The 110,930-nt window shown below is 61.9% G+C and carries 106 protein-coding genes and 4 pseudogenes (2 of these 110 cut by a window edge); 52 read left to right on the top strand and 58 right to left on the bottom strand.

What is annotated here, in order from left to right:
- The 3 genes from AQUI_RS0115160 to AQUI_RS31540 form a co-directional block, all read left to right on the top strand.
- Positions 1-1,379 carry the final stretch of a P-loop NTPase family protein gene (locus AQUI_RS0115160; RefSeq protein ID WP_156916843.1) on the top strand. The gene continues 4,852 nt to the left of window position 1, outside the view, so 1,379 of the gene's 6,231 nt are visible here — the last part of the coding sequence; the start codon falls outside the window, past its left edge; it ends in the stop codon at positions 1,377-1,379.
- Entirely contained in the window at positions 1,370-2,005 is a 636-nt protein-coding gene (locus AQUI_RS29320; protein ID WP_027258257.1) for a hypothetical protein, read from the top strand. The genes AQUI_RS0115160 and AQUI_RS29320 overlap by 10 nt, the downstream gene beginning before the upstream one ends.
- 906 nt (positions 2,006-2,911) lie before the next feature.
- Positions 2,912-4,405, top strand: coding sequence for a HEPN domain-containing protein (locus tag AQUI_RS31540; protein WP_211236026.1), 1,494 nt, complete (start codon positions 2,912-2,914; stop codon positions 4,403-4,405).
- 322 nt (positions 4,406-4,727) lie between these two features.
- Here the strand turns inward: AQUI_RS31540 and AQUI_RS0115130 are convergent, their stop codons facing one another.
- Both AQUI_RS0115130 and AQUI_RS30820 read right to left on the bottom strand, forming a co-directional pair.
- Positions 4,728-6,389 (bottom strand): patatin-like phospholipase family protein, encoded by a 1,662-nt coding sequence (locus AQUI_RS0115130; protein WP_027258253.1) that lies wholly within the window; start codon positions 6,387-6,389, stop codon positions 4,728-4,730.
- A 188-nt stretch (positions 6,390-6,577) separates the two neighbouring features.
- Positions 6,578-6,748 carry a hypothetical protein gene (locus tag AQUI_RS30820; protein WP_156916842.1) on the bottom strand — a complete coding sequence of 57 codons (171 nt, stop codon included), beginning with the start codon at positions 6,746-6,748 and terminating at the stop codon, positions 6,578-6,580.
- On the opposite strand from AQUI_RS30820, the gene AQUI_RS28110 reads away from it, so the two are divergent.
- On the top strand, positions 6,747-7,070 hold the full coding sequence (locus AQUI_RS28110) for a hypothetical protein (protein ID WP_051371910.1): 324 nt from the start codon (positions 6,747-6,749) through the stop codon (positions 7,068-7,070). The genes AQUI_RS30820 and AQUI_RS28110 overlap by 2 nt on opposite strands.
- Positions 7,071-7,162: 92 nt before the next feature.
- Entirely contained in the window at positions 7,163-7,567 is a 405-nt protein-coding gene (locus AQUI_RS30815; protein ID WP_156916841.1) for a hypothetical protein, read from the top strand.
- 465 nt (positions 7,568-8,032) lie between these two features.
- Here AQUI_RS30815 and AQUI_RS0115110 read toward each other — a convergent pair whose 3' ends face one another.
- A complete protein-coding gene (locus tag AQUI_RS0115110) occupies positions 8,033-10,318 on the bottom strand; it encodes an adenosylcobalamin-dependent ribonucleoside-diphosphate reductase (RefSeq protein ID WP_027258251.1) in 2,286 nt (761 codons plus the stop codon).
- Positions 10,319-10,516: 198 nt separating this feature from the next.
- Here AQUI_RS0115110 and AQUI_RS0115105 point away from each other — a divergent pair, with 198 nt between their 5' ends.
- Positions 10,517-10,948, top strand: coding sequence for a DUF1489 family protein (locus tag AQUI_RS0115105; RefSeq protein WP_027258250.1), 432 nt, complete (start codon positions 10,517-10,519; stop codon positions 10,946-10,948).
- Between the two features lie 226 nt (positions 10,949-11,174).
- Here the strand turns inward: AQUI_RS0115105 and hisG are convergent, their stop codons facing one another.
- From hisG to hisS, 3 genes are read right to left on the bottom strand one after another with little or no spacing between them, the layout of a single operon-like run.
- Positions 11,175-11,873, bottom strand: a complete 699-nt coding sequence (gene hisG / locus AQUI_RS0115100) for an ATP phosphoribosyltransferase (protein WP_027258249.1) — start codon at positions 11,871-11,873, stop codon at positions 11,175-11,177.
- Positions 11,870-12,958 carry an ATP phosphoribosyltransferase regulatory subunit gene (locus AQUI_RS0115095; protein WP_027258248.1) on the bottom strand — a complete coding sequence of 363 codons (1,089 nt, stop codon included), beginning with the start codon at positions 12,956-12,958 and terminating at the stop codon, positions 11,870-11,872. The genes hisG and AQUI_RS0115095 overlap by 4 nt, the downstream gene beginning before the upstream one ends.
- Positions 12,959-12,960: 2 nt before the next feature.
- Entirely contained in the window at positions 12,961-14,448 is a 1,488-nt protein-coding gene (gene hisS / locus AQUI_RS0115090; RefSeq protein ID WP_027258247.1) for a histidine--tRNA ligase, read from the bottom strand.
- 202 nt (positions 14,449-14,650) lie between these two features.
- Between hisS and AQUI_RS0115085 the strand changes: the two genes are divergently transcribed.
- The 3 genes from AQUI_RS0115085 (at position 14,651) to AQUI_RS0115075 (ending at position 16,534) form a co-directional block, all read left to right on the top strand.
- Complete coding sequence (locus AQUI_RS0115085) at positions 14,651-14,845, top strand: SlyX family protein (protein WP_027258246.1); 195 nt, start codon at positions 14,651-14,653, stop codon at positions 14,843-14,845.
- Positions 14,846-14,955: 110 nt separating this feature from the next.
- Entirely contained in the window at positions 14,956-15,579 is a 624-nt protein-coding gene (locus AQUI_RS0115080; protein WP_027258245.1) for a hypothetical protein, read from the top strand.
- Between the two features lie 295 nt (positions 15,580-15,874).
- A complete protein-coding gene (locus AQUI_RS0115075; protein ID WP_027258244.1) occupies positions 15,875-16,534 on the top strand; it encodes a hypothetical protein in 660 nt (219 codons plus the stop codon).
- Positions 16,535-16,656: 122 nt separating this feature from the next.
- Here the strand turns inward: AQUI_RS0115075 and dnaE are convergent, their stop codons facing one another.
- Together dnaE and AQUI_RS30810 are read right to left on the bottom strand one after the other, a co-directional pair.
- On the bottom strand, positions 16,657-20,181 hold the full coding sequence (dnaE, locus tag AQUI_RS0115070; RefSeq protein WP_027258243.1) for a DNA polymerase III subunit alpha: 3,525 nt from the start codon (positions 20,179-20,181) through the stop codon (positions 16,657-16,659).
- Between the two features lie 94 nt (positions 20,182-20,275).
- Positions 20,276-20,425 (bottom strand): hypothetical protein, encoded by a 150-nt coding sequence (locus AQUI_RS30810; RefSeq protein WP_156916840.1) that lies wholly within the window; start codon positions 20,423-20,425, stop codon positions 20,276-20,278.
- 114 nt (positions 20,426-20,539) lie between these two features.
- Here AQUI_RS30810 and AQUI_RS0115065 point away from each other — a divergent pair, with 114 nt between their 5' ends.
- The 7 genes from AQUI_RS0115065 (at position 20,540) to AQUI_RS0115035 (ending at position 29,916) form a co-directional block, all read left to right on the top strand.
- Positions 20,540-21,901, top strand: coding sequence for a xanthine dehydrogenase small subunit (locus AQUI_RS0115065; RefSeq protein ID WP_027258242.1), 1,362 nt, complete (start codon positions 20,540-20,542; stop codon positions 21,899-21,901).
- Entirely contained in the window at positions 21,898-24,231 is a 2,334-nt protein-coding gene (xdhB, locus tag AQUI_RS0115060) for a xanthine dehydrogenase molybdopterin binding subunit (RefSeq protein ID WP_027258241.1), read from the top strand. The genes AQUI_RS0115065 and xdhB overlap by 4 nt, the downstream gene beginning before the upstream one ends.
- Positions 24,221-25,168: a xanthine dehydrogenase accessory protein XdhC gene (xdhC, locus tag AQUI_RS0115055; protein WP_027258240.1), complete on the top strand. Its 948-nt coding sequence runs from the start codon at positions 24,221-24,223 to the stop codon at positions 25,166-25,168. Before xdhB ends, xdhC begins: the two co-directional genes overlap by 11 nt.
- Positions 25,165-26,682: an ABC transporter ATP-binding protein gene (locus AQUI_RS0115050; RefSeq protein ID WP_027258239.1), complete on the top strand. Its 1,518-nt coding sequence runs from the start codon at positions 25,165-25,167 to the stop codon at positions 26,680-26,682. The genes xdhC and AQUI_RS0115050 overlap by 4 nt, the downstream gene beginning before the upstream one ends.
- Before the next feature lie 99 nt (positions 26,683-26,781).
- A complete protein-coding gene (locus tag AQUI_RS0115045) occupies positions 26,782-27,864 on the top strand; it encodes an ABC transporter permease (protein ID WP_027258238.1) in 1,083 nt (360 codons plus the stop codon).
- On the top strand, positions 27,864-28,784 hold the full coding sequence (locus AQUI_RS0115040) for an ABC transporter permease (RefSeq protein WP_027258237.1): 921 nt from the start codon (positions 27,864-27,866) through the stop codon (positions 28,782-28,784). The genes AQUI_RS0115045 and AQUI_RS0115040 overlap by 1 nt, the downstream gene beginning before the upstream one ends.
- 58 nt (positions 28,785-28,842) lie before the next feature.
- Entirely contained in the window at positions 28,843-29,916 is a 1,074-nt protein-coding gene (locus tag AQUI_RS0115035) for a BMP family ABC transporter substrate-binding protein (RefSeq protein ID WP_027258236.1), read from the top strand.
- A 72-nt stretch (positions 29,917-29,988) separates the two neighbouring features.
- Here the strand turns inward: AQUI_RS0115035 and AQUI_RS0115030 are convergent, their stop codons facing one another.
- Positions 29,989-30,579: a hypothetical protein gene (locus tag AQUI_RS0115030; protein ID WP_027258235.1), complete on the bottom strand. Its 591-nt coding sequence runs from the start codon at positions 30,577-30,579 to the stop codon at positions 29,989-29,991.
- Positions 30,580-30,711: 132 nt separating this feature from the next.
- Here AQUI_RS0115030 and AQUI_RS0115025 point away from each other — a divergent pair, with 132 nt between their 5' ends.
- The 4 genes from AQUI_RS0115025 (at position 30,712) to AQUI_RS0115010 (ending at position 33,803) form a co-directional block, all read left to right on the top strand.
- Complete coding sequence (locus AQUI_RS0115025) at positions 30,712-31,662, top strand: aldo/keto reductase (RefSeq protein ID WP_027258234.1); 951 nt, start codon at positions 30,712-30,714, stop codon at positions 31,660-31,662.
- 4 nt (positions 31,663-31,666) lie between these two features.
- The gene (locus tag AQUI_RS0115020) at positions 31,667-32,737 is read left to right on the top strand and encodes an NAD(P)/FAD-dependent oxidoreductase (RefSeq protein ID WP_027258233.1); all 1,071 of its coding nucleotides are present in this window, start codon (positions 31,667-31,669) and stop codon (positions 32,735-32,737) included.
- On the top strand, positions 32,737-33,393 hold the full coding sequence (locus AQUI_RS0115015) for a DUF938 domain-containing protein (protein WP_027258232.1): 657 nt from the start codon (positions 32,737-32,739) through the stop codon (positions 33,391-33,393). The genes AQUI_RS0115020 and AQUI_RS0115015 overlap by 1 nt, the downstream gene beginning before the upstream one ends.
- A 74-nt stretch (positions 33,394-33,467) precedes the next feature.
- The gene (locus AQUI_RS0115010) at positions 33,468-33,803 is read left to right on the top strand and encodes a carboxymuconolactone decarboxylase family protein (RefSeq protein WP_027258231.1); all 336 of its coding nucleotides are present in this window, start codon (positions 33,468-33,470) and stop codon (positions 33,801-33,803) included.
- A 15-nt stretch (positions 33,804-33,818) separates the two neighbouring features.
- On the opposite strand, the gene AQUI_RS28105 is transcribed toward AQUI_RS0115010, so the two are convergent.
- Entirely contained in the window at positions 33,819-34,712 is an 894-nt protein-coding gene (locus tag AQUI_RS28105) for a LysR family transcriptional regulator (RefSeq protein WP_245596989.1), read from the bottom strand.
- A gap of 99 nt (positions 34,713-34,811) precedes the next feature.
- Between AQUI_RS28105 and AQUI_RS0115000 the strand changes: the two genes are divergently transcribed.
- Complete coding sequence (locus AQUI_RS0115000) at positions 34,812-35,402, top strand: HD domain-containing protein (protein ID WP_027258230.1); 591 nt, start codon at positions 34,812-34,814, stop codon at positions 35,400-35,402.
- A gap of 47 nt (positions 35,403-35,449) precedes the next feature.
- Here AQUI_RS0115000 and AQUI_RS0114995 read toward each other — a convergent pair whose 3' ends face one another.
- A complete protein-coding gene (locus tag AQUI_RS0114995) occupies positions 35,450-36,352 on the bottom strand; it encodes a LysR family transcriptional regulator (RefSeq protein ID WP_027258229.1) in 903 nt (300 codons plus the stop codon).
- A 113-nt stretch (positions 36,353-36,465) separates the two neighbouring features.
- Between AQUI_RS0114995 and AQUI_RS0114990 the strand changes: the two genes are divergently transcribed.
- Complete coding sequence (locus tag AQUI_RS0114990; protein ID WP_027258228.1) at positions 36,466-37,089, top strand: FMN-dependent NADH-azoreductase; 624 nt, start codon at positions 36,466-36,468, stop codon at positions 37,087-37,089.
- Positions 37,090-37,166: 77 nt separating this feature from the next.
- On the opposite strand, the gene AQUI_RS0114985 is transcribed toward AQUI_RS0114990, so the two are convergent.
- From AQUI_RS0114985 to AQUI_RS0114960, 6 genes are all read right to left on the bottom strand, one after another.
- A complete protein-coding gene (locus tag AQUI_RS0114985; RefSeq protein WP_027258227.1) occupies positions 37,167-39,677 on the bottom strand; it encodes a GcvT family protein in 2,511 nt (836 codons plus the stop codon).
- Between the two features lie 217 nt (positions 39,678-39,894).
- A complete protein-coding gene (locus tag AQUI_RS0114980) occupies positions 39,895-40,236 on the bottom strand; it encodes a hypothetical protein (protein WP_027258226.1) in 342 nt (113 codons plus the stop codon).
- A 344-nt stretch (positions 40,237-40,580) separates the two neighbouring features.
- Positions 40,581-40,736 (bottom strand): hypothetical protein, encoded by a 156-nt coding sequence (locus tag AQUI_RS30805; RefSeq protein ID WP_156916839.1) that lies wholly within the window; start codon positions 40,734-40,736, stop codon positions 40,581-40,583.
- Between the two features lie 23 nt (positions 40,737-40,759).
- A complete protein-coding gene (locus tag AQUI_RS0114970) occupies positions 40,760-42,163 on the bottom strand; it encodes an FAD-binding oxidoreductase (protein ID WP_027258225.1) in 1,404 nt (467 codons plus the stop codon).
- Between the two features lie 133 nt (positions 42,164-42,296).
- On the bottom strand, positions 42,297-44,075 hold the full coding sequence (gene ggt / locus AQUI_RS0114965) for a gamma-glutamyltransferase (protein WP_027258224.1): 1,779 nt from the start codon (positions 44,073-44,075) through the stop codon (positions 42,297-42,299).
- Positions 44,076-44,116: 41 nt separating this feature from the next.
- Positions 44,117-45,103 (bottom strand): 2-hydroxyacid dehydrogenase, encoded by a 987-nt coding sequence (locus AQUI_RS0114960; RefSeq protein WP_027258223.1) that lies wholly within the window; start codon positions 45,101-45,103, stop codon positions 44,117-44,119.
- Between the two features lie 208 nt (positions 45,104-45,311).
- On the opposite strand from AQUI_RS0114960, the gene AQUI_RS0114955 reads away from it, so the two are divergent.
- Together AQUI_RS0114955 and AQUI_RS0114950 are read left to right on the top strand one after the other, a co-directional pair.
- Complete coding sequence (locus AQUI_RS0114955) at positions 45,312-45,809, top strand: SH3 domain-containing protein (RefSeq protein WP_027258222.1); 498 nt, start codon at positions 45,312-45,314, stop codon at positions 45,807-45,809.
- A gap of 350 nt (positions 45,810-46,159) precedes the next feature.
- On the top strand, positions 46,160-48,373 hold the full coding sequence (locus AQUI_RS0114950) for an NADP-dependent isocitrate dehydrogenase (RefSeq protein ID WP_027258221.1): 2,214 nt from the start codon (positions 46,160-46,162) through the stop codon (positions 48,371-48,373).
- An 81-nt stretch (positions 48,374-48,454) separates the two neighbouring features.
- Here AQUI_RS0114950 and AQUI_RS0114945 read toward each other — a convergent pair whose 3' ends face one another.
- Positions 48,455-50,362 (bottom strand): methyl-accepting chemotaxis protein, encoded by a 1,908-nt coding sequence (locus AQUI_RS0114945; protein WP_027258220.1) that lies wholly within the window; start codon positions 50,360-50,362, stop codon positions 48,455-48,457.
- Positions 50,363-50,602: 240 nt separating this feature from the next.
- The gene (locus tag AQUI_RS31260; RefSeq protein WP_169730798.1) at positions 50,603-51,250 is read right to left on the bottom strand and encodes a hypothetical protein; all 648 of its coding nucleotides are present in this window, start codon (positions 51,248-51,250) and stop codon (positions 50,603-50,605) included.
- A 5-nt stretch (positions 51,251-51,255) separates the two neighbouring features.
- Here AQUI_RS31260 and AQUI_RS30800 point away from each other — a divergent pair, with 5 nt between their 5' ends.
- Entirely contained in the window at positions 51,256-51,507 is a 252-nt protein-coding gene (locus AQUI_RS30800) for a hypothetical protein (RefSeq protein ID WP_156916837.1), read from the top strand.
- Between the two features lie 271 nt (positions 51,508-51,778).
- Here the strand turns inward: AQUI_RS30800 and AQUI_RS30100 are convergent.
- The 3 genes and pseudogenes from AQUI_RS30100 to efp form a co-directional block, all read right to left on the bottom strand.
- Positions 51,779-51,957 (bottom strand): annotated as a pseudogene (locus AQUI_RS30100) (transposase); the annotation flags it as partial.
- A gap of 337 nt (positions 51,958-52,294) precedes the next feature.
- Positions 52,295-52,938, bottom strand: a pseudogene (locus AQUI_RS30095) (transposase); the annotation flags it as partial.
- 329 nt (positions 52,939-53,267) lie between these two features.
- Positions 53,268-53,831 carry an elongation factor P gene (gene efp, locus AQUI_RS0114915; RefSeq protein ID WP_027258216.1) on the bottom strand — a complete coding sequence of 188 codons (564 nt, stop codon included), beginning with the start codon at positions 53,829-53,831 and terminating at the stop codon, positions 53,268-53,270.
- Between the two features lie 219 nt (positions 53,832-54,050).
- Here efp and AQUI_RS0114910 point away from each other — a divergent pair, with 219 nt between their 5' ends.
- Positions 54,051-54,368, top strand: a complete 318-nt coding sequence (locus AQUI_RS0114910) for a DUF6280 family protein (RefSeq protein ID WP_008556013.1) — start codon at positions 54,051-54,053, stop codon at positions 54,366-54,368.
- A gap of 198 nt (positions 54,369-54,566) precedes the next feature.
- Complete coding sequence (locus AQUI_RS0114905) at positions 54,567-56,027, top strand: cobyric acid synthase (RefSeq protein WP_027258215.1); 1,461 nt, start codon at positions 54,567-54,569, stop codon at positions 56,025-56,027.
- Positions 56,028-56,292: 265 nt separating this feature from the next.
- Here AQUI_RS0114905 and AQUI_RS29315 read toward each other — a convergent pair whose 3' ends face one another.
- The 4 genes from AQUI_RS29315 to AQUI_RS0114885 all read right to left on the bottom strand — a co-directional run bounded on the left by AQUI_RS29315 (position 56,293) and on the right by AQUI_RS0114885 (position 60,330).
- Positions 56,293-57,495, bottom strand: coding sequence for a hypothetical protein (locus AQUI_RS29315; RefSeq protein ID WP_051371908.1), 1,203 nt, complete (start codon positions 57,493-57,495; stop codon positions 56,293-56,295).
- A gap of 75 nt (positions 57,496-57,570) precedes the next feature.
- Positions 57,571-58,995 (bottom strand): TolC family outer membrane protein, encoded by a 1,425-nt coding sequence (locus AQUI_RS0114895; protein ID WP_027258214.1) that lies wholly within the window; start codon positions 58,993-58,995, stop codon positions 57,571-57,573.
- Between the two features lie 136 nt (positions 58,996-59,131).
- Complete coding sequence (locus tag AQUI_RS0114890; RefSeq protein ID WP_027258213.1) at positions 59,132-59,785, bottom strand: protein-L-isoaspartate O-methyltransferase family protein; 654 nt, start codon at positions 59,783-59,785, stop codon at positions 59,132-59,134.
- A gap of 230 nt (positions 59,786-60,015) precedes the next feature.
- Entirely contained in the window at positions 60,016-60,330 is a 315-nt protein-coding gene (locus tag AQUI_RS0114885; protein ID WP_027258212.1) for a TraR/DksA family transcriptional regulator, read from the bottom strand.
- A gap of 234 nt (positions 60,331-60,564) precedes the next feature.
- On the opposite strand from AQUI_RS0114885, the gene AQUI_RS30090 reads away from it, so the two are divergent.
- Positions 60,565-60,702: an entericidin A/B family lipoprotein gene (locus AQUI_RS30090; protein WP_084294418.1), complete on the top strand. Its 138-nt coding sequence runs from the start codon at positions 60,565-60,567 to the stop codon at positions 60,700-60,702.
- Between the two features lie 58 nt (positions 60,703-60,760).
- Here AQUI_RS30090 and AQUI_RS0114875 read toward each other — a convergent pair whose 3' ends face one another.
- The 4 genes from AQUI_RS0114875 to lepA all read right to left on the bottom strand — a co-directional run bounded on the left by AQUI_RS0114875 (position 60,761) and on the right by lepA (position 64,452).
- Positions 60,761-61,018, bottom strand: a complete 258-nt coding sequence (locus tag AQUI_RS0114875; protein WP_245596927.1) for a hypothetical protein — start codon at positions 61,016-61,018, stop codon at positions 60,761-60,763.
- Positions 61,019-61,347: 329 nt separating this feature from the next.
- On the bottom strand, positions 61,348-62,367 hold the full coding sequence (locus AQUI_RS0114870) for a P-loop NTPase family protein (protein WP_169730797.1): 1,020 nt from the start codon (positions 62,365-62,367) through the stop codon (positions 61,348-61,350).
- Positions 62,339-62,563, bottom strand: coding sequence for a hypothetical protein (locus tag AQUI_RS30790; RefSeq protein WP_156916835.1), 225 nt, complete (start codon positions 62,561-62,563; stop codon positions 62,339-62,341). Before AQUI_RS30790 ends, AQUI_RS0114870 begins: the two co-directional genes overlap by 29 nt.
- 89 nt (positions 62,564-62,652) lie before the next feature.
- Entirely contained in the window at positions 62,653-64,452 is a 1,800-nt protein-coding gene (gene lepA / locus AQUI_RS0114865) for a translation elongation factor 4 (protein ID WP_027258209.1), read from the bottom strand.
- Positions 64,453-64,807: 355 nt separating this feature from the next.
- Here lepA and AQUI_RS30085 point away from each other — a divergent pair, with 355 nt between their 5' ends.
- The 4 genes from AQUI_RS30085 (at position 64,808) to AQUI_RS0114835 (ending at position 67,950) form a co-directional block, all read left to right on the top strand.
- On the top strand, positions 64,808-65,893 hold the full coding sequence (locus AQUI_RS30085; protein WP_084294416.1) for a hypothetical protein: 1,086 nt from the start codon (positions 64,808-64,810) through the stop codon (positions 65,891-65,893).
- 265 nt (positions 65,894-66,158) lie between these two features.
- Positions 66,159-66,341: a hypothetical protein gene (locus tag AQUI_RS0114845; RefSeq protein WP_027258207.1), complete on the top strand. Its 183-nt coding sequence runs from the start codon at positions 66,159-66,161 to the stop codon at positions 66,339-66,341.
- A gap of 153 nt (positions 66,342-66,494) precedes the next feature.
- Complete coding sequence (locus AQUI_RS0114840; protein ID WP_027258206.1) at positions 66,495-66,806, top strand: hypothetical protein; 312 nt, start codon at positions 66,495-66,497, stop codon at positions 66,804-66,806.
- Positions 66,807-66,984: 178 nt separating this feature from the next.
- Positions 66,985-67,950, top strand: a complete 966-nt coding sequence (locus AQUI_RS0114835; RefSeq protein ID WP_027258205.1) for a LysR family transcriptional regulator — start codon at positions 66,985-66,987, stop codon at positions 67,948-67,950.
- Position 67,951: 1 nt separating this feature from the next.
- Here the strand turns inward: AQUI_RS0114835 and AQUI_RS0114830 are convergent, their stop codons facing one another.
- Positions 67,952-68,389: a low molecular weight protein-tyrosine-phosphatase gene (locus tag AQUI_RS0114830; protein WP_027258204.1), complete on the bottom strand. Its 438-nt coding sequence runs from the start codon at positions 68,387-68,389 to the stop codon at positions 67,952-67,954.
- Between the two features lie 49 nt (positions 68,390-68,438).
- On the opposite strand from AQUI_RS0114830, the gene AQUI_RS0114825 reads away from it, so the two are divergent.
- Positions 68,439-69,137, top strand: coding sequence for an NAD-dependent deacylase (locus AQUI_RS0114825; protein WP_027258203.1), 699 nt, complete (start codon positions 68,439-68,441; stop codon positions 69,135-69,137).
- A 95-nt stretch (positions 69,138-69,232) separates the two neighbouring features.
- On the opposite strand, the gene AQUI_RS0114820 is transcribed toward AQUI_RS0114825, so the two are convergent.
- From AQUI_RS0114820 to meaB, 5 genes are all read right to left on the bottom strand, one after another.
- The gene (locus AQUI_RS0114820; protein WP_027258202.1) at positions 69,233-69,709 is read right to left on the bottom strand and encodes a copper chaperone PCu(A)C; all 477 of its coding nucleotides are present in this window, start codon (positions 69,707-69,709) and stop codon (positions 69,233-69,235) included.
- 56 nt (positions 69,710-69,765) lie between these two features.
- Positions 69,766-70,113 (bottom strand): hypothetical protein, encoded by a 348-nt coding sequence (locus AQUI_RS28095; RefSeq protein ID WP_035920336.1) that lies wholly within the window; start codon positions 70,111-70,113, stop codon positions 69,766-69,768.
- Between the two features lie 153 nt (positions 70,114-70,266).
- Complete coding sequence (gene rpmB / locus AQUI_RS0114810) at positions 70,267-70,557, bottom strand: 50S ribosomal protein L28 (RefSeq protein ID WP_024089350.1); 291 nt, start codon at positions 70,555-70,557, stop codon at positions 70,267-70,269.
- A gap of 150 nt (positions 70,558-70,707) precedes the next feature.
- A complete protein-coding gene (locus AQUI_RS0114805) occupies positions 70,708-71,511 on the bottom strand; it encodes a hypothetical protein (protein ID WP_027258201.1) in 804 nt (267 codons plus the stop codon).
- Positions 71,512-71,516: 5 nt separating this feature from the next.
- Positions 71,517-72,494: a methylmalonyl Co-A mutase-associated GTPase MeaB gene (meaB, locus tag AQUI_RS0114800; protein WP_027258200.1), complete on the bottom strand. Its 978-nt coding sequence runs from the start codon at positions 72,492-72,494 to the stop codon at positions 71,517-71,519.
- Positions 72,495-72,693: 199 nt separating this feature from the next.
- On the opposite strand from meaB, the gene hrpB reads away from it, so the two are divergent.
- From hrpB to AQUI_RS0114780, 3 genes are all read left to right on the top strand, one after another.
- Positions 72,694-75,153: an ATP-dependent helicase HrpB gene (gene hrpB / locus AQUI_RS0114795; RefSeq protein WP_027258199.1), complete on the top strand. Its 2,460-nt coding sequence runs from the start codon at positions 72,694-72,696 to the stop codon at positions 75,151-75,153.
- A 264-nt stretch (positions 75,154-75,417) separates the two neighbouring features.
- The gene (locus AQUI_RS0114785; protein WP_027258198.1) at positions 75,418-75,876 is read left to right on the top strand and encodes an NUDIX hydrolase; all 459 of its coding nucleotides are present in this window, start codon (positions 75,418-75,420) and stop codon (positions 75,874-75,876) included.
- A gap of 90 nt (positions 75,877-75,966) precedes the next feature.
- The gene (locus tag AQUI_RS0114780) at positions 75,967-77,448 is read left to right on the top strand and encodes an inorganic phosphate transporter (protein WP_027258197.1); all 1,482 of its coding nucleotides are present in this window, start codon (positions 75,967-75,969) and stop codon (positions 77,446-77,448) included.
- A gap of 67 nt (positions 77,449-77,515) precedes the next feature.
- Here the strand turns inward: AQUI_RS0114780 and AQUI_RS0114775 are convergent, their stop codons facing one another.
- The 4 genes from AQUI_RS0114775 to AQUI_RS0114760 form a co-directional block, all read right to left on the bottom strand.
- Positions 77,516-78,235, bottom strand: a complete 720-nt coding sequence (locus AQUI_RS0114775; RefSeq protein WP_027258196.1) for an SDR family NAD(P)-dependent oxidoreductase — start codon at positions 78,233-78,235, stop codon at positions 77,516-77,518.
- 93 nt (positions 78,236-78,328) lie between these two features.
- Positions 78,329-78,904 (bottom strand): isochorismatase family protein, encoded by a 576-nt coding sequence (locus AQUI_RS0114770; protein ID WP_027258195.1) that lies wholly within the window; start codon positions 78,902-78,904, stop codon positions 78,329-78,331.
- Positions 78,905-79,122: 218 nt separating this feature from the next.
- Complete coding sequence (gene argF, locus AQUI_RS0114765) at positions 79,123-80,049, bottom strand: ornithine carbamoyltransferase (protein ID WP_027258194.1); 927 nt, start codon at positions 80,047-80,049, stop codon at positions 79,123-79,125.
- 83 nt (positions 80,050-80,132) lie between these two features.
- Positions 80,133-81,308, bottom strand: coding sequence for an aspartate aminotransferase family protein (locus AQUI_RS0114760; protein WP_027258193.1), 1,176 nt, complete (start codon positions 81,306-81,308; stop codon positions 80,133-80,135).
- Positions 81,309-81,745: 437 nt separating this feature from the next.
- Between AQUI_RS0114760 and AQUI_RS0114755 the strand changes: the two genes are divergently transcribed.
- Both AQUI_RS0114755 and AQUI_RS0114750 read left to right on the top strand, forming a co-directional pair.
- The gene (locus AQUI_RS0114755; RefSeq protein WP_027258192.1) at positions 81,746-82,663 is read left to right on the top strand and encodes a DMT family transporter; all 918 of its coding nucleotides are present in this window, start codon (positions 81,746-81,748) and stop codon (positions 82,661-82,663) included.
- A 123-nt stretch (positions 82,664-82,786) separates the two neighbouring features.
- A complete protein-coding gene (locus tag AQUI_RS0114750) occupies positions 82,787-84,025 on the top strand; it encodes an MFS transporter (RefSeq protein WP_027258191.1) in 1,239 nt (412 codons plus the stop codon).
- Between the two features lie 5 nt (positions 84,026-84,030).
- Here AQUI_RS0114750 and AQUI_RS0114745 read toward each other — a convergent pair whose 3' ends face one another.
- Positions 84,031-84,843 (bottom strand): ABC transporter permease, encoded by an 813-nt coding sequence (locus AQUI_RS0114745; RefSeq protein WP_027258190.1) that lies wholly within the window; start codon positions 84,841-84,843, stop codon positions 84,031-84,033.
- Positions 84,844-85,003: 160 nt separating this feature from the next.
- On the opposite strand from AQUI_RS0114745, the gene AQUI_RS0114740 reads away from it, so the two are divergent.
- Positions 85,004-85,603 (top strand): GcrA family cell cycle regulator, encoded by a 600-nt coding sequence (locus AQUI_RS0114740; protein WP_027258189.1) that lies wholly within the window; start codon positions 85,004-85,006, stop codon positions 85,601-85,603.
- Between the two features lie 130 nt (positions 85,604-85,733).
- On the opposite strand, the gene AQUI_RS0114735 is transcribed toward AQUI_RS0114740, so the two are convergent.
- A complete protein-coding gene (locus tag AQUI_RS0114735; RefSeq protein ID WP_027258188.1) occupies positions 85,734-86,252 on the bottom strand; it encodes a YHS domain-containing (seleno)protein in 519 nt (172 codons plus the stop codon).
- Between the two features lie 273 nt (positions 86,253-86,525).
- On the opposite strand from AQUI_RS0114735, the gene yghU reads away from it, so the two are divergent.
- Positions 86,526-87,404, top strand: a complete 879-nt coding sequence (yghU, locus tag AQUI_RS0114730; protein ID WP_027258187.1) for a glutathione-dependent disulfide-bond oxidoreductase — start codon at positions 86,526-86,528, stop codon at positions 87,402-87,404.
- Between the two features lie 339 nt (positions 87,405-87,743).
- Here the strand turns inward: yghU and AQUI_RS0114725 are convergent, their stop codons facing one another.
- Positions 87,744-88,535 carry an SseB family protein gene (locus AQUI_RS0114725; RefSeq protein WP_027258186.1) on the bottom strand — a complete coding sequence of 264 codons (792 nt, stop codon included), beginning with the start codon at positions 88,533-88,535 and terminating at the stop codon, positions 87,744-87,746.
- Positions 88,532-89,149: a uracil-DNA glycosylase family protein gene (locus tag AQUI_RS0114720; RefSeq protein WP_425411818.1), complete on the bottom strand. Its 618-nt coding sequence runs from the start codon at positions 89,147-89,149 to the stop codon at positions 88,532-88,534. The genes AQUI_RS0114725 and AQUI_RS0114720 overlap by 4 nt, the downstream gene beginning before the upstream one ends.
- Before the next feature lie 241 nt (positions 89,150-89,390).
- Here AQUI_RS0114720 and AQUI_RS0114715 point away from each other — a divergent pair, with 241 nt between their 5' ends.
- The 4 genes from AQUI_RS0114715 to AQUI_RS0114700 are packed head-to-tail and all read left to right on the top strand — an operon-like array spanning position 89,391 to position 94,119.
- Positions 89,391-90,050: an ABC transporter ATP-binding protein gene (locus tag AQUI_RS0114715; RefSeq protein ID WP_024089333.1), complete on the top strand. Its 660-nt coding sequence runs from the start codon at positions 89,391-89,393 to the stop codon at positions 90,048-90,050.
- Complete coding sequence (locus tag AQUI_RS0114710; protein ID WP_027258184.1) at positions 90,028-91,752, top strand: KpsE/RkpR family capsule polysaccharide export protein; 1,725 nt, start codon at positions 90,028-90,030, stop codon at positions 91,750-91,752. The genes AQUI_RS0114715 and AQUI_RS0114710 overlap by 23 nt, the downstream gene beginning before the upstream one ends.
- A 15-nt stretch (positions 91,753-91,767) precedes the next feature.
- Positions 91,768-92,601: a 3-deoxy-8-phosphooctulonate synthase gene (gene kdsA / locus AQUI_RS0114705; protein ID WP_027258183.1), complete on the top strand. Its 834-nt coding sequence runs from the start codon at positions 91,768-91,770 to the stop codon at positions 92,599-92,601.
- 21 nt (positions 92,602-92,622) lie between these two features.
- On the top strand, positions 92,623-94,119 hold the full coding sequence (locus AQUI_RS0114700; protein ID WP_027258182.1) for a phosphomannomutase/phosphoglucomutase: 1,497 nt from the start codon (positions 92,623-92,625) through the stop codon (positions 94,117-94,119).
- Between the two features lie 341 nt (positions 94,120-94,460).
- Here AQUI_RS0114700 and AQUI_RS31975 read toward each other — a convergent pair.
- Positions 94,461-95,606 (bottom strand): annotated as a pseudogene (locus tag AQUI_RS31975) (integrase core domain-containing protein).
- 90 nt (positions 95,607-95,696) lie between these two features.
- Between AQUI_RS31975 and AQUI_RS28080 the strand changes: the two are divergent.
- Positions 95,697-96,578, top strand: a pseudogene (locus AQUI_RS28080) (IS110 family RNA-guided transposase); the annotation flags it as partial.
- A 388-nt stretch (positions 96,579-96,966) separates the two neighbouring features.
- On the opposite strand, the gene AQUI_RS0114675 reads toward AQUI_RS28080, so the two are convergent.
- From AQUI_RS0114675 to AQUI_RS0114665, 4 genes are all read right to left on the bottom strand, one after another.
- Positions 96,967-98,877, bottom strand: coding sequence for an AsmA family protein (locus tag AQUI_RS0114675; protein WP_027258181.1), 1,911 nt, complete (start codon positions 98,875-98,877; stop codon positions 96,967-96,969).
- Between the two features lie 128 nt (positions 98,878-99,005).
- On the bottom strand, positions 99,006-99,428 hold the full coding sequence (locus tag AQUI_RS0114670) for a hypothetical protein (RefSeq protein ID WP_027258180.1): 423 nt from the start codon (positions 99,426-99,428) through the stop codon (positions 99,006-99,008).
- Between the two features lie 157 nt (positions 99,429-99,585).
- A complete protein-coding gene (locus tag AQUI_RS32505; protein ID WP_084294414.1) occupies positions 99,586-99,846 on the bottom strand; it encodes a pentapeptide repeat-containing protein in 261 nt (86 codons plus the stop codon).
- 15 nt (positions 99,847-99,861) lie between these two features.
- Positions 99,862-100,443, bottom strand: a complete 582-nt coding sequence (locus AQUI_RS0114665; RefSeq protein WP_027258179.1) for a pentapeptide repeat-containing protein — start codon at positions 100,441-100,443, stop codon at positions 99,862-99,864.
- A gap of 259 nt (positions 100,444-100,702) precedes the next feature.
- Between AQUI_RS0114665 and rimO the strand changes: the two genes are divergently transcribed.
- Positions 100,703-102,121 (top strand): 30S ribosomal protein S12 methylthiotransferase RimO, encoded by a 1,419-nt coding sequence (gene rimO / locus AQUI_RS0114660; RefSeq protein ID WP_027258178.1) that lies wholly within the window; start codon positions 100,703-100,705, stop codon positions 102,119-102,121.
- Between the two features lie 203 nt (positions 102,122-102,324).
- On the opposite strand, the gene AQUI_RS0114655 is transcribed toward rimO, so the two are convergent.
- Positions 102,325-103,497, bottom strand: a complete 1,173-nt coding sequence (locus AQUI_RS0114655; protein ID WP_027258177.1) for an IS5 family transposase — start codon at positions 103,495-103,497, stop codon at positions 102,325-102,327.
- Between the two features lie 388 nt (positions 103,498-103,885).
- On the opposite strand from AQUI_RS0114655, the gene AQUI_RS31520 reads away from it, so the two are divergent.
- Both AQUI_RS31520 and AQUI_RS0114645 read left to right on the top strand, forming a co-directional pair.
- Positions 103,886-104,512 carry a hypothetical protein gene (locus tag AQUI_RS31520; RefSeq protein WP_156916834.1) on the top strand — a complete coding sequence of 209 codons (627 nt, stop codon included), beginning with the start codon at positions 103,886-103,888 and terminating at the stop codon, positions 104,510-104,512.
- A 72-nt stretch (positions 104,513-104,584) separates the two neighbouring features.
- The gene (locus AQUI_RS0114645; RefSeq protein WP_027258175.1) at positions 104,585-104,827 is read left to right on the top strand and encodes a CDGSH iron-sulfur domain-containing protein; all 243 of its coding nucleotides are present in this window, start codon (positions 104,585-104,587) and stop codon (positions 104,825-104,827) included.
- 64 nt (positions 104,828-104,891) lie between these two features.
- On the opposite strand, the gene AQUI_RS0114640 is transcribed toward AQUI_RS0114645, so the two are convergent.
- The 5 genes from AQUI_RS0114640 to AQUI_RS0114620 form a co-directional block, all read right to left on the bottom strand.
- Complete coding sequence (locus AQUI_RS0114640) at positions 104,892-105,170, bottom strand: DUF6455 family protein (protein WP_027258174.1); 279 nt, start codon at positions 105,168-105,170, stop codon at positions 104,892-104,894.
- Entirely contained in the window at positions 105,167-105,427 is a 261-nt protein-coding gene (locus tag AQUI_RS0114635) for a DUF6455 family protein (protein ID WP_027258173.1), read from the bottom strand. Before AQUI_RS0114635 ends, AQUI_RS0114640 begins: the two co-directional genes overlap by 4 nt.
- Before the next feature lie 40 nt (positions 105,428-105,467).
- Positions 105,468-105,731, bottom strand: a complete 264-nt coding sequence (locus tag AQUI_RS0114630; RefSeq protein ID WP_027258172.1) for a DUF6455 family protein — start codon at positions 105,729-105,731, stop codon at positions 105,468-105,470.
- An 88-nt stretch (positions 105,732-105,819) separates the two neighbouring features.
- Positions 105,820-106,212, bottom strand: a complete 393-nt coding sequence (locus AQUI_RS0114625; protein WP_211236023.1) for a YigZ family protein — start codon at positions 106,210-106,212, stop codon at positions 105,820-105,822.
- Between the two features lie 2 nt (positions 106,213-106,214).
- The gene (locus AQUI_RS0114620) at positions 106,215-106,928 is read right to left on the bottom strand and encodes a M48 family metalloprotease (RefSeq protein ID WP_027258170.1); all 714 of its coding nucleotides are present in this window, start codon (positions 106,926-106,928) and stop codon (positions 106,215-106,217) included.
- A gap of 149 nt (positions 106,929-107,077) precedes the next feature.
- On the opposite strand from AQUI_RS0114620, the gene AQUI_RS0114615 reads away from it, so the two are divergent.
- Complete coding sequence (locus AQUI_RS0114615) at positions 107,078-107,317, top strand: hypothetical protein (protein ID WP_027258169.1); 240 nt, start codon at positions 107,078-107,080, stop codon at positions 107,315-107,317.
- A gap of 3 nt (positions 107,318-107,320) precedes the next feature.
- Here the strand turns inward: AQUI_RS0114615 and AQUI_RS0114610 are convergent, their stop codons facing one another.
- The gene (locus tag AQUI_RS0114610; RefSeq protein WP_027258168.1) at positions 107,321-107,602 is read right to left on the bottom strand and encodes a DUF167 domain-containing protein; all 282 of its coding nucleotides are present in this window, start codon (positions 107,600-107,602) and stop codon (positions 107,321-107,323) included.
- Between the two features lie 197 nt (positions 107,603-107,799).
- Between AQUI_RS0114610 and AQUI_RS0114605 the strand changes: the two genes are divergently transcribed.
- Both AQUI_RS0114605 and AQUI_RS0114600 read left to right on the top strand, forming a co-directional pair.
- Positions 107,800-108,378, top strand: coding sequence for a nitroreductase family protein (locus AQUI_RS0114605; RefSeq protein WP_027258167.1), 579 nt, complete (start codon positions 107,800-107,802; stop codon positions 108,376-108,378).
- Positions 108,375-109,064 (top strand): EI24 domain-containing protein, encoded by a 690-nt coding sequence (locus AQUI_RS0114600; protein WP_027258166.1) that lies wholly within the window; start codon positions 108,375-108,377, stop codon positions 109,062-109,064. The genes AQUI_RS0114605 and AQUI_RS0114600 overlap by 4 nt, the downstream gene beginning before the upstream one ends.
- Positions 109,065-109,314: 250 nt before the next feature.
- Here the strand turns inward: AQUI_RS0114600 and AQUI_RS0114595 are convergent, their stop codons facing one another.
- Complete coding sequence (locus AQUI_RS0114595; protein ID WP_027258165.1) at positions 109,315-109,590, bottom strand: DUF1467 family protein; 276 nt, start codon at positions 109,588-109,590, stop codon at positions 109,315-109,317.
- 56 nt (positions 109,591-109,646) lie between these two features.
- Positions 109,647-110,051 (bottom strand): methylmalonyl-CoA epimerase, encoded by a 405-nt coding sequence (gene mce / locus AQUI_RS0114590; protein WP_019296058.1) that lies wholly within the window; start codon positions 110,049-110,051, stop codon positions 109,647-109,649.
- A 177-nt stretch (positions 110,052-110,228) separates the two neighbouring features.
- Here mce and AQUI_RS0114585 point away from each other — a divergent pair, with 177 nt between their 5' ends.
- Positions 110,229-110,930, top strand: partial view of a response regulator gene (locus tag AQUI_RS0114585; RefSeq protein ID WP_027258164.1) — the 5' portion only. 18 nt of this gene lie beyond the right edge of the window; the window shows 702 of its 720 coding nt (coding positions 1-702); the start codon lies at positions 110,229-110,231; its stop codon lies beyond the right edge, outside the window.

The raw sequence follows: 110,930 nt of genomic DNA, 5'->3' as shown, positions 1-110,930 counted from the left end.
TGCATGCAAACGAGTGGCTATTAATCGCACTCGAACGGGTTGCGCTTGATTCCCCAGAACGTCTTTTCGCGGCGAAGAAGTGGCTTTTTGAAATGGCGGCACCGGGGGAGCACCATGTGGCTAATAGGGGGCGTGCGGCAAAGATTCTTCTGGCTATGCACGAGGCTGGGTGCATCGCTCTCGATATCTCCGAAACCGAAAGGCTCACAACTATCAACGAGGATCGTACCGGGAAAGGCGCGATCGACGTAGACGATACCAGAACACCACCGCACGAACAGGTGAAGCGATTGTACTTCGACTATGAAAGTCGCGACACGCTTCTCCGTCCGTTGGGAACAGCGTTCTCGATATCTGAAGACGAAGCTGAGCGACGCGTTCTACCGATCATGCATGAGCTTGCAACGAGTGCGAGTGGAAAAGTCCTATTCAATGACCCGCGTAGGGAACTGGGCATCATCCGCCCGGATGACTACCAAAACCCGCGCTCCAAACGTAGTGACACCTGGTCGGCATATCTGAGCCGTCACGGTGTTATGAAGCTCACTGGCAAATTGTTGGATCGTGCCAGCTCAGGATCAAGCGAGCACGACTACTTCACACCCTCATATCTCGTGCGCTGCAAGACCAGCTTCGCCGGGGAGAATGGCAAATGGCGTGCAGATCGACGCCGTGCGACACCCCCGGATGCAGTTGTGAACAGCGAACTCTCAAAGAAAGCATGGCTCGAAGAAATCGGCACCATAGATCCATGGCAGTTTATGGAGAATGCTGGCGGAGTGGTGCTGTGGGGAAGGTGGACTTCTGTTTCCGGCCAGCTTCGTAGAAACGTTGAGGTTCGGACGGCTCTGGTGAACCAAGAGAGTGCTCCAGCTCTCGTGAGAGCGTTGAGAACTGTAGGAAGCGTCCACGATTACTGCATTCCTGCCGCGGACGGCATTTCCGAAATCAACCATATTGGATTTGTTCTGCGAGGGTGGATCAACGAAGCCGATCCCGACGGAGACATCGACTCTACTGATCCGTGGGCAGGGGACCTTCGGACCTCGCTTATCATGCCCGCTGAATTCATCACAGACCGCCTCGACCTTCAGAGGGACAAGTCCGGATTGAAATGGTTCGGACACCGCGCAGAGGTCTCTATGGAGCGCCAGTGCTGGGCTGAAGGCGAGCGATATGGGGAACGCGAAGAAAACAATGGCGACCGTCTTATTGCGACATCGAGCTTTGTCGAAGATGTTATTCAGAAGACCAACATGGCTGTCTTAAGTGAGATCAGGGTTCAACACTTCTATGGGCATGGCATTAATTCAGTTGAAAAAGAAAATCGCCAGGAACGCACCTGGGTAAAGTTGATTGGAAGCACAAAATGCGCGTAGCTGAGAAATCTATTCTCACCTTGGGAACAGCATTGATCAAAGAACTGGAACTCGATGACGCTGACACGCTTGATCGATGGATGGCACATCACATTGCCGACCTAATGTACCGTGCCGAAAATACAACAGGGCCCGGCAAACCCGAAGCAGAACGCGAATGCAGAAATGCCATTATTGAGCTTTGGAAGCATAGAGCCGGGCACAGTCGGCGGCTCGCTCGCTTTGGCCGTTCAGAAAGTTTATTGCAACTGCTGCGCCGAAACCGATGGGAGAGACTGAGCCCGCCAAAAAGTGACTCTCACTCGGACGAAAAAGAATCGGATAATTGGTTTCGGGCGGCCCAAGAGCTCAGGGAGTCATTTGAGGAACTCCAGAGGGTTGCCTTCGACCTGGCGGCTCGAGCGATCCCTGAAAGCGAAAGAAATTCACTCCTCGCAGCGAAAAGTAGTTCACTGCTGGATGAAGACGCAGAGCTCCTATTGACCCTCGTTCGCTGGTCCAACTCGGAGGCGAAAAATAAGACCGATTGGGTTGCTAAAGCTCAGTTCGCGAAAAATGCCACGGACGCAATCTGCGAAGAGCTCATTTACGAACTTCAACACGAGACTGACAAACGCAGAGATTAGAGCGTTCCATATTCAGCCTGAGCCACCTGAAAACGGGAGCACCCCGACTGATTAATCCGTTATGTAAAGATTGAAGAAATATAAATCAGAAGTTGAGTTCTTCTGGCCGACGCCGTTGTGCTGGGTTGCAACCACACAGGAACTCGATTTTGCTTCCACTTGCCTCGATTACAGTTCTTCCTTCCGCCCAATCAGAATCCATCGCATCATTGAACTTGGCCACAATTTTTTTGGCAACGGCGGCGAACTTCCAACCACTGGGATCAAAACTCGAGGCGATTATCGCCTGAGCGAACGTGCATCCGAATAAACCGGGTAAGTCCGGACCTCCAAAGTCTACCTCCGGTCGGCATACCGTGGGAACCATAGGTTGCCAGGTGCGGACGTTCGTCCAGGGCGCGTACTGCGCTGGGTCCTTGGCGTGACGGGCGGGCAGCTGTGGTTCGCTGCAAGCGAAAATGATCAAGGCGTGAAGAGGAAAAGCAGACATCTGGAGGCTAACACTCAGCCAATGAAACACGCAGAAAACACCTTTGTGAACAAGACCAGATGCAGTCCTTTGGTGACCTCATTGATCGTATCAGTGAAGCGCAAGATAAGATGTTGTGGCGTTCTTCCAAGTCAAGAAGCCTTTTGCTCTTGTTTGGCAGCACACGCTGGAATGAAGTAACGATCAAGATATTCTGCTTCAGTGGGGTTCGGAGTGGTGCGGTCCAATTGCTACGAGAGTTTTTGATATGGCATTTGAAGAGCTGTTGAATTGGTCGACACAGGAGGGGCGTCCGCTTTGGCAGCGGGACGCACTGCGCCGCATCGCGCTCTCGGGGAAACTGACCGATGACGATCTTGCCGATTTGAAGCGGTTAGTCGAGAAGCATACGCGTGAGAGGCAAAAGGCGCTTGCGAATGGACCCCGATACGAACATGGGCCGGAGCCCAAATTCTTGGTATGAGAGTATTTCCGAAGGAATTTTACCGGGTCGCGGACAAATGGCTCTGAAAGACGTACAGGCGCCCGCCAGTAAGGCCATCAGTAATGCCGAGACATTTCTGGGGCGCAAGCATAATGAACTGACCGCTTTCGATACGCTGGAACATTTTGTGTTCCGTGGGGAAGACGTTCTCGATGAAAGAACTTTTAGAGGTCTTTCACATAACTTAATGATCATTCGAGCCGCATTGGCGCGTGAGCTCTGGAAAGCTGAAGTTTATGTGGGCGTGTCGATTGTCGACGAACTCGTTTTTCAAGCGGCAAAGAACCGGCCTGGCGGGATTGTTCAAGATGTTCTTTCTTTCCTGACGACATCAAACGCAGGCAAACCCGGCTTTGTCCTCTATCCGCTTCATGGGTTCGGGATCGGCACCGCGACCCCTTTTCAGTGGGTGGGCGATGCAGATGCATTTCTGCACCTTCGGAGCATGGATGTGTGCCTCGCGCCGCAAACAAACGACTTCGGTTCAACGCATAAGCTCCTCTCGAAGATGGCTTCGAGGCTTGGGGTCTCGGGCAAGATCGACGCTTCCGATCTCGCCCATCATACCCGGGCTGGGACAATGGATTGGATGACCAGTAATCCGCTCATGATGGTAAAGCTGGCCTCCCATACCGGTGCCTATTTTGAAAACCAGTTCATCTACACCCTCAAGATCAGAATCTCTTCGGCGCTCACTGCTATGTTATATGCGCTCGCTGCTGATCGCGGCGAAAAAGTCAGTGACTTTAACACAACGGCGCGCGTCAATAACTGGGAAACTCTTGATATCCACCATTACTTAATAGGCGAGGCTCGAAAGAAGAAATCCGAAGCAGTGGACTTGCGACGTGTACCTATGAATCTGGCTGCGCTCGATCTGGCGCGCCTATCCGACCTAACGCTTTCCCTCGGTGCGGATACGCTGCGGCTATCCTTCATGCGCGATGCTCAGCGGCGTTTGACGCAAGCCCTCAAGCTCGTCGAAATCGGTCATCTTGAGCACGTCAACACCACCAGCAAGGATCGCGTCAGAAGCAAGGTATATGCTCGTGTCGTCACAGCGTTGGATTGGTATCGGCAGTCTTTCAGTGCCCGTGTAACGGATGATGAAGCGGTCGTGGCACTCGCTGTCGCCTTTGAAACGCTCCTGACAGATGCGTATGCTCCAGGCGTCTCTGCTCGGGTCCGTAAACGGATTCGTATCTGCCTTAAGGGAAAGCATGGCATCGATGACTACGTCGACGCGGTCAGGTCGATTATGGAAGCTCGGGGAGAGATCGTTCACAATGGCTCGACAATTAAAGAAGTCGCAGTGATCAAGGCCCAGGCCGCGTTTGCATTATGCTTGGAAGATGTCGCGAGCCGCCTGCCAAACCTCGGCAGAAGCCTTGATCAGCCGGTCGGCAAGATGCTGGGAGAAGTCTAAAGGCCGTCTCCCATGGATCAGCGCTTTGCGTCCTGCGTTGTTTGGTTTGCTGCCTAAGCTGCTCGCAGTGTAAGGGCGGCAGCTTCAGTCTTGCGCCGCAAACTCATTCTCGCGACGAACCGAAAGCAGACGTCGCGCAGAGGCTGCCATCTTTCGATCATGCTGTTCAATCTCTCGGACAGCTTGAGCCTTGGCTTTCCGGAACTGCTGATAGCGTTCCTTCAAGCTCAGACCGTCTGCCCGCGGCTTGACAGAATATTTCTTCACTTTCCTTGTAGGCATCGCAGTTCCCCTCGCGAGGCACAACCTCGCATCTTGAGTGCTAATATGGGGTAAAAACCCCGTTCTTGTCCACAATGTTCCGCAGTTCCTCAAGATGATCGCTCAAGTTGCCCGGCAGGGGGACATCTCCATCTAACGTCGCCGCAACAGAAATGTGCTCGGGAGAGTCGCTATCCGAGCCTGTCGGCCAACGGTTGAATGGGACAACAACCACCCATTTACGATCATCCGGCAACAGCCGTGAACCAGCCGGTCGCCGGTCCAGCCGGTGATAAAGCCTGTGTTCAGAAGGATCTGTAAGGTCCATACTACACGCACAGCGATCTTGCACGCTGCGTCCTACCAGCGACTCTCCAATGGGTAACAGCAGGCGACTATCCCGGTACCCCTCAAACCCTTCATTGCACCAGAGCGTATAGGCGGCGGGAGGGCGATCCACGAGCTTGACCTCACGCACCAACGCAGCTCGCAGCCTGCAACAGGTAATGCCATACTTGTGAAGATAGTCGCGAACAGCGCCATAGATTTCGGCCAAGCTTTCCTGTTCAAAGCGGTAGCTATCGATCCTGAGCGAAGCGACCTTCTCTGCGTCATCCACCGCCTTCAGATGCTTCTCGGTCTTGTCGAACTCCAAGATCCCTACATCCGGCTCCATAGGTATCCGGATGTGGTGCTGGAGCCCGCGTGTGTTCAAAGCGGCGCCGCCAAAAGCAGCGGTACGAGCCATTTGAAGCAGCATCTGAGCTCCTTCCAGCGCTCGGATTTCGTTACCCTCGATATTACCGGCGTTCCCGTCCAAAAGCTCGCAGGTAACGACCAAACACTCGTCATCAAGCAGTCGCTCATCATCGAACGTCCAGGCCGGAAGGTTTGAAACGATCCCGCCATCACAAAATTGCTCCCCTTCGATTTCAACAGGGGAAAACGCCACCGGGATGCAGGCAGATGCGGCCACTGCATCGGCTATCGCGACGTCTGGGGTTCCAGCGGCATCGAATAGAGTCATAGCGCCCGAGTGAATATTCGCAGCAACTATCTTCAGATCGTGGCCGCTTTGCTCCCGCACATCCCGGAAGGTGACCCTATCGTCCTTCGGGGTGATTTTTGCCTTGAAAAGCTTGTCGAGAACCTGAATGACCGGTGCCATGTCCGCTACGCCCCGGAAACGGGTCCATAGCCTGCGAAGAGTGCACAAGACCCACGCCCAGAGACTGAAGTAGCCGAGCCACGCAGTCAAGGCGAGCAGCTCTACTGCGAACCTGGCCCATCCCGTCATCTCCCCGGCAGTCCAACGTCCAACGTGGTAGAACAGCGGCCACACAGCCAGGAAGAGCAGAATTATTAGCCACTTATTCCGCGTTTTCCTAAGCCAACCTGCTCCGAGAGCCTCAGAGCTATCTTTACCGCCGAGCCGCTGGAGCTTCTTCCACTCATCTCCAAAAAGCGCGGCCAGTGACGTTACGCCTTCATTGCCGATCGCCTGAAGCGCTTGGCTCTCGATTCTCCCGTCATCATGCTGCGTTACCAGCTCGTAGGAGGACCAGCCGACAGCGGCGAGCGCTGCGACAATTGCACCCGCCGAAGTTCCAGCGAATCCCTTAACTTCGTACTCATCGACGTTCTCGATGGCTCGAAGCGCCCCAACGTGCGCAACACCTTTCGCCCCTCCGCCTTCAAACACGCAGAATACTTTGGTGTGCATCCAAGTTCATCCTCTACCAGCAGTGGAGCGATACAACTTGTTCGTACACGTGTCAAAGATGCGTAGATCAGCGAAGTCTCTGCATCCAGCACTTTAAGCTATGTCTGCTCTGAGTGTGGAGCGAGGTCGTGTTTCGCCCGAGCGGCGAAATTCGGCTTTCGGCCCCTCCTTACAAAAACATTATTCGATTAGCCTTCTTCTGCTCGGCAGGGTTCGAAGCAAGCACTCACGGAAAAATTCCGGAAAATTTCCTTCGGCTTCTCCATAAACAGCCAATCTCCTTGTTGAAGCGCCAACTGCGGCGTGGGGATCTTGACGCTGGCCACTTTTGGGTCAGCACACACAAGGAGATGGCTCATGCCTCGTGACTTCCTTTCCGCAACGCCCCACACCGCATTTATCGTGGCCAATGCCGCTGCCCTTTGCTCCGCAACGGCGCTTCTGGGTGGGCCCGCCGCCGAAGCGCGCGTTCAGCGTCTTGTTGATGACCTGTGTTTAACGCCATCCATGACCCCGCGAATTTGCCGCGAACTGGATGCACTCGAGGACCTCCTTAGCCTCGAGCATGTTCATGATCCCGACCGGGTCGAAGCGGAACATTTCGCCTTGATTGATCCCACGGACCCAGTCGTCGACGAAATCTGCCTCTTGCTCGACGGCCTCCGTGAGGCGCGGTCGTGAGCGTAGGCAAACGACGCCCAAGATTACCTGGCGCCGCAGCGCGCCAGCTTGACGTGCCGGACCTGGCCGGCACCGCGAAGAGGAGAACCACTGTGCTTTTGAAGCCCAACCATATCGATGTCGAAAAGTCCGCTGCCAAAGCAATCGCTTGCCAGCGCCGACTGCGAGCTGCGCTTTCCCCCGTGCGCGAGGCTCTGCCACTATCACTTCGTTTTACTATCGATGGCATCGGCAAGTTCTCCGTGGATGACCTGTTTATGCCCCACAAACTTGATAACGTGGATGATCTGGTGCAGCGGCTCGAGGTTTTGCTCAGAGATGTTGGCGGTGCGCCGGTGGTGCATCATACTGAAGAAGGTGAAGCATACAGCGTTGGTGGGACGGAAATCGGGCGCAAAGTTGAAGTTCTGATCGACTGCCTGAACGCAATGCGGGGTCACGCCCGGCCAGTGAGCGATCGAATTGCGGCTCGAGCTGCCCTCGGACGTCTTCCGTAAGGGTGTTTCCGATGGGGAACCTCGTTTCTTTGCCCATGCTTAGCACCCTGCGCGCAGACCAGTTTCCGCTCAAACTGTGCCCCCCGTAAGACTCCGGCGGGCAACTTCAGATAGGCCACAAACAGGGCTACGGCAATGCCGTGGCCCTGTTCCGTTGTTTCTCAGGCATCGCCCCCACCTCGCGCCCCGCAGGCTTCCAGGATGCGGTTCGTCGTCCAAGCTACCATTTCACGTCGCCCAGCACTTTACTGACACGCACCGAGGGTGTCCCCTTGCAAGGCAGCGCGTGTTAAGTCGTTTTTTTTTAGATTCTGTTTTGAAAATCCGCCTGCCGGAACCACCTTCACTACAGAAAGAAAAGGCCACCGGGATAATTTCCGGTGGCCTGTAATTGCTTTCAAAATGGCCAAAAACCTATGGGAAATGGCCAAGAATAGCTTTCAGCTACAACAGTCCTACCTCTATTCAGCCACACTTCGAATGACCGCAGCTGCGGCAGGTCATGCAGCCTTCGATCATCTGCATGTCGAACTGGCCGCAGCTCGGGCAGGCCTTGCCGCGCGGAGCGTTCAGGTTCACCACCTGCGCCTGCGGGTCGGATTTCAGGCCCATTCCCTCGCCTTCCAGGAAACCGGTCTTGATCATGTGGGTCTCGATCACGCCGCCGATCGCCGCCAGGATCGACGGGATGTACTTTCCCTGCACCCAGGCGCCACCACGCGGGTCGAACACCGCTTTCAGCTCCTCAACGACAAAGGACACATCGCCGCCGCGGCGGAACACGGCCGAGATCATCCGGGTCAGCGCCAGCGTCCAGGCGTAATGCTCCATGTTCTTGGAGTTGATGAAGACCTCGAACGGGCGGCGGTGGCCGTTGATGATGATATCGTTGATGGTCAGATAGATCGCGTGCTCGCTGTCCGGCCACTTCAGCTTGTAGGTATGGCCTTCCAGCGACTGCGGGCGGTCCAGCGGCTCGGACATATAGACCACTTCCGCGCTGTCGCTTTCATGCGGCGCCTGCGCGGTCTCGCCGGGCGCAGTGTCAGCACTTTCGCTCACCGACAGGACCGAGCCAGTCACATCGTTGGGGCGGTAGGTGGTGCAACCTTTGCAGCCCTGATCCCAGGCCTGCATATAGACGTCCTTGAAGTCATCAAAGGAGATGTCTTCCGGACAGTTGATGGTCTTAGAGATCGACGAGTCGATCCACTTCTGTGCCGCCGCCTGCATTTTCACATGTGCCGCGGGCGGCAGCGTCTGCGCATTCACGAAATACTCCGGCAGTTTGGCGTCGGCACCGAATTTCTCGCGGTACATCTGCACCGCGTAGTCGACCACTTCCTCCTCGGTGCGGCTGCCATCCTTTTGCAGCACCTTGCGGGTGTATGCATAAGCAAACACTGGCTCGATCCCCGAAGACACATTGCCCGCGTACAGAGAGATGGTGCCGGTCGGCGCGATCGAGGTCAGCAGCGCGTTGCGAATACCGTGCTCGCGGATCGCGTCGCGCACGTCCTCATCCATGTTCAGCATATTGCCGGAGTTCAGGTAGGCCTCGGCGTCGAACAGCGGGAAGGCGCCCTTTTCCTTGGCCAGGTCCACCGACGCCAGATAGGCGGCGCGGGCGATCGCGTGCAGCCATTTGTCGGTCTGACGCGCCGCCTCGTCAGAACCGTATTCCAGACCCAGCATCAAGAGCGCATCCGCCAGGCCGGTGACGCCCAGACCGATCCGGCGCTTGTTCTTGGCTTCCTGCGCCTGCGCCTCCAGCGGAAACTTGGAGACGTCGACCACGTTGTCCATCATCCGAACGGCCGTGGCGACCAGCTCCTGCATCGCCTCCTGGTCCAGATGCGCGTCTTTCTCGAACGGATTGGCCACCAACCGCGCCATGTTGACCGAGCCCAAGAGGCAGGCGCCATAGGGCGGCAGCGGCTGCTCGCCGCAAGGGTTGGTGGCGCAGATGTTCTCGATATAGGAGAGGTTGTTTGCCTTGTTGATACGGTCAATGAAGATCACGCCCGGCTCGGCGTAATCATAGGTCGCCTGCATGATCTTGTTCCACAGATCCCGCGCCTGCACGGTGTGATAGACCTTGCCGTCAAATACCAGTTCCCAGGAGCCGTCCGCCTTAACCGCATCCATGAAATCATCGGTGACCAGCACCGACATGTTGAACATGCGCAGGCGGGCGGAGTCAGATTTCGCAGTGATGAAGTGCTCGATATCCGGGTGGTCGCAGCGCATGGTCGCCATCATCGCGCCGCGGCGCGAGCCCGCCGACATGATAGTACGGCACATCGCGTCCCATACATCCATGAACGACAACGGCCCAGAGGCATCCGCCGCCACGCCCTTCACATCGGCGCCGCGCGGCCGGATAGTCGAGAAGTCATAGCCGATGCCGCCGCCCTGCTGCATGGTCAGCGCTGCCTCCTTCAGCATGTCGAAAATCCCCGACATGCTGTCCGGCACGGTGCCCATCACAAAGCAGTTGAACAGGGTCACCTGGCGCGCAGTGCCAGCGCCTGCAGTGATGCGGCCTGCGGGCAGGTATTTGAAGTCTTCCAACGCGGCAAAGAACTTCTCTTCCCAGGCATCCGGCGCCTGTTCCGCCCGCGCCAGATCGCGCGCGATTCGCCGCCAGCTGTCCTCGACGGTGACGTCGATCGGCGTGCCATCGGCCTGCTTGAAACGGTATTTCATATCCCAGATCTGCTCGGCGATGGGGGCGGCAAAGCGGCTCATATGGCGAATCCCTATGGTCGGTCGTGGTTGTTGAGTGGCGGTCTGGATAGCCGCTGCGGCGCGCTGCCTCAACGGCGTTTAGGACAATCTTAGCATTTTTTATCAGCAGGCGCACCCTCCAAGACACAAGACCTTGCCCTCGGAAGCCGTCGAGCTACAATATAAAGTTGAAGCTCTGGACGACTCTGTGGGGAACCTGTGGATAAACGCGTGAACCTTGTGAAGCTTTCGGTTGGCACCGAAAGTGTCGAAAGCCTGATGGCCTGGCAGGAGATGCGCCGCCGGGACCTGCCGGAGGGCCTGCCACGCCACGTCACCCGTATGTGGCCCAAGCGCGAAGCTGAGATTCTCAACGGCGGCTCAATCTACTGGGTGATCAAGGGGCTGATCCAATGCCGCCAGCGCGTGCTGCGCATGGATGAGGTCACTGGCGAAGACGGCATCCGCCGCTGCGCCATCATATTGGACACTGAACTGCACCGTACCCTCACCGCGCCGAAACGCCCATTCCAGGGCTGGCGCTATCTGAAGACCGAAGACTCTCCCGCCGACCTGCCCGCGGGCAAGCAAAAGGAAGAACCGCTGCCGCTGGAACTCTCGCAAGCGCTGGCGGACATCGGGGTTATCTGAGGCCAACCGCACCCCCCCGCGGCGTGCCTCGCCAGCGCCGGGCGTCAGCCCGGTGCCCGGCCCGCCCGAAGCGGAGGCATCTTGGATGCAGCCCGCTTCGGGCGGGAGCACACCGGCTCGCAACACATTTCAGATTCAGAAAGAGGGGCTCCCGCCCCCTTAACGGGCATCACAGATGCCCTTCAGGCGTTGGGCGCCGCCCGAGCTTGCGCGCGGACTGTATCGCTTAGTTCCGGTGTTCCAGCAGATCCAGCAGCGTGTTCAGCGCGGCCTTCTCATAGGCACCGTATTTCGCCACCCGGCTGCGCCACAGCGTCGCCTGCGACTTCAGCACCAGCCCGTCCGCCAGCAGTTTCAGATGGTTGGCGCGCAGCGTCTCGCCGGTCGAAGTGATGTCGGCCACCATCTCGGCGGTTTCGTTCTTCACCGTGCCCTCAGTCGCACCCTGGCTGTCCACCAGCTTGTAATCCGCCACCCCGGCATCGGTCAGGAATTCCCGCACCAGCCGGTGGTACTTGGTCGCAATCCGCAACCGGTGACCGTGCTCCGTCCGGAACGCCGAGGCCACTGCATCCAGATCATCCAGCGTATCCACATCGATCCAAAACTGCGGCACCGCCAGGATCAGGTCGGCATGGCCAAAACCCAGTTCGGCCAGGCTTTCCACCTGCTGTTCGAACCGCGGCAGCTTCTCCTGCACAAGATCTGTGCCGGTGACGCCCAGATGGATCCGCCCCGCCGCCAGCTCGCGCGGGATCTCCCCCGCCGACAGCAGCACCAGCTCCATATTCGACACGCCCTCGACCGCGCCGGCATATTCCCGGTCGGAGCCGGTGCGCGACAGGGTCACGCCGCGCTTGGCGAACCAGTCAATGGTCTTTTCCATCAGCCGCCCCTTGGACGGCACCCCCAGCTTCAAGCTCATGCGCGCACCTCCTCAAGCTCCAGCATCAGGTCCGGGCGCAGCACACCGCCCACCGCCGGGATTTCTTCACCGTCCCCCAGCCGCCGGGTCAGCGCATCATAGCGCCCGCCGCTGGCAATGGGCGGCAGATCGGGCCGCGCCTCGGCATAGAATCCGAACACAAATCCGTCGTAGTACTCCATCGAGGTGCGCCCGTAAGAGGCCTCGAAATCGAGAGTTTCCACATCCACTCCGCGTGCCTTCATCGCCGCTGTGCGTTCGTCCAAGCGGTCCAGGGCCAGGTTTATTTGCGGCAAGTCCACCGCAATATCGCGCATCTGCTCCGCCGCATAAGGCACCGTTTCGCGCACCGCCATCAACGCTTCCAGCGCCAGCAGCTCTTTTTCGGCAATCGGCGGCGCCTTGGCATCTTCGCGCAGCGCGTCAACCCGCGCCTGCACTTCTGCCGCGCGGCGTTTGCCAAGCTCCACCGCCGACCCGGTCAGATCGCCCTCGGTCTCCAGCAGCTTCTTGCGGTTCTCCGGCACCGATGCCCGGCCTGCGAACCGGTCCAGCAACGCCCGGAACCGCCGCGGCCGCCAGATATGGCGCATCAGCGCCGCCTTGCGTTTTTCCGTGGTGTTCAGCCCCAGCACCGCGGCCATAAGAATGCCGATATCGCCGGTCGCCGCGCGCAGGGGCAGACCGCGCACCTGCAGCGCGAACAGCGCAAACACTTCGGCATCCGCCGCCGCCGCGTCTTTGCGCTCAAACACCTCATAGCCGACCTGCAGATATTCATTGGGCCGGTCCGGATCCAGCTCCTGGCGCCGGAACACCTCGCCCGAATAGGTATAGCGTGCAGGCTCGGCGCCATGGCGCATATGCGCCTCCACCACCGGAACCGTGAAATCCGGACGCAGCATCTGCTCACCACGCAGCGCGTCTGTGGTCACATAGGCGCGGGCACGGATGTCCTCGCCGTAAAGATCCAGCAACGTACCGGCCGGCTGCAAGAGCGGTGTATCCACGACCTGCGCGCCTGCGGCCTCGAACTGGACCCGCAGCATAGCTGCGCGGGCCTGAATTTTTGATCGAACAGCCATGATCAGTCTTGCCCGTCCAGGATTTCACGCACTTTGGCCACCAATTCCATGCGCGGCACCTCAAACTGGCTTGGACGTTCCTTCCACTCTTCCAGCGTGGCGCTTTCGGCGATCTTGGCGCCTAGGATCAGGTCCTTGATCTGCACTACGCCATTGGCCTTTTCGTCGCCGCCTTCGATCACCGCCACAGGCGAGTTTCGCTTGTCCGCGTATTTCAGCTGGTTGCCGAAGTTCTTGGGATTGCCCAGGTAAACTTCGGCCCGGATGCCCGCGGTGCGCAGCTCCGCCACCATCGCCTGGTAATCTGCCATCCGGTCGCGGTCCATTACGGTGACAACCACAGGGCCAGTTGCTTCCGCCGAGAGCCGTCCCTTGGCATGCAGTGCAGCCAGCAGCCGGTCGACACCAATAGACACACCCACCGCAGGCACTTCCTGGCCGGTAAAGCGCTTCACCAGCCCGTCATAGCGCCCGCCGCCCGCAACCGAGCCGAACTGCCGCTTGCGGCCTTTCTCGTCGAAAATCTCAAAGGTCAGCTCTGCCTCGAACACCGGACCTGTATAATAGCCAAGCCCGCGCACAACCGAGGGATCGATTTCGATCCGGTCCTTGCCATAACCGCCGGCCGCCAGCAGCTCGCTGATCTGTTCCAGCTCGGAAATACCCTCCTGGCCGGCCTTGCTGTCACCCACAGCTGCACGCAAGTTAGCAAGGGTGCCAGCCGTGTCTGCTGCCTTGGAGGTCAGGAAGGCCAGCACCGGCGCCGCCTGATCGCCTGACAAGCCAACCCCGTCAATGAAGGCTCCCGAAGCATCCAGCCGACCCTTGGTCAGCAGCTCACGCACGCCGGCCTCGCCCACCTTGTCGAACTTGTCGATAGTGCGCAGCACGTCGTCGCGCTTGGCATCGCCCTCGCCCAGGCCCATCGCCTCCAGCACGCCGTTCAGAACCTTGCGGTTGTTCACACGCACCAGATAGTCGCCGCGCGGAATGCCGACGGTCTCCAACGTGTCGGACAGCATCGCGCAGATCTCGGCATCGGCAGCCATCGAGGCGGTACCGACGGTATCCGCATCGCACTGATAGAACTGGCGGAACCGGCCCGGCCCCGGCTTTTCATTGCGCCAGACCGGCCCCATCGCATAGCGGCGGTAAGGCGTCGGCAGATCATTGCGGTGCTGGGCATAGACCCGCGCCAAAGGGGCTGTCAGGTCATAGCGCAGCGCCATCCAATCCCCGTTTCCGTCGTCCTCGGTTTCCTGCCAGGCAAACACTCCCTCGTTCGGGCGGTCCACATCGGGCAGAAACTTGCCCAGCGCCTCAACGGTTTCCACCGCCGCGCTTTCAAGCGCCTCAAACCCGTAATGATGATACACACCCGCGATGGCCCGCAGCATCTCGCTGCGCTGGGTCACCTCCGCACCGAAATAATCACGGAACCCCTTCGGCGTCTGCGCCTTGGGGCGGGGCTGTTTCTTCACTTTGGCCATCTGAGGCCTCCTCACGGATAGCGGTTTCACTCGCCCGGCGGTCTAGCGGAAGCGGGCCGCAACAGCAAGAAGGAGCCGCGGGAGGCAATGCCGCAGGACGCAATTTCCGATGGTTCGCCCGGCCCTCGTTTCTATGCAGGAACCATGGACCTTGGACGTCAACAGGACTATCTATGCGCATCCGAAATAAAAGGCCTGAACCATGCAGCACCTGGAAGAGCAAATCGCCCATCTGACCCGCAGCGTGGAGGAGATGAGCGACGTGATCGCCCGCCAGCAGCGAGAGATCGACACGCTCACCCGCCGCGTCGCCATGCTGATGCAGCGCGAGGCCGAGCGCCAGCAGGACAGCGGCGGCGGCGTGGTCTTCGCCAACGAGCGGCCGCCGCATTACTGACCCGGCACCACTGGCCGCAGCCCAAACCGCCGGTTTCCCTTGATCCCCGCGCCGTCCCCGCGCAGGCTGTCACTTGTGTATTTTGTGACAAGTGATTGGGGGACACGGCCATGGCACCGTCCAACGACCCGGTGGAGTTCGTCGAAAAAGGCGTCAGCAAGCTGCATGCCCGCATGCTCTACTACCTGAAAACCGTCTGGAAGCGCATCCGCGCCCTGCTCACCCCGCTCAGCAAATTCCTGAAAAACCTGATCTCCGGCGCCAAGTCGCTGGCAAAAACCGTTGGCAAGACCGCGGTGAAACAGGTGACCTCCGCCGCCCAGTTCATCCTGAAGCTGATAGACCGGGTGGAACAGGTGCTGAAAAGCCTGGTGAAACTGGGCAAGCGCATCCTCGACACCATCCGCAAGAACGCCGACCGCACCCGCGTCATCCGCATCCTGAAAACCGTGATCCGCAAATACGTCGAGATGATCCGCCAGGTTTGGAGCTGGATCCGCGAGATTTGGGACGAGCTCGGTGTTCTCGACACCGCGCTGTCGGTGATCAGCCGCTTTGCCTCCGTCCTGCAGCTGGTCTTTCGCTGGATCCGCGACCTGACCGGCATCCTGGGCGCGGTGAAAAAGGTGAAATCACTGCTGAAAAAAGTCCTGAAGACCCTGCGGCTGGAGGTGAAGGAGGCCATCCGCCTGCTCAAGGACGTCGCCAAGCTCCCGGTGCCCAAGGAGGCCTAACTGCACTCCCGCCATGAACGGGCCTGCGGCAGCCCGTGGGATGGCGCCACAACGGATGTCCGGGGCAATTTATCCCGGCCAAGTCCGTACAAATTTTCCGGCGGAGCACTTTGCCTCACCATTGCGCCAGCCCGCCGGAACGGGCTGCCGCAGGCCCGGGGCGCTCCGCACCGTTATTCCGGGCCTGGATAGCCGTGAACTCGAATTTATCCTTAAAAGTATGCAGGTTGCCACAATCTCCCGTCTTCCATAGGAATGTCAGACTTATGCACTTCCTGCGGCCAAAGGATAGGCGATGAAACCTCTACTTACTACTTTTCAAGCAATAAGCCTTCTTGTGCGGACCTCCTGGCGGTTCCTGCTGGTGATCAGCGTTCTCGCAAACATTGTTCTTGGGGTAACGAACTTTGTTCTGCAACCTATATGGCGAATTACGGCAGTGGCATCAGCAGTAGCCGCAACCAAGGCCAGAGAGACAATGCAAACCAAGCAAGCAGTGGCTGAAGAACGTGCGCGTGCTGAAGCACTTGAACGCGCTGCTCTTGCCAAAGCACGGGCGCAGGCTGAGGCTCGGCAAAAGAAGGCGGTTGCGCAGGCAATCTCAAAAGAAAGAATAAAGGGGCGTGTGCGCCGAGTAGCCGTCGCCGTCCCCGCTATTGGAACCATTACGGCGGTGGCATTCGAATACTGGGCATACAACCAGTGGAGCAAAGAAAACCCCGACGGTAGCATTCAGGATTACACACAGGAAACTGTTGTGCTCAGCAAGCAGGTAATGGGCGAGGTCTTTTCCGAGTTGCCTGATGTGCTGAAACCAGATCCAGAAAAACTGCTGCAAAATTACCAGTGGATTATCAGCAATATCCCGGACGCGAATGCGAACGAATGGAAGCTGCTAAATTTGGAAGGAATAGGGATTCCGGAATTTAGCACTGGTTGGCTAGGGTGGAATTAACCCCAAATGACGTCCGTTGCGTAGCGCATACGCCGGCGCCACTCACTGCAACGTCAGAATGCTGTTATCCTCTATCCCTGAAGAGGATAACAGCAAGGTCACAAGCGGTTGAAAACTCGCCCTCAAATCTCCTCCACGTCCAGCACACCTTCCAGCGACTTCAAGGCACCCTTGATCTGCGGGTTGATCGGAAACGCCTGACCCAGGTCCATCTCTACGTCCCCAGGCAGCGCGGGGTCCTGCAGGTACATATAGACCTCGCCGCGCGCGGCGTTGCGGGCGGCGGATTTGGCGTCCTCCAGCACCTGCGCCACGGTGCCCACGGCAGCCGCATCGCTTAAGTAAACCCGCAGGGAGCTGCGGCCGGCATCGGCAATGGCGGAATCCACCGGACCAACCGAGCGGACCAGCAGTTTCAGCTGGTCGCTTTCCATTGTGGCTTCGGCGGTGATCACCACTTTGGCGCCGGTCTCAAGGAACTCGCGGGATTTTTCCAGCACTTCGGAAAACAGCGTGACCTCAAAGGCGCCCGACGGGTCCGACAACTGGGCAAAGGCAAAACGGTTGCCGCGGGCTGACTTGCGCTCCTGCCGCCCTGCGACCACGCCACCCATCTTGGCCATGAACGGGCCGCGCTCGGCCTTGGCGGTGACCTCGTCCAGCGTCATCACATCCTTGCGCTTCAGCGCCGGCATGTAATCGTCCAGCGGGTGGCCCGACAGGTAAAAGCCGATCGCCTTGAATTCCTCGCTCAGCCGTTCGGCAGGCAGCCAGTCCGGCACCGATGGCAGCCGCGGCTCGGGCAGATCCTCACCTGCCTCGCCGAACAGCGACACCTGGCTGGAGTTGCGCTGGTCATGCACGGCGGCGGAGTAATCCACCAACGGGCCGAGGCTTTCAAACACCCGGCGGCGGTTGGGGTCCAGCTGATCAAACGCGCCGGCCCGCGCCATCATCTCCAAGGGCCGCTTGCCAACCCTTTTGAGGTTCACCCGGCGGGCGAAGTCGAACAGGTTCACAAATACCCGCCCTTGACCATTCTCCGGCCCGCCCTCATCGCGCGCCTCAGTGACCAGCCGCATCACGTCAACACCGACGTTCTTCAGCGCGCCCAGCGCATAGACCAGCTCACCCTTCACCACGTTGAACGTCGCCATCGAGCGGTTGACGCAAGGCGGCACATATTTCAGCCCCAGCCCTTTCTTCACCTCTTCAAAATAGATCGCCAGCTTGTCGGTCAGATGGATATCGCAGTTCATGACGCCGCCCATGAACTCCACCGGATGGTTCGCCTTCAGCCAGCCGGTCTGGTAGCTGACCACCGCATAAGCTGCCGCGTGGGATTTGTTGAAACCGTAGTTGGCGAATTTCTCCAGAAGGTCGAAGACCTCAGAGGCCTTCTTGGCAGGCACACCGTTTTCCGCCGCGCCCTTTTCAAACTTCGGACGTTCGGCGTCCATCGCCTCCTTGATCTTCTTGCCCATCGCCCTGCGCAGCAGATCGGCGCCGCCCAGCGAGTAACCGGCCATCACCTGGGCAATCTGCATCACCTGTTCCTGATAGACGATGATGCCCTGGGTTTCCTCCAGGATATGATCGATCAGCGGATGCACCGACTGAATCTTCTTCAGCCCGTTCTTCACCTCGCAATAGGTCGGGATGTTCTCCATCGGACCGGGCCGGTACAGCGCCACCAGCGCCACGATGTCCTCGATGCAGTTGGGCTTCATGCGCTTCAGGGCATCCATCATGCCAGTGGATTCCACCTGGAACACTGCCACCGTCTTGGCCCGCGAATAAAGGTCGTATGTCACCTTGTCGTCCAGCGGAATGGCGTTGATCTGGTTCTCCGCCCCCTCCGGCGGGTCATAAAGCTGGGTGCCGTCCTCACCGATATGCAGATCGCGCCCGGACTGAAAGATCAGATCCATCGCGTTCTGGATCACCGTCAGTGTCTTGAGGCCCAGGAAGTCGAACTTCACCAGCCCCGCCTGCTCCACCCATTTCATGTTGAACTGGGTTGCCGGCATGTCGGATCGCGGATCGCGGTAGAGCGGCACCAGCGCGTCCAGCGGCCGGTCACCAATCACCACACCTGCTGCGTGGGTGCCGGCCGAGCGCAACAGCCCCTCGACCTGCTGGCCATAGGTCAGGAGGCGGTCCACCACCGGCTCATTGCGGGCCTCCTCGCTGAGGCGCGGCTCTTCCTTCAGCGCATCCACGATCGACATCGGCTTCACGCCCTCGACCGGGATCAGCTTGGACAAGCGGTCCACCTGGCCATAGGGCATCTGCAAGACCCGCCCCATGTCGCGCACCGCCGCCTTGGACAGCAGCGCACCGAAGGTGATGATCTGCCCCACCTTGTCGCGGCCATACTTCTCCTGCACGTATTTGATCACTTCCTCGCGGCGATCCATGCAGAAGTCGATGTCGAAGTCGGGCATCGACACCCGTTCCGGGTTCAGGAAGCGTTCAAACAGCAGACTGTAGCGCAGCGGGTCAAGGTCGGTAATCGTAAGCGCATAGGCCACCAGAGAGCCCGCACCGGAGCCCCGCCCCGGCCCCACCGGGATGTCGTGATCCTTGGCCCATTGGATGAAGTCGGCAACGATCAGGAAATAGCCGGGAAACCCCATGCCCTCGATGATGCCCAGCTCGAAATCGAGCCGTTCCTGATAGTCCTCCATGCTCACCGCATGCGGGATCACCGCCAGGCGCTGTTGCAGGCCCTCGTTGGCGATGCGGCGCAGCTCGGCCACCTCGTCGTCAGCGAACTTCGGCAGGATCGGATCGCGCCGGTACGCCATGAAGGCGCAGCGCTTGGCAATCTCCACCGTATTCTCAAGCGCCTCTGGCAGGTCGGCAAACAGCGCGACCATTTCCTCCTGGCTCTTGAAGTAATGCTGCGCGGTCAGCCGGCGGCGCGGTTCGGCCTGATCGACATAGGCGCCCTCGGCGATGCAGATCATCGCGTCGTGGGCCTCATACATTTGCGTGTTAGGAAAATAGACGTCATTGGTGGCAACCAGCGGCAGGTCCATGGCATAGGCCATCTCCACATGGCCGCGTTCGGTCTGCTTCTCCGCTTCCGGCTGGCCGTGCTCGCCCGGGTGGCGCTGCAATTCCACATACAGCCGGTTCGGGAAAATCATCTTCAGCCGCTGCATCAGCTCTTGCGCCGCCGGGCGCTGGCCCAATTGCAGCAGCCGCCCCACCGGTCCGTCCGGCCCGCCGCTGAGGCAGATAACCCCCTCAGAATGCTCCGCCAGCTCCTCCAGCGTAACATGCGGCAGCTCCCCGCCTTCACGCATGTACAGACAGGAATTGAGCTTCATCAGATGCTCATAGCCCGCCTCGCTCTGCGCCAGCAGCACCAGCGGCGCCGGCGGTTTGGGCCGCTCACCCGGTGCCGGTTCGGTGAACCGCAAATCCACCTGGCAGCCGATGATCGGCTGCACCCCGGCACCGCTCGCCGACACTGAAAACTCCAGCGCCGAAAACAGGTTGTTGGTGTCCGTCACCGCAATCGCGGGCATCTCGTGCTTCTTGCACAGGTCCGGCAGCTTTTTCAGCCGCAGGGCGCCTTCCAGCAGGGAATACTCGGTATGGGTGCGCAGGTGAATGAATCGGGGAGAGCTTGTCATGCCGCCACGCTATCTTATTGCTGCAGCACGGTGAAAGGGTGAAGTGCCGGTCCGCCTCCCGGAATAGCGGAAGGGTAACCTGCCATTTTCAGGATTAATTTGAAGCTGTTTCGCCCCGCGAAGAGAGGCCCAGCGCAAACATACAGCTAAAAGGCATAAAAAATAACAGCATAGCCGCCGCATTCGCAATTTTCTTGCGCCAAGAAATACTGCAACGCAGCAGCGGTTTTCCTTGCTTTGCCAAGGGCCTGCTCCCTAGGCTGGTATCAGCAAGCAACACACAGCCCGCCTCTCCTTCTACGCCGCATCGAAGGGAGGCACATCGGGTCAACAGGGTAACGCGGCGGGTCTCGGGAAGATGGCACTCGCCTTTCGTCTGAATGGTGAAGACGTTCTGATCGAACACGCAGACCCTTCGTCCACGCTGCTGGACTGGCTGCGCGACGCTAAGGGTTTCACCGGCACCAAAGAAGGCTGCAACGAGGGCGATTGCGGGGCCTGCACCGTGATGGTCACCGATTCACGTGGATCGAAGGCACTGAATGCCTGTATTCTGTTCCTGCCCCAGCTCAACGGCAAATCCGTCCGTACTGTCGAGGGCGCCGCAGGCCCGGACGGCAGCCTGCATCCCGCGCAGCAGGCCATGGTCGATCACCACGGCAGCCAATGCGGCTTCTGCACCCCCGGTTTCATCATGTCGATGGTCACCGCACACACCAACGGTGCGACGGATTACGATGACCAACTGGCCGGCAACCTTTGCCGCTGTACCGGCTACGCCCCGATCATCCGCGCCGCGGAGGCAGCCAGGGACGCCCCCGTACCGGATTGGATTATCCGCGACCGGCCCGTTGACCCCGGCCCCCAGCCGCTGATGCCGCAATCGGCGGATGAACTGGCCGCTCTTTACGCAAAACATCCTGATGCCACACTTATCGCAGGCGCCACCGATGTTGGCCTCTGGGTTACCAAGCAGCTGCGCCACCTGCCGCAGATGATCTTCCTCGACGGCTGCGTCGATCTGAAGGACATCGAGGTGATAGACAGCACCGTCCGCATAGATGCAATGGCCGACATGAACGCCCTGCGCACCGCGATGGCGCCGCTGCACCCGTCCTTTGCCGAAATGCTGCGCCGCTTCGCCTCCCAGCAGGTGCGCGCCGCCGCCACTGTCGGCGGCAATATCGCCAACGGCTCCCCCATTGGCGACACCCCGCCCGCCCTGATCGCACTGGATGCCACTCTGCATCTGCGCAAAGGGGACAACCGCCGCGAGCTGCCGCTGAAGGATTTCTTCCTCGACTACGGCAAGCAGGACCGGGGCTCTGGCGAATTTGTCGAGGCGGTCAGCTTCCCACGCCAGCCCGACACGCTGAAGGTCTACAAGCTGTCGAAGCGTTTTGATCAGGACATCTCCGCCGTGCTCGGCGCCTTCAACGTGACGGTCGAGAACGGCCGGATCACCACGGCCCGCATCGCCTTTGGCGGCATGGCAGCTATCCCCAAGCGCGCTGCAAACGTCGAGGCCGCCCTCACAGGCCAGCCCTGGAGTGAAGCCACGATCCAGGCCGCCGCCGCTGCCTTTGATCAGGATTTCACCCCGATGAGCGACATGCGTGCCTCAGCCGAATACCGGCTGGAAACCGCGCGCAACATGCTCTCCCGCTATTTCGCTGAGATGAACGGCGCGGCAGTTTCGGTGCTGGAGGTGAAACCATGAGCGTTTCAAAACCCCTCCCCCATGACGCCGCCGAACTGCATGTGACTGGCGCCGCCCGCTATGTGGATGACATCCCCTCGCCCTCCGGCACGCTGCATCTGGCATTCGGCCTCTCCCCCATCGCCCGCGGCCACATCACCGGCATGCATTTGCACGACGCGCAGCACAGCCCCGGCGTCGTGGCGGTGCTGACCGCCAGGGGCTTGCCGTTCTCCAACGATGTCTCCCCTTCGATCCATGACGAGCCGCTGCTTGCGGCGGGCACCGTCAACTACGTCGGCCAGCCGGTGTTCCTGGTGGTAGCCGACAGCCATCGCAACGCCCGCATCGCCGCCCGCAAGGGCAAGGTCGACTATGCCGAAGAACCCGCGCTGCTGACCCTGGACGCCGCCTTGGCTGCAGACAGCCGGTTCGAGGAAGGTCCGCGCATTTACCAGAAGGGCGACGCCGCCGCCGCCATCGATGCCGCCGCCCGCACCGTCGAGGGCAGCTTCGAACTCGGCGGGCAGGAGCATTTCTACCTCGAAGGCCAGGCGGCCATGGCCTGGCCGCAGGAGGATGGCGGCATGCATGTCTTCTCCTCCACCCAGCACCCGACCGAAATCCAGCACAAGGTCGCCGATGCCATCGGCCTGCCAATGCATGCCGTGCGCGTCGAGACCCGCCGCATGGGCGGCGGCTTTGGCGGCAAGGAAAGCCAGGGCAACGCGCTGGCCGTCGCCTGCGCCGTGGCGGCGCGGCTGACCGGCAAGCCCTGCAAGATGCGCTATGACCGCGACGATGACATGGTGATCACCGGCAAGCGCCACGCCTTCCGCATTTCCTACCGCGCCGGGTTCGATGAGGACGGCCAGCTGCAAGGGGTCGAGTTCCTGCATTTGGCGGATTGCGGCTGGGCGCAGGACCTGTCGCTGCCGGTCGCCGACCGCGCCATGCTGCACGCCGACAATGCCTATCTGATCCCCAATATCCGTATCGAAAGCCACCGCCTGCGCACCAACCTGCAAAGCGCCACCGCCTACCGCGGCTTTGGCGGCCCGCAGGGCATGGTGGGGATCGAGCGGGTGATGGACCATATCGCTCATGACCTGGGGATGGACCCGGCGGAGCTGCGGCAGCGGAACTACTATGCCGCACCGGCGGAGGGGGGCTCTGCCCCCCCTGCCCCCCGGAGTACTTCCGAAAAGATGAAGGACAACACCACGCCTTATGGCATGGAGGTCACGGATTTTGAGCTGCATGGGATGACGGCGGACTTGCTGCGTTCCTCAGACTATGCGGGACGGAAGGCCTCGATTGCGGAATGGAACAAGGGCCAGCCCCACCTGAAGCGCGGCATTGCCTTCTCGCCGGTGAAATTCGGGATTTCCTTTACCCTCACCCACCTAAATCAGGCAGGCGCCTTGGTGCATGTCTACCAGGACGGCTCGGTGCATCTGAACCACGGGGGCACCGAGATGGGCCAGGGCCTGTTCCAGAAGGTGGCGCAGGTTGCTGCTAGCCGCTTTGGCATCCCGCTGGAGAAAGTGAAGATCACCGCAACCGACACCGCCAAAGTGCCCAATACCTCGGCCACTGCGGCCTCTTCCGGGTCCGACCTGAATGGCATGGCGGTGAAGGCGGCATGCGACACTCTCCGCGACCGCATGGCCGAGCATCTGGCGCAGCAGCATCAGGCCCGCACCGGCGATGTGGTGTTTGAGAACGGCATGGTGCGGATCGGCCAGGATGAGATGACGTTCGATCAGGCCGCCGCCCTCTGCTATCAGGGCCGGGTCAGCTTGTCGGCCACCGGGTTTTACAAGACACCCAAGGTTGAATGGGACCGGATCAAGGGCCAGGGCCGTCCGTTCTACTACTTTGCCTATGGCACCGCAGTGACCGAAGTTGCCGTCGATGCACTAACCGGCGAAAACCGCATCCTGCGCTGCGATATCCTGCATGACGCTGGCGCCTCGCTGAACCCGGCGCTGGACCTGGGCCAGATCGAGGGCGGCTATGTGCAGGGCGCCGGTTGGCTGACGACCGAGGAGCTGGTCTGGGATGACGCCGGCCGGCTGCGCACCCACGCGCCCTCCACCTACAAGATCCCCGCCTGCTCCGACCGGCCCGATGTGTTTAACGTGAATCTTTGGGACGGGCAGAACCGCGAGGACAGCATCTACCGCTCCAAGGCTGTGGGGGAGCCGCCATTCATGCTGGGCATTTCCGCCTGGCTGGCGCTCAGCGATGCGGTCTCGGCCTTTGGCAAGGCCTATCCGGCGCTGAATGCCCCGGCGACGGCTGAAGAAGTCTGGCGCGCAATCCGGAGGGTGCGTGATGGGGTTTGACATTGCAGCCCTGCGCGCAGCGGTTGCCGAACATGGCCGCGTTGTGCGGGTGGTGATTGCTTCCATTCGCGGCTCCTCCCCGCGCGAGGCCGGCACCGCGATGCTTATCTGGCGGGATGGGCAAAGCGGCACCATCGGCGGCGGGACGCTGGAGTTTGAGGCCGCAGAGGCCGCCCGCATGCAAACGGTTTCCAAGACGTTCAGCACCCATGCGCTGGGGCCGGATCTGGGCCAATGCTGCGGCGGCGCTGTCACGTTGCTGAGTGAAGTTTACGAGGCCGCTGATCTGGCCGCGCTGGACAGCGAAGTCATCGCCCGCCCCGCCAGCCCGGCGCCGGTGCCCCCGTCAATACCCATGACGGTGAAACGCATCCTCGTCTCCGCCCGCAGCCAGGGTCTGGCCCCGGGGCCGCAATTGGTGGACGGCTGGATGATTGAGCCGGTCTATAACCCTAGCAAGCCGGTCTGGATCTGGGGCGCGGGCCATGTCGGCCGGGCGCTGGTGAACGTCCTAGCGCCGCTGCCGGATCTGCTGATCACCTGGGTGGACACCACCGCAGAGCGGTTCCCGGCTGAGATTCCCGCCGGAATCACTGCTGTTCCCGCCGCCGATCCTGCGCTTCTGGTGCCGCATGCGCCTGAAAACGCTGCGCATTTGGTGCTGACCTATTCCCATGCGCTGGATCTGGCGCTATGCCACGCGCTGTTGGGCCGCAGCTTTGCCTTTGCCGGGCTGATCGGCTCCCGCACCAAATGGGCGCGCTTCAGCTCGCGACTGGCGGCTCTGGGCCACAGCCCGGAACGGATCTCCCGGATCACCTGCCCGATCGGCGATCCGCAACTTGGAAAACACCCGCAGATGATTGCGGTCGGCGTCGCGGCCCAGCTGCTGCGGCTGAGTGCAAAAGAAGAACTGAGAAAGGACCGGCGCGCGTGACCGTACCACTGTTGAGCCTTCAAGGCCTGACCAAGGCCTACCCCGGGGTTGTGGCCAATGACTCCGTCTCCTTTGACATCGGCGAGGGCGAAGTGCATGCCCTGCTCGGCGAAAACGGCGCCGGGAAATCGACGCTGGTCAAGATGATCTACGGGCTGGTGAAGCCCGACAGCGGCAAGATGCTGTTGCGCGGCCAGCCATTTGAGCCGGCCGAACCGCGCGCAGCCCGTGCTGACGGCATCGCCATGGTGTTCCAGCATTTTTCGCTGTTTGACGCGCTGAACGTGGCCGAGAACATCGCGCTGGGGATGGAGAACCCGCCGGAGTTGCGCGACCTCGCCGCCCGGATCCGCGAAGTGTCGGAAACCTATGGATTGCCGCTGGACCCATTCCGCACCGTCGGCGATCTGTCCGCAGGCGAGCGTCAGCGCGTCGAGATCATCCGCTGCCTGCTGCAGGATCCGAAGCTCCTGATCATGGACGAGCCGACCTCGGTCCTCACCCCGCAGGAAGTTGATATCCTGTTCAAGACACTTCAGAAACTGCAGTCCGAGGGGACCTCGATCCTCTATATCTCGCATAAGCTGGAAGAAATCCGCACGCTTTGCGACCATGCCACAATTCTGCGGCTGGGTAAGAATGTGGGCGAATGCACCCCGGCTGAGACCTCGGCCCGCGACATGGCGGAAATGATGGTCGGCAGCACCTTGCAGACCCCGGAACGCGGCAGCCGCGAGTTTGGCGGTGTCGCGATGGATATTTCCGGCCTGTCGGTGCCGGCGCCGTCGGCCTTTGGCACCGCGCTGAAAAACGTGCATATGACGGTGAGGAAGGGCGAGATCCTTGGCATTGGCGGCGTGGCCGGAAACGGCCAGGACGAACTGCTGGGCGTGTTGTCGGGCGAGGTTCTGACCGACGCGGATGCGGTGAAACTGCACGGGCAGCCCGTCGGCCGCCTTGGCCCCACCGCCCGGCGCAGGCTCGGCGTGCTGGCCGCCCCCGAAGAACGCCTGGGCCACGCCGCCGCCCCGGATATGAGCCTGACGGAGAATGCCATGCTCACCGGATCGGTGCGCGAGGGGCTGGAGAAGAACGGGTTTCTGGATTGGGCTGCGACCAAGGATTTTGCCGAACGCATCATCAAGGCCTTTGACGTGCGCACGCCGGGTCCGGGCAATGCCGCGCGCTCGCTGTCGGGCGGCAATCTGCAGAAGTTTGTGATCGGCCGCGAGGTGCTGCAGGATCCGGACGTTCTGGTGGTGAACCAGCCGACCTGGGGCGTCGACGCCGCCGCCGCCGCATCCATCCGCCAGTCGCTGCTGGATCTCGCCGCCAAGGGGGCTGCGGTGATCTGCATCAGTCAGGATCTGGATGAGTTGATGGAAATCTCCGACAGCTTTGCCGCCCTGAACGAAGGCCGTCTGAGCGCCCCGCGCGAGGCCGCGGGCCTGACGGTGGATGAGATCGGCCTGATGATGGGCGGTGCCCACGGCATGGAGGTGGCGCATGTCTGATCCCGCCCGCAGAAATTTCACCTCCCCGATCGGTGGCAAAGCCGCCTGCCGGGCACTGGGCGAGAGTATTTTTGAAAAGATGAAACAGGGAGCCGCTTTATGATCCGGCTAGAGAAACGGCCGCAGCCGTCGCGCGCCTGGTCGATGGCGACGCCGCTGGTGGCGGTGCTGGCGACGATGCTGTTTGGCGGGTTGCTGTTTGCAGCCCTTGGCAAACCGCCGGTGGAGGCGATCCGCACCATTTTCTGGGAGCCGCTATTTGGCGAGTTCTCTTTCTACTACCGCCCGCAGCTGCTGGTGAAAGGTGCGCCGCTGGTGCTGATTGCCATCGGGTTGTCGCTGGGCTTCAGGGCCGGCATCTGGAACATCGGCGCCGAGGGGCAGTACATCATGGGTGCCATCTTTGGCGCCGGGGCCGGCTTGGCGTTTTATCCGCTGGAGGCTTTCTACATCTTCCCGATCATGGTGATTGCAGGCGCCTTTGGCGGCTGGCTCTGGGCGATGATCCCGGCGGTGCTGAAAACCCGCTTTGGCACCAATGAGATTCTGGTCTCGCTGATGCTGGTCTATGTGGCCGAGCAATTCCTCGCCTCGGTCTCGCTGGGGCTGCTGAAGAACCCGGAGGGCTTCGGTTTTCCCGGCTCGCGCAACCTGCAATCCTGGGACGCTGCCCATAATGCCGAACTGATTGCCGGCACCGGCATGCACTGGGGCGTGGTGGCGGCGCTGATTGCGGTGATCTTTGCCTATGTTCTGCTGAACCGGCACATGACCGGCTACCACATCCGCCTGACCGGCGAGGCGCCGCGCGCGGCCAAGTTCGCAGGCGTGAACCCGACCCGGCTGGTGCTGTTCTGCCTTGGAACCTCCGGCGCACTGGCAGGGCTTGCCGGCATGTTCGAGGTCTCCGGGCCTTCGGGCCAAATCAGCATCGACTTCAACGTGGGCTATGGCTTTACCGCGATCATCGTCGCCTTTCTGGGCCGGTTGCACCCGGTGGGTATCCTGCTCGCAGGCGGGCTGATGGCGCTGACCTATATCGGCGGCGACATTGCCCAGTCGAACCTGCAACTGCCCGCCGCAGCGATCCAAGTCTTTCAGGGGATGCTGTTGTTTTTCCTGCTAGCCTTCGACCTGCTCACCAATTTCCGCATCGCAATCGGCAAGCCGGAGGTGGCATAATGGATCTTTCTGCAATCAACCCGGTCCTGCTCATCGCCTCGCTGATGGTGGCGGCAACGCCGTTGCTGCTGGCCGCCATCGGCGAACTGGTGGTGGAGAAATCCGGCGTTCTGAACCTTGGGGTCGAGGGGATGATGATCACCGGCGCCATCGCGGGATTTGCCGTGGCAGTGGAGAGCGGCTCGCCGCTCCTGGGCTTCGTGGCCGCCGCCATTGCCGGTGCCGCCCTGTCGGTTCTGTTTGCCATCCTCACCCAGTTTGCCCAGGCCAATCAGGTCGCCTCCGGCCTGTCGCTGACCCTGTTTGGGCTGGGGCTGTCGGCGCTGCTGGGGCAGTCCTATGTCGGTGTGAAACCGCCGCAGATGGGCGACATCCATATCCCGGTGCTCAGCGACCTGCCCGTCGTCGGGCCGATCCTGTTCGGCCATGACATTATCCTGTATTTCGGCATCGTGCTGACCGCAGCCGTCTGGTGGGTGCTGAAGTATTCACGCCTCGGCCTGGTGCTGCGCGCGGTGGGGGAAAACCACGACGCTGCCCATGCACTGGGATACAAGGTGCTGAAGATCCGCCTGATGGCGATCATGTTCGGCGGCGCCTGCGCCGGCCTTGGCGGCGCCTATATCAGTCTGATCCGGGTGCCCCAGTGGACCGAAGGCATGACCGCCGGCATCGGCTGGATTGCCCTTGCGCTGGTGGTTTTTGCCAGCTGGAAACCCTGGCGCGCGCTGCTGGGCGCCTATCTCTTTGGCGGCGTCACCGTGGTGCAGCTCAATCTGCAGGCGGCAGGCGTTGCCATTCCGGTCGAGTATCTGGCAATGTCGCCCTATCTGATTACAATCATTGTGCTTGTTATCCTTTCGGCGGACAAAAGCAGCGCACCCGCCTCGCTTGGCCGCAACTTCCATGCCTCCCGTTAAGGGGGGCTTTTCACTGCCCCGGACCCGGGGCCAAAAGATCCAAACTGGGGAGAAATTGATGAAACTGACCAATCTTCTGACCAGCGCCGCCATGGCGCTTGGCCTGGCCGCAGGCGCGGCGATGGCGGACACCACCAAAGTGGGCTTTGTCTATGTCGGCCCCGTCGGCGACGGCGGCTGGACCTATGAGCACGATCAGGGCCGCAAAGCAGTTGAGGCCGAGTTTGGCGATCAGGTCGAAACTGTGTACGTCGAGAACGTCGCCGAAGGCCCTGACGCCGAGCGGGTGATGACCCAGATGGCGCTGGAGGGCGCTGATCTGATCTTCACTACCTCCTTCGGCTACATGGACCCGACCATCAACGTCGCCAAGAAGTTCCCGAACGTGAAATTCGAGCACGCCACCGGCTACAAGCGCGCCGACAACGTCTCGACCTATTCCGCCCGCTTCTATGAGGGGCGCGCGGTACAGGGCACCATCGCGGGCCACATGACCGAGTCGAACATCGTCGGCTACATCGGGTCCTACCCGATCCCGGAAGTGGTGCGCGGCATCAACTCCGCCTATATCCACGCCAAGAAAGTGAACCCCGACGTCGAGTTCAAGATCGTCTGGGCCTTCACCTGGTTCGACCCTGCGAAAGAGGCGGACGCCGCCAAGGTGCTGATCGAACAGGGCGCCGACGTGATCCTGCAGCACACCGACTCCACCGCGCCGCAGGCCGCCGCACAGGCCGCAGGCAACGTGATCACCTTCGGTCAGGCATCGGACATGTCGGAATACGGGCCGAAACCCCGCGTGTCTTCGATCATCGACGACTGGGCGCCTTACTACATTGCCCGCACCAAGGCAGTGATCGACGGCAACTGGGAGTCGGTTGACACTTGGGACGGCATCGGCGCCGGCATGGTCGGCATCGGCGAGATTTCCGACGCGGTTCCGGCTGACGTGAAAGAAGCGGCGCTGGCGATCAAGGCCTCCATCGCGGACGGCTCGTACCACCCGTTCACGGGCCCGATCAAAAAGCAGGACGGCTCGGACTGGCTGGCAGAGGGTGAGACCGCAGACGACGGCACCCTGGCGGGCATGAACTTTTATGTCGAAGGCCTGGACGGCGACATCCCGCAGTAAGCTTCGCGTCACTCAAAAATGGAAAGGCCCGCCAATTGGCGGGCCTTTTTCATTCGGTGTCCCCGGCCCCGGTCAGGAACAGCGCACCGGAGCCGCCAGCCGCCGTACAAGTCCGCCGTCGCGTTCCGCCAACGGCGCACCGGTCACTGCGCAGCCTGAAATCTGCGCGACATAGGCTGTCAGCTCCTGCAGCGCGGCACTGCCGCCGACCTGCAGCCCGGCCTTAGGCATGCTGATGGCAAAAAGCACCGCAAAGCTGCTGCCATCCACGGTAACGATCCTGAACCGGGTCTGTGCATCCCCCAGATGGGTCTTTGCCGCATAGGGCGACTTGCGTTCAGACGCCTTGTAGGCAATCGCGGCCCCGGCGGCTTCGCGAGCCGCCAGCCGTGCGCCGCCTGCCTGGAAACGCGCTGAATGGGCCACCAGCCATGGGGCGCCGGTGCGGGTCTTGTGCAGGCCCGGGCGCATCGCTGCATGGGGGGCCAGCTCAGCCTCAGCTGCTGCCCGGTAATCTGTGCCGCTTGCCCCGGCCTGCACCCCGGTCTGCCCTCCCGCATGTGCGCTGGAACCTGCCCGCGTTGCCGACCAGTAATCGGGCTTCTCCGGCCCCCCACAGGCTGCCAGAAGCGCCGCCGCCCCGATCATCAGAAACTGTTTCACGTTTGCTCTCCGTAGCTTTGCCGCGCCTATCATGACAAGAGAACCGGGCCGCAATATGGCATCCAGGCCTGGCCTGCACGATGGTTGCAATCCGTCTTTCCCTGCCGCGCCCCCTGTGCCAAGCTCAGCGCCATGACCCAAATCGCATGTAAGACTCTGACCTCGCCCGATGGCACCCCTGCCAGCCGCTTTGCCTTTGGCTGCATGCAGTTCGGCGGCCGCGCCGATGAGGCGCAATCAGCCCGGATGTATGCCGCCTGCCGGGCGGCCGGCATCACCCATTTTGACACCGCCTGGATCTATACCGGAGGCCGCTCGGAAGAGATCTTGGGCCGCCTGATCCGCACCGAGCGCGACCAGCTGCTGATTGCCACCAAGGCGGGTTATACCGGCGGTGCCGGCGCAGCGAACATCCGCGCGCAGTTCGACGAGAGCCGCCGCCGGCTGGGGCTCGATATGGTGGACGTGCTCTACCTGCACCGCTTCGACCCGGAGACTGACCTGAGCGAAACCATGGACTGTTTTGCCAAGCTCAAGGAACAGGGCCTGATCCGCTATGCGGCGCTGTCGAACTTTGCCGCATGGCAGGTGATGAAAGCGCAGATGGCGGGCCTGGCCTCTGGCGTTTCCGTGGACATCCTGCAGCCGATGTATTCGCTGGTGAAACGCCAAGCCGAGGTGGAAATCCTGCCGATGTGCGCTGATCAGGGTATCACCGCCGTCCCCTATTCGCCCCTGGGCGGCGGGCTGCTGACCGGCAAATACGCCGCCGGCGGCAGCGGCCGCATCACCGAGGACGAAGGCTATCGCACCCGCTACGGGCGGGCCTTCATGCATGAGACAGCCCAAGCCCTGGCCGCACTGGCGGCGGAACGCGGCACCGACCCGGCCACCCTCTCCGTCGCCTGGGCCGCCGCGCATCCCAGCCGCCCTGTGCCGATCATCTCCGCCCGCACTGTCCAGCAACTGCAGCCCTCGCTGGCAGCGCTGGATTTCAAACTGGACGCGGACCTTTACCAAGCAATTGCAGCGCTCAGCCCGCGGCCCGCTCCCGCGACCGACCGGCTAGAAGAACAGGATTAAACCCATGCAGGATTTCATCGTCATCGGCGGCGGCATGGCCGGCACCAGCGCCGCTGCCCGGCTTGCACACCTCGGCAGCGTTACCCTGCTGGAGATGGAGGACGCGCTTGGCTACCATTCCTCCGGCCGCTCCGCCGCGCTGTTTGAGGAAAACTACGGCCACGGCCCGACCGTCACTCTGAACCGCGCCAGCGCCGCCTACCTGCGCGAAAACGGCTATTTGTCGCCGCGCGGGCTGATGCTGGTGGGCGCCAAGGATGATGCCGACGGCTTTGCCCGCGATGTGGACGAGCTGGGCATGGCCACGCTGGAGTTGGACGAGGCCCGCGCCATGGTCCCGATCCTGAACCCGGAGACCGTCGGCTTTGCCGCCATCAGCGGCGCCGCCGAGGATATCGACACCGACCGGATGCTGCAGGATTTCGCCAAGGCACTGCGCACTGCCGGCGGTCAGACTGTGACCAAGGCGCCAGTGACCGCCATCACCCGCATCAGCGGCGGCTGGCAGGTCGCCGCGGGCAGTGAAATCTATGAAGCCCGCCAGCTGGTCAATGCAGCCGGCGCCTGGGCCGATCAGGTTGCAGCACTGGCCGGGATCGCTGCCATCGGTCTCCAGCCCAAACGCCGCTCGATGGCGCGTCTGCCTGCTCCCGGCGGGTACGATGTCAGCGGCTGGCCGATGCTCCTCGGCGTCGGTGAAACCTGGTACGCCAAGCCCGATGCAGGCAAGCTCTTGGTCTCCCCCGCCGATACCGACCCTATGGACCCGCATGATGCCTACGCCGACGATATGGTGCTGGCCGAGGGCCTGGCGCGCTACGAGGAAATGGTGACTGAGCCGGTGACGCGGGTCGAAAGCAACTTTGCCGGTCTGCGCAGCTTTGTCGCCGACGGCACCCTGGTGCTGGGGCCGGACCCGGAGCAGCCGGATTTCATCTGGTGCGCCGCCCAGGGCGGCTATGGCATCATGACCGCGCCCGCCGCCTCGCAGCTGATTGCCGATCTGGCGGCCGGGCGCGCGCCTGCACTCGACGCCGCCGCAGTGGCGGCTCTCTCGCCTGCAAGGCTGCGCTGATGCCAATGCGCTCTGTCCCCGGATCAGCCTCGGTCGCAGCGCCTGAGGGTGGCAAACTGTTCGCCCCCGCCGCCGCCCGCAACAGCGATGTTCTGTGCGATCTCTTGGCAGAGGTTGCCCCTCCGCAAGGCCGTGCACTGGAACTTGCCAGCGGCACCGGCCAGCATGTTGCGGCCTACGCCGTCCGCTTGCCCGGCCTGATGTGGCAGCCCAGCGAAGCGGAGGCGGCCCGGCTTGCCAGCATTCAAGCCTATGCCGATGAAGCGGGCCTGGCGAACATCGCCCCGCCCGTGCTGCTGGATGCAACCGCCCCTGGCTGGGGTGCAGAACACCCGGGGCAGGATTTGATCGTGCTGGTAAATTTGCTGCATCTGATCAGCGAAGAGGAGACGAAGACCCTCATCGCCGAGGCCGCCGCCGCCCTCGCCCCCGGCGGCCGCTTCGTGATCTACGGCCCTTTCACACGCGGCGGCAAGCTGACCAGCGAAGGCGACCGGAACTTCCATGCAGCACTCCGCGCCCATGACCCGCAGATCGGCTACAAGGACGATTTCGACACCATCGACTGGCTGCACGGCACCGGGCTGGAGCTGCTGCAGGCGGTCGAGATGCCCGCCAACAATCTGGCGCTGATAGCGGAAAAACCACCCCTCTGATCTGGATCAAGGCTGCCCGCCCCTGCCCTCCATACACCTTCGGTAATTGGAATGTGTAACTGAGGGACCGGCAAATGGACTGGCACGAAAAACTTGGCGAAACCCGCAAGAACCTGCGCAATCTGAACGGGGCAATCCCGGACACCGCCCAGGCTTTTGGCGCATTTGGCAAGGCTGTGAAACAGGGCGGTGTGCTGGAGTTCAAGCAGAAGGAATTCGTGGTACTTGGCATCGCGGTGGCTCTGCGTTGCGAGGATTGCATTGGCCTGCATGTGGAGGCGCTGGTCAAATCCGGCGCCAGCCGCGCGGAAGTGGGCGATGTGCTGGCGATGTCGATCCAGATGGGCGGCGGACCGGCAATGATGTATGCGGCCAAGGCGATGAGCTGTTTCGATCAGCTGACACGCTGAATTCCGGCCCGGAATTCAGCCCGGAAAACACGTGTTTTCCGGCGAAAATTCCGCGCCGGAATTTTGATCACGCATCTCCCGCAGCCCCTGCAGAACTTGGCGGATCTGCTCCAGCGCCGGGTTGTCTGGCAGGTACAGCACCTTGCAGCTAAGTTGGATGTCCCGCGCGCCCTCGACCCTGTGGATTTGCCCGGCCGCCAGCGCCCCCGCCGCCATATAGGCAGGAAAATACCCCATGCCGCCCCGCTTCATCAGATAGCGCAAGCCCATCGGTGCGTTACCCAGCACAATATGCTGGCGGCTGCGCTGCGGCAGCACTTGCTGCACCTGCGCCGCATATTCGCTGCCGAACTCCAGATTGATGAACAACGGCAATGCGTCGCGGCCCAGCCGCAACCGCTGGTCCGACACCAGAACCAGCTCCTCCGGCGGCAGTTCCTCCACCCCCAGCCTTGTGCCTGCGGGAACCTCGTTCACAATTGCCAGATCCAAGAGCCTGCGCGCCACCGCCTCAGCCATGTTCAGCCCGTGATCATAGTTCAGCGTGAACGGCACGGTTCCTTGCGCCTGTTCCAGCCAGACGGCCACATCCACCAGCAGCGGATCCCAGACCGACAGCTGCGCCCCCAGCCGCAGCGAAACCCGTCCTGCCAGGCTTTCCCGCAAATCGCCCGAAACAAACTCCCAAGTCCGCATCATCTGCTCGGCATAGGGCAGAAACTGCCGCCCCGCCGCAGACAGCCTGGTGCCGCCCGGACCGCGCTCGAACAGGCTGGCGCCCAGCCCCTCCTCCAGAGCCTTGATCCGGGCACTGACCGCGGTCTGGGTGATGTGCAGCCGCCGCGCCGCGCCGTGAAAACTGCCGGCGGCCTCGATGGCAAGAAAAGTCTCAAAGGCGTTGATCTGCATGGCGATCACTATTTCTGCTCGGATTGAGCAAATCAATTCGTTTTTCTGCTTATCCAGATGCCGCTATCTTTTCCTGAGATCAACTAAAGGACCCGCGCCATGCTGGACAAAAGCCACAAACCAACCTGGAACAGTTTCCAAGACGCCACCGCCGAAGACTGGGCCGCTGTCGAAGCCTATGAGGAAGCTTATAATGCCGCCCTTCCCGAGCGGATCCTGGACGCGATCCGCTCGCTGGACGAAGACTGGACCCCTTACCCGGTGAATCGCTACCAGCACTCGCTGCAGGCCGCGACCCGCGCCTATGAAGACGGCGCCGATGACGAGATCATCGTGGCCGCCCTGGTGCATGACACCGGCGATATCCTGTCGCCCTACAACCATGGTGAGCTGTCAGCGGCGATGATGAAACCCTATGTCAGCGAGAAAACCTATTGGATTCTGAAACATCACTGCGTGTTCCAGGGTTTCTATTACAACCATCATTTCGGCGGCGACCGCAACGCGCGCGACAAATACCGCGACAGTCCCCATTGGGAGGACTGCCGGCACTTCTGTGAAAAGTATGACCAATGCGCCTTTGATCCGGAGTATCCGACCAAGCCGCTGGAGTTCTTCGAGCCGATCCTGCGCCGGGTTCTGTCGCGCGGCTGGGGCCATATGGAACTGGCAGAGACGGCGGAGGATTGATTTGAGCGGATACCGGAGCGGGGCATTTTCCGCCGCCTTCGTCGCCGTTATGCGGATAATGCCCGGGGTAGATGCATCAGCAAATGATCCACAAACGCGCGCGTTTTCGGCTCCAGGCGGCGCCTGTCGGCATAGACTGCACTGACAGGCGTGTCTAAAGGAATAGATGGAAATTCCGTTAGCAACGGGACAAGTTCACCACGGTCCAGATGCGCCTGCACTGCCCAGTCCGGGATCATGATAACTCCGCACCCGTTCAGCGCCATGTTCTTAAGAAAAGCCAGACCATTGGCCTGAACCGGGCCGGATACCGTCACATCACTGGGCCCCTCTGGCGTTTCAAACCGCCAGAGGGGCTTGCCGGAAGACGTGCGGAAAGACAGGCACTGATGCGCTGAAAGTTCGGCGGGGCGGGATGGCGTGCCAAACTGTTTCAGGTACTCCGGGCTGGCGCAAAGCAGGGAACGGCTGTCGAAAATCTTGCGGGCAACCAGGCTCGAGTCCTTCAGCTGGCCCATGCGGATCGCCAGGTCGATCCGGCCTTCCACCAGGTCTGCGAAGGTCGAAGAGAACAGCAGCCTGATCTTTACGTCAGGGTGCTGGCTTAGGAACTCTGGCAGCACCGGCGAAATCAGTTCTGTGGCCAGATCCGGCTCGGCTGTCACCGTCAGCACACCTGACGGGGCGCCGGTCAGGCGCGCGATGCCCGTCCGGGCGGCTTCCAGCTCCTCAGCTGCGCGTTTGGCATGCCGGTAGTACAGCTCACCCGCTTCGGACAGGCTTTGCTTCCGGGTCGTGCGCTGAAACAGCCGTGCCCCAAGCTCGTTTTCCAATTGCTGTATCTGGCGGGCCACGGATGACGGCGCCAGCCCCAGAATACGGGCCGCCGCCGAGAAGCTGCCCTCTTCGACCACATGAACAAATAGATTGACACTTGCGCTTGCATTCATTTGTGCAATATCCGCACAAATGCTTTGCAATTCAAGCTATTTTTGCGCGGACAAAACATACTCATATTGGCCCTGTTAACGACACTCATACTATTAGACAGGAGCCCCCGAACGTGACCAAACTGTTGTTTATTCAAGCTTCTCCACGTGGAGCTGACTCGAAATCAAAGGCGCTCGCTGACGCCTATCTTTCCAAACTGCAAGCCGTGAAACCTGGGATCGACGTGGACGTCCTTAACCTCTCGGCGGAGGTTTTGCCGGACTATGACGGCGACAAGGTGGCCGCCAAGATGAACGTGATCACGGGGCAGGACCATGACAGCCGCCAATTGACTGCTTGGGACGAGATTACCAGCATGGCTCAGCGTTTCATCAGCGCTGACATTTACCTGATTGCCGTGCCGATGTGGAACGGCAGCATCCCGTACAAATTCAAGCAGTACATTGACCTGATTCATCAACCCGGCCTGTTGTGGGGGCTTGAACCGGAAACAGGCTATTTCGGCTTGTTAGAAAACAAAAAGGCGGTGCTGGCCCTGACCAGCGGTGCCTATGGTCCGGGGATGCCCTCGCCAGCGTTCGGAGTGGATCATCAGTCGGCCTATCTGAAGTTTTGGCTGAACCAAGCCGGGGTGAACGACATCCAGGAAATCTGTTTTCAGCCGACGCTGCTGACCAATGACCCCGAAGGTGATTTCCAGGCCGCCGTTGCCGCGGCACAAAATCTCGCTCCCTGAACGCAACACCTTTCTGCAGCAAAAAAGCCCCGGCACATTAACCGGGGCTTTTTCATTTTTCCTGTCTAACTCAGAAATCACCCGTTCTGGCGGATGGTCTCGTTCTTCGGATCGTAGGGGCTGTCGCAGGTCACGACCGCATCCCACAGCTTGTCCTGGATCTTGACCTTCAGCTTGGTGCCTTCCACTGCAACCTCAGGCTTCACATAGCCCATGCCGATCGACTTCTCGAAGGCCACCGAATAGCCGCCAGAGGTCAGACGGCCAACGCGGGTTGTGCCATCTTCAGCATAAAGTGCCTCGTGGCCCCAGGGATCAGCGTCCGACGGACCGTCGATCAGCAGGGTGCAGCACTTCACGCGGACGCCGGTCTCAACCAATTTGTCCTTGCCGTGGAAGTCCTTTTCCAGGTCCACGAAGCGCGGCAGGTCGGCTTCCAGCGGGGTTGCGTCGCGGCCCAGTTCGTTGCCGAACGCACGATAGGATTTCTCCTGGCGCAGCCAGTTCTGGGCGCGCGCACCCACCAGCTTCATGCCGTGCTTCTCGCCAGCCTTTTCCAGCAGGTCAAAGAGGTAGTTCTGCATTTCCATCGGGTGGTGCAGTTCCCAGCCCAGTTCACCGGTGTAAGCCACACGGATCGCATTGACCGGGCACATGCCCAGTTCGATCTGACGGGCAGACAGCCAGGGGAAGCGCTTGTTGGACAATGCGGTTTCCGGATCGGCGTCGTTGATGATCTCTTTCAGAACATCGCGCGATTTCGGACCTGCGATGGCGAACACGCCCCACTGGGTGGTCACGTCCTGCATTTCGATGCGGCCGAACTCGGCTTCCTTGTCCTCGATCGCCTTCTTCAGGAAGTCGGCGTCGTATTCGGTCCAGGCACCCGCGGACACCAGGTAGTACTCGTCGTCCTTGAGGCGGACGATGGTGTACTCGGTGCGGGTGGTACCGGCAACGGTCAGCGCATAGGTCAGGTTGATACGGCCGACCTTGGGCAGTTTGTTGCAGGTGAACCAGTCGAGGAACTGAGTGGCGCCGGGGCCTTTGACGATGTGCTTGGTGAAGGCGGTTGCGTCAACCAGACCAACACCTTCGCGGATCGCCTTGGCTTCATCCACGGCATGCTGCCACCAGCCGCCACGGCGGAAGGAGCGGGCGTCGTGGTCGAAGTTCTCAGGTGCATCGACGGGGCCGAAGTAGTTCGGGCGTTCCCAGCCGTTGACCCAGCCGAACTGTGCACCGCGGGCCTTCTGGCGATCGAAAGCAGGCGCGGTACGCAGCGGGCGGGCCGCCGGGCGCTCTTCGTCCGGGTGGTGCAGGATGTAGACGTGCTCATAGCATTCTTCGTTCTTGCGGGCCGCGAACTCGGTGGTCATCCAGTTGGAGGAGTAGCGTTTCGGGTCGAGCGACGCCATGTCGATCTCGGCCTCGCCGTCCACCATCATCTGCGCCAGGTAGTAGCCGGTGCCGCCCGCGGCGGTGATGCCGAAGGAGAAGCCTTCCGCCAGCCACATGTTGCGCAGGCCCGGTGCCGGGCCGACCAGCGGGTTGCCGTCGGGGGTGTAGCAGATCGGGCCGTTGAAGTCGTCCTTGAGGCCGGATTCCGCACAGGAGGGAACGCGTTCTGCCATCGCCATGTACTGCTCGGCAATCCGGTCCAGATCCAGCGGGAACAGGTCGGCGCGGAAGCTGTCCGGCACGCCGTGCTCGAACTGAGCCGGTGCGCCGCGCTCGTAGATGCCCAGGATCCAGCCGCCGCGCTCTTCGCGGGCATAGGATTCATTGTCGGCGTCGCGCACAACGGGGTGCTCGGGGTTGCCGGCTTCACGCCATTTGACCAACTCGGGGTCTTTGTCCATGACGATGAAGGTGTGCTCGACCGGGATCGCCGGCATCTTGATGCCCAGCATTTTCGCGGTGCGCTGCGCGTGGTTGCCCGATGCGGTCACAACGTGCTCTGCGGTGATCACCACCTGCTCGTCCGAGGCAACCAGATTGCCGCCTTTTTCCACCATCTTGGTGCAGGTGACTTCCCAATGGGTGCCGGTCCAGTGGAAGGCATCGGCCTGCAGCTTGCGGACGATATCCACGCCGCGCTGACGGGCGCCCTTGGCCATCGCCTGGGTCACGTCGGCCGGGTTAATGTAGCCGTCTTCGGTGTGGTAGATCGCACCCTTCAGGTCGCCGGTTTCGATCAGCGGCCAGCGCTCCTTGATCTGATCCGGGGTCAGCCACTCATAGTCCACGTCGCAGGTTTCCGCGGTGGAAGCGTACAGCATGTACTCGTCCATGCGCTCCTGGGTCTGCGCCATACGCAGGTTGCCCACCACGGCGAAGCCGGCGTTCAGGCCGGTTTCCTCTTCCAGGGTCTTGTAGAAATCGACCGAGTATTTGTGGATGTGGGTGGTCGCATAGGACATATTGAACAGCGGCAGCAGGCCGGCTGCGTGCCAGGTCGAGCCGGAGGTCAGCTCGTCACGCTCGATCAGCATGACGTCGTCCCAGCCGGCCTTGGCCAGGTGATAGGCAATCGAGGTGCCAACGGCGCCGCCGCCAACAACAAGTGCTTTGACTTGGGTTTTCATTCTCCGGCTCTCCAGCTTTGTGAGATTCTTGGCAGTGGTTATGCCTGCGCAGGCAAATCCGCGCAAAATCAGGCCGACGCAAAAACATCCAAAACCGACCTTGCGCGCCACAGCATACAGGAATTTCGCGGCAGCCCTGCCGGAAACGGCGTTTTTCTGCACAGAAATAAGGGGCGGCTGCCCCCTGCGGTTCCTTGATCAGGCTGGTTCGGCACTGTCAGCAGTCCGCAACATTGCCGCGGCGGATGCAGACGGGCTGCGGCGCGTCTTCGCTGTTCTGCGCATCTGCAATCTGTTCACCGCCCGAGAGCAGGCTCTTGCCATAGCTGGCCGCCTCACCCCAAATCGACTGGCCGTCCCCGGCAGCAAGCCCGGCAAGGCTGGTTGCCTCCTTGGCGGCACGGGCCCGGGTAAAGCGGTCCTGCAGGATGGTGCTGTAGTCGGTTGCGCTTAGATCGCCCCAATTCAACCCCGCGTCACGGGTCTGGATGTAGTAGTCATACCCGATCACCGCCTGGGTGCTGAACACCAGGATGCCCATTGCCTTCTTCAGTCCCATGCCATTCTCCGGTTTTGCGAAACGCTCCGGCTTTATCCCAAATCAGGACCCGGCGCAGAATTGCGGCACTATTCCGGCAATTCAGGGAAGAGTACTTTGCAATTGCCACTGCCCTGCCGGTTGCTGCTGCATTCTGCCGGTGCTGATCCGTGGGTGCTGTCTGATGCTTTGATCGTCAGCAGTAAGGAGTGGCGGCGCCGCCAACAGGCGGAGGCGGGACGGGAGGTTCCTCCCGCAAGCTGAACGTTGTCTCTGCGTGCCCTCGCCAAAGGGCCCTGTTCCAAATGCCGGGGGTGTCAGGCCCGGCGGTGACCGCGATCAAGCAGGATCATGGCAGAGCGGGTTTAAAATGCGGTGAGGCACGCGCGCGCCGGATGCGCAACACCTTGGCCCTGCGTCCCGGTGCCGCCGCCGGGCAGTGAGTACTTGAGAAAAGATGAAGAGGCAGGGTTGCGCTTCATCTTCTTCAAAATACTCAAATTCCGCCGCTGATCCAGCATGGACTGCAGGCGGCTCCTGCGGCTCACATCTCCAGGATCTTGCCCGGGTTCATGATATTCTCCGGATCAAGTGCGGCCTTTATGGCTGCCATGTAGCGGATGGTTTCGCCTAGTTCCTTCTGCAGGTAGGGCCGTTTGCCCTGACCGATGCCGTGTTCTCCGGTGCAGGTTCCGTCCATCGAGATCGCCAGGTCGTTCAGCCAGCCGACATAATCATCCGCCTTCTGCCGCTCGATCCCGCTGTCCATATCGATCAGCAGCAGCGCATGAAAATTGCCGTCGCCCACATGGCCGACAATCGGCGCCATCAGTCCCATGCTCTCGGCTTTGTCTCGCGCAGCGCCGACGCATTCCGCTAGGCGGGAGATCGGCACGCAGACGTCGGTGGAGATCCCCTTGGCGCCCGGGCGCAGCTGCAGGCTGGCCCAATACATGTCATGGCGCGCCTGCCACAGCTTGTTGCGCTCCTCGGCTGTTGAGGTTGCCGCTGCATCAAAGCCGCCGAATTCCTCGGCGATGGAGGTAAACATCTCCGACTGTTCCACGACGCCCGCGTCCGAGCCGTGGAATTCCAGCAAGAGCAGCGGGGTTTCCGGCAGGTCGAGGCCGGAATAGGCATTGGCGGCGCGCACGCTCAGCGCATCCAGCAATTCGATCCGGGCAACAGGGATGCCGTATTGAATGGTCATCATCACCGCCCGGCAGGCGTCGTCCACCGAGCGGAAGGAGCAGCGGGCGGAGCGGATCGCCTCAGGGATGCCCTGCAGCTTCAGGGTCAGTTCAGTGATCAGACCCAGGGTGCCTTCACTGCCGACAAGAAGACGGGTGAGGTCATAGCCGGCCGAAGATTTCTTGGCCCGCTGGGCAGTGCGGATCACGCTGCCGTCGGCCATCACCGCCTCAAGCGCCAGCACGTTGTCCTTCATGGTGCCATAGCGCACCGCGTTGGTGCCCGAGGCCCGCGTCGCCGCCATGCCGCCAAGCGAGGCATTGGCGCCGGGATCAATCGGGAAAAACAGCCCCTTATCGCGCAAGTAGGTATTGAGCTGTTCGCGGGTAACGCCCGGCTGCACCACCACGTCGAGGTCTTCGGCGTGGACGGCAATGATACTGTCCATCCGCATCATGTCGATGCAGATGCCGCCCGCGGGGGCATTCACATGGCCCTCCAGTGAGGTGCCCGTGCCGAAGGGGATGACTGGCACTCCGTATTCGGCGCAAGTCTGGAGGATCTCCGACACTTCGTCTGCGGACGTGGGAAAGACCACTGCATCGGGCGCCTGGTTGGTGATCCAAGTGGTGGTGTGGCCGTGCTGCTCACAGATGGCCTGGCCGGTCTGCAGCTGGTCGCCAAAGCGCTGTTGCAGCGTCTCGACGGCGGCGGCGATCCCGGCCTCGTTGCGCGGCAGTGAGGTGGCTTGCACCATGTTAGGTCTCCTCGGGGTCAGGGCACAGAGCCCGGAACTTCACCTGTTAACCTACGCCCCGCACTTACAGTTCTGCAATACCCAGAACCCCGTAGGGCTGCTGCTGCCCGGCCTGGCGGACGTACGATACAGGCTAACCGCCCAGCGCGATCCCTTCACGCCTAGGATCCGCAGCCCCCTTCAGCCCCTCGCCAATCTCTATCGCGTGCAGGCCGGAGGTCAGATCGCGGATATTGACCTCATACCCCATATCCGTCAGCGCCTCTTCCAGCCCCTCGGCGCTGGTGCGTGCCTCCAGATCATAGGTGCCGAACCGGTTGACCAGATGCGGCAGCGCCAGGGCCTGCTGGATATCCATCTCCCAGTCGGCCCAAGCCACGATGGATTTCGCTACATAGCCGATGATGCGGCTGCCGCCGGGGGAGCCGATGGCCAGCACCGGCTTGCCGTCCCGCAGCACGATCGTCGGTGCCATCGAGGAACGCGGCCGTTTGCCCGGCTCCAGACGGTTGGCTATGGGCACGCCATTGACATGGGTGCGGAAGGAGAAATCCGTCAGCTCATTGTTCAACAGGAATCCCGCCGCCATCAGCCGGGAGCCAAAGGCGTTTTCAATTGTCGTCGTCATCGACAGCACGTTGCCGTACTGGTCGACAATAGAAATATGCGAGGTCGAGGGCAGCTCAATCGACTCGTCATCCGCCAGCATCAGGGCGTGATCGAATTCCGGCGCCCCCGGCGCCACCTCGGGCAAGGCATCATGGCCTTGCAGCAGCTCTGCCCGGCTGGCGAGGTAATCCGCTGCCACCAGCCCGTGCGCCGGCACTGGCACAAAATCGCTGTCCGCCATGTAGCGGCCCCGGTCGGCAAAGGCGAGCCGCGAAGCATCGCCGATCAACCGCCAGGCCTCGGCGCTTTCGGCCCCCAATGCGGCCAGATCATAAGAGTTCAACATCCCCAGGATCTGCCCCACCGTCAGCGCGCCGGAGGACGGCGGCCCCATGCCGCAGGTCTCAAAGTCGCGGTAGGCGGCGCAGACGGCCGGGCGTTCCTTGACCTGGTACAGCGCCAGATCGGTGGCGGACAGCACGCCCGGGTTGCCTTTGGCTGTGGTCACGGTCCGGATGATTTCTGCTGCGATGGAACCGGTGTAAAACGCCCCTGCCCCGCCCTGGGCCAGCGCCCGCAAGGTGGCGGCATAGTCCGGGTTCAGCAGCGTCGCGCCTTCGGCAATGGGGGCGCCGTCCGGCAGGAAGTAATCCGCGGTGGCTGGGAAGCGCGCCAGCCGCTCTGCATCGTCTGCCACCAGCCCTGCCAGCCGCGGGGAGACAGAAAAACCTTCCTCAGCCAGCTGGATCGCCGGTTCAAACAGCGACGGCCAGTTGGCGCGGCCCCAGCGCCGGTGCGCGGTTTCCAGCAGCGCGGGCGTGCCCGGCGTGCCGACGGACCGGCCACCGACAACCGCATCAAAGAATTTCAACGGCTCGCCGTTTTCTTCCTGAAACAAGGTTGGCGTGGCATCCAGCGGCGCGGTCTCGCGCCCGTCCAGCGTGGTCAGCTCTCCCGTGGCAGCGTCATACCAAACAAGAAACGCACCGCCGCCAAGGCCTGAGGACTGCGGCTCCACCAGGCCCAGAACAGTCTGCACCGCCACCATCGCATCCGCCGCGCTGCCGCCTGCGCGCAGCATAGCTGCGCCAGCTTCAACAGCGTGCGGATTAGCAGCAGCGACCATCCAGTTTTCGGCTTCTACAGGCTGGCCTGCGGACTTGACCTCCAGCGCCGCGGCGGCTTCCGCTGAGAGTGCCTCAAACGTGCCGGCAGTTGCCCCTTCTGGGGCCACAGCGTCGGCGGCCTCCTGCGCAGCGGCACTGCCGGCGCCGACGATACAGGCCAGAATCAAGTGTCTCATGGAAAAGTCCTTTCTCAAATTCCGGCCCGGAGAGCGGGCAGTTACAGCATCGACGGCACCACCTGATCCGGCGGGCGATGGCCATCCTCGAAGGTCTTGATATTCAACAGCACCTTCTCGCCCATCTCGATTCGGCCCTCGATGGTGGCGGAGCCCATATGCGGCAGCAGCACCACATTGGGCAGCTCGCGCAGGCGCGGGTTGATGTCGGTGCCGTGTTCATAGACGTCGAGGCCCGCACCGGCGATCTCATCCGCGCGAAGCATCCGGGTCAGAGCGTGTTCGTCGATCACCTCGCCGCGCGAGGTGTTCACGATCACCGCCGAAGGCTTCATCAGCTTCAGCCGCCGCGCATTCATCAAATGAAAGGTGGAGGGTGTCGAGGGGCAGTTGATGGAGATCACATCCATCCGCGCCACCATCTGATCGAGGCTCTCCCAATAGGTGGCTTCCAGTGCGTCTTCCGTCTCGGGGCGCAGACGGCGGCGGTTGTGGTAATGGACTTGCATGCCGAAGGCGGCAGCGCGTTTGGCCACGGCTTGGCCGATCCGGCCCATGCCAAGGATGCCAAGACGCCGCCCGGCAATCCGCCCGCCCAACAGTGCTGTGGGCGCCCAGCCCTGCCAGTCGCCTTTTTGCATCACCGCCAGCCCTTCGGGCATGCGGCGCACCACCGCCATGATCAGCGCCATCGCCATGTCGGCGGTATCATCGGTCAGCACGCCGGGCGTGTTGGAGACCAGAATGCCGCGCTGGCGGGCGGTGGATACATCAATATGATCGACGCCCGCGCCGTAGTTGGCAATCAGCCGCAGCCGCTCACCCGCCTGACCCAGGATCCCTGCATCAATGGTATCGGTGACCGTGGGCACCAGCACATCGGCATCCTTCACCGCCGCGGCCAGCTCGGCCCGCGTCATCGGCGCGTCATCCTCGCGCAGGCGCACATCAAACAGCTCGCTCAGCCGCGTCTCCACAGGTTCCGGCAACCGTCGCGTAACAACAACACTCAGTCGGTCTCTTGGCACTTGCGCTCTCCCTTGGGCTTTTCATTCCGCACGCCTCCATGGCATCGTGGCGCAGGACGCGGACGGGCACAAGAACCCAAGCGCAACTCCCTTGCCGCAGGCCGGAAATTTCCCGGCCAGGGCAAAAGGGCGGGCAGAAGACCGGAACAAGAGGCTGGGCCTGACCCGGCTGGGCAAAAGAGGCGTGCAGGCAGTGAAAAAAGCGGCAATGGCAATGCGCCATCTGGCAGCGGCAGCGGTATCTCTTGCGCTGACGGGCGCTGTTTGCGCCGCCGAATCCCGCGGCCCTGTCACCAACCTGCCGCTGCCCCGCTATGTCTCAATGAAGGCTGCCAAGGGCAATGTGCGCCGCGGCCCGTCGCTGACCCATAAGATCGACTGGGTGTTCAAACGCCGCGGCATGCCGCTGGAAATCACCGCGGAATACGGCCACTGGCGCCGGGTGCAAGACCGCGACGGCGCCGGCGGCTGGGTGCATTACGCGCTCCTGTCGGGTGCGCGCACCGTGCTGATCGAAGAAGACATGCTGACCGTGCACTCCCGCCCCGACACCCGCGCGCCCGTGACCGCCGCGTTTGAGTTGGGTGTGGTGGCCCGGCTTGGCGAGTGCAAAACCAGCTGGTGCGAGATTTCGGCCGGCGGCTACAGCGGCTGGGCGCCGAAGAAAAAACTCTGGGGCGTCGCCCCCGATGAGCTGCGCGAATAGCCTCCAGCTCCCTATATCCTTGATATCCTTGCTGCTCCTTCCCGCTTCTCCTTTTCAGAAATACTCCGGGGTGAATTGGGCCAAAGGCCCAAGAGGGGCAGCGCCCCTCCTGGCCGGTCCCTTCCCTGCCCGAAACCCAAAGCCGCGGCAATCCGCGCGGGGTGCAGGTGCGCCAAACCATTGCACCCGCAGCAATCGTGTTCTACATGGGGGCCATACCATTGGCTGCCAGGCCGGGTTCCGCCTATTTTCAAGGCGCCGCCGCGGCAGCACCGGAATACCCGAAACCGGCGCGGCTTGTCCGTGCTGATGCCCAATAAGCCTCCGAGATCGCTGAAAGGTTGTGGAACATGGCAGAAAATCAAACCCCGGACATATTGTATACCATTGTAGACGAAGCGCCCGAACTGGCCTCGGCATCCTTCCTGCCGATCATTCGCAAGTTCGCCGCCGCCGCCGGCGTCTCTGTCGGCACCAAAGATATTTCGCTTGCAGGCCGCATCATCGCCGCCTTCCCGGAAGGTCTGACCGCAGAACAGCGCCAAAGCGATGATCTGGCCGAGCTGGGCCAGCTAGTGAAGACCCCGGACGCCAATGTCATCAAGCTGCCCAATGTCTCTGCCTCGGTGCCGCAGCTGGTCGCCGCCATCACGGAGCTGCAGGGTCAGGGCTATGCCATTCCGGACTACCCCTATGAACCCTCTACCGAAGCCGAAAAGGACGTCCGCGCGCGTTTTGACGCCATCAAAGGCTCGGCGGTGAACCCGGTTCTGCGCGAAGGCAATTCCGACCGCCGCGCCGCCAAGGCGGTGAAGAATTTTGCCCAAAACAACCCGCATTCTATGGGCGCATGGTCGGCAGACAGCAAAACCAAAGTGTCGTCTATGCCGGGCAACGATTTCTATGCAAACGAGAAATCCGCCACCATCACTGCAGATCAAGCCGGCGCCGCGAAAATTGAATTCGTCGCCAAAGACGGCGCTGTCACCATGCTGAAAGACGGCTGGCCGCTGGAAGACGGCACCGTGGCCGACGCCACCTTCATGTCCGTGAAGGCGCTGGCCTCCTTCCTGGGCGAAGCGATTGCCGACACCAAATCCGACAGCACCATGTTCTCGCTGCACATGAAGGCCACCATGATGAAGGTCTCCGACCCGATCATCTTCGGCCACGCGGTGAAGGCTTGGCTGGCACCGGTGTTCGAGAAATTCGGCGCCGAGCTTGATGCCCTGGGTGTGAACCCGAACTCCGGCATGGGCGACCTCTTGGAACGCGTCAAAGGCAACGCCGAAATCACCGCCGCCATCGAAGCGGTGCGCGCTGAGCGTCCCGGCATGTACATGGTGGACAGCGACAAGGGCATCACCAACCTGCATGTGCCGTCGGACGTGATCATCGACGCCTCCATGCCCGCGGTGATCCGGGCCGGCGGCAAAGGCTGGGATCAGAACGGCAACAAGGGCGACACCAACTGCGTGATCCCCGACCGCTGCTATGCCACCGTCTATGACGAGACCATCAGCTTCTTCAAAGCCAACGGTGCGCTGGACGTGACCACAGCAGGCGCCGTGGCCAACGTAGGCCTGATGGCGCAGAAGGCTGAGGAATACGGCTCCCACCCCACCACCTTCGAGGCTCCCGCAGACGGCACCATCCGCATCGTGCTGGCAAACGGCGAGACGCTGCATTCACACGACGTGGAAACCGGCGACATCTGGCGCGCCTGCACCGTCAAGAAAGCGCCGATCGAGAACTGGATCCAGCTGGCAATGGACCGCCAGCGCCTGACCGGCTCCGAGGCAATCTTCTGGCTGGACGTAAACCGCGCCCATGACGCCGAGCTGATCAAATACGTTCAGCCCGCGCTTGAGGCGGCCGGCGTTGCCGGCAATTTCCAGACCCTGGCGCCGCGCGAAGCCACCCGTCAGTCGCTGGAAACCATCACCGCAGGCAAGGACAGCATCGCCATCACCGGCAACGTGCTGCGCGACTATCTGACCGACCTGTTCCCGATCCTGGAGCTGGGCACCTCGGCCAAGATGCTTTCGATCGTCAAGCTGATGCAGGGCGGCGGCCTGTTTGAAACCGGTGCCGGCGGCTCTGCTCCGAAACACGTTCAGCAGCTGGTCGAAGAAAACCACCTGCGCTGGGATTCGATGGGTGAATTCTGCGCTCTGGGGGAATCGCTGAACTTTCTGGCCGACGTCAAAGGCAACGCCAAGGCCGGCGTGCTGGGCCGCGCGGCTGAGGACGCCACCCAAGGCATCCTCGACCACAACCGTTCGCCCTCACGCAAGGTGGGCCAGCCCGACAACCGCGACAGCCACTACTGGTTTGCCCGCTATTGGGCCGAGGCCCTGGCAGCCCAGAGCGAAGACGAAGGTCTGGCGACGCATTTCAAACCCATCGCCGAAGAGCTGGGTGCAAAAGAAGAGCAAATCCTGTCCGAACTGGCCGCAGCCCAGGGCCCGGCAGCCAACATTGGCGGCTACTACCGCCCAAGTGTCGAGCTGAAAGCCAAGGTTATGCGCCCTTCGGCAACGCTCAATGCGATCATCGGCTGACCTGTCCTGACAGACCGAAACAAAAAAACGCCCGGGGAATTCCCCGGGCGTTTTTTATTTCAGCAAACGGTGGCAGATGGATTAGAAATCCTGCCACATATTCTTGGCCGCATTGCCGTCGGTCGCGGCAACAGGCTGCGGGGCGGGCTGCGGCGCGGCCTTCATGTCCCAATCATCGCTGCCATGGGCAGACGGCACAGATGCCGGTGCGTTGACCGCCTGGGCAGGCGCCGCCGCCATACGGCCGCCGGGGATCTTGAAGTGCGCCACCAGATCGCTCAGCTTGGAGGCGTCTGTCTTCAGCAAATGGCCCGCCGCAGTGGCCTGTTCTACCATGGCTGCGTTCTGCTGGGTGACCTGATCCAGCTGGGTGACACCGGTGTTGATCTCATTCAGACCGGTGGACTGCTCGGCAGCGCCTTCGGCGATGCCGGAGACCAGCTGCGAGATGTGGCTGACCTGCGAAACGATGCTTTGCAGCGCTTCGCCCGCCTTGCCCACCAGATCCACGCCGCGGGCGACCTGCCCGGAGCTGTTGCCGATCAGGGTCTTGATCTCCATCGCCGCATCCGAGGACCGCTGCGCCAGCGCCCGCACCTCGGAGGCGACTACAGCAAAGCCCCGGCCCGCCTCGCCTGCGCGGGCGGCCTCGACCCCGGCGTTCAGCGCCAAGAGGTTGGTTTGAAAGGCGATATCGTCGATCACCGAGATGATCTGCGAGATGTGCGCCGAGGATTCCTCAATCTCGGTCATCGCGGCCACGGCGCTTTGCACCACTTCGCCGCTGGTGCTGGCTTCGCCCTTGGCGTCTTCCATGGTAGCCTCGACGCTGCGGGCGCCTTCGGCTGCCGATTTGACCGAAGCGGTCAGCTCATCCAGGGCGGCAGCGGTTTCTTCCAGCGTCGCGGCCTGGCTTTCGGTGCGGTGCGACAGGTCATCCGAAGCCTGGCTGATTTCTGCAGCACCGCTGCGGATGCTGGCGGCCGCGGCAATCACCTGCTCGACCGTGGCGCTGAGGTTCTGTGCGGAGGAGTTGAAATCCTGGCGCAGCTGCTCGTAATTCTCAGGAAAAACCTCGGTGATCTGCGCGGTCAGGTCCCCCTGCGACAGGGCTGACAGTTTGCTGCTGAGCACGCCCACGACATTGCTGCGCTTTTCATTGCGCAGCTGCTCGGCCTTCTCCAGATCTTTCTGACGGATCAGTGCCTGGCGGAACACATCGAGGCTTTGAGCAATCTCCCCCATTTCGCTGCGCGCATTGGCAGAGGGGATTTCACTGTCGGTGTCGCCATCGGCCAAGGTCTGCATACGGGACTTGAGACCGTTCAACGGTCCGGTGACACTGCGGGTGATGAAATAGGCGGCGATCGACAGCGTCACCAGGCTGATGCCCAGAATGATCAGCGCCTCCTTGCGCATCAGCGCCACGTCAGCCTCGATATCCGAGACATAGGCGCCGGTGCCGACAATCCAGCCCCAGGGTTCATAGGCCTGCACATATCCGATCTTGGCTTCGATCACTTCGGAATCCGGCTTCTTGAAGTAATATGTAAGCTCCCCTGCCCCTTTGGCGGCAGCAATTTTTTCCAGCTCCTGAAACACCTTCATACCAGTCACATCTTCGTAAGCGCCCTGGTTGGTGCCATTCCAGGCGGGCACGACCGGATGCGCCTGAACCACCAGATCATGGTCGAAGACAAAAACATAACCTGCATCGCCGAAACGCAGAGCGGTGAGTCGCTCTCGGCCGATGTCCCGGGCCTCCTCCTCGGTGAAACGGCCGGATTTCACACCTTCTTCCAGATCGCGCAGCAGGCTGACTGCGGTGTCTGTAACGTTGTGCAGCTCTGTATAACGCATTTCATAGGCGTTTTTGACGGATTGCGACAGCAGCAGGAACGTCAGCACTGCAGTCAGGCTGAGTGCAAGCGCTGCCAGCGCATAGATACGGACAGGCAGACGGTACAGAAAATTGGGAAGTCGGAGCATTCGTGCGGAACCTTCATTGCGGGCATGTTGCTGGCAGGTTTAGGCTGCACTCTCTAACAATTCCCTAGCCGGATGCAGCTTTCCGCCGCATTCTGCAAAGTTCATGCCGTAATTCGGATGAGCCCCCCCCCCTGGAGCTCACTCCATTTTCGATCCGGGCTTCCTGAAGCCTTTCGGAGTGCGGGAGGGCACCAACCGGTCCCTTTAACCGGCCCGGTTCCCGGGCAGAAATTGTGAAGTTCAGGTGCCTCGCAGCTGCGTCAAAGGCGGAAAGATAGCCCCTGGTTGACTGCATATTTTCTGGGGAACCTTTTGAAAATTTTTGAAACTCCGGAAACAAAAATTACTGCGGCCTTCTCTCAAACCTGAAAAACAAGGCACAGCGGTGAATGCACGAATACGGCCGCTGGTCCGGCTTTCCCGCGTCACGAATATTTCACTCAATCCGGCAATTTGCGGCGGCACGCAATCTCGCCGCCACTCTTTCCAGCCGGCCACGCCCCAAGATAGACCCATGAGAAAGCCGCTTTGCTTTCTGCTGCCATCGCTCAGGCCAGCACCGCAACCGCAGCTGAATCCCTGCGCATCCCGCACGAGCTGGGATTTGGCAGATCTGCGCCGATGGACCCGATCTCCCCGCAGCGCTTTTACGAAGCCATCCAGAACGTCTATTCCCGCCTGGTCCGCCAGGGCGAAGACGGCCGCCCTTCTGCCGATCTGGCGCTGGAATGGCCGGCCACTTCGGACGCCAAGAAATGGATCTTCAGGCAGCGCCCGGGCGTGACATTCCACTACGGCAATGCCTTCACCGCCGGGGACGTCGCTTTCACTGATGCGCACCCAGCCGGAGACCATCAACAGCCCGACCAAAAGCGTGATGGGTATCATCGACCATGCCGAAGCTGTTGCCCCCGACAGTCAAATTCGTTCTGAAGGACAGCCACCCAGACTTTTCGCTGATGACTATGGGCTACTGCATCAAGATGCAGGAAGCCGGGGCCTGCAGCGGCGATCTGGGTGCGCCATGCGAAAGCGGCGCCGGCACCGGCCCGTTCGAGCTGATCAACCTGGACGCTCTGGACACCACCGCCATGAAGCGCTTTGAAAACGGCTATGGCAGCAAAGCAGGTGTGGAATACCTGTAGCTGCTCGCAATCGCTGGCCAAGACGCCCGTGTCGCCGCGCTGCAAGCCGGTCATATCGACCTGTTTTTTTGGGGTATCGGCCGAGCAGGTTCCGCTGTTTGCCAGCAGCCTGAACTTTACCGTGCCGTCGGGCCGTTGGGCCGGCCTGGTGATGAACACTGAGGACGCCCCGTTTGACAATCCGCACGTCCGCAAGGCGATCCGCATGCCCGCTGACCGCGACATTCTGGGCAAGCTGTTCTATGGCAAGGACAGCTATGCTGTTTCCTGCGACCATCCGGTCTGCCAGCAGCCGCTTAAGCTTGGCATTCTCATCTTCCAGGCCTTCAGCCGCGCGGCCTCCGACACCTCCAAGCCGCCAGGCTTGGACTTCAGCTTGTAAAAGGTCGCCAGGCTCAGGCCGTACCGGCGGCACAGCTCTGCTGCCGGCATCCCGTTCGGCACTACAATTGATCCACTGGATCAATTGCCTAACGCTTGAACTCCTGTTCTTAAATCATCCACCCTCCCGGCAGATTGTTTCGCAATCGCCTGCCGGGCAGCGGATGATTTGCGCCTCGGTGAAACGGCTCTCACGCATTCGTCTGCTCCTACATAAGTTGGGCAGACTCTACTTCATGGCGAAGGATTTTGCGGAGGGGCAGGTCACCACCTGCCGCCCCCACTTCGGATCATTTTCCAAAATCATGTATTGATCCAGTTCCTCTTCGGTGACGATAGGCCAAAAGCTATCAATCGTGTCGTTCAGTTCTTGGATTGGTGCGGGTCTGGGCTACTCCCCGAAATTCGGACATTGGGCGCCCCCCCCGGCACTGCTGCTGGTGACCTCCACAGCCCGAACTGCCAGCGTTTTCCCGTCGGCCCCGATGTGTATTTTGCCCCCTTCCCGGAGCATTGCTCCGCAATGCCCTGCCGGGCAGTGGATGTGGTGTTTGGGGCCTCCATGCTTGCGCGCATTCCATTCGCTTTCGCCTTCGGATTTGATGCCAGTGCTGTCCACTGCCCGGCAGGCGATGCAAGCACCACCGGGAGGGGATCAGGAGGGTGAGCGGTCCGGTGCCGCCCCGATACGGCAGGCTGGCGTTCACCGTCTTTCGCCTGCAGCACAGCGTGCTGAAATCCGGCCGCTGCCACTCCAGCCCGACCAACTGCAGAAGGCTCTGCACAAACCGTTCGCCAGCGGGATCGAACCAGTGCTACCGTCATTGGCTCACTCTGCCGCTGGGGCATCCCGAACAGAGCTTTCAAAGTCAGGCAGGTCTGAACCGCGGCATTGCTGAAGCGCTGCTGCCGGCCCCGTTTGCCATGCGGCGGCGGTGTTCAAATCATCCCGGGCTCAAACCGGGCCGGCAAGGACCTGCGCGGCTTCAGCGCATCATTGCAATCCTGCCGGTTCGTCGTCTTGCAGGCCGTGGGGTTCCAACTGCTCATGCCGCCAAGCTACCATGCTGGAGACACGGTATGAATCCCATCAGGAAATTTGTGCAACAAAGCCCCGACCAGGCATAACTTTGCCCTTCGAAATCAGGTCTTGTCCAAACGAACAGGTCTGATCGGTGACACCAAAAAGGGCTTTGCCTGACCATGACAGACCTTAATCGCAGACCTTTGAAAGTTGCGCCGCATCCGTCAGTTTGAGCTCAATCCAGCCACTTGAAGGCGGGCCGGGTGTGTGCAGCATTGAAGGCCGTATGACGGTGGTCCAAAAGAAAACCCCGCTCTGTTGGAGCGGGGTTTTCTGATCTCAACTCCGGTGCGGCTCAGGCGCGTTCGGAATATTCCATGGTCTCGGTATTGACAACGATCATCTCGTCCTGGCCGACAAACGGCGGCACCATGACCTTGACGCCGTTGTCCAGGATCGCGGGCTTGAAAGAATTGGCCGCGGTCTGGCCCTTGACGACCGGCTCGGTCTCAACGATCTGGCAGGTCACTTTCTGCGGCACGGTGGCGTTCAGCGCCTCGGATTCGTGGAATTCCACAACGATGGTCATGCCGTCCTGCAGGAATGGGCGGCGGTCGCCCAAAAGCTCGGCTGGCAATTCGATCTGCTCGTAGGTTTCGGTGTCCATGAAAACCAGCATGCCGTCGCTTTCATAAAGGAACTGCTGGTCCTTCTGTTCCAGCCGGACCTTTTCGACCTTGTCCGCCGAGCGGAAGCGTTCGTTCAGCTTGGAGCCGTTGCGCAGGTTGCGCAGTTCGACCTGGGCAAAGGCGCCGCCCTTGCCGGGCTTGACGTGATCGACCTTCACCGCTGCCCACAGACCGCCATTATGTTCCAGGACGTTTCCGGGACGGATTTCGTTACCGTTGATCTTGGGCATGGGAAAATGCCTTTCGGATGGTTGTTGAAAACTTGCAAGACCCTATATCTGGCAGGCTGATCGCTGGCAAGACAAGGATATGGTATGGAGACTGTGTGAATAAGGTATGCGCAATTTGCATGAAAGCTATGCATCTGCGCTCTATCCGAATCGTCACAATTCCGCCATAAGCAGCGCTACGCCGAAAATTGCAATAGCAAGAACAACAAGGGATACGAGATGCGAGATTTCGTAGACGGCACCGCTTATAATAACGAGCAAGGCAACCGCGCCCGCAAACTGTTTGCAGCCGTTGTCCTGGCCGCACTGGATGATGCCATCGCCGACGACAAGAAATACGGCAATGGCCCGGAACAGATCGCCCGCTGGGCACGCTCGCGCGATGGCCGCGAAGTGCTGTCCTGCGCCGGTATCGACCCGAACGAACGGGTTGTGGAAGGCCTGATGGACTTCGTGGGCCGCGGTGTGCGGACCTCGGTTGCACTGTCGCGTGAAGAAAGCGAACGCCGCAACGCTGCGCAGGCAGAAGCCGCCTAAAAGGCCTCTGCCCCGCATTGCCGAAAAGCGCGCCCTTTGGGGGCGCGTTTTTCTTTTGCGCACCAAGGTTTCCGCAGGGGCAGACTGTCGCGTGGCAGCTGCCGCGGGACGCTTGCGGCACAGCGCCCATGGACGGCGCTGCCTAAGCTGCTATGCAGACCTCTGACACAGGGGCGCAGGCAGGGAGATGGCAGCAGGATGACACGGGCGCGTTCGATCATGATCCAGGGCACCGGCAGCAATGTCGGCAAATCGCTCATCGTGGCTGGGCTTGCGCGGGCCTATGTGCGGCGCGGGCTGAAGGTGGCACCATTCAAGCCGCAAAACATGTCGAACAACGCAGCCGTCACGCCCGAGGGCGGCGAGATTGGCCGGGCGCAGGCGCTGCAGGCGCGTGCAGCCAAACGGGCGCCCCATACTGACATGAACCCGGTGCTGCTGAAGCCCGAGACCGATACCGGCGCCCAGGTGATCGTGCAGGGCAAGCGCCGCGGCACCCAAGGTGCCGGGTCGTTCATGCGCGATAAATCCGGACTGCTGGAGGCGGCGCTGGAGAGCTACCGGCGGCTGGCCGCAGACGCCGATCTAGTGTTGATCGAGGGCGCGGGATCGCCTGCTGAGACCAACCTGCGCAAGAATGACATTGCCAACATGGGCTTTGCCTGTGCGGCGCAGGTGCCGGTGGTGATTGCCGGAGACATCCACCGCGGCGGGGTGATTGCCCAGATTGTGGGCACCCATGCGGTGCTGGAGCCGCAGGACCTGGAACGGGTTGCGGGCTTCATGGTGAACCGGTTCCGCGGCGAGCTGAGCCTGTTTGACGGCGGCCGCGATGATATCGCCGCGCGCACCGGCTGGCCCAGCTTGGGGGTGGTGCCGTGGTTCTGGGATGCCTGGAAACTGCCGGCCGAGGACATGATGGACATCGCCTCGCGCCAGGGCGGCGCCTGCAAGGTGGTGGTGCCGCAGCTGGAGCGGATGGCGAATTTCGACGATCTGGACCCGTTGGCGGCCGAGCCTGAGGTGACGGTGGAGATCGTGCCGCCGGGCCGCGCCCTGCCCGCCGATGCGGATCTGGTGATCCTGCCCGGCAGCAAGTCGACCATTGGCGATCTGGCCTATCTGCGCCGCCAAGGCTGGGACATCGACATTCTGGCGCATCACCGCCGCGGCGGCCATGTGCTGGGCCTATGCGGCGGCTTTCAGATGCTGGGCAAGACCATCGACGACCCGGAAGGCGTTGACGGCCGGCCCGGAAAGGTCGAGGGACTGGGCCTCTTGGATGTGCATACGGTGATGGCGGGCGAAAAGCGTGTCACGCTGACCGAGGCGGTGACCCGCGACGGCAATCTGCCGGTGAGCGGATACGAGATCCACATGGGCCGCACCACAGGGGCCGACTGCGCCCGTGCCTGGCTGAGCATCGATGGCCGGGCCGAGGGCGCGGCCTCTGCTGACGGGCGGGTGAAGGGATCCTATTTGCACGGGCTGTTTTCTTCTGACGCCTTCCGCGCCAAGGTGCTGGCCGGCCTGGGGCATGAAAGTCAGACCGGATATGAGGACGGCGTCGAGGAGACGCTGGATGCACTGGCAGACCATCTGGAACGCTATATGGATCTGGACCAGCTGCTGGAGCTGTCCCGGCCGGTGACGTTCTAAGGCACCATCGGGCAAGGTAAGCCCTCCCGCGTCCGCAGCTTGCTCTGGCCACGGCCCGACCCGTCTGCGGTCTTGGGCCCGGCGCCGCGCAGAGCGCGGCGCCGGGCCCAACGGGCGGAAGCAGCCCCTTTTTCACATGCAGTGCGACATTCCGGAGCGGCCTGCCCTTCGGTTGCACAACAGCTCCAAAGAAAAAGGCGCACCAAAGTGCGCCTTTGGGAACGTCATCCCATCCGCGGGCAAGCTCAGCAGGCCGCCGCAGGGTCTAGAGCAGATCCTGCGCGGCCAGCGCGCGGTGGATTTCGCGGCGGACCAGCTTGCGCACGTTGCGGGTGATACGCTCGCCCAGCGGACCCTGCAATTCCTCGCGCACGATACTGGCCACCAGATCGCGCAGGCTGTCCTCGTCAAGATATCCGTCACCAGCCTCGGCCAGAGAATCCAGCGCAGCCCCGGCCACAGCAGCTTCGGCTACCGTTTCCGCCCTCGCAACCGCGCTGCCGTCGTTGACGCCGGGTCCTGCCAATACGTCTGCCCCTGCGTCCCGGTATGCATCAGCAACGGCGGATGCGCCGTCCTCGTCCTGCGGAGCGGCACGGCGGGCTGAGAGCGGTTCGTCCCGCCATTCGATGGTGTCGGTGACAGTACTGGCAAACGGAGCCTCCGTCTGGCTGTCCGGCTCCCATTGCTGCGGATCCTGCTCCTGCCCGCGGGCGCTGCGGGCCTCAAGCTCGGCAATTTTGCGCACGACTGACGCGGCGCGGGCGCCGGCAGTTTCAATGGCTTGACTGTTTTCCGGGACCTGACTGTCCGCTGGAGTTTCCACAGCAAGATTGTCTGTGCCGCCCTCTGGCTGCTCCGCATCCGCGGCAGCGGCAAAAAGCGTGGCCTTGGGGTCGCCCCAAGGCGCGTCTGTCCCGGCACCAGGCGTGCCTTGCGGTTGGTGGTGTTTCGATCCTGCATCCGGGTCTGAACTCAGGTGATCCGCATCCAAGCGGTCTGTGCCCAAGTATCCTGTGTCCAATTGGCCCGGATCAGTCTGGACGGCCTGCAAACCAGTGTCCCGCTCCACCTCCGGCTGCCCGTCACCCAAGGGCGATGTGGTTTCAGCCACGTTGCTGCGGTGCCGGAAGGCTATCGGGGCTTCCGCTTCCAGAAGGGACGCGCCGTCCCCGGCCCCCGCCGTCTCTGAAGGGCCGGCTGACGCCGCCGCATCAGAGCCATCCCCGGCCTGCCCGGAGCTGCCGGACGCGGCCCCGGGTTCTGCCGCTGCCGGATCATCAGTTGCAGGATCATCAGGTGCCCGGGGGCTGTCAGGACCGTCCGCCTGCACCCGCAGCGCGGGCGTCAGAACCAGCCGGGCTGCAGGCTCCGGCGCAGCAGGACCGCTGCGGCTGTCATCACTCACCAAGCGGCGGATTGAGGACAATACATCTTCGATCTCAGCATGGGTAACTGGGTCGGACATTTTATAAACCACTCTTGCCTCTTGAGTCAGAGTGTAGCGGCCTTCCCGTCACCGCACAACCGATAGGATGAATTGTCAGTTACGTCCCAAGGCCTTGAGCACCCGGTCCAAATCCTTGCCGCGCTTGCTGTATTGCGCAGGCGCGTCCTTCACCAAGTTGTAATAAAGCGTCGGGTCGTAAATCTCGACCGCCAGCCCCAGATGCTCGGCTGTGAGCAGCCCCTGCGCCTGCAACAACTGATAGGCCGCAATGGCCTGGTCGGCGCGTGCGTTCACCTCCCCGGTCTGCGCATCGAGATACTCTTGCTCTGCCTGCAGCACATCCAGCGTCGTCCGTGCCCCCAGCGTGGCTTCTTCCCGGATGCCGTCAAAAGCAACCTTGGACGCGCGCACCCGTTCATTGGAGGACACCAGGGTTGCCCGCGCAGTTTCCACATTGAAAAACGCCGAGCTGACATTCTGGCGCACAGCGCGCTGGGTATTGATCAGAGCACCGCGTTCCGAGTCGGCACTTGCAATGGCCCGCCGCCGGGTCGCCGCGTTGCGGCCGCCAGCATACAGGTCTTGAGTCAGCGTAACCGAAGCAGAGGCATCCGAGTCGGTGCCGGTGTTGTCATTGATATCCTCGCTCAGCCCCGCGGTGGCCCGGAAGCTGACGCTTGGCCCCAAGGCTTTGGCCGCCGCCCGGACCAGAATGTCGGCGGATTTGACCGAATGCTGCTGCGCTAGCAGATCCGGCTGGTTACGCGCCGCAATGGACTGCGCCCGGTCGATGGACACAGCCCGCGACGGCAGCCGGGGCTGGCCGGCAATCGCGCCCGGCGCGTGGCCGACGATTTGCAGATAGGTAGCGCGGGCCGTCAGCAGGTCTCCCTCGGCATCCGTCAGGTTGGCGCGGGCCGCCGCCACCTGGCTTTGAGCCAAAGCGACGTCGGTGCGGGTCACTTCACCCACTTCAAACCGGTCCTCGGCCGCCTTCAGTTCCTCTAGCAGCAGGCGCAGGTTGTTGCGGCGCAGGGCGACATTTTCCTGCCCCTGCAGGACCCCGACATAGGCCTGAACGGCGGATATCAGCACCGATTGCTCGACGCTGAGCAGCTGCTGGCGCGCCGCAAGCACCAGTTCCTGGGCCGCCTGTTTGCGCAGCCGTGTTTCGCCGCCGTCATACAGCAGCTGAGTCAGCTGAATCTGGGTGCCGAGATCGTTGTTGGTGAACTCGTTGAAATTACCGAACTGGTTGACGCTGCGGGAATAGGTATGGCTGGCGGTGAGTGTCCATTGGATCAGCGGTCGCAATCGGGACACGGCAATGGCCACGTCCTCATCAGCAGCCCGCAGCAGCGCCCGGTTCTGGTCCAGCAGTCCGCTGGTCTTATAGGCGCCGATCATCGCGTCGGACAGGTTGTCCGCCGCGGCCTTCAGCGGCAGCAGCGCCGTGGCCGTCACGCCGCCGGCAAATACAAAAGCCTTAAACACACTCGCCGGAAATTTCATTCGCATCGGTTGCCTTACCTTTTTCCGCGCCGCCAGCCGCGGTGGTTTTTATCTGCACTCCGGGCGCTCCTTTGAACGGCGCCCGGCCTCTTGTTCAGTCTAACGGCAGCATCCCTAGGGACGCAATGCCGCGCCCTGCGGGTCAGAGCGCGAATTCACGCGCGGCCGCAAACCCCGGAAGTACCGGGGCGCTGGCATTGAAGGCAAACCGCCAGGAAATCCGGGCGCCGCTTTTGTAGCCGATTTTTACCTCACCGAGCGCGCCGGTCATCATCAGAGCCGCGATCCGGCCGCCGTCCTTGAGCTGGTCCAGCAAACCCGCAGGCAGCTCCTCGGCGCCGCCCTCAACCAGGATCACGTCGTAGGGCCCGTGTTCGGCAGCACCTTCCGCCAGCGGACCGGTATGCACGATCGCATTGTCCGCGCCGGTTTCCGACAAAAGTTCCTGCGCGTCAGCGGCCATGTCCTCGTCTTCTTCGACGCCGATCACCATCTGCGCCACTTGGGCGGCCACAGCGGTGGAGTAGCCCAGCCCGCAGGCCACATCGAGCACCAGTTCGTCGTTCTGCAGATCCACCGCGTCCAGCATTTTGGCCAGGGTGCGCGGCTCCATCAGCACCCGGGTGCCGCCCAGTTTCACGTTCTGATCCGCATAAGCCGCCTCGCGCTGCGAGTCCGGGACAAACTGTTCCCGCGGGACTGCCAGCATCGCCTCGATAATCGGGTATTTGGTGACATCCGACGGACGGATCTGGGTGTCCACCATCATGCGGCGGCGCTCAGTGAAATCTGGCATCTGCTAAACTCATTTGTTCAGTCGGTCAGGCAGGTTGTGACATATCCCGGCCGGCACGGCAACGGGGCCTTTTGCGCGAAGCCCTAAAGTAGTGCAGCGCTGCAGCAGGACAACGGCCGCGATTCAGCACCGGCTTCAGCCAGCGGAGCGGCTGCCCCCTGGCTGATGCAGACCCTGGATCTGTCTGTGGCTTCTGCAGGGCGCCGCCGGAACCGGCCTGGCGCAGGCTGTCAGAGCGCGCAGCTTCTGCAAAAGGGCGAGGCCGGGCGCTGGTCCAGCCAGTCATCGCTGATGTTGTCGCCGCAAATCCGGCAATAGCCGTAAGACCCTTCGCGCAGGCGGGCCAAAGCGGCATCAATGCGGCGCAGCTCGTCCAGGCCAGACTTGGCGGGGACCGCAATGGATCCGGCGCCGGCATGGGCAGTACAGGCCTGCCGGGCAGAGCCCATCTGCGCTGCGTCCGGCGCCAGGCCGACATTTGCCAGGATGCCTGCCAGCTTCAACCGGCGCACCTCAAGCGTATGTTTTCTGGTGGAAAAGTCCATAGTACATGCCCTCCAGCTCAAATTTCGCACAACTTGCCGCGGAGTCAAAGCTACAGCCTTGATCCAGGTCAAGATACTCGCGATTTCCGGGGATTACACTACCTTATAAGTTGCAATTTTTGGTAAACCGCGCGGCAGGCACCGCCCTGCCCCCGGCAATACCGCTGGCCTGCGCCCGGCCGGCTTGCTAGATAGCCCGGCAAAGAACCGGGCAGATATAAGGAGCCTTAGACGATGATCAGGATTTTTGCGTGTGCGCTGATGCTGCTGGGGCTGGCCGCCTGCGAGACCACCAAGGGTGCGGGGCGCGACATTTCCAAAGCCGGCCAGGCGATCAGCGGCGCGGCGCAGGACGTGCAGGACGCGCTGTAAGCCCATTGAGTGTGAGACAGCAACGCCCGGCCCCGCGCCGGGCGTTCTTGGTGTGCGGTCACTCGATCCCGAGCATCATCTTGGCTTCAGCCAGAATGGCGACCGAGGCCGCATGATCGCCGCCGTCATGCAGGCTTTGCCCCTCGTCGCGCATGCCCTGAACATCGGCCAGGTCATCCTCGCTGAGGCTGGTTCCCGCCGTAATCGCGGCATCGATCTTGGCGATATCCGCCGGGCACTGGCCGGAAAACGCCGGCGCCGCCAGCAGGCACAGCGCCGCGGCCAGGGTGGTGAGTTTCACTGTTTTGGTGGTCATGGGGCCATCCTCCGAAAGTTTGGCTGTTGGGAGGATAGCATTTTTGCGGCGGGTTTTCAGCCGCGGGGGTGGCCGGAGTGCGGAACCGGCGGAGGTTGGCGCATGGTTTTGGCGGTATTTGGCTGGGGCGGTCAAGCCGGTGCGGTCAGTACTGGCCGGCCGAATACCCGAATTCGGCAAGGTTTGATCTAAACGCGGAGGGCAGCGCCTGACCCTGGGTGGGTGCGAAGCGCCCTCCCGTGGGGAGGGGCGGGCGCTGCCCGGTCTGGTGACCGGGTAGAAACTTTTGACAGACCAAAACACTTATCAGCCATCGCTACTACAGCTTACTAAACTTTCGAAATTTCCTCAGTGTCTGACCACCTCATATAGAACATCAAAAAAGGGTTCGTCAGATACAAGAAATCATCAGACCATTCCAAAACAGGCTCTCCTTTAAGCTTCTTGCGTGCAATACTCTCCATTTGACCAAGAGCATTAGAAACTTCATGCTTCTGCGGAACGTCGTAGTCACGTAAAAGCTTTTGCAAAGCCTCACGAATTTTATCGTAGTGCAACTTTGGTTTAGGTCCGGTATTCCCAACCGCAACCAAGATAGCTTGGTAAATGTCTAGTGAACCCGAGCCATCACGCAATCGGCGCGGATTTCTCTTTGACCTAGATTGGGGGCCTTTGGCCAACTTTTCGAATGTTGGGAAGCCAAATTGCTCGGCAACCTTACGGTATATTCCCTTTCTGACCTCGATAGTTGAAACGAAATCTCTGTCAGGTTTCACCGTTTTTTCAACACTATAGTTGAGACAAAGTCGCCCGCAAAATCTCTGCATTAGCAGGGGGCTTCCCAGGGACTCCGCGCAAAAATCGGCGATTGTCTCTGCATCCACACTCATTCCCAACTTTGGAAACCCCACCCGCGATATCTCGCCAAGATCGCTAACATTCCACTCAGGTATGTTAATGTGAGAGTAGCGCCCTTCCATCTCAGGCTCGGCGCTAATAGCATCAAGCGCCCGATGAGGGACTGCGATAAACACGACTTGCAATCCGTCAAAAACTTCAGACTTCAAGGACCGCACAACCTCAGTTTGCAGTTTACTTGAAAGGTAGTGAAAGTCATCTACTATAAGGGTCATATCACGCTCCCTCATAGTCCGTAGAATCTCTTTCTTAGTCGCGCCGTTGAACTTAACAGACGCTCCATCTGTGACTTGCGCTTTTAGCCCAATCAGAACTTTAAAGCTGGCTGTCAGACTGGTTTTCTCAGAAACCGTTTCCTCATCCGGCAAATCAAGCTCCCGAAGCAAACTGCCCCAAAAATCGTCACTTTTTTTCGACTTGCCCACCGTCAACCCAAACAGAACCCTGCTCCGAAATAACTTTTCTGCAAAGAACCGTTTTTCCCGATTTTGTTGGCCCAGTGATTGCAACAATCTTGTAACCTTCTGCAAGCTCTTCTCTCAAAGACTTTTCAAGCCCGAGATGCTCTCGATCAATGTAGGTGACAGTAGGCATTCCACCAGCAACGAACACATCTTTCAATTTCATTTTCGACCTTTTTTTCGGCAAGTTACTCCAACATAACAAAGCGGGACCTATGGCCCCGCTCTATAATCACTATCCGGCAGGAAAGCCAATTAACTGTCCATCTTCAACGCCGAGATGAAGGCCTCTTGCGGAATGTCGACCTTGCCGAACTGCCGCATCTTCTTCTTGCCCGCTTTCTGCTTGTCCAAGAGCTTGCGTTTCCGCGTCGCGTCGCCGCCGTAGCATTTGGCGGTCACGTCCTTGCGCAACGCCGACAGGGTCTCGCGCGCAATCACCTTGCCGCCGATGGCCGCCTGGATCGGGATCTTGAACATGTGGCGCGGGATCAGCTCTTTCAGCTTTTCGCACATCGCACGGCCGCGCATCTCGGCGCGGTCGCGGTGCACCATCATCGACAGCGCGTCCACCGGCTCGTCGTTGACCAGCACCGACATCTTGACCAGCGCGTCCTCGCGGTAGCCGGTCATCTGGTAGTCAAAGGAGGCATAGCCCTTGGTCACCGATTTCAGGCGGTCGTAGAAGTCGAACACCACCTCGTTCAGCGGCAGGTCATAGACCACCATGGCGCGGGAGCCGGCATAAGTCAGGTCCTCCTGAATGCCGCGGCGCTCCTGGCAGAGCTTGAGGACGTCGCCCAGGTAGTCGTCGGGCACCAGGATCGTCGCCTTGATGCGCGGCTCCTGGATGTGATCGACCTTGGACATGTCGGGCATGTCGGCAGGGTTGTGCAGGTCGGTCTTCTCGCCGTCTTTCATGTAGACGTGGTAGATCACCGATGGAGCCGTGGTGATCAGCTCGATGTTGTATTCGCGCTCAATCCGGTCGCGGATCACTTCGAGGTGCAACAGGCCAAGGAAGCCGCAACGGAAGCCGAAGCCAAGTGCTGCGGAAGTTTCCATTTCGAAACTGAAGGAGGCGTCGTTCAGGGCCAGCTTGTCGATGGCGTCGCGCAGGTCTTCGAATTCGGCGCTGTCGACCGGGAACAGGCCGCAGAACACCACCGGCTGGGCGGGTTTGAAGCCCGGCAGCGCGGTCTCGGTGCCGTTGCGGTCATTGGTGATGGTGTCGCCGACGCGGGTGTCGCGCACCTGTTTGATCGAGGCGGTGAGGAAGCCGATCTCGCCCGGGCCCAGAGAGTCGATCATCTGCATTTCCGGGCGGAACACGCCGATGCGGTCCACATGGTGCAGGGTGTCGTTGGACATGAATTTGACCCGCATGCCCTTTTTCAGGGTGCCGTCCATCACCCGCACCAGCACGATCACGCCAAGATAGGCGTCGTACCACGAGTCCACCAGCATCGCCTTCAGCGGCGCGTCGCGGGTGCCTTTGGGGGCGGGCAGATGCTGCACGATGGCTTCCAGAGTTTCGCGGATGCCCTGGCCGGTCTTGGCCGACACCTGAATGGCGCCCGAGGCGTCGATGCCGATCACATCCTCGATCTGTTCCGCCACCCGGTCGCAGTCGGAGGCCGGCAGGTCGATCTTGTTCAGCACCGGCACGATCTCGTGGTCGGCCTCCATCGCGTGATAGACATTGGCCAGGGTCTGCGCCTCGACCCCTTGTGAGCTGTCCACGACCAGCAGCGAGCCTTCAACCGCGCGCATCGAGCGGGAGACCTCATAGGCAAAGTCGACGTGGCCAGGGGTGTCGATCAGGTTCAGCACGTATGTCTCGCCATCATCGGCGGTGTAGTCGATGCGGACGGTGTTGGCCTTGATGGTGATCCCGCGCTCGCGCTCGATATCCATCGAGTCGAGCAGCTGTTCCTTCATATCGCGGTCCTTCACCGTGCCGGTCTCCTGGATGAGCCGGTCAGCGAGGGTGGATTTGCCATGGTCGATGTGGGCGACGATGGAGAAATTGCGGATCTTTGAGAGCTCTGTCATGCAAGGGGATATGATTTGGATTCGGGATTTGGTCAAGCGGGCGTTGCCTCTCAATCAACTATAATTCGCGGACTAGAAATTCGGAGACATTGTTCTGCAGTACATAAAGACGCAAGACCAGCTAACAGCATGGCTGGAAACACAGGAACGGACAATTTGCGTCGCCTTCGCATCTAGAGCAGCGCTTCGCAATTTGCCGTTGGTCATGCCGAAAGCCCCTGCGGCCGCTATGAATGCAGGACTACTACTCCCTTCAATGCGGTCGGTTTTAACTGCAGCGACGATTTCGGCTTGCGAATCCAGAAGTTACAACAGCTTGCTTCGCGCAGCTCGCGCGGCTGAAAAGGCCAATCATTTGGCCGCTGATGAGGCTCCTCGCTCAGGTGCACGATACACGAATCGATCTGCCAATACCGCGGCTCGCTCAGCTTGCCATGCAGCTAGGGCTGCATCACACCTATTAGCAGCTCCCAAAAATGCTGCTGCATTATCGGCTGCGTATAGTGTTTCCGCACTTCGCTCAGTAGAGCGACAGGAAGCTGCCATTCTCGACGCATCGTCTCTAACCCAACTCAGTCAAACAAAGCACCCGCCAAAAAATCTATTTTCGCAGCCACTTTGGCATGGTTCGCAACGTCCCCAACCGCATCTAGACAGGTGGACTGCGTTTTCAGCTCCGCTATCGCAAAACGAACCATGGGATTTCTGGCGCGAATGGTACCAAGGTTTCCTTGATGGAAAGCCACTCGACTGGGACCTCCAGCACCGTGTTGCCCTGATCGACGATGCAATCTGGGACGCAGGCCCCGAAACCGTCGCTGCCGAAATTGAGCGCATCAAGGCTGAGTTCAATACGCCGTCAAGCGGCAAGGAACGGTTCGCCAAGCACGAACCCAAGTCCGCAAGCCATCTGATAGAAAACCGGATAATCGCCTCCGCAAGCCTGCAAGGGCTGGCCGCGCAGGTCACTCACAGCATTGAACGTTTTCACGCAGAAACCGGCGCCAATGCGCTTCCTGATGCCTTGGAGCCACTCACGGCTTTGCCTGCCTTGCTGCTGGCAGTAAACGCCGCCATCCAGAATGCACCGAGCGGGGGGATTGCTACCAGCGACGTGGAAGACCAGCTTCGCACGGAAATTGGCCGCCTGAATGCGAAAGTCGCTGAGCTGGAAAATGAGCTGCAGAAAGCCAGTGCCTCGCAATCTTCCGTGTTTTCCGATGCGTTCAAAAAGCAACTGGGCACGAGCCTGGGTGATTGGAAGCTGTACGCAGCTCTTTGCACGGGCTTGTGGTTCGTGAGCGGGGATACCAAAGGCATGCAGCGTCGGCTTGAGAATATCTCTCATTACCAGAACATGTTGTTCGGCGAAGTTTCTTCACCTGCCCAAGACGCCCCAGCAAGCTCAAGCGTATTTGAAAGCCCTGCCATAGAAATTTGATCTCCCGCCCGGCGGCACGCCGGGCAGCGCCCGGTCCGCCCCCACGGGCGGGCGCTTTGCCCCCACCCTCGGACCGGGCGCCGCCCTTCGCGTCCTGTCACTTCCGGTCGCGCTCAATTGATATCAAGCACAGTCTCGTCAGCCTTCCAAAACACCTCAAATTTTCCGCTCTCCCTGCGCACGGGACCAAAATGCGCTATACTCGCCTCATTCCGCGAAACGCGCGCCCCTCTGGCGGGAAACACAGCAAAGGAGGACGACCCGCATGGATGCAATCAAAGCGACCGAATATGCCCGCGCGCTCTACAGCGCGCATGGCGACAAGGCCGAGCTTGAAGCCGCACAGAAGATGCGCGCCTGCGAAGAAGCCGGCAAAGACGACGAGGCGGCGGACTGGAAAGCCGTGCGCCAGGCAATCCGCGCCCTGCGCGGGCCGAACCAGGCCTGAGGCAGGACACAAGACCGGGGCGCCGCAGACAACGGCGCTCCGAACCTTTCAGCATCCCGTTTACCATGATTGAATCGCGCTTTGGCTTTTGGCATACTGCGGGTAATTCCGCGGGCAGCAGACCCGCTTGCCAAAAAACGAGGCACGAGCCAGATGAAATCCTTCCTAACCGCCGCGCTTTGCGCCGGGTTCCTCACCGCGCTGGCGCCCGTCGGCGCCGACGCCGGCGCGATTGAGCGCGCCTGCCGCCAATCGGACCGCACCGCCGCCTCGCCCGGGTTGTGCAGCTGCATCCAGAAAGTGGCCAACCGCAGCCTGACACGGGCCGAGCGCAAGACCGTCTCAAAATGGTTTTCCGATCCGCATCAGGCCCAGGTCGTGCGCCAGTCCTCTAGTCGCACCGACGAACGGCTGTGGCTGCGCTATAAGGCCTTTGGCGATCATGCGGCGCGCAGCTGCGGCTGAGCCTGCCCCCTCCATTCCTAAGCCGCATGGCAATGCAAAGGCGCCCCACGGGCGCCTTTGCCTGTTTTGACGCATCTGCGCTGCGGCATTTTCGCAAGGGGGAAAGGCTGCCGCTTTGCCCCCCTTGACCAGGCAGCTGCAACGCGGAACAAACGGCCTAAGGTATTGGAGCGATTGCATGTTGATCAAAGGTGTTACCCTGCGCGGGCTGGAAGTGTTCGAGGCGCTGGCCAAGACCGGTTCGGTGGCGCAGGCGGCGGAAATGACCGGTCTCAGCCAGCCCGCGGTCAGCCAGCAGATGCGCAATCTGGAAAAGGCGCTGGACAGCGAATTGATCGACCACGGCCGCCGCCCGATGGTGCTGACCGCCGCGGGTCGCAGCTTCCTGGCCCGGACCGAGGCGGTGCTGTCGGAACTGCGGCTGGCGCAGAGCGAGCTGACGGTGATGGATCTCAGCCACTTGCAGGCGTTGTCGATCGGTCTGATTGATGATTTCGACAATGACCTGACCCCGCGGCTGGCGACCATCCTTGCGGATAGCCTGACCCAATGCCGGTTCAAAATGATCACAGCCTCCAGCCATGACATCGTGCAAGCAATGGAGGCCCGCGAGCTGCACATTGCCGTTGCCGCCACCGCCGGCGGGCTGCACGAAGGGCTAGTGGAATACCCGCTGGTGCGCGATCCCTTCATCCTGGTGGCGCCGCGCGGCGCCTTGTCCGATGCGGCACAGGCTGCAGAGCAGCTGCAGGATTTGCCGTTCCTGCGCTACGCGCGCGAGCAGCTGATCTCGCAGCAGATCGAGGGGCTTCTGAGCCGTCAGAAGCTGGAGTTCGAGGACCGTTTCGAGGTCGGCTCGCATCTGGCGTTGATGGCGATGGTGGCACGGCGGATCGGCTGGGCGGTCACCACCCCGCTGGGCTATATGCGGGCGGCGCGCTTCCACGATCAGATCGACGCCTTTCCGCTGCCCTTTGGCGAGATGTCGCGGACGATCTCGCTGTTCACCGCTGCCGATTGGGCCGACCGGGTGCCGCGCGACGTCGCGGAAACCCTGCGCCGCCTAGTGCAGACCCAGATGATCGATCCGGCGGTGCAGCAGCTGCCGTTCCTGGCAGGCGGGTTCCGGGTGATCGCCGTTTAAGTCAGAGTGACGTTTTGAGACCCTTGGCGGCAATCCCGATCAGATCCAGGCAGCCGTCGAAATCGCGGGTATAGTAAGGGTCCGGCACATAGTCGGCACCTGATGTCGGAGCGTAGTCCGTGAACAGACGCACCGGGATTTCATTGCCTGCCGGGCGCAGGGCCTCGATATTCTCCAGATTACTGGCATCCATTGCGATAATCAGATCGAAGGCTGCGAAATCATCCCGCCGGAACTGCCGCGCGCGCAGGTCCGAGATGTCCAGCCCTCGCGCCTTTGCCGCCGCCTGCATCGGGCCATACGGCGGCTCGCCTGCGTGATAGGAGGCTGTGCCGGCACTGTCAGTCTCAGCTTCGGGGCAAAGCACGCGGAACACGCCCTCAGCCGCCGGGGAGCGGCAGATGTTTCCTAGGCAGACAAACAGAATACGGGTAGGCATGGGTTTATGGCTCCATTGAACAGGGTCAGTGATAAGAGGTTCCGCGGCGATGGGAAAGAGTGCGAAGATTGTCATCCTGACCGGCGCCGGGATTTCTGCCGAAAGCGGGCTGGGTACTTTCCGCGACGAAGGGGGCCTGTGGGCGCAGCACCGGATCGAGGATGTGGCAACGCCCGAAGGTTTTGCCTGCAACCCGGATCTGGTGCATCGCTTTTACAACGCCCGCCGCGCCCAGGCGGCTGAGGCCCGGCCCAATGCGGCGCATCAGGCGCTGGCGCGGCTGCAGGCAGAGCACGCGGGCGAAGTGGTGATTGTCACACAGAATGTAGACGGCCTGCATGAGGCAGGCGGTGCGCAGCATGTGCTGCACATGCATGGCACGCTGGCGGGGGCGCTGTGTGCCGCTTGCGGCCATGGCTGGACTGCACCGCTGGAAATTCAGACAGACCAGCCCTGCCCTGCTTGCGCTGCCCCTGCAGCTCGTCCGGATGTGGTCTGGTTCGGCGAGATCCCCTATTTCATGGAAGAGATCTTTGCGCATTTGGCGGCGGCGGATGTGTTTGCCGCCATCGGCACCTCCGGCGAGGTCTACCCGGCCGCTGCCTTTGTCGATGAGGCGCATCTGGCGGGCGCCCATACGGTAGAGCTGAACCTGGAACCCTCGGCCACCGCCTCCCGCTTTGCCGAGCGCCGCTTTGGTCGCGCCAGCGAAACCGTACCGGCCTGGGTGGCAGAGCTGCTGGGCTGATCCTGGACACCAGAAAGCCCGCCAGACGGCGGGCTTTGGGCGCGAAGGAGGGCTGCAGCGCAGCCTGACGCCGCGCCCGCCCTGCCAGTGCTTGGTCAGTTCGAGTGGCTACCGTGGCCTTCGGCCTTGCGCTCCAGATCGACGGGCACTTCGATTTCGATCTCTCCGGCGTTTTCGAACACCAGCGTGACTTTGACCACATCGCCGTGGTTCAGCGCCTGGTTCAGCCCCATGAACATGATGTGGTCGCCGCCGCGCTTCAGCATATGGGTATCGCCCTCGGCAATGGCAAAGCCTTCTTCCACATGCATCATCTTCATGACACCGTCATCACCTTCCTTGTGGGTGTGCAGCTGCACCCTGGCGGCCACATCCGAGCGGACATCGATCAGCCGGTCATCCGCGTGGGTCTGGTTCGTGATCGCCATGAAGGCCGCACCGGCCTTGGCGATGGGCGAGGACACCCGCGCGTATTGGTCATGGACCATGAACTTGTGGGCACCATCTGCAAAAGCGGACCCGACCAAAGCGGCTGCCGCAGCGGCAACAAGGAATACGGATTTCAGGGACATTATATGTCTCCTCATAAGAAGCGATTGGAATTTTGAGGTAATGGGATTGTCTGGGGCTAGGCCGCAGGCGGCGAACGTGCGGTGGTACTTGGTTTGCAATAGCGGCCGATGGCGGCCTTATGCGAAACCGCGTGCACGCGGCCCGCTGACTGCCCGGGAACCGGCAGCGCGGCAGGCGGCGCCACGGCGTCCAGCAGATGCATCACGCAATCGGGGCAGCTGTGCGGCGGCTGGACCGGCTGGCCTTCGCTGTCCACATAGATAACTTCCGGCCCCATGCCGGTGCAGATCACCATCTGCCCGGCCGCATCCCGCGCGCCTTGCCGCGCGGCGGCGCTATGCGCAGTCAGAGCAACCGCAAAGGCCAGGAACAGGCCAAAGTAAATGCGTGAAAAGTGTTTCATCACAAGAAGATATGCCTGTGCGGGACCGCCGCTGCAAGGGGCTTTGCCGCGGCAGATTGTGCCAACGCAAACACCGCGCATGATTGCTCATGCGCGGTGTCTGTAACTGTAATCCGGTGAAAGGATCAGGCCAGTTCGATCAAGCCAAGTCTATCAGGCCTGGGCGGCTTGTGCCTTGGCGATCTCTTTTTTCACTTTCAGTGCGTTGTCGGACAGCTCTTCGTTCTTGGCTTTTGCCAGGAAGGCGTCCAGGCCGCCGCGGTGATCAACCGAGCGCAGCGCAGCTGCGGAGATCTTCAGCTTGACGCCGCGGCCCAGGGTCTCGGACTGCAGGGTCACATCATTCAGGTTCGGCAGAAACCGGCGGCGGGTTCTGTTTTTCGCGTGGCTGACATTGTTGCCAGTCATCGGGCCTTTTCCGGTCAGTTCGCAACGGCGCGACATATCATCATCCTTCGTTTTTCGGAGGTCCGGAGCAGATCCGGACCAAATCACAAGGGGCGCTGCCATTGGCTGCGCCCGAAAACTGGTCCGCTGCTCATACGATCAACCAGCAACAGCGTCAAGTGATTCAACTCAGCTTTCTTGAGGGGCTTACTGCCCGTTTTCCTGGTCCGCCGCAAGCCTTTCAAGCCGTGCGTCTGCGGCAGCCCCCAGCTGCGGCCTGCCGCACTGGCGCGCAACCCGCGCCAAGCGCTGCCAATAGGTCTGCGAACGCCTGCGGCGCTCCCGGTGCAGGCCCAGAACCCGCGCCGCGGCCAGAGGCCCCGTGTGCAGCATCGACTGCAAATCCCAGAAACTGCCGCCCTCGCGGATCACCTGGCTGGCGGGGTGGCCGCCGCAGGACAGGCGGCACAGCTGCAGATCCGGAAACACTGCCTGGATATACAGCGCGTGGTTCAGGTCCATCTTGCGGAACGGGTCGAACAGAACCACGCCCCGAACGCCGTGGCGGCCAAAACTGACCAGATCGCCCAGCGCTTCATCAAATGCCGCAGCCTCTTTGCGGCGGCGGTCATGGGGCACCACGCCCTGCGCTATGGTATATTGCGGCGAGACCGCGATCAGCCGGTTCAGGCGCAGGGCCGAGGAAAACCGCAAGGCGCCGTAGCCGCCCATGGAGAACCCCATTGCGGACACATCCTTATAGCCCTTGGTCAGGTCTTTCAGGCTGCGGGACAGCGCCTGGGTCTCGCTGTTCACATACCAGTCGTTTTTGCGGGGCTGGATATGCAGGTGGGCATAGCCGTGCCGTGTCATGTTCTTCACAGGGCCGCGGGCTTCGAATTCGCCCGCCACAGCAACCCGCTGGCGAAAGGTCACAAACAGGCGCTCGGCCCCCGCGTTGAACAACGAGGCGCGCAGCTTTTCTCCGTCAAAGACCCGGATCTCCTGCATGGCGGTCAGCCTTTCAGATGGTCCTGCAGCATCTGCTGTGCCGCCGCCGCCGGGGTCAGCGCCCCCTTGGCCACCTGGCCGGACAGCTCTGCCATTGCGGATTGGGCACTGGCGGTGTGCAGCCGCGCCAGCAGCGCCTGGCGCACTTCCTGATCGAACCAATAGCAGGACTGGTCCGCACGGCGGTGTTCCCAATGGCCGTTGTCCCGGCGCCAGGCGGTCAGCGCCTGCATTTCTTCCCAGGCCTGCTCCAGCCCGTGCTGCTCTACCGCCGAGACCATCAGCGCCTTGGGGTAGCCCTCGGGATCCTGCGGGCGCTTGCGCAAAAGGCGCAGGGCACCGGCGTAATCGGCACAGGTGCGGGTCGCGACGGGTTTCAGGGGGCCGTCGGCCTTGTTCACCAGAATGAGGTCGGCCATTTCCATGATGCCGCGCTTCACCCCCTGCAGCTCATCCCCGCCTGCGGGTGCCAGCAGCAACAGGAACAGGTCCGACATCTCCGCCACCACGGTTTCCGACTGACCGACACCGACGGTTTCGATCAGCACAACGTCAAACCCTGACGCCTCGCACAAGGCGACCGCCTCGCGCGAGCGGCGGGCGACACCGCCCAGATGGCTTTGGCTTGGGGAAGGGCGGATGAAAGCGTTACGCTCGCGGCTGAGGCGCTCCATCCGGGTCTTGTCACCCAGGATCGAGCCGCCGGAGCGGGCAGAGCTGGGATCAACCGCCAGCACCGCAACCCGCAGGCCCAGCCCGGTCAGCATCATGCCGAAGCTTTCGATGAAGGTGGATTTACCCACCCCCGGCGTGCCCGACAAGCCGATGCGCAGCGACTGACGCTTGTGTTTGGCCAGTTCCGACAGCAGTTCCTGCGCCTTGGCGCGGTGATCCTCACGGCCGCTTTCCACCAGGGTTATGGCGCGGGCCAGCGCCCGCCGGTCGCCATCGAGGATCTTTTGCGTCAGCTGTTCGGTATCCATGCGTGTCTTCCTGTCGTGATGGGCGGACCATGGCGCAAGGCCGCCCGCAAAGTCCAGTCCCTGCTGTTTGCCGCGCAACCTACATCAGCAGACGCGGCAGGAAAGGCGGCAAATCCGCCGCGCTTGCCCCGGTTTGCGCAAGTTCTCTTCGTGCGGACTGGCCGCTGGACCTGACCGCTGCCTTTGGCGATAAGGCGACATGACCAGATTGCCGATCGAAGACGCCCTCCCCGAACTGCTGGACGCCCTGCGCGCCCGCGGCCGTGCCGTGCTGCAGGCGCCGCCCGGTGCGGGCAAAACCACACGGGTGCCGCTGGCGATGCTGGAGGCGGGCCTGACCCAGGGCCGCATTGTGATGCTGGAACCCCGCCGCCTGGCCGCCCGCGCCGCCGCCGAGCGGATGGCGGAGACGCTGGGGGAGACGGCCGGCCAGACCGTCGGCTATAGGGTGCGCGGCGATGCCAAGGTTTCCAAGGCGACACGGATCGAAGTGGTGACCGAGGGCATCCTGACCCGGATGCTGCAGTCGGACCCGGACCTGCCGGGCATCGGCGCGGTGATCTTTGATGAATTCCACGAACGGTCGCTGAACGCCGATCTGGGGCTTGCCCTGTGCCTGGAGGTGGCCGGCGCGCTGCGCGACGACCTGATCCTGGTCGCGATGTCGGCAACACTGGATGCGGACCCCGTAGCGGCGCTGCTGGGCGCGCCAATGATCACCTCAGAGGGGCGCAGCTATCCGGTGGAAACCCGCTGGCTGGACCGCCCCCTGCCTGCCCAGGCCCGCCGCGTGGACGCGCTGACGGATCTGGTGGTGCAGGCGGAAAAGGAAACACGCAGCACAGACAGGGATCAGGGCGGCGGCATTCTGGTGTTTCTGCCCGGGGAGGGTGAAATCCGCCGCGCCGCAGGTGCCTTGGCCAAACGCCTGCCGGGCAACTGCCATATCCGCCCGCTGTACGGCGCCCTGCCCTTTGCCGAACAGCGCGCGGCCATTCAGCCCGAGCAGACCGGGCGCAAGGTAGTGCTGGCGACCTCGATCGCCGAGACCTCGCTGACCATTCAGGACATCCGAGTGGTTGTGGATATGGGCCAGGCACGGCGCGCGCGGTTCGATCCCGGCTCCGGCATGTCGCGGCTGATCACCGAAAAGGTCACCCGCGCCGAGGCCACCCAGCGCCAGGGCCGTGCGGGCCGTGTGGCTGCGGGTATCTGCTACCGGTTCTGGACCAAGGGCGAGGAAGGCGCACTGATGGCGTTCCCGCCGGCCGAGATTGAAAGCGCTGACCTCACGGATCTGGCGCTGGAGCTGGCCTTGTGGGGCGCGGCGCCGGAGGACCTCTCGTTCCTGAACCAGCCGCCAGCCGGCGCGTTGGCCGAAGCGCAAGCGCTGCTGCAGATGCTGGGCGCTTTGAATGCGCAGGGCCGGATCACCGAACATGGCAAGGCGCTCTCATCCCTGCCGTTGCATCCGCGTCTTGGCCATATGCTGCTCACCGCCGGTCCTGCCGCCGCACCGCTGGCGGCACTGCTCGGCGAGCGCGACCCGCTGCGCGGCGCACCTGCTGATCTGTCCCTGAGGCTGAAGGCGCTGAAGGATCCCAAAGGGTTCGGGCGCAGCCACCCGTACCAGCTGAACCGCCCGGTGGTGGAGCGCATCAAGAGCGAGGCGCGGCGGCTGGAGAGACAGGCAGGCCGCCGGGACGCAGGCCTGTCAGCCGCAATGATGGCTGCGCTCGCCTATCCCGACCGTGTGGGCCAGCGCCGCAAGGGCGACGCGCCGCGGTTTGTGCTGTCGGGCGGCAAGGGCGCCATTCTGGACGGCGGCGACACGCTGGCGGGGGCGCCCTTCATCGTGGCGCTCGATACCGACGGCAACCCGCGCGAGGCAAAGATCCGGATGGCGGCGCACATTTCGCTGACTGAGATCCGCGAACTGTTTGCCGGTCAGGTCATCTGGACTGACGTCTGCGACTGGTCCAAGCGCGACCGGCGGGTGATGGCACGCCAGCAGGAGCGGTTCGGCGCCGTGGTGCTGGACGACCGGATCTGGAAGGATGTGCCGCCGGACGCGGTGGCGCAGGCGATGCTGGACGGGGTGCGCGATCTGGGCCTGCGCCTCACCGGCGCTGCGGCACGGCTGGCAGCGCGGGTGGAGCTGGTGCGGGCCGAAGGCCATGCGCTGCCGGATTTCACCCTCTCCGGCCTGACCGAGACGCTGGAGGACTGGCTGCTGCCGATGCTGGAGGGGGTGAAATCGGCAGACGACTGGAAACGCTTCGACCTGCTGCCTGCGCTGCGCGCTGCCCTCAACTGGGAGCAGACGCAGATCCTGGACCACGAGGCGCCAGGCAGTTTCATCACCCCGCTGGGCCGCAAGATCCCGATCAGCTATGACGGTGAGGTGCCGGAAATCTCGGTCCGCCTGCAGGAAATGTTCGGGGTCACCCGCCACCCGTCCGTCGGGGGCGTGCCGCTGAAAGTGTCTCTTCTGTCGCCGGCCCAGCGCCCGATCCAGATCACCCGCGACCTGCCCGGCTTCTGGGCAGGCTCCTATGCGGACGTGCGTAAGGATATGCGCGCGCAGTATCCCAGGCACCCCTGGCCTGAGGACCCCACCCGGGAAGATCCGACATTGCGCGCTAAACGCCGTAAATAAGCGCCAGGCGCGCTGCCCGGCCCAACGGCTGGCAACGCATCTTTAATGCGCAGGCCAGCGGGCGGGAGCACCCGCAATCACCGCGCGCCGCCAGCAATGTTCGCGGTGCAGCAGGTGCAGGCAGAGCACGAACAGGCGCAATCCGCCTCCCGCCAGGTCGGCATATACTGCAGACCCGGCCTTGAAACTCGGCATTTTCAAGCTTACTTTTCCACAATTCCACACAAAACACGGGGCCAACCCAACAATAAAGGCTGAGCAGACATGACAAGCACTCTGATCCGCGCCTGGGAAGAAATTCTCAAGCCCATGCTGAAACGACCAAACCGCCTGCAAGTCGCCGCGCTGTGCTACCGCGCCGGCGCGGACGGCAAAGAAGTGCTGATGATCACCAGCCGCGGCACCGGCCGCTGGATCCTGCCTAAGGGCTGGCCAATCGAGGGCAAGGACGGGCCGGATTCCGCGCTGCAGGAAGCCTGGGAAGAAGCCGGTGTGCGCGAGGCCCGCATCTCGCAAAAGCCGATCGGCGAGTACAACTATACTAAATACCACGACAATGGCACCGAGGAACCGGTGACGACTCTGATCTTCTCCGCCGAGGTGGAGCAACTGACCGACGACTACCCGGAATCCGCCGAACGCAACCGCCAATGGATGCGCCCGGAACAGGCCGCAACCCTGGTGCAGGAGCCGCAGTTGCAGGACCTTTTGCGTCAATTGTAAAAGTTATGTGACATTTTTATGTCAAACGCTTGATCCGTGACCGGAGCAGCGTTAGGCGCGTGCGCAGACCTCGGAATCAGGAATGCGACGATGAGCGATGCAGAGCAGCGCACGCAATGGAACACGCTGGACAAGGATCTGAACCGGATCTCCCAGCTCGAACTGGCCACAAGCTATGTCTCCCGCCCGCTGGTGGCGCCTGGCATTGCACTGGCCTTCATCGTGCTGGCCGGTCTGGCGGCAGGTGTCTTCTTCGGCAGCTCGGCGATGAACATGGTGGTGATCGCCGCCGCTGCCTTTGGCGCCTATATGGCGATCAATATCGGCGCCAATGACGTGGCCAACAACATGGGGCCGGCGGTGGGCGCAAATGCGCTGACCATGGGCGGCGCCATCGTGATTGCCGCCATCGCCGAAAGTGCGGGCGCGCTGCTGGCGGGCGGCGATGTGGTCTCGACCATTTCCAAAGGCATCATTGATCCGGCAGCCGTTTCCAGCAGCAGCGTGTTCATCTGGGCGATGATGGCGGCGCTGATCTCCTCTGCTCTGTGGGTGAACCTGGCGACCTGGGTCGGCGCGCCTGTTTCCACCACCCACTCGGTGGTCGGCGGCGTGCTGGGCGCCGGTGTGGCTGCTGCAGGCATCGCCGCGGTGAACTGGCCCACTATGGGCAAGATCGCCGCCAGCTGGGTGATTTCGCCGGTGCTGGGCGGCGTGGTTGCAGCGCTGTTCCTGGCCTTCATCAAAGCCAAGATCATCTATCAGGACGACAAGATCGCCGCCGCACGGCGCTGGGTGCCGGTGCTGGTGGGGATCATGGCAGGTGCCTTTGCATCCTATCTAGCGCTGAAGGGGCTGAAGCGGATCGTCAAGATCGACCTGCAGACCGCGCTGCTGATCGGTGCGGGCGCCGGGGCGCTGTCCTATGTGATCACTGCGCCGCTGATCAAACGCCAGTCCGAGGGCATGGAGAACCGCAACAAGTCGCTGAAGGCGCTGTTCGGCCTGCCGCTGGTGATTTCCGCCGCCCTTCTGTCCTTTGCCCATGGCGCCAATGACGTGGCCAACGCAGTCGGCCCGCTGGCTGCCATCGTGCACGCCACCGAGTTCGGCGATTTCGCCTCAAAAGTCACCATTCCCACATGGGTGATGGTCATCGGCGCCTTCGGCATCTCGTTCGGCCTGTTCCTGTTCGGCCCCAAGCTGATCCGCATGGTCGGCAGTCAGATCACCAAGCTGAACCCGATGCGCGCCTTTTGCGTGTCGCTGTCTGCCGCCATCACCGTGATTGTGGCCAGCTGGCTGGGCCTGCCGGTGTCTTCCACCCATATTGCTGTGGGGGCTGTGTTCGGCGTCGGCTTCTTCCGCGAATGGCATATGGAGCGCCGTCTGAAGAAGACCGTCGAAGGGCGCCCGGCAGCCAAGCGTATTGCTCCCGAAGAACGCCGCCGCCGCAAGCTGGTGCGCCGCAGCCACTTTATGACCATCGTGGCCGCCTGGGTGATTACCGTGCCGGCTGCCGCACTGCTGTCAGCGGTGATCTTCCTGCTGCTGAACGCCATCGTCGGCTGATCCCTACCAGCGATGAAACAGCAAGCCCCCGCGCCTATCTGGCTGCGGGGGCTTTACCGTTCCCGGCTCAGAACTTTTCGACCCAAGGGCGCAGCACCAGCTCGTCGCTCCAGGCTGACCGGTCCTGATTGATCAAATGCATGTATTCCGCGGCGATGGCGTCCGGATTCAGCATGCTGTCCGGGCTGCCTGTGGCCTCGGTCCGCTCCGGACGCGATGCATTGCGGATGCCGCCGTCGATGTTGACCCAGGCAACATGAATGCCCTTGGGATGCAGCTCCCGCGCCATCGACTGCGCCAGGCCGCGCTGCGCGAACTTGCCCATGGCAAAAGGTGCGGACTGGGAGAATCCTTTGACACCAGCCGAAGCCCCGGTGAACAGAATGGTGCCGAGCCGCCCATTTTCGGGCTGCTGCGCCAGCATCCGTTTGGCTGCCGCCTGGCCCAGCACAAAGGCGCCAAAGGCCGTGATCTCCACCGCCTTGCGCACCGCGTCCGGGTCCAGTTCCGAAACCGGACCGCGCAGCCGGGCCGAGGGGTTGTAGCAGGCCACCCGCAGATCGCCCGGCAGACCATCGATGAGGGCGGCGGTTCCTGCGGCATCGGTGCCGTCCAGCGGGTGCAGCTCTCCCCCGGTTTCTGCCGCCAGCGCCTCCAGCTTGGCCACATTGCGCGCCGCCAGATGCACCGCATAACCAGCGCCCGCCAGCTGCCGGGCAAAACCCGCCGACAGGCCGGTCCCTGCCCCGACGATAAGTGCCTGCGGTTTGAATGATGCGTCCGCCATGGTCTTCCTCCCCCTGATTGGCGCGAGGATGCTGGCGGGAATCTGCAGCCTGCACAAGGTTTATCAGGCAGAGGCTTCGGCCGGTGATGGCTTTCAGGCTTCAGCCCCGGCGGGCAGCTGCGCAAGCACATCTGCCACGCTCACCACTTTGCCGAAACCTGCGTGAAGGGCCGACAGCGTGACCTCCAGAACGGTTTGCGCATCCAGCATGCCTCCCTTGCGCGCGGGCATGTCGAAGGCGATCAGCGCATCCTCCACCACCTTGACTTCAAATCCCAGGCCTGCGGCGGAACGGGCGGTGGAGTTGACGCAGAACGCCGCCACCCCGCCAGCGATCACCAGACGGGTGATGCCCGCGCCCCGCAGATGCTGTTCCAGCCCGGTGCCGCAGAACCCGGAGGAAGTGGTCTTCCAGAATACCGCCTCCCCTTCCTGCGGCACAGCACAGGGCAAGGGCTGGCCGCTGGGCAGATCGCGGCGGAACTTACTCTCAGCGCGCGGGTCATCGTGCATCACATGAACCACCGGCAACCCCGCCATGCGGCAGGCTGCGGCGAGCTCAGCAACCCTTTCTTCTGCCTCGGGGTTGGCCTGCTGGCGGCCCGTGGCGGCCACATTGGCCATCTCCTGCTGCATGTCGACGATCAACAGGGCTGTTGAATGGTCCATGAAAATTTCCTCCCACTAGAATACAGGCCAAGACTGGCAGAGCTGCTTGGCTCAAGCCAGTGCAATCCCCGCTTTCGCTGGGCCCAAACCCGAAACGGCTGCGCCAGACGCACTGCGCCGGGCCAAAGGACCGGCGCCACGCCCAACTGGCCAGGGTCATTCCATGGAATGATCCGCGGCAGGCGGGAGCGCCCCGCCCTGGCCGCAAGCAGCAATGCTCAGCCGCCCAGGCACCAGCGCATGACAGCCTTCTGCGCGTGCAGACGGTTTTCCGCCTCGTCAAAGATCACCGACTGCGGGCCGTCCATCACGGCGGAGGTCACCTCTTCCTCGCGGTGGGCGGGCAGGCAGTGCATGAACAGCGCGTCCGGCTTGGCGGCGGCCATCAGGTCGTCGTTGACCTGATAGGGGCGCAGCATGTTGTGGCGGCGCTCCTTTGAGGACTGGCTGTCATGCATCGACACCCAGGTATCCGCCACAATCAGATCGGCGCCTTCAACTGCTTTGAAGGCGTCGCGTTCGATGGTCACCTTGGAGCCTGCCTTGCGCGCGAGGCCGATAAACTCCTCCTCCGGATCCAGCTGCGCCGGACCGGTGAAGGTGAGGTCAAAGCCGAACTGGCCGGCCGCATGCAGGAAAGAGGCGCAGACGTTGTTGCCGTCGCCGGCCCAGACCACTTTCTTGCCCTTGATCGGCCCGCGGTGCTCCTCATAGGTCAGCACGTCGGCCATGATCTGGCAGGGGTGGGTGCGGTCGGTGAGGCCGTTGATCACCGGCACGTCCGAGTATTCCGCCATCTCGGTCAGCACGGTCTCGTCAAAGGTACGGATCATGATCATGTCGACATAGCGGCTGAGCACCCGGGCCGTGTCGGCAATGGTCTCGCCATGGCCCAGCTGCATGTCCTTGCCCGACAGCACCATGGTCTGGCCGCCCATCTGGCGCACGCCGACGTCAAAGGACACCCGGGTCCGGGTCGAGGGCTTTTCAAAAATCAGCGCCACCATCCGGTCCTTCAGCGGCAGCTCATCATCCAGGGCTGCCTTGGGGTGGCCGAGGCGCGCCTGCTTGGTGGTTTTTGCCTGATCGATGATTGCGCGCAGATCTGAGGGATCGGTTTTGTGGATGTCAAGGAAATGGTTCATCACTGTACTGTATCGCTTCTGGCTGGCGAAGGCCGGGGGCGCCTGCCCCCGGACTCTCGGGAGTATTTATCCAAAGGTGAAGATCAGGCGGCTTCGACCTGAACGGCGGTTTTTTCCAAACGGCTGACGGCCTCGGCGATGTCCTCATCGGTCAGCGTCAGCGGCGGCAGCAGGCGGATCACATTGTCCGCTGCCGGGACCGTGATCAGTGCGTTGTCATAGCCTGCATTGACCACGTCGATATTGACCGCTTTGCACTTGAGGCCAAGCATCAGGCCGGAACCGCGCACCTCCTCGAAGACCTCCGGGTGGTTGGCAATCAGCCCCTCCAGCTTCTGCCGCAACAGGCCCGCCTTGCGGTTCACCTCGGCGAGGAACGCCTCGTCGGCGACGTGGTCCATAACCGCGCAGCCAACGGCACAGCCCAAAGGGTTGCCGCCATAGGTGGAACCATGGGTGCCTGCGGTCATGCCGCTGGCGGCATCCTCAGAAGCCAGCACCGCGCCCAGCGGGAAGCCGCCGCCAATGCCCTTGGCCACCATCATGATGTCCGGGTTGATGCCCGCCCACTCATGGGCAAACAGCCTGCCGGTCCGCCCGACACCGCATTGCACCTCGTCCAGGATCAGCAGCAGGCCATGTTCGTCGCAAATCGCCCGCAGCGCCTTCAGCTCTGCATCCGGCACCGGGCGGATGCCGCCTTCGCCCTGCACCGGTTCGATCAGGATCGCAGCGGTCTGGTCGGAGATGGCATCGGTCACGCCATCAAGATCGCCGAAGGTCAGATGCACAAAACCCGGCAGCATGGGCCCAAAGCCCTTGGTCATCTTTTCCGAACCGGCAGCGGCAATGCCGGCGGAGGAGCGGCCATGGAAGGAGCCGTCAAAGGTGATGATCTCCACCCGCTCCGGTTGGCTCTTGTCGTAGAAGTACTTGCGCGCCATCTTCACCGCCAACTCGCAGGCCTCGGTGCCGGAGTTGGTGAAGAACACGGTATCGGCAAAGGTATGCTCCACCAGCTTGTCGGCCAGCGCCTGCTGCTGCGGGATCTGGTAGAGGTTGGAGACATGCCACAGGTTCTGCGCCTGGGTCGTCAGCGCCTCCACCAGCGCCGGATGGGCATGGCCCAGCGCGTTCACTGCAATGCCCGCCCCCAGATCCAGAAAGCGTCGCCCGTCTGCCGTGGTCAGCCAGGCGCCTTCGCCTTTAACGAACTCAAGCGGTGCACGGTTGTAGGTCGGCAGAACGGACGGGATCATCAGGATCATCCTTTTCAAAGGTAGAAGCCAAAGCTGTGCAACAGCCGGGGCCTTGGGTCAACGGTGGAACAAGGGATTTCGAAGGGGGCGTGCCGGAAGACAGGCACAAATGATCAGAGGGCCGGTTACGCCAGGCGGCGTCGGCGTCGCAAAACGGTGATATCTGCACGTTTGATCATGGATGGGTTCCATAGTGGAGGTTTTGGTAAAAGAAAACCCCTTTCGTACAGCCCGCCCCATCAATCTGCCGCAGCGCGCCGCCCGCTCCTTCACCTTTGCCGAAATACTCCGGGGTGAATCGGCCGTCAGGCCAAGAGGGGCAGCGCCCCTCCTTCTTCAAACCTGTGGTGCAGCACCCCTGCCCGCGCTCAGGAATGCGACGGCGGGCGAAGCCTTTCCCCTTGCATCCCGCGGCGGCTTGCCGCACCGCTTTCTCCATGAGCATCGCCACTCCGCAGAACCCAGCCCTAGCCGCCGCCCTGATCCTGGCAGCGACAACCTTCATTGCCGGCACCACGCTGCTGGCCAAGGCGCTGGGGACCGAAAGCCTGGGCGCACCGCTGCATCCGCTGCAAATCAGCCATGGGCGGTTCCTGTTTGCCTTCATGGGCATTTCAACTGCGGTGCTGATCCTGCGGCCCAGGTTCATCCGGCCGCACTGGGGCTATCACATCGGGCGCACCTCCTTCGGCTGGGCCGGGGTGACGCTGATGTTTGCCTCTGTTGCTTACATCCCGCTGGCCGATGCTACCGCGATCACCTTCCTGAACCCGGTGTTCGGCATGCTGCTGGCCATTCCGCTGCTGGGAGAGCGGGTCGGCCCCTGGCGCTGGGGGGCGGCGTTGGTTGCCATGATCGGAGCGATGATCCTCTTGCGCCCTACCCCGGCCAGCTTCCAGCCCGCAGCCTTGCTGGCGCTGGGGGCCGCGGCGGTGATGGGGCTGGAGCTGATTTTCATCAAGAAGCTCGCGGGCCGCGAAGGGCCGCTGCAGGTGCTTTGGTTCAACAACCTGCTGGGCATGATAATCGCAAGCTGCGCCGTGTTGCCGGTCTGGCAAATGCCGAGCCTCGCGCAATGGGGTGCGCTGGCTGGACTGGGGCTGCTGATGGCCTGTGCGCAGGCCTGTTTCATCAATGGAATGGCGCGGGCCGATGCCTCCTTTGTGGCGCCGTTCAGCTATGCCACGCTGGTCTTTGCGGCATTTTATGACTTCCTTGGCTTTGGCGTGGTGCCGGATGCCATTTCTTTCCTTGGCGCCGTTATCATTCTGGCGGGCGCCGCCATCCTCGCCTGGCGGGAGGGGCGGCCCGTTCCCCCGGCGGGCCGCGCGGCTGCTGCCGCACACAAGCCTTAGCCGCCCGGCATCACGAGAAGTTATTTCCGGCGCCAAGCCTGCCTGCGACCCTCGCGTCGAAAAACGGCATTTTCCCTGCATCTTCCGCGCCACGCTGTCCTTTAACAGAACAGGAGGACGCAGATGCACGAGAGGCGAATTCCCGAATGGCTGCGCCACGCGCCGGTGCCTTCGGTGCGGGACTTTGGCGTCCTGGCCGGGCTGGAGGCCGTGGTGCGCGGCATCCTGATCTCGGTCTTTCCGCTGATCATGTACCGGGCCCTGGGGGACGCGGGGATGGTTTCGGCTTCATATTTTGCGGTCGGCATCCTGTCGCTGCTGGCTGGGCTGATGATCCCGGCGCTGATCCGGCTGGTGCCGCGCCGCTGGGCCTATTCGCTGGGAGGGCTGATGTTCATCGCCTCTGCCAGCTTTGCCATCGAAGGCAGCCCGGTGTCGGTGCTTGCCGCCCTTGCACTGAACACAGTAGCAGCGGTGACCACTTTCATCTGCTTCAACGCTTACGTGCTGGATTACATTTCCCGGATGGAACTTGGGCAATGCGAAACCTCGCGGATGTTCTATTCGGCCCTTGGCTGGACCGCTGGCCCGGTGGCCGGCGTGCTGCTGCTGGAGATCTGGCCCCCGGCCCCGTTTCTGATCTCTGGCGCTGCTGCAGTGGTGATGCTGGCGGCCTTCTGGTGGATGCGCATGGGTGACGGCAAGCAGATCGCCCGCGCCCGCGGCCCGGCCTCCAATCCCTTGACCTACCTGCCGCGGTTTCTGGCGCAGCCGCGTCTGGTCGCCGGCTGGCTGTTTGCGGTGATCCGCTCGGCCGGGTGGTGGATTTACGTGGTCTACCTGCCGATCTTTGCCATCGAAAAAGGCCTGGGCGAGGAACTGGGCGGCCTTCTGCTGTCCGTGACCAATGCCGCCCTGTTCAGCGCGCCGCTGCTACAGCGCTGGGTGCAGCAGCATTCGATCAGGTTTGCAGTGCAGACCGGCTTTTTGGGGGTGACGGCCTGCTTTGGTGCCGCCTGTTTTGCCCAGGGCTGGCCTGCAGTGTCGATCACCTTGCTGGTGGCCGGGTCGGCCGCACTGATTCTCTTGGATATCTGTGCGGGCCTGCCGTTTCTGATGGCGGTGAAACCGTCCGAGCGCACCGAGATGTCGGCAGTCTATTCCAGCTACCGCGACATTTCCGGCATTCTGACCCCTGGCGTCGCCTGGCTGGTTCTGCTCGTGGCGCCGGTTGCGGGGATCTTTGCCGCAGGTGCGGCAGCCACCGCAGGGGCGGTGCTGCTGGCGAGCAACCTGCACCCGCGGCTTGGACGCAGGAAACCGGTGCCTCCGTCAAGCGAAGATCCGGTTCCGGCAGAATAGCAGCGTCAGGGTTTAAGCCGGTACCCGGAACGCAGCATGGCCCAGGCCAGCAGGCACACTGCAAAGGTGGCGCCACTGCAGACCGCCAAACCCAGCAGCGGCGGGCTGTCAGAGGTGCCGATCACTCCGAATCGCACCCCATCGATCAGGTAGAAGACCGGGTTCAGATGCGAAATCACTTTCAGCACCGGCGGCAAAGCCTCGACCGAATAGAACGTGCCCGACAGAAAGGCGAGCGGTGTGACGATGAAATTGGTGATCGCTGCCATCTGATCGAACTTGTCAGCAAAAACACCGGCGACGATGCCCAAGCCGCCCAGAAACGCCGCGCCCAGCACGATGAACACCAGTGCTGTCAGCGGATGCGCAGGCACGATCTGCAAGACCGCCATCAATCCCAGCCCGATGCCCAGTGCCACCAGCGTGCCGCGGGCGATGGCGCCTGCCAGATAGCCCAGCAGGATCTCCAGCCCGGACAGAGGCGGCATCAGCGTGTCGACGATGTTGCCCTGCACCTTGGCAATCACAATCGAGGACGACGTATTGGCAAAAGCATTCTGGATCACTGTCATCATCATGATGCCCGGCGCCAGGAAGGTCAGGAACGGCACCCCCATCACATCACCGCGCTGAGGGCCGATAGCGATGTTGAAGATCATCAGAAACAGCGCCGCGGTCATCAGCGGCGCCAGCAGGGTCTGGGTCCAGACCGCCAGGAACCGCTTTACCTCGCGCCAGGCCAGCGCCTTGAGGCCCAGCCAGTTCACCCTTCCGAACCGGCGCGCGCCCAATTCAACCTGATACCCCTGATCCGCCATGCTGCCCCCGTTTTTCTCTGCTTTGCCTGCATAGCGGCTGCGGCAAGCGGCGCAAGATGCCTTGTAACTCCGCCCGCAGTGATTAGAATAGGGCGATCACACGGAATATGATGGCGGCCGCAGAATCCCTGGGGCCGCTATTAGCTTGGAAAGGCAACAGATGTCCTGGACAGACGAGCGCGTCGAACTGCTTAAGAAAATGTGGGGCGAGGGCCAGTCGGCCAGCCAGATCGCCAAGGAACTGGGCGGCGTTACCCGCAACGCGGTGATCGGCAAGGTGCACCGCCTCGGCCTGTCCAACCGCAACAGCGGCACAACCAAGGCCGCCGAGCCAAAGGAAAAGCCCGCCGCAGCCCCCGCTGCCGCGGCGCCGAAACCTGCGGCCGCAGCGAAACCGAAGCCGCAGCCCAAGACCGAGCCGGCCCGCCCCGCAGCGGTCCAGTCGGCCTCAGCCGAAGCCAAACCGGCGACGCCTGCACGCCGCCAGATCATCCCGGCCGGCCAGCCGTTGCCGCCGCAGCCTTCGGCCAATGAAATCAGCCCCGAAGCCCTGGCCAAGGTCAACGAGATCGAAAAGAAGGCCAAGAAGCTGAGCCTGATGGATCTGACCGAACGCACCTGCAAATGGCCCGTGGGCGACCCCGCAACCGAGGACTTCTGGTTCTGCGGCCTGCCCTCCCAGCAAGGCAAACCCTATTGCGAGGCGCATGTGGGTGTGGCCTTCCAGCCGATGTCCTCGCGCCGCGACCGCCGCCGCTAAGGATCAGGCGGGCGCTGACAGCCTGTGTGCAGACCTCTGAAATAAACAAACCCGCGCCTTGCAGCGCGGGTTTTTCATATCCACCACCCGCCCGGCCTTGCAGCCGGACGGGTGGGAATTCAGCGGCAAATCAGTTTGCCACCGGACCGGCGGAGGTGAATTTCGGTATCACGCTGTCCGAGGCCGCGTTCGGCTCGATCCCCGGCCAGTTGCCTTCGGCCAGGTTGATGTTGCCGGGGATGTCCTCTTCCCAGAAGCCGACCACAACATCGGTGATGTTCAGGTACAGCTTGTCGTCGACGATGCGCCACAGGTTCGGGTTGGCCGGCACCTTGCCGCCCTTCGAGACGCCGTAGGCGCAGTGGCCGTCATATTGCGGCGCGTAATAGGCCGGGCTTTCCGCGAACTTGTCGCGGTTTTCCGCGCTCGAGAAGGCCCAGGTTGCGCCGTTGTATTCTGCAGTGAAGGCAGTGCTGCCGCGCACCGGGGCGGTCTGCGGCGTGCCCAACGCGTTCATCTCGAGGCTGCGGTAGGCCACCACGTCATAGCCGGACACGGCATAACCGGTGCCGTCGACATATTGCTCGCCTGCAAAACCCGGGGCGGCAAAGGACAGCGCTGCCACGGCAGCAAGTGCAAAACGTTTCATGAAATCATCCCTTTCATCGGTGATTGCTTCAACTTGGGCACCGGCATCCTGTCCGGCTTCGGGTCTGACATTATAGGGCCTGCAGCAAATGCGAAGGGGGGCTCACGGCTCTGTGTCCGCAGGCGCGGCTTCTGTGAACTTTTGAAAAATTTGCGTCGCCCATACCTTCCAGTCATTGGAATTTGCAGAAATCCGCTTATCTCTGCCTGAGCCGATCGCCGCAGCAGGTGCGATTGACCGCAAACAGGAAACAATCAGAACAAGGTCCGACAGATGAGCGATACTCCCTATACCCCGCCGAAAGTATGGAAATGGGAACAAGCCAACGGCGGCGAGTTCGCCTCGATCAACCGCCCCATTGCCGGCGCAACCCATGACAAGGACCTGCCGGCGGGCAAACACCCGTTCCAGCTCTATTCGCTGGCGACACCGAACGGGGTGAAGGTCACCGTGATGTTCGAGGAGCTGCTGGCGGCGGGCCACAAAGACGCCGAGTACGATGCCTGGCTGATCAGCATCGGCGACGGCGATCAGTTCGGTTCCGGCTTTGTCGGGGTGAATCCGAACTCCAAGATCCCGGCACTGCTGGACCGCAGCGGCGCGGAGCCGGTGCGGGTGTTCGAAAGCGGCTCGATCCTGCTGCATCTGGCCGAGAAATTCGGTGCTTTCCTGCCCAAAGAAGGCGCCGCCCGCACCGAAACCCTGAACTGGCTGTTCTGGCAGATGGGCAGCGCGCCCTACCTGGGCGGCGGCTTCGGGCATTTCTATGCCTATGCGCCGGAGAAATGGCAGTACCCGATCGACCGCTTCACGATGGAAACCAAGCGCCAGCTGGATGTGCTGGACCGGCAACTGGCGGAACATGCGTTCATCGCGGGCAGCGAATACTCCATCGCCGACATCGCCATCTGGCCCTGGTACGGCCAGCTGGTTCTGGGCCGGAACTACGGCGATGCCGCCGAATTCCTGGACGCCGAGAGCTACAAACACGTGGTCCGCTGGGCCAAGGCCATCGACGCCCGCCCGGCAGTGCAGCGTGGCCGTATGGTGAACCGCTCTTTTGGCGATTTGCACATGCAGCTGCATGAACGCCACGACGCAGGCGATTTCGAGACCCGCACCCAGGACAAGCTGGAACCGGCAGCGGAGTAGCAGCCAGCCGAACCCTCCCGCGCCCGCAGATCTCCGGCAAGCCCGGATACTTTTGTGCGGTCCTGGGCCCGGCGCCGCGCTGACGCGCGGCGCTCTCTCGTCCGCCTTCATCGTCCCGGCTTTTGCCGGGTCACGGGCTGCGCTAGCAGCCGCGCGGCACGCACGGTTTACCCTTGACGCGGTAAACCTCAAACTGGCGCTGACGGGCAAACCTGCCCTTCAGCGCTTCTCAGCAAGGACCCGCGCTGTGCGTAGCACAGCGCCACGCCCAACTGTGAGGCACATTTGAAAATGTGCTGGAGCAGGCGGGAGAGCCCCGCCCTCCCTGCGCCGGCAGCGCTACACCAGCCGCGGCGGCTTGTCCGGATCGCTGCCTGGAATCTCCGGCTGATAGGCTTCCGGTTCTGGCGGTTGCGGCAGGTCGAAACGCAATCCAGCCCGCGCCAGGCTTGCCGCAACCGGGTCTTCCGCCTCAAAGAAAGCCACATCCATCGCCCCCGCTTCGATCCCGGAAAAGGTCAGCGCTTCGCTGGCAGCCTTAGCCAGTGACGCCTGAGCGGCCTCCTTGGCACCAACAAAGCCCAAAAGATGCCCCTGTCCGCCGCCTTCATAGCGGACCCCGATCAGATAGGCCGCCGCTGCCAGCCCGCCTGCGGTTGCCAGCTTGGCATCCAGCGCCCTCAGCAGCGCCTCGGGCAGCCCTGAGGGCGGCGTGAACTCCGTGATACCGGCCTCCACTTCTTGCGGCGCGTGACCAAGCGTCTGATGCAGCCAGCCGATTGCCGCGGCCGGGATCAGGATGGCAGAGGGCGCCACCTCCAGATTCAGCCCAAGCCCGATCCCCTGCCCGGCCAGCATCTGCGCGATGACCCGGCCTGACAAAGCCGCATATGGCACTGCACGGCCTGCAAACTGCGCCAACCGCTCCTCGCGGTCGAACACCAGGACAAAGGCACCCTCAGGTGTCTCAAACAGCTCAGGCGAGATCTGCTCTCCTGCGGCCTCTTCCGTCAGCATCAAAAACAGCTCAGCATCCGCCAGCCGTTCGTAGAACCGCAGCCGGGCAGCATCGTCCTGCAGCGCGGCCTCCATCGCGGCATGAGCCAAGTCCAACGGAGTTTGTTCGGTCATTGCATCAGCTCCTTCACCCGGGCCTGCAAAACCGGCAGCAGCTCGGCTTCGAACCAGGGGTTTTTCTTCAGCCATCCGGTATTACGCCAGGACGGGTGCGGCAAGGGGAAGACCTGCGGCGCATGATCCCGCCAGCTCTGCACCAGCGGCGTCACCGGCCCCTTCACCCCCAGGTGATAGTGTTGAGCATGAGCACCGATCAGCACCTTGAGGCGGACATCCGGCAGCTGCGCCATCACTTGATGATGCCAGGTCCTGCTGCACACGGCAGGCGGCGGCAGATCCGCCTTTTTCTCATTATAGCCAGGGAAACAGAATCCCATCGGCACCACGGCCACCCGGTCCTTGTCATAGAATTCCGCCTCAGTGAGGCCCAGCCAGACGCGCAGCCGGTCACCGGACGGGTCAGTAAAGGGTCGGCCGCTTTCATGCACCCGTGCGCCGGGGGCCTGACCGGCAATAAGGATCCGGGCTGAAGGGCGGAACCACACCACAGGGCGCGGCTCATGCGCTGTGGCGGTGGCGGCAAAGCGGCCGACACAGATCCGGCAGCCCCGAATCTCTGCCTTCAATTGCTGCCCCGCCCTCATTGTCCCGCGCTTGGAAACAGTCATCGCTTACCCAGCCTTTCCATCTTGCCGGCAGAAAACCCGCCCCTCACCCCGGGTCGGGGACGAATTGGTTAAAACTTCATTGATCAACTATGGTACAATTCGACATAATAAGGCCAAATTCGCGGCGTAGGCCATTAACACTCTTTTGATACCAAAGAGCCACGGGCGCGTCAGAGCGCGATGTGGATATGAGGCAGACAGAGCCCGCAAGAGGGCCGCACGAGCAGCACCGGAACCAGCAATGCTTGAGTTTGAAAACGTCAGCAAGTCCTTCTGGACAGGGACCCAGCGCAAGGTAATCCTTGACCGTGTGTCGTTCCGCGTCGAGCCGGGCAAATCGCTGGGTGTGCTGGCTCCGAACGGCACTGGCAAGACCACGCTGATCAACATGATGGCCGGCCTGGAAAAACCGGATGAGGGCGAGATCCGGCGCAATTGCAAGATTTCCTTTCCGCTGGGGTTCATGGGCGGGGTGATCAGCCGCCTGTCCGCAATGGAAAACTGCCGCTATATCGCCAAGCTGTACGGGCTGGACCCCGACTATGTGGAGGCCTACTGCCGCTGGCTTTGCGGCCTGGGGGAGTATTTCGATCAGCCGCTTGGCACCTATTCTTCGGGGATGCGGGCACGGTTCAGCTTCTCGCTGATGCTGGCGCTGGACTTCGACATCTACTTGATCGATGAAGGCATGCCCAGCACCACGGATGTGGAGTTCAACCGCAAGGCCGGCGAGATCCTGCAGGAGCGGCTGGCGACAACCACTATCATCATCGTCTCCCACCAAGCCAAGACGCTGGAGAAATTTGCCCGTTCAGCTGCGGTCCTGCTGCAGGGCCAGTTGCACATTTTTGACACTTTGGAAGAAGCGAAACAGCTCTATGACTACGAAACCGAGAGCTAAAAAGTTCCGCATCCGCCGCAGCCCTGCAGCAGCCGGAGCCAGCGGCGCCGGGGATCAGCCTCAGACGTCAGGCGCGGCTGCAAGCCCGGCCCGACAGCCCCAGGCCCGGACAGCGGCTGCTGCCGCCCGGCCCGCGGCGCCTGCAGAAGCATCGGCAGCTCAGGCAGCCTCGGCAAATCCCGGCGCAGCCCATCCGGCTGAAGCGCAACCTGGCGGCGCGGCGCTGTCCGGCATGGTCAGCTCGGCCCGTGAGACCCGGCAGGAAACCGATATCGATGCGATCCGTCACGAAGGCCTGACCGGCCGCCAATTGCGCCTGGCCCGCCGGATGGCGCAGAAACACAACCTTGCCGCCACCTCGGATTTTGAAGCCGTGCGGATGCTGCGCGAGCGCGGCATCGACCCGTTCAAGCGCGTCAATATGCTGGAACTGGTGGTGCCGCAGAACAAGGCGCAGCCCGCAGGCACCCCGCCTGCGCCCGGATCGGTCCAGCTGCCGCAGACAGTGCCCGCGGGAAAGACCACCCTGCCCTCAACCGAGCTGAGCCCGGCAGAGCGGCGCACCCGTGAAATCCAGGAAATTCAGCGCGATATCGCCCGCCGCCGCCGCCGCAAACTGACCTTGCTGGCCGCCCGGCTGGCCTTTTTCGTACTGCTGCCGACGCTGGCCGCGGGGTTTTACTTCTACTCGGTGGCCACGCCGATGTATTCCTCCAAATCCGAGTTCCTGGTGCTTAAGGCCGACAGCGCGGGCGGCGGTGTTGGCGGCTTGCTGTCCGGCACTCAGTTCGCCACCAGTCAGGATTCAATTGCGGTGCAAAGCTACCTGATGTCCAAGGAAGCAATGCTGCGGCTGGACCGTGAGGCCGGATTCAAAGCGCATTTTACCCAGGACTGGCTGGACCCGATCCAGCGGCTGGAGAGCGGCCCGACAAACGAGGAGGCCTATGCCACCTACAGCCGGAACGTGAAGATCGGCTATGACCCGACCGAGGGCGTGGTGCGGATGGAAGTCTCTGCTGCCGATCCCGAAGCCGCGGCGGAATTTTCGCGCAAGCTGATTTCCTACGCGCAGGAGAAAGTGAACAACCTCTCGCAGCAAAAGCGCGCCGACCAGATGTCGGAAGCCGCATCCGCCCTGTCTGACGCCGAGGGGCAGCGCCGGGCCGCCCAGGAGCAGCTTGTGCTGCTGCAGCAAAAAGGTTCGGTTCTGGACCCCGAAGGGGTGGTGGCCTCTCTGCGCCAGCAAATCAGCACCTTTGAAATCCAACTGGAAGAAAAGCGGCTGGAACTGGCCGCCCTGCAGGACAATGCACGGCCCAACCGGGCAAAAGTGTCCGGCGCCGAGGCGGACATCCGGCGGCTGAAAGCAGTGATCGCCAGCCTCAACAACCGGATGATCGACGCCTCAGCCGGCGAAAATTCGCTGGCCAATCTGCGGATCCAGATTCAGATGGCTCAGGCCGATCTCGCGACCCGCGACCTGATGCTGCAATCGGCCTTGCAGCAAGTGGAAACCACCCGTCTGGAGGCCAACCGCCAGGTCCGCTATCTGACCACCGCGGTGGAGCCTGTTCCCAGCCAGGAACCGTCTTATCCGCGCAAGTTCGAGAATACCATTTTGGCTTTCCTGATCTTTTCCGGTATTTACTTGATGTGCTCGCTCACCGCATCGATCCTGCGAGAACAGGTCTCATCGTAAAGCTATCGGAAGCTCATGAAAAACATCGATATCGCCGGCCTCACCATCGGTAATGATTGTCCGCTGACATTCATTGCCGGCCCCTGCCAGCTGGAAACCGCAGATCACGCCCGGATGATTGCCGGGCAGCTGAAAGAGGCCTGTGACAAGGCCGGCGCCCAGTTTGTGTTCAAAGCCTCCTATGACAAGGCCAACCGGACCTCGCTGTCCGGTAAGCGCGGCCTGGGGCTGGATGAAGGGCTGAAAGTCCTGGACATGATCCGCAGCGAATTCGGCGTGCCGGTGCTGACCGATGTGCATACCGAGGCGCAATGCGCGGTGGCGGCTGAGGCCGTGGACATCCTGCAGATCCCTGCCTTCCTCTGCCGCCAAACCGATATGCTGCTGGCAGCAGGCAACACCGGCAAGGCGGTGAACATCAAGAAGGGCCAGTTCCTGGCGCCCTGGGACATGGCCAATGTGGTCGACAAGGTGGAAAGCACCGGTAACACCAACATTCTGCTGACAGAGCGCGGCACCTCCTTTGGCTACAACACCCTCGTGGCTGACATGCGGTCGCTGCCGCAGATGGCGCAGGGCGGCTACCCAGTAGTGATGGATGCCACCCATTCGGTGCAGCAGCCCGGCGGCAAAGGCGGCTCCACCGGCGGCCAGCGCGAATTTGCACCGCTGATGGCGCGGGCGGCAGTGTCGCTCGGCATTTCGGCAGTGTTCATCGAAACCCATCAGGACCCGGACTCCGCGCCGTCCGACGGGCCGAACATGATCTACCTGGATCAGATGCCGCAACTCATCGGCAGCCTGATGCGCTTTGATGCGCTGGCCAAGGCCGATCCCATCCGTATTTGAACCAGCAAAGAGATTTCAGAGATGACAAAACCCCAGCCAGAGGTGACCCCGAACACCTGGAGCTTTCTGCGCGACGCGATGATCAAACCCACGGGTTTCCGCGAATACGACGCACGCTGGAAATACCCCGAGGAGATCAACCTCCCCGGCATGACCGCCCTGGGCCTGGGCCTGGGCACCCAGATGCGCAAGCGCGGCATCGAACCGGTGATCGCGGTCGGCAACGATTACCGCGACTATTCGCTGGCGATCAAAAACGCCCTGATCCTCGGCCTGATGCAGGCGGGGATCCAGGTCAAGGACATTGGTCCCGCCGTCTCACCCATGGCCTATTTCGCCCAGTTCCATCTGGACGTGCCTGCGGTCGCCATGGTCACCGCCTCGCACAACCCGAACGGCTGGACCGGCGTCAAAATGGGCTTTGAGCGCCCGCTGACCCACGGCCCGGACGAGATGGGCGAGCTGCGAGATATCGTGCTGAACGGCGAAGGCCAGGCCGCTGCCGGCGGCTCTTATGAATTCGTAGACGGCGTCAAGGACGCCTATCTCGACGATCTGATCGGGGATTTCAAAATGTCCCGCCCGCTGAAGGTGGTTTGCGCTACCGGCAACGGCACCGCCTCGGCCTTTGCGCCCGAGCTGTTTGCCCGCATGGGCGTCGAGGTGGTCGAAAGCCACAACCGGCTCGACTATACCTTCCCGCATTACAACCCCAACCCCGAAGCGATGGAAATGCTGCATGACATGTCGGCCAGCGTAAAGGCCTCGGGCGCCGATCTGGCGCTGGGGTTTGACGGCGACGGCGACCGCTGCGGCGTGGTGGATGACGAAGGCGAGGAGATCTTTGCCGACAAGGTCGGCGTGATCATGGCGCGCGATCTGTCCAAACTTTATCCGAACGCGACCTTTGTGGCGGATGTGAAATCCACCGGCCTGTTTGCCTCTGACCCCGAACTGCAAAAGAACGGCGTCACTGCCGATTACTGGAAGACCGGCCACAGCCACATGAAGCGGCGGGTCAAGGAAATCGGCGCGCTGGCAGGATTTGAGAAGTCCGGCCACTACTTCCTGGCGGAACCCATCGGCCGCGGTTACGACTGCGGTATGCGGGTGGCGGTCGAGGTCTGCAAGATGCTGAACCGCAACCCGGATCAGTCGATGTCCGACCTGCGCAAGGCCCTGCCCAAGACCTGGGCAACCCCGACCATGTCGCCCTATTGCGCCGACACCGAGAAATACGGCGTTTTGGAGCGGCTGGTGCAGAAACTGGTGGCCAAGCATGAAGCAGGCAACAGCCTTGCCGGCCGCGCCATCAAGGAAGTTGTCACCGTGAACGGTGCCCGGGTGATCCTGGACAATGGCTCCTGGGGGCTGGTGCGCGCGTCTTCGAACACCCCGAACTTGGTTGTGGTCTGCGAAAGTTCGGACAGCGAAGTGGAGATGCGGGCGATCTTTGCCGATATCGACGCGGTGATCCGCACCGAGCCGCTGGTCGGCGATTACGACCAGACAATCTGATCCCAACCCAAGAGGTATTTCGCCTGCTGACGCAGGCGATCCGCGCCCGCCTTCGGCGGGCGCTTTTTCTTTCTGCTGAGAAGATGGGGTGGATGCCGCTCTCCCCCGGCGGCACCGCGATATGCCAAGCTTGTGGTGTTGTTAGCCAAAGGCAAGAGAGGAGAAGGCATCCATGGAAAACGTTTCTATAATGGGCATAGATCTCGGAAAAAACGTGTTTCAGTTGCACGGGGCTGTGGCTGACGGGGCGGTCGTGTTTCGTAAAAAGTTCACGCGCTCGCAGTTCCTGCGGTTTATGGAGGGGTAATCCCCCCGTTTTGCGGGGGCTTGGTCGTAGAATTTTACGCGGCCATCTTCAGTTTCTGTGCAGGTGTCATCCCGCCGTTGCCCATGTTGGGGTGTTCGTTGTTGCAGGACCACAGCCACGCGGTGGCAATCTGCTGCACCTCCTCGATGCTTTCGAAGATGTAGAGGTCAAGCCATTCGTGCCGGACCGTCCGGTTGCAGCGCTCGACATAGGCGTTCTGCTGGGGCTTTCCGGGCTGGATGCAGGCCAAGGCAATGCCCCGGTTCTCGGCCCATTCCATGAGGGTGCCACTGACGTATTCCGGGCCGTAGCACGTCGGGAAGATTAGCCGCTGAGAGGTTATGGCCACGCGCGCAGCCCTCAAATCGCGCAGCGGGTGGCCATGAAGTCCATCGACCGGACCTCATTCGGGGCCTCAGGCACAGCCAGTTCGTCCGGCCTTTCCCGCTTCAGACGCTTGCGCGGCTTGATCCGCAGGTTCAGCTCCAGCTCGCGGTAGATCCGGTAGACGCGCTTGTGGTTCCAAGCGTGGCCCTGCACGTTGCGCAGATACAGGAAACACAGGCCAAAGCCCCAAGTCTTCCTTGCAGCCGCCAGGCCGCGGAGCAAGTCGGCGATTTGCTCGTTCTCCTCGTCCAGCTCCGGGCTGTACCGATAGCACGTCTCACTGACATCGAACGCCCGGCATGCCAGCGCAATGCTGACGCCCTTCATCGCCACCGCTTTCACGGCCAACTCTCGGCGTTGACCCTCTCGGGACATTGCTTCGCAATGCCCTGCCGGGCAATGGATGGCCGGATCGTTCGATCCTTCTCTCGAACCAGTGGCGTTCAGGATCTTACTTATCCGAGCGCCTCCTTCAGCAGGTCGTTCTGCATGCTGACGTCAGCGTACATGCGCTTCAGCCGCCGGTTCTCCTCGGCCATCGCCGCTCGCCATTGCCCTCGGATCAATGGCGGACAAAGGCTCGCTCTCACTGATGAGACTGGCGTCCATGCCGCCGTACTTCGCTCGCCACTTGTACAGCGTGGCGCTGGTTCGGCGGGGAATTGATCCACTGGATCAATTCCTATTCCACCTCACTCCCGTGCTCGCGGCACAGCTCGGCGGCAGGCACACCGCCCTCCATCTGGCGCAGCACACCCATGATCTGGGCTTCTGTGAATCGGGTCTTCTTCATCGGAATCTCCTCGTTCATCCTGCCGAGAAAATTCTACTTCCGCATCCCCTTAAGATCGGGGGGATGACCGAGGCACACCGTGGCTGCACGGTGGTTATGGAGGCCTGTCCTGGAGCGCATTACTGGGCGCGGGAGTTAGAAAAGGCTGGCCATGTCGTGAAGCTGATCTCACCGCAATATGTCACGCCGTATGTCAAGCGGCAGAAGAACGATGCTGCCGACGCAGACGCGATTGCCGAGGCTGCGACCCGGCTGCAAATGCGCTTTGTCGAACCGAAGACCGCGCAACAACAAGCGCGTGCCGTGGTGTTCCGCATCCGCCAGAAGGCAGTCGCGCAGAGAATAGAGTTGGTCAATTCGCTGCGTTCGCATCTTTACGAATTCGGTTACATCGCTCCGGTTGGATTGCAGCATCTTCCGAAATTGATCCAAGTCCTTGAGGACGAGAGCAATGGCTTGCCTGTCGCCGCAAGGATCGCTTGTTGCAGCCGAATGCAGCAGATCAAGAGCCTTGGCGCTCAGATCAGCGCGCTCGACGAACAGATCTCTGAAGTGTCGAAGAAAGGCCATCGCGCCAAACGCCTGCAAACCATGCCGGGAGTCGGCCCAATCACCGCCATGGCAATTGAGGCTTTCGCACCCCCGGTGGAAACGTTCCGGCGTGGGCGCGACGTTGCCGCATGGCTCGGACTTGTTCCCCAACAGAATTCTTCGGNCGGCCGGGCGCGCTTAGGCAGGGTGTCCAAGGCCGGACAGCACGATATCCGGCGATTGCTGGTGATTGGAGCAATGACCGCCATAGTCGGGGCTTCCCGCGGGGGCATTTCTGAGGAAACGTGGCTCGGGAAATTGATGTCACACAAACCGCGTATACTGGTCGCCACAGCGCTTGCGAACAAGATGGCTCGACAGATCTGGGCGATGCTGACGAAAGATGAAAACTACCGGGCTCCGGCTCTGGCTGAAGCATAAAGGCTGACGCCAGACTCTGGACGTCGGGGATGTGAGGAAGGCATGAGCTGAATGGACAACCGATCGACCGGATCGGGGCAGGGAAAACCATCGTAATTCACAGGGCTTTCAGCCCGCTGAGAAGTGTTGGACCCGGCCCGCGAACCACCATCCCGGCCCGCGGCGCATGTGAAGAGCCGCAATCGGAGGCCTGACACAAGCGCGCACTCGATCACAGGTTCAGAAAGCCTCACGCGGGCCTTGCATTCTGAGCGGCATCCACACCAACGATCTAAGGGCAGGTCTGCCTTTAGGTGCGCCATAGCAAGTGTAAGGCGCCTGAACCCGCGTCAAGGCTACGCCGGGGGGGGCCTGTGGCCCTTCTTGACCCGGCCTCCGGCGGGGCAGATCAATCGCCGCCGAGGAGCTTCAGAAGCTGGTCCCGGGCTTCCTGTTCGATACGCTCTTTCAGCACGTCGTTCAGATTCTGTTCCGGCGCGATTTCGGTGTTCAGCTCCTCACTCAGCTTTTGGCGCACCCGGTCCTTGGCTTCCTGTTCGATCTCGTCGATCTTCGGCTGCAGCGCCTGGCTCAGGTCCGGGCGGATGTCCGGGTTTTCCCAAGGGCCGGTGATCCGCACTGGGATGGTCAGCACCTGCTCACTGCCTGCCCGCACCAGTTGGGGAATAAACAGGTAATCCAGATCCCGCGCGCCCAGCCCGATCCGGCCCTTGCCTTCGGCGCGGAACCCCTTGAGCAGAACCAGAAGATCCTGATTGCGCAGGTTACCTCCTTCAATCGTGTAACTGGCTGTCATCTGATCAAACACGGTGCTGCCGCCATTTCCGCCCGAGCGCATCAGCTGCTCCAGATCGAAACCGGTAAAGAACCCTTTCCCCGCTTCCAGCCAGCCCTTACCGCTGAGCGAGCGCATGATTGTGTCTACCGAGTTTCCGGCCCCTAGGAACTCCAATTCCCCCAGCGCCTCGCCGTTCAGCCGGCTGTAGCCCGCGGTTTCTCCCAGCGCGCTCTCCAGACGGATGCCGTTGAACGAGAGCTTGCCGCCCACCGACAGGCCATTGCGGTTGTTGGCAACCACCTGCCCCTGCATCTGGCCGCCGAACATGGACGCCGGCAGGAATTTCAGCACCGCGCGGCTGCGCTCAACCGTCAGGTTCAGCGTGCTGGCGCCAAGGATCACGCTACCGGTTTTCAGGCTATCAAAGGACAGGTCCACGACAGCATCCGCCAGCCCCAGCGCCGAGGCATCGATTGCGCCCTTCGGCCAGCCAGCTGCGGCTGCCCCGCCGCTCCCGGACCCGCCCGGCCCGCCGGTAAACGCAGAGAAATCCAGCGCGCCGCCGCGCAGTTGCGCAGTGAACTCAGGCCGCTTCTTGAATTCTGCATCCGCGGCTCCGGTCAGCTTGTTGCCGCCCAGCTCAACCGCCAGATCGCGCATCGACAACCGCCCGTCGGCGGTATAGGTCACATCGGCGCCGAACACGGTCTTTTGCGCCAAGGCATCCGGCAGGGCCAGCCCCAGTGCGACACCCGTCTGCAACGCGTTCCCGGCGCCAAAGGTCAGCCGCCCGCTGGCTTCGCCATTGATATCGGCATGACCGTCAAACCGCGCCTTGCCGCCCGGTGCTACCACCGTTGCCCCGATTGAGGATACCTCACCCGCCAGGAACGCCGCAAAGGTGCCGATCTCGGCATCCACCTCCACCGGCTCCCCGGCCGGGCGCAGGGTTGCCTTGGCAATCACGGTTCCCGCCGGGTCCGGCCACAACAGGTTGAGGTCGATGTTCTTCATCTCCACCGGCGCTTCGCCATGTGCAGCATAGCGCAGCGAGGCCCCGGTCAGCTCCACCGCCTCGATCCTGAGCGGCAGGGCGCTGCTGCTTCCAGAACCCGTGCCGCCGGAGGCTGGCGCACCACCGCCAAAGACCCAATTACCGGTTCCGTCCTCGTTGGTGGCCAGGTTCAGATGCGGCAGGATCGCCGAGACTTCCGTGACCCGCACATCGCCCTGCAGCAGCTCTGCCGCCGCGACACCGATGGTCAGCCGCTCGGCCCGCAGCATCGGCTCGGGTCCCGCCCAGTCCGCATTGGACAGCGTCACCGCGTCCGCCTTCACCCCCAGCGTGGGCCAGAAGGTGAACCGCACCTTGCCGCCGAACGACAGCTTGCGGCCCGTCTGCGTCTCCAGCTGATCGGCAGCCAGCCGCGCGATTTTCTCCCCTGGCAACAGCAGCACCAGCCCCGCCAGCACAACCACCGTCAGCACCAACGCCGTTACAACCCGGATAATCAGCTTCATCGGCTCACTCCTCATGTCTTGTCCCCCTGTAGCCCAAGGGTCTTTTTGCCAGCTTACCGCGTGGGGGAGCGTGTGCAATGCAGGAAGCCTCTTGCCGCATCAATGCTTCGCGCGTTTGGGCCGCAGAATTAGCGCAGCCGGAACCGCTGGCGCAGGCCCAGGCCGAGGAAGAACAGCAGCGGCAGGCTGGCGACGGTCTGAAAGCCTGCGAGGGTTTTCAGCACAGCAGGCAGTTCCCTCATGAAGTCCCCGCCGAAATAGACCCGCCCGAACCCGAACAGCGGAAACAGGTTGGAAAAGCTGAGTGCCATGGCCGCCCCCATCGGGCGCTCAATCACGCTGTCGGGCGCTGGCACGCAGCAGCCGGAGAGATACCCCCAGAAGGCGGCAAATCCCAAGGCCCAGACCCCCAAGAGCCACAGCGTCGGCCGCAGGATGGAGTAACCGTACTCGGAGAACAGGCCGAACAGCAGATAGGGCAGCCGCTGCCAGATGGAAACACCTGTACTTATTGAAAACGATCCAGCACCGATTTTCCCTGTGAAATGCATCTCATTTCGGAAGAAAAAGTGCTCATCTTCGGGAAGGCCCTGTTTGGCGAGAATGTGCCTAATTGTGGCGCAAGTATCCCGCGCACGCTCGAATGTGTGATGAATCTCCTGTGGCCAATATCTAGCTTGAGCCGAAAAAACTGTTTTCTCATGCAACTCAGCACCAGACAAATTTGGATAGCAGGAAAAAAAACACACAATTGCTAAAACTGGTAGGGCGCTGAAACAGGCAATCTCTAAAAGTTACACTTTCGCCTGCCCGGCGAGCACCGAACTTCGCAGCGGTAAAATATGCAATTCCCTTAAACACTACGGATGAAAAATCTACATCCCCGTAAAAGTATGATCGAGAGAACGTTGCGGTTTTTTCAAAAACGCAACTGCGAAAGCTAACCCTTCCAGAAAACGCTGCGTCCAAGAAACTTGTCTCTGATCAATGGATCGAGTTCTCTAAATTCACACCATCTTCAAACTCGACACCCAAGAAATAGGATTGAGCACCAAACAGGGTACGTTCAAAAATTGTTCGCTTGCCAAAAATGGCATCTGTGAAGTCCACTCCTCTAGGGAAAACCATTTGCTTTGCGCAAACAGTTTCCTCGAATATTACATCAGAGAAGTTGACTTTATCAAGTGCACTTGGCAACTCCGGAACCTGCACGTCACTCCCATTTCTTTCACGGTACACCCTTTTAAAAGCATCTTGCACTCGCTCACTTTGTTTCAAGTGAGCGTTAATCAGATCGTTCCACTTGCTTTGATTGCACTCCGCACTAGGCACTTCTAAAAGATTGGCAACTTCTCGGGAGAATTCCTTATGATCCCACCTTTGGGGAGCCCCCCTAACCGCCCAAGCATTCCAAACCTGCCTGTTTTTCTCATGCAGATCCCAATCAATCTCATCCCCCTTCTGCTCCCCGTAAAGCGTCATCAGCACATACCAAGGGTTCTCATTGGCGGGCTTCAGCTCGCGCTGCGGGGCGGCCGGGGCCGGCGCTTCTGTCTCGTCACGCATCAATCGCTCTCGTCATGCAAATAGGCTTGCCGCAGGCTACGGGCTTTGATGCTCCGGCTTCAACACCTAACGGAGGGTAGCGCCTGACCCTGGGTGGGTGCGAAGCGCCCTCCCGTGGGGAGGGTCGGGCGCTGTCCGGCCTTTCGGCCGGGCTAGAGCAAAAATGCAGCCTCCCGGTGCACAGGGCGTGTACAGGAGGGCACGCCTAGCACCCCCCGTTTTCCTTGCCTCCTGCCGCATTCCTGATATACGCGCGCGGATGACCAGTACCCCGTCCAGCAACCCGCCCAGCCTCCGCCCCGATCTTGCCCCGGAACCGCAGTTCCGCGACGCCCCCCGTGACGGCCAGCCGACCCTCGGCATGGTCTCGCTCGGCTGCCCCAAGGCGCTGGTGGACAGCGAACGCATCCTGACCCGGCTGCGCGCCGAAGGCTACGGCATCTCGCCCGACTACGCAGGCGCCGATGCGGTGATCGTCAACACCTGCGGATTCCTGGACAGCGCCAAGGCGGAAAGCCTGGAAGCGATCGGCGAGGCGCTGAAGGAAAACGGCAAGGTGATCGTCACCGGCTGCCTTGGCGCCGAGCCGGAGTACATCCGCGAGCATCACCCGCGCATTCACGCCGTCACCGGCCCGCATCAGTACGAACAGGTGCTGGACGCGGTGCATTCCGCAGTGCCGCCTTCCCCGAACCCTTACGTGGACCTGCTGCCTGCGGCCGGCGTCAAGCTCACCCCGCGGCACTTCAGCTATCTGAAGATTTCCGAGGGCTGCAACCACAAGTGCAAGTTCTGCATCATCCCGGATATGCGCGGCAAACTGGCGTCGCGCCCCGTCCACGCGGTGCTGCGCGAGGCGGAAAAGCTGGTCGGGGCCGGGGTGCGTGAACTGCTGGTGATCAGCCAGGACACCTCTGCCTACGGGCTGGACCGCAAGTATTCCAGCCACCCCTGGAAAGGGGAGGAAGTGCGCAGCCATATCCTCGACCTGTCCCGCGAACTGGGCAGGCTGGCCCCGGCAGATGATCTGTGGGTGCGGCTGCACTATGTCTACCCCTACCCCTATGTGCGCGATCTGATCCCACTGATGGCGGACCCGGACAATGCGCTGCTGCCCTATCTGGACATCCCCTTCCAGCACGCCCACCCGGATGTGCTGCGCCGCATGGCCCGCCCGGCGGCGGCGGCCAAGACGCTGGACGAGATCCGCGCCTGGCGCGCGACCTGCCCGGATATCACCCTGCGCTCCACCTTCATCGTTGGCTTCCCCGGCGAGACGGAGGCGGAGTTCCAGCACCTGCTCGATTGGATGGACGAGGCGCAACTGGATCGCGTCGGCTGCTTCAAATACGAAAACGTCGATGGCGCGCGGTCAAACGATCTGGCCGACCATGTGCCGGAAGAAGTGAAGCAGGAGCGCTGGGAGCGCTTCATGGAGAAGGCCCAGGCGATCTCCGAGGCCAAGCTGGCGGCCAAGGTCGGCCAGACGATGCAGGTCATTGTCGATGACATTGACGAGGACGGCATCGCCACCTGCCGCACCAAATCGGATGCGCCGGAGATCGACGGCAACCTGTTCATTGATGAGGGGGTTGAAGAGTTGAACCTCGGCGATATTGTCACCGTTGAGGTTGATGAGGCCGGGGAGTATGACCTTTGGGGCAGATTAAAGAACTAATACGAGTTCGGAATTTTCTTGATGATAAGTATATCGAGATAGACGCTTTCGAGTTACAAGAGATCAAGACAGCCGAGCAACAACTAGCAGGTCGCTGAATTAGTCAGGCGAGCGGAACGCTGTTCTCCCTGATGGGATGAGTTCCCTCTTCGATCTTCCGGAATGGGTAGCTGGAAGCAGGCCTGTGGCCGCCTCACCCAGCCTCATACCGCCAGCAACCGGGGCAGCCGGGCGAGATTTCCTGCGGCGAGTGTCAGTATGAAACGGGACCGCACCCGCTCAACACCGCGATAGACGGTCTGGGACATGCCGCCAACGGTTTTGGCCCAGCCAAACGCCTCCTCGATCCGCTTGCGGTGCTTCTGTGACAGGGCGTAGCCTTTGTGCCGGGTTGTGCGCCCGTCGATTGCTGAATGCCGCGCCTTCCTGGCGACGTGCGGGGTGACGCAGGCCTGGCGGAGATCCGCGACGAATTCGGCCGCATCGTACCCCTTGTCGGCACCCAAGGTCAGTTGCCGGGTCGATCCGGGGGAATGGCAGTGCAGCATGTCCAGCGCGGCCTTGCGCTCGGCGCGGCCGTCAGCGCGGGTCAGGTCGCCTTGAACAACCAGCCCGTGCCGGTTCTCCATCAGCGCATGCCCCATGAAGCACCGCACCGCACCTGTGCCCGCGGATTTCTTATAGAGCCGTGCATCCGGGTCGGTGACCGAAGCATGGGTCGCATTCGAACGCTTCTCGCCTTTGAAGTTGATCTCGGCATTGCGGCTGCGGCGAGTGGCGTGGGGCATTGGAGCGGTCTCAGGTTCGGTCTGGGCGGGCTGTATGGCGGGGTTAACAGACGTCGGGGGCGGGTCGTCCGGGCCATCATCGCCGGGCGGCGTGTCCGCTGCCTTCGGCTGGAAGCTCTTCATCGACGCCCAGGCCTTGACCAGCGTGCCATCGACCGAGAAATGCTCGTCCGACAGGAGCGGCGCGACCTCGCGATGCGCCAGAATTGCCGCCATCACCTTGCGCGACATATCGGCTGTCAGCAGCCGCTCGCGGTTCTTGGTGAACACCGTGGGAACCCAAACAGGGTCATCGATCCCGAGGCCGACAAACCAGCGGAACAGCAGGTTATACTGCATCTGTTCTATCAGTTGCCGCTCGGACCGGATCGAGAACAGGATCTGAAGCAGGCTCGCCCGGATCAGCCGCTCCGGCGGGATCGAGGGGCGGCCGAAATCAGTGTAAAGCGCCTGGAAATCGGCATCCAGACTGGCCAGCGCGTCGTTGACCACCTGCCTGATCTTGCGGAGCGGGTGCCGCGCGGGGATGCGGGCCTCAAGATCGACATAGCTGAAAAGCGATCCGCTCACCTCGTCCGTCCCGCGCATCATTACCCCCGCCACTGTCGTGCAGTGGGTGAATCATGTTCCGCAAGCCGCGTCGAGACCCGACTTCTTCAGCGCCCTGCTAGATACAATTCAGAAAATTGATGAACTCTTCATTGTTGCACATGAGACATACATAGAGTTCGAAGAGGAATTAAGCAGGATAACAATTTTTGGCTCCTCTAAGCTTGATAGAGATTTTCGGACCCGCGACTCAGAAAACAAAATACGAATAAATATCAGACTTTTAGCACTCCTGACCGCAGTCAAGTGCTACACTGATCAGACGAAACGACTAATCTCACAGTTACTCCCCAAAAATAATGAAGGCGCAAGCTTCTGGGGGAGCACAATAGCAGAGCTGAGAGATGGAGACCTTGATTTTCGGATAATGGAACTGGTTCGAAACAGCGCGCAACACCACGCGCTTCCCGTCTCATACTCAAAGTCCAATGTTAAGAACGACCGAAGTGGCAACTTTCCTTCGCAAGAAGTCGCGCTGGGTTTCTTCCTTAGCAAATCAGCAGTTGCCGCTATGCAGCCTAAAAAAGCTAGGGACAAGGCGACAAAAAAGGAGCTTTTGGCAGAAAGCTACCAAAGGTTCGACTTAGTGCTGTTAACCCGAAGCTACATGCAGTCGATTTGCCAACTAAACAACAATCTGTCGAAATTCACCCGCAAAGTTTTCAAACAATCCTACCAAGTGTTGGACGACATCCACCAGGACATGCGAGAGAGGCTTGGTATCGATGAAGTAGACCCCGTAGTAGGTGATAGCGAGTATTTGTACTCGTCGTCCGGCATTAAGTTCCTTAGAAGCCGTCACGATCAAGCTAGCAAAAGATATGCGAACAAGCAGCTGGCACGCCTATCGTATTACCCCTCGGACAAAGAAACTTATCCGTCAATTTATACAAAGGTCGGAACTGCGCTCCAGCGCTCGACCATGGGTGGGTGCGAAGCGCCCTCCCATGGGGAGGGTCGGGCGCTGCCCGCGCGTTGCGCGGGCTTGGAGTAATTTCCCCTCCCCTCGCGCCATTTCCCTGCTACGTTTCCCCCAACCGCAACCAGCCAGAGAGCGCCCCCAGCCATGACAGATACTCCGGAAATCGCGCAGAAAGCCCCCTTCCCCGTCGAGGTGAGTGAAGGAAAGACCTATTTCTGGTGCGCCTGCGGCAAGTCGCAAAAGCAGCCGTTTTGCGATGGCTCGCACAAGGGCACCGCATTCGAGCCGGTGAAATACAAAGCCGAAAAGGATGGCAAAGTGTTCTTTTGCGGCTGCAAGCACTCAGGCAAAAAGCCGTTGTGCGACGGCAGCCACTCCAAGCTGTAGCAGACCATCCCGCAGGCCAGACCTGCCAAGCCCGCCGGGCAGGCCGGGCAGGCCGCGCTGCGGCCTAAGGCATCAACCGTTGGAAGACAGCCGCGGTTGGACAGAACTCCGGAACGGCGGGGGCGTCATCATCGCGGCGGGCGGAAATCCACAGCGCGCAGGACTTGCTGCAACCCGCTCCGCGGCAGGAGGTCACCATCCGGGCATAGTCCAAACAGCTGAGCTGCCCGGCTTTCACCGCCTGATCCAGATCGACGCCCGCAGCCCTGGCCACGGCGCGCAGCAGCCACAAGTGGCGGAAGATATTGCCGAGGCTCCGGGCCTCCGCCGCCATATCCTTCATGTGCTGCGGTCCTTCAATTGCATCAGAGTATCTGCATTGCGGCAACCCGGCATCGGTGCTCCGGCGTGGTCATGGGCGGACAGGAAGGCCTCGCATTGATCCGCCGCGCCGCAGCCGCGGCAGCGGGTGATCATCGCGGCCCAATCCGTGTGACTGATATCCCCCGCGGCAAAGGCAGATGTAAGATCCGCCCCCACGGCCTTGCCCATCCGGGCCATCAGCCGCAAATGGTACAGAGGATCCCCCAGTGGCTGCATGTTCGAACTCCTTAAAGAGGCCGGGAAAAATCCGAGGCCGTCAGGCCTGCTGCTCGTTCAAGTAGCCAAGCAGATCGCGGTTGCGGCAGAAATCCGGCGCCTCGGCACCGGGGCGCGGGCCTTCGGCCAGCCACTTGCGGCACGCGCCGACACCGCCGCAACGGCTGCAGCGCAGCACCGCCTCGGCGATCTCGTCAAAGCGCAGGGTGCCGGCGACGGCCTCTTCCTCAAGATCCAACCCGACGGTACCGGCCATCCGGTCAAACAGTTCGGCGTGTTTTTTCAGATCGGCATGAGTGGTCATCGCGCGGCTCCCCGGAATCATTCATTTCGGGTACAGCTTAGCGGCAGGGCAGAGGCACCGATTTGATGCAGGTCAAACGGGACCGGGTTCAGGCGAATTTCCCGCCCAGGTGGCCAAGATACGCGCGCACCGCATCCTGCACTCGGCGGAACCGGTCACCGCCCAGTTTCTTACCGCCATACCAGCGGGTGACGATGATCACGTGATCCTTAAGCCCCTCGCGCTCCATCATCCGCAGGATCACCATGCCCGCACCGCTCTCGCCGTCATCAGCCTTTAGTCCGCCCGCGCGCAGCATCGCAGCCCAGGTGTTGTGGGTGGCCTTGGCATAGGCGCGGTCGGTCTTCAGCTCAGCCAGCACCGCATCGACTTCCTCACGAGAGGTAACCCGCGCGCCAGTCACAGCATAGCGCGAGCCGCGGTCAGTCAGCACCACACCCAGCATCTCCAACGCGGGAGCGGCCTGATCCTTGGCGACCATGCTCAATTCAGCCCGTGGCGGTCGATGGTGGCCTGCACCACCCGCACCCGGTCCGGGTTGGCAGGATGGGTGCCCAGGAAACGGTCACCCGGATCCGGCAGCCGGTTGAAAAAGCGCACGCCGATACTGGGCCGGTAGCCGGACTGGTGGGTGATGATCGTGCCCAGCTCATCCGCCTCCAGCTCAAAATCCTTGGAATAGGTGCGCGCGCCGACATAGCCGCCCACATCCTGCGCAGTCGAGACGGTGGCCGCGCTGCCGCCGGCAAGAGCTGTGATCAGCCCGGCGCCGGCGCTGACCAGAGCCGAGTTCTGCGCCTGCCGCGCCAGATGGCCGCGGATGTGGTGGGCGGCCTCGTGCGACATCACAAAGGCCAGTTCGTCCTGATTGGCAATCTGCCCCAGCATCCGCTGGGTGAAGGTGATCACCGGCCGGCCGGAACGGTCGAGGCTTTGATAGGCATTGGGCGCCGCGTTGGGATTCGGATCGATGCGGATCAGGAAATCGCAATTCAGCCCCTGGGTACGGCTACGGCACGCGCGTTCTGCCACCGGCTCCACCCGCCGGGTCACGGAGGCAAAAGCGTTGCGCGCCTCCCCCGGTGCCATCCCCTGCACCCGCGGTGTCCGGACAACCGGAACAGATTGCGGCGCTGGTTCGATTGCCACGTCACAGGCGCTGACGGCAAGGGCAAGCAGACACAGAAAACGGCGCATGACGGATCCTATTGCAGTTCTCCGCCACTTTATCGCGCAAGGCCGGCGGAAGGCAATCGCCTGGCAGCGGAACTTTGCCGCCGGATCCATGCGATAGTCTGTGATTGCAAGGCCTTGCCAGCAGCCAGGCGGCAGTGCAGGCTGGGTTTATGTTTACAATAGAGCATGAATTCGACTCGACGGTCATTACCCTGGTGGATGAGGACGGAACCCCGCTCACCGAGGATGTGACCATCAATTCCTTTGCCGAATGCGTGACGGTCGAACAATTCGACCCGCGCACCGACAAAGTGCAGACAATCACCCTGTCCCATTTGCAGGTTCGGGATCTGGCCGCGGCGCTGGACCTGCCGGAGGGCGTCTACCGGCTGGTGCCAGATGATGACTAGGCGTCAGGCCGGGCCGTTGTAGACAAAGACCTTGTCGCGCGATGCTGCACCGCCGCGCAGGTCCAGATTGGACGCCGCGGTGTTCATTGCCGCGGCAAGCAGGCTGCGGACGGCATCATTAGCTTTGCCGATCTCCGGCGCCACGGCAACCGAGATCTTAAGCACGCTCTCTGCCGCCGCAATCGCATTGCGCACCGCCTTGGGCGTGGCCCGCACCGCGATTTCCATTCCCGGAACACACAGTTGGCTCAGGTCCGGCAGGTCTTTCTTCTTTGACTTTCCCATAGCCTCTCACATGCCTTGCCGAGGCGGCAAAGGCCATAGACTTTGCCGCAGCGCCGCAGCTATCACCCGGTCAACGAAACCCTGCCCCGCCGGTGCTGCCTTTGCAGCACAGGTTCGGCACGCAAGGCCCGCCGACCCTTGAAAAAACGCCACGGCCTGCCGAGATAGGCAGCAAGAGATGTAAAGAGGTTTAACATATGCCCGCACGCAATGACGCCGCTCTCGAGTTCCTGCTGTCGCGCCGCTCTCGCCCGGCCAAAACGCTGGTAGCGCCAGCGCCCATGCGTGATGAGCTGCTGCCAATTCTGACCGCTGCCGCCCGCACGCCCGACCATGGCAAGCTGGAGCCCTGGCGCTTTATCGTGGTGGAGCAGCCCGCAATGGCCCGCATCGCCGCGCTGACCGAGGAGGCCGGCACGCGCCTCGGAAAATCCTCGGAGGACATTGCCAAGGGCCGCAGCCAGTTCGACCAGGGCCAGCTTGCCGTGGTGGTGGTTGAGGTGCAAAAACACAGTCCCAAAATCCCGGCCGTGGAACAGACCTACTCCGCCGGTGCCGTCTGCCTGGCGCTGCTGAATGCCGCTCTGGCTTCGGGCTGGGGCGCCAACTGGCTCAGCGGCTGGGCCAGCCATGACCGCGGGTTCTGCAGTGCGGCCTTTGGCCTGGCCGGCAACGAACGTATCGCCGGCATTGTCCACATCGCCACTGAAAGCTCTGCCCCGCCGGAACGCCCGCGCCCGGACCTGGACGCCATAACCACCTGGGTGAGCGCATGATCTTTACCGCTTTTTTCAAAACCCTTGGCCAGACTGGCGATCCGCGTTTCCGCAAGGTTCTGTTCCTGGGGCTGGGCCTAACGATTGCCCTGCTGATCGCGGCATACGCGGGCTTTCTGATGCTGATCCAGTGGCTGGTGGGGCCGGAAGCAACCGTGCCGCTGCTGGGTGAAGTCACCTGGATCGATGACCTCTTGTCCATCGGCTCGCTGTTCTTCATGCTGGTGCTGTCAGTGTTCCTGATGGTGCCGGTGGCCTCGGCCATCACCTCGATGTTCCTCGAGGAAGTCGCCCAGGCGGTGGAGGACAAGCACTACCCCGCCCTGCCCCCGGCATCCAAGGTGCCGTTCTGGGATGCGATCAGGGACACGGTGAACTTCCTCGGCTTGCTGATCGCGGCCAATATTCTGGCGCTGTTTCTCTATGTGTTGTTTCCGCCGGCGGCGCTGTTCATTTTCTGGGGCCTCAACGGCTTCCTCTTGGGCCGGGAATATTTCACCCTGGCTGCTGCCCGCCGTATCGGCACCACCGAGGCCAAGAAGCTGCGCCGAAAACATGCCACCACGATCTGGGCCGCCGGCACGCTGATGGCGATGCCGCTTTCGGTGCCGCTTGTGAACCTGGTGTTCCCGATCCTGGGCGCCGCCACTTTCACCCACCTCTATCACGCGCTGTCCCGCAGATAGGCAGCCTTCCCGGCTGCAGCCGGTCCAAGTTGGAATTAGCGTTTTGGGAGGCAGTTCTGCCCCTCAAGCGCTTCTCAGCAAAAACTCTTCTTATTATCACTTTGCGATGCATTCAGCTCCAGCCCGGACCGGGCTAGCCGCCACCGCACCGCGCGCCCGCGCGGCGCCACGCCCAACCGGAGCAGATGCATTTTCAATGCATTCAAACCGGGTGGGAGCCATTGTTCCCGAAAACCGGAATGCCTGCGGTTCAGTCCCGGTCAGGCAGCATCCCCATCCAGTCGAAATCACGCACGCTGATCACTTCGGACAGGATAATCCAGGCAGTAATGCCCCAGATCAGTGCGGCAACCCCGGTGGTGATCCAGGCCTTTTGCTTCAGAAAATGCTTCTCCGGCGCCCCCGCATGGGTGCCGGGCATCACATCGCCCTTGTCACCCTGGGTCTCCAGCCGGATCGGGATAATCACCAGAAAGGTCAAAAACCAGATCACCGCATAAAGCACGATCGCTGATGTAACACCCATGGTTCCGGCCTCCTGAATACGCCCCGCCCCGCAACCGGGGCAGGACGCTCATAGCGTCAAACTTCTTCGAGTTCCACCAGGCAGCCGTTGAAATCCTTAGGATGCAGGAACAGCACCGGCTTGCCATGGGCGCCGATCTTCGGCTCACCCGAACCCAGCACCCGCGCGCCCTCTGCCTGCAAATGATCGCGGGCCGCCAGAATGTCCTCTACCTCATAGCAGACATGGTGAATGCCGCCCGCCGGGTTCTTTTCCAGAAACCCGTTGATCGGCGAGTTTTCCCCCAAGGGATACAACAGCTCGATCTTGGTATTGGGCAATTCGATAAACACCACAGTGACGCCGTGATCCGGCTCATCCTGCGGGTCGCCGACCTTGGCGCCCAGCGCGTTGCGGTACTGGGCGGATGCGGCCTCCAGATCGGGGACGGCAATGGCAACATGGTTCAAGCGGCCAATCATCTCTGTTGTGCTCCTCTCACAAACTTTTCCTCCGCTCAGGTTATGGGGTGGATGCTGCGCCGCGGCAAGTGCGCCAATCCGCACGGCAGCCTTCCACAGCGGCAGAGCACGCGCTGTTAACGAGTAATTAGCCTCGAATCCCTAGCGTCGGAACATATCCCGCAAGGAGGATACGTTATGGACGATTCGGAACTGTTTGCTGCCGCTCAACGCCTGCCCACCACCCGTCGCCCCCTCTTGGGGCTGACCATTCTGGTGGTCGAGGACAGCCGCTTTGCCTGCGAGGCACTGCGCCTGCTCTGTCTGCGCAGCGGTGCCCGCATCCGCCGGGCCGATTGCCTGAAATCCGCCCGCCGCCATCTGCAGGTCTACCGCCCGTCGGTGCTGATTGCCGATGTCGGCCTGCCGGACGGCTCAGGCCTCGATCTGATCCGTGAACTAGCAGAGGCCAGCCCGCGCCCCGGCGTGATCCTGGCCACCTCGGGCGATCCAACGCTTGAAGAGGCCGCGCTTGAAGCGGGGGCTGGCGGTTTTCTGGAAAAACCGATCACCTCGCTTGCCGCTTTCCAGCAGGAAATCCTGTCAAATCTGCCACCCGACCGCCAACTGTCCGGCCCGCGCGCGCTGGATGACGAAACAGTGGAACCCGATTTCCTTGCCTACCGCGATGACATGGCCCATGCCGCCGATGTGCTGAACATGGGTCAGGAAGAAAAGACCCTGGCCTATCTGGCGCAGTTTCTGGGCGGCGTTGCCCGCAGCGCCGGCGACAACCCGCTTGCCGAGGCTGCCGACCGCCTAGCCCGTTCCCGGCGCAAAGGCAAACCGCTGACCCAGGATGCTGCAACCCTGGCCGGCCTTGTACAGGAGCGGCTGGAG

Origin of the sequence: Leisingera aquimarina DSM 24565, assembly GCF_000473165.1 — a bacterium.
GTDB classification, from domain to species: domain Bacteria; phylum Pseudomonadota; class Alphaproteobacteria; order Rhodobacterales; family Rhodobacteraceae; genus Leisingera; species Leisingera aquimarina.
Note: the sequence above shows the minus strand (reverse complement) of the source record. Positions and strands in the feature narration are given on the sequence as shown.

What these genes read in the sequence shown, in the direction of transcription:
- AQUI_RS0114715 (WP_024089333.1), top strand. Translation starts at nt 89,391, where the DNA reads ATGCTTGAGTTTGAAAACGTCAGCAAGTCCTTCTGGACAGGGACCCAG.
- AQUI_RS0114630 (WP_027258172.1), bottom strand. Translation starts at nt 105,731, where the DNA reads ATGACCACTCATGCCGATCTGAAAAAACACGCCGAACTGTTTGACCGG.
- AQUI_RS0114710 (WP_027258184.1), top strand. Translation starts at nt 90,028, where the DNA reads ATGACTACGAAACCGAGAGCTAAAAAGTTCCGCATCCGCCGCAGCCCT.
- AQUI_RS0115130 (WP_027258253.1), bottom strand. Translation starts at nt 6,389, where the DNA reads ATGCACACCAAAGTATTCTGCGTGTTTGAAGGCGGAGGGGCGAAAGGT.
- AQUI_RS0115015 (WP_027258232.1), top strand. Translation starts at nt 32,737, where the DNA reads ATGCCAATGCGCTCTGTCCCCGGATCAGCCTCGGTCGCAGCGCCTGAG.
- hrpB (WP_027258199.1), top strand. Translation starts at nt 72,694, where the DNA reads ATGACCAGATTGCCGATCGAAGACGCCCTCCCCGAACTGCTGGACGCC.
- AQUI_RS0114700 (WP_027258182.1), top strand. Translation starts at nt 92,623, where the DNA reads ATGACAAAACCCCAGCCAGAGGTGACCCCGAACACCTGGAGCTTTCTG.
- AQUI_RS0115080 (WP_027258245.1), top strand. Translation starts at nt 14,956, where the DNA reads ATGGCACCGTCCAACGACCCGGTGGAGTTCGTCGAAAAAGGCGTCAGC.
- AQUI_RS0114970 (WP_027258225.1), bottom strand. Translation starts at nt 42,163, where the DNA reads ATGGTGCAAGCCACCTCACTGCCGCGCAACGAGGCCGGGATCGCCGCC.
- AQUI_RS0115075 (WP_027258244.1), top strand. Translation starts at nt 15,875, where the DNA reads ATGAAACCTCTACTTACTACTTTTCAAGCAATAAGCCTTCTTGTGCGG.
- AQUI_RS0114785 (WP_027258198.1), top strand. Translation starts at nt 75,418, where the DNA reads ATGACAAGCACTCTGATCCGCGCCTGGGAAGAAATTCTCAAGCCCATG.
- AQUI_RS0114750 (WP_027258191.1), top strand. Translation starts at nt 82,787, where the DNA reads ATGCACGAGAGGCGAATTCCCGAATGGCTGCGCCACGCGCCGGTGCCT.
- AQUI_RS0115065 (WP_027258242.1), top strand. Translation starts at nt 20,540, where the DNA reads ATGGCACTCGCCTTTCGTCTGAATGGTGAAGACGTTCTGATCGAACAC.
- AQUI_RS0114755 (WP_027258192.1), top strand. Translation starts at nt 81,746, where the DNA reads ATGAGCATCGCCACTCCGCAGAACCCAGCCCTAGCCGCCGCCCTGATC.
- AQUI_RS30805 (WP_156916839.1), bottom strand. Translation starts at nt 40,736, where the DNA reads ATGCTGGATCAGCGGCGGAATTTGAGTATTTTGAAGAAGATGAAGCGC.
- AQUI_RS30090 (WP_084294418.1), top strand. Translation starts at nt 60,565, where the DNA reads ATGATCAGGATTTTTGCGTGTGCGCTGATGCTGCTGGGGCTGGCCGCC.
- AQUI_RS0114760 (WP_027258193.1), bottom strand. Translation starts at nt 81,308, where the DNA reads ATGATCCCGTCCGTTCTGCCGACCTACAACCGTGCACCGCTTGAGTTC.
- AQUI_RS0114910 (WP_008556013.1), top strand. Translation starts at nt 54,051, where the DNA reads ATGCGAGATTTCGTAGACGGCACCGCTTATAATAACGAGCAAGGCAAC.
- AQUI_RS0114845 (WP_027258207.1), top strand. Translation starts at nt 66,159, where the DNA reads ATGGATGCAATCAAAGCGACCGAATATGCCCGCGCGCTCTACAGCGCG.
- rimO (WP_027258178.1), top strand. Translation starts at nt 100,703, where the DNA reads ATGACCAGTACCCCGTCCAGCAACCCGCCCAGCCTCCGCCCCGATCTT.
- AQUI_RS0114615 (WP_027258169.1), top strand. Translation starts at nt 107,078, where the DNA reads ATGTTTACAATAGAGCATGAATTCGACTCGACGGTCATTACCCTGGTG.
- AQUI_RS28095 (WP_035920336.1), bottom strand. Translation starts at nt 70,113, where the DNA reads ATGAAACACTTTTCACGCATTTACTTTGGCCTGTTCCTGGCCTTTGCG.
- AQUI_RS0115020 (WP_027258233.1), top strand. Translation starts at nt 31,667, where the DNA reads ATGCAGGATTTCATCGTCATCGGCGGCGGCATGGCCGGCACCAGCGCC.
- AQUI_RS0114775 (WP_027258196.1), bottom strand. Translation starts at nt 78,235, where the DNA reads ATGGCGGACGCATCATTCAAACCGCAGGCACTTATCGTCGGGGCAGGG.
- efp (WP_027258216.1), bottom strand. Translation starts at nt 53,831, where the DNA reads ATGCCCAAGATCAACGGTAACGAAATCCGTCCCGGAAACGTCCTGGAA.
- AQUI_RS0114595 (WP_027258165.1), bottom strand. Translation starts at nt 109,590, where the DNA reads ATGGGTGTTACATCAGCGATCGTGCTTTATGCGGTGATCTGGTTTTTG.
- AQUI_RS0114890 (WP_027258213.1), bottom strand. Translation starts at nt 59,785, where the DNA reads ATGCCAGATTTCACTGAGCGCCGCCGCATGATGGTGGACACCCAGATC.
- AQUI_RS0114645 (WP_027258175.1), top strand. Translation starts at nt 104,585, where the DNA reads ATGACAGATACTCCGGAAATCGCGCAGAAAGCCCCCTTCCCCGTCGAG.
- rpmB (WP_024089350.1), bottom strand. Translation starts at nt 70,557, where the DNA reads ATGTCGCGCCGTTGCGAACTGACCGGAAAAGGCCCGATGACTGGCAAC.
- AQUI_RS28110 (WP_051371910.1), top strand. Translation starts at nt 6,747, where the DNA reads ATGCCTCGTGACTTCCTTTCCGCAACGCCCCACACCGCATTTATCGTG.
- AQUI_RS30800 (WP_156916837.1), top strand. Translation starts at nt 51,256, where the DNA reads ATGCCGAAGCTGTTGCCCCCGACAGTCAAATTCGTTCTGAAGGACAGC.
- yghU (WP_027258187.1), top strand. Translation starts at nt 86,526, where the DNA reads ATGAGCGATACTCCCTATACCCCGCCGAAAGTATGGAAATGGGAACAA.
- mce (WP_019296058.1), bottom strand. Translation starts at nt 110,051, where the DNA reads ATGATTGGCCGCTTGAACCATGTTGCCATTGCCGTCCCCGATCTGGAG.
- AQUI_RS0114905 (WP_027258215.1), top strand. Translation starts at nt 54,567, where the DNA reads ATGACACGGGCGCGTTCGATCATGATCCAGGGCACCGGCAGCAATGTC.
- AQUI_RS0114805 (WP_027258201.1), bottom strand. Translation starts at nt 71,511, where the DNA reads ATGCAGGAGATCCGGGTCTTTGACGGAGAAAAGCTGCGCGCCTCGTTG.
- AQUI_RS29315 (WP_051371908.1), bottom strand. Translation starts at nt 57,495, where the DNA reads ATGTCCGACCCAGTTACCCATGCTGAGATCGAAGATGTATTGTCCTCA.
- AQUI_RS0114945 (WP_027258220.1), bottom strand. Translation starts at nt 50,362, where the DNA reads ATGCTCCGACTTCCCAATTTTCTGTACCGTCTGCCTGTCCGTATCTAT.
- AQUI_RS30820 (WP_156916842.1), bottom strand. Translation starts at nt 6,748, where the DNA reads ATGAGCCATCTCCTTGTGTGTGCTGACCCAAAAGTGGCCAGCGTCAAG.
- AQUI_RS0114725 (WP_027258186.1), bottom strand. Translation starts at nt 88,535, where the DNA reads ATGACCGAACAAACTCCGTTGGACTTGGCTCATGCCGCGATGGAGGCC.
- AQUI_RS0114735 (WP_027258188.1), bottom strand. Translation starts at nt 86,252, where the DNA reads ATGAAACGTTTTGCACTTGCTGCCGTGGCAGCGCTGTCCTTTGCCGCC.
- AQUI_RS0115025 (WP_027258234.1), top strand. Translation starts at nt 30,712, where the DNA reads ATGACCCAAATCGCATGTAAGACTCTGACCTCGCCCGATGGCACCCCT.
- AQUI_RS0114655 (WP_027258177.1), bottom strand. Translation starts at nt 103,497, where the DNA reads ATGCGCGGGACGGACGAGGTGAGCGGATCGCTTTTCAGCTATGTCGAT.
- AQUI_RS0114665 (WP_027258179.1), bottom strand. Translation starts at nt 100,443, where the DNA reads ATGCGTGACGAGACAGAAGCGCCGGCCCCGGCCGCCCCGCAGCGCGAG.
- dnaE (WP_027258243.1), bottom strand. Translation starts at nt 20,181, where the DNA reads ATGACAAGCTCTCCCCGATTCATTCACCTGCGCACCCATACCGAGTAT.
- AQUI_RS0114895 (WP_027258214.1), bottom strand. Translation starts at nt 58,995, where the DNA reads ATGCGAATGAAATTTCCGGCGAGTGTGTTTAAGGCTTTTGTATTTGCC.
- xdhB (WP_027258241.1), top strand. Translation starts at nt 21,898, where the DNA reads ATGAGCGTTTCAAAACCCCTCCCCCATGACGCCGCCGAACTGCATGTG.
- AQUI_RS0114995 (WP_027258229.1), bottom strand. Translation starts at nt 36,352, where the DNA reads ATGAATGCAAGCGCAAGTGTCAATCTATTTGTTCATGTGGTCGAAGAG.
- hisS (WP_027258247.1), bottom strand. Translation starts at nt 14,448, where the DNA reads ATGGCCAAAGTGAAGAAACAGCCCCGCCCCAAGGCGCAGACGCCGAAG.
- AQUI_RS31260 (WP_169730798.1), bottom strand. Translation starts at nt 51,250, where the DNA reads ATGATACCCATCACGCTTTTGGTCGGGCTGTTGATGGTCTCCGGCTGG.
- AQUI_RS0114745 (WP_027258190.1), bottom strand. Translation starts at nt 84,843, where the DNA reads ATGGCGGATCAGGGGTATCAGGTTGAATTGGGCGCGCGCCGGTTCGGA.
- AQUI_RS0115000 (WP_027258230.1), top strand. Translation starts at nt 34,812, where the DNA reads ATGCTGGACAAAAGCCACAAACCAACCTGGAACAGTTTCCAAGACGCC.
- AQUI_RS0114840 (WP_027258206.1), top strand. Translation starts at nt 66,495, where the DNA reads ATGAAATCCTTCCTAACCGCCGCGCTTTGCGCCGGGTTCCTCACCGCG.
- AQUI_RS0114780 (WP_027258197.1), top strand. Translation starts at nt 75,967, where the DNA reads ATGAGCGATGCAGAGCAGCGCACGCAATGGAACACGCTGGACAAGGAT.
- argF (WP_027258194.1), bottom strand. Translation starts at nt 80,049, where the DNA reads ATGAACCATTTCCTTGACATCCACAAAACCGATCCCTCAGATCTGCGC.
- AQUI_RS0114620 (WP_027258170.1), bottom strand. Translation starts at nt 106,928, where the DNA reads ATGCGCCGTTTTCTGTGTCTGCTTGCCCTTGCCGTCAGCGCCTGTGAC.
- AQUI_RS0114625 (WP_211236023.1), bottom strand. Translation starts at nt 106,212, where the DNA reads ATGGTCGCCAAGGATCAGGCCGCTCCCGCGTTGGAGATGCTGGGTGTG.
- AQUI_RS0114600 (WP_027258166.1), top strand. Translation starts at nt 108,375, where the DNA reads ATGATCTTTACCGCTTTTTTCAAAACCCTTGGCCAGACTGGCGATCCG.
- AQUI_RS0115035 (WP_027258236.1), top strand. Translation starts at nt 28,843, where the DNA reads ATGAAACTGACCAATCTTCTGACCAGCGCCGCCATGGCGCTTGGCCTG.
- kdsA (WP_027258183.1), top strand. Translation starts at nt 91,768, where the DNA reads ATGAAAAACATCGATATCGCCGGCCTCACCATCGGTAATGATTGTCCG.
- AQUI_RS0114985 (WP_027258227.1), bottom strand. Translation starts at nt 39,677, where the DNA reads ATGAAAACCCAAGTCAAAGCACTTGTTGTTGGCGGCGGCGCCGTTGGC.
- AQUI_RS0115085 (WP_027258246.1), top strand. Translation starts at nt 14,651, where the DNA reads ATGCAGCACCTGGAAGAGCAAATCGCCCATCTGACCCGCAGCGTGGAG.
- AQUI_RS0114740 (WP_027258189.1), top strand. Translation starts at nt 85,004, where the DNA reads ATGTCCTGGACAGACGAGCGCGTCGAACTGCTTAAGAAAATGTGGGGC.
- ggt (WP_027258224.1), bottom strand. Translation starts at nt 44,075, where the DNA reads ATGAGACACTTGATTCTGGCCTGTATCGTCGGCGCCGGCAGTGCCGCT.
- AQUI_RS0114670 (WP_027258180.1), bottom strand. Translation starts at nt 99,428, where the DNA reads ATGCATTTCACAGGGAAAATCGGTGCTGGATCGTTTTCAATAAGTACA.
- AQUI_RS0114955 (WP_027258222.1), top strand. Translation starts at nt 45,312, where the DNA reads ATGGCAATGCGCCATCTGGCAGCGGCAGCGGTATCTCTTGCGCTGACG.
- AQUI_RS0115010 (WP_027258231.1), top strand. Translation starts at nt 33,468, where the DNA reads ATGGACTGGCACGAAAAACTTGGCGAAACCCGCAAGAACCTGCGCAAT.
- AQUI_RS0114675 (WP_027258181.1), bottom strand. Translation starts at nt 98,877, where the DNA reads ATGAAGCTGATTATCCGGGTTGTAACGGCGTTGGTGCTGACGGTGGTT.
- AQUI_RS0114635 (WP_027258173.1), bottom strand. Translation starts at nt 105,427, where the DNA reads ATGCAGCCACTGGGGGATCCTCTGTACCATTTGCGGCTGATGGCCCGG.
- AQUI_RS0114980 (WP_027258226.1), bottom strand. Translation starts at nt 40,236, where the DNA reads ATGGGACTGAAGAAGGCAATGGGCATCCTGGTGTTCAGCACCCAGGCG.
- AQUI_RS29320 (WP_027258257.1), top strand. Translation starts at nt 1,370, where the DNA reads ATGCGCGTAGCTGAGAAATCTATTCTCACCTTGGGAACAGCATTGATC.
- AQUI_RS0115045 (WP_027258238.1), top strand. Translation starts at nt 26,782, where the DNA reads ATGATCCGGCTAGAGAAACGGCCGCAGCCGTCGCGCGCCTGGTCGATG.
- AQUI_RS28105 (WP_245596989.1), bottom strand. Translation starts at nt 34,712, where the DNA reads ATGCAGATCAACGCCTTTGAGACTTTTCTTGCCATCGAGGCCGCCGGC.
- meaB (WP_027258200.1), bottom strand. Translation starts at nt 72,494, where the DNA reads ATGGATACCGAACAGCTGACGCAAAAGATCCTCGATGGCGACCGGCGG.
- AQUI_RS0114610 (WP_027258168.1), bottom strand. Translation starts at nt 107,602, where the DNA reads ATGGGAAAGTCAAAGAAGAAAGACCTGCCGGACCTGAGCCAACTGTGT.
- AQUI_RS0114770 (WP_027258195.1), bottom strand. Translation starts at nt 78,904, where the DNA reads ATGGACCATTCAACAGCCCTGTTGATCGTCGACATGCAGCAGGAGATG.
- AQUI_RS0115040 (WP_027258237.1), top strand. Translation starts at nt 27,864, where the DNA reads ATGGATCTTTCTGCAATCAACCCGGTCCTGCTCATCGCCTCGCTGATG.
- AQUI_RS0114825 (WP_027258203.1), top strand. Translation starts at nt 68,439, where the DNA reads ATGGGAAAGAGTGCGAAGATTGTCATCCTGACCGGCGCCGGGATTTCT.
- AQUI_RS0114820 (WP_027258202.1), bottom strand. Translation starts at nt 69,709, where the DNA reads ATGTCCCTGAAATCCGTATTCCTTGTTGCCGCTGCGGCAGCCGCTTTG.
- AQUI_RS0114605 (WP_027258167.1), top strand. Translation starts at nt 107,800, where the DNA reads ATGCCCGCACGCAATGACGCCGCTCTCGAGTTCCTGCTGTCGCGCCGC.
- AQUI_RS0114835 (WP_027258205.1), top strand. Translation starts at nt 66,985, where the DNA reads ATGTTGATCAAAGGTGTTACCCTGCGCGGGCTGGAAGTGTTCGAGGCG.
- AQUI_RS0114885 (WP_027258212.1), bottom strand. Translation starts at nt 60,330, where the DNA reads ATGGACTTTTCCACCAGAAAACATACGCTTGAGGTGCGCCGGTTGAAG.
- AQUI_RS0114720 (WP_425411818.1), bottom strand. Translation starts at nt 89,149, where the DNA reads ATGACTGTTTCCAAGCGCGGGACAATGAGGGCGGGGCAGCAATTGAAG.
- AQUI_RS0114640 (WP_027258174.1), bottom strand. Translation starts at nt 105,170, where the DNA reads ATGAAGGATATGGCGGCGGAGGCCCGGAGCCTCGGCAATATCTTCCGC.
- AQUI_RS0114950 (WP_027258221.1), top strand. Translation starts at nt 46,160, where the DNA reads ATGGCAGAAAATCAAACCCCGGACATATTGTATACCATTGTAGACGAA.
- AQUI_RS0114830 (WP_027258204.1), bottom strand. Translation starts at nt 68,389, where the DNA reads ATGCCTACCCGTATTCTGTTTGTCTGCCTAGGAAACATCTGCCGCTCC.
- AQUI_RS0114875 (WP_245596927.1), bottom strand. Translation starts at nt 61,018, where the DNA reads ATGACCACCAAAACAGTGAAACTCACCACCCTGGCCGCGGCGCTGTGC.
- xdhC (WP_027258240.1), top strand. Translation starts at nt 24,221, where the DNA reads ATGGGGTTTGACATTGCAGCCCTGCGCGCAGCGGTTGCCGAACATGGC.
- AQUI_RS31540 (WP_211236026.1), top strand. Translation starts at nt 2,912, where the DNA reads ATGGACCCCGATACGAACATGGGCCGGAGCCCAAATTCTTGGTATGAG.
- AQUI_RS0115095 (WP_027258248.1), bottom strand. Translation starts at nt 12,958, where the DNA reads ATGGCTGTTCGATCAAAAATTCAGGCCCGCGCAGCTATGCTGCGGGTC.
- AQUI_RS30790 (WP_156916835.1), bottom strand. Translation starts at nt 62,563, where the DNA reads ATGAAATTGAAAGATGTGTTCGTTGCTGGTGGAATGCCTACTGTCACC.
- AQUI_RS31520 (WP_156916834.1), top strand. Translation starts at nt 103,886, where the DNA reads ATGGAACTGGTTCGAAACAGCGCGCAACACCACGCGCTTCCCGTCTCA.
- lepA (WP_027258209.1), bottom strand. Translation starts at nt 64,452, where the DNA reads ATGACAGAGCTCTCAAAGATCCGCAATTTCTCCATCGTCGCCCACATC.
- AQUI_RS0115110 (WP_027258251.1), bottom strand. Translation starts at nt 10,318, where the DNA reads ATGAGCCGCTTTGCCGCCCCCATCGCCGAGCAGATCTGGGATATGAAA.
- hisG (WP_027258249.1), bottom strand. Translation starts at nt 11,873, where the DNA reads ATGAGCTTGAAGCTGGGGGTGCCGTCCAAGGGGCGGCTGATGGAAAAG.